Raw genomic sequence first — 115,343 nt, 5'->3', positions numbered from 1 at the left:
TTTCCTCTCTTTTGTTCGATACACAAAAAATATCTAGCTCCATTCAATTTAACACTCGGAATAAATTTGACCTCAATCCTTTTAATATCATTGAGAGGTATAATACGCTTTCTAAAAACATAAGCATTATGGATATAGAATCTTCCCTTAGCAATATGAAACGGGGCAAAAAAGTTTCCACCACTTTGACTCACAATGACATAACGACGCCATAGAATCAGTAAAAGAAGGAAGGAAATAAAGTAAATAGCAAAAGTCAAAACCGAGCTTTTCATCATCGATTTTAGCCCAATCAAAAAATAATCTATCATAATTAAATAACCTTATAAAACCAGCTTCTTTAATTATTATACCACTATTATAAACGTATTTGTCAAGGCAGTTCATCGTTTCAAAAATACCGAACTGATAAACACCGTAGCTGATAGCATTCATAAAAAATGAATATGCTAACTACCGTAAAAATTTGTTTTAATCATTAAACAATTCTCTTGCTTAACCTAAGAATTTACGATATAATATATTTCGTAAAATTTTGAAAGGAAAAGATTATGTTAAAGGATCTTAAAGAATTTTTGCTCCGCGGTAACGTCGTTGACCTTGCTGTCGGTGTGATCATCGCCACTGCTTTTGGTGCTATCGTAACTTCATTCGTTAACGATATCATCACTCCACTTTTATTGAACCCAGCTTTGAAGGCTGCGCACGTTGAACGTATCGCTGAACTTTCATGGAATGGTGTAGCTTACGGAAGCTTCTTGAGCGCTATCATCAACTTTGTAGTTGTTGGTACTGTTCTATTCTTTGTTGTTAAAGGAATCGAAAAAGCTCAAAACCTTCGTAAGAAAGAAGAAGCCGAAGAAGCTCCAGCTGGTCCAACTGAATTGGAAGTTCTTCAAGAAATCAAAGCACTTCTTGAAAAAAACTAAGATTGTAAAAGGGTTTAGAAAATATCTAAATCCTTTTTTTACTTTTATTTAGTCCTATATTAGTCTTGAGCAAAACTCCTATTTTTGGTATAATGATGAGAGTTTCCACCCTTAGTGTAATGGATATCACGTAAGATTCCGGTTCTTGAGATGGGGGTTCGATTCCCTCAGGGTGGATAATTTTAAACAAAAAAACAGCGACTTCGCTGTTTTTTTCTGTGTTACCCTTATCTTTTAATATAGAGCATGGATATCAATGAAAGTAGAACTACTCCAAGTCCGATGATTAAAAAGGAAGCTAATTGAACGCTTGGAAGAAACGTCATTAAGCCTTTTGCAACCGGCATAAATACGATAGCTAATGTATATATCGTACTGAGAACCCTACCTAGAAATTCTCCGTCAACCTTGGTCTGTACCTGCGTGAAGAAGTGAATATTAAAAATTGTCATGAAAAGTTCACAAACTAGGTTTCCTGAAAAAGTTAGAAAATTAGGCAGTGGCAAGCCCATCACGAAAACTCCTACTCCTGTTAAAATCAGTAAGAATAAAAGTGTATTCATACTCGATTTAAATTTATTGGCTATGAGTGCTCCGATGATTGAGCCAATTGCACCCATGGTTAAGATAGTCGCATAAGCTCCTTCTACTCCATAGAGTTTATTTGAAAAAGGAAGCAAAAATTCAAAAGCTGCAAAGAAGAAATTCACACTAGAAGCTACTAACAGAAGAAAGAAAATTTCTTTTTGATGCCAGATATAGTGTAGACCATCTTTGATATCCACAAATATATCTTTCCCAGTGAAACTCTTCTGCTCTTGAACCTTTAGTTCTTCTTTTGGAAGTAAAGCCACTAGAGCAAAAGCAATGAAAAAAGTCAAAGCGTCTAGTAAGAGCGTCATATGAAGACTTGCAAATTGTAAAACCAGAAAAGAAAGCACAGGAGAACTCACACTGACAACCTGCAAGACCAACTCCAAACGAGAATTGTAGAGGACTAGTTCGTCCTTTTCTACCACTTCTGTGATAATGGCCTTATTTGCAGGTCTAGAAAAGGCAAAAGCAATAGCCTGCACAATGTTAGCAAAAATTAAAGCTCCAATCATCCAGCTATCATTTCTGATAAAAGAAATGCCCATACAGAGAATCCCACAAACTAAATCAGTCGCCATTAAAATCTTACGACGAGAAAAACGGTCCGAAATTACCCCACCAAAGGGATTGACTAGAATGGATGTGACGAGCTCAGAAATCTGATAAATCCCAAGAACTGTCTGTCCAATAGTCCCCATTGAGGCCAACCAGACGCTATTCCCATAATCATAGAGCATATTTCCTATCTTGTTAATGGCTCCACGACTAATCAATTGTGTTGCATATCGATTCATACAAAAACTCCTCTCAAATTTTGAAATTATTGTATCAAAACTGAAAGAAGTTTCTTTATTTTTCCCTTATTTGGGAAATTAATCTTTTACAAACTTATCATAGTGTTCTTGATAGTAAGCTACTTGCTCCGGAAGACCTAGTAAGTCAAAAATATGCATGGCTTCCTGCATCTGGCTACAGCCTTCTTTACACTGTCCTTTTTGGTACAAATCAAAACCTTTGAGGTAATGTAAAATATTTCGCTCATACAGATTAATATTTTTACCAATAATTTTCTCTGTACAAGACTCAAAATAGCTAGCATTTTCAAAAGAACGGTGTTCTAAACAATGCTGGTAACAATTCAGCGCCAGAATCAAGACCAGCTTTCGGTGGCGACCAATCTCCTTGTAGAAATCTTCACGCTCCATCACTTCTCTACCTAGCCGAGTGACATAATCGACATCATAAAAGCTATAGAGATTTCCAAAGAGAATTAACTCATACATAGTCCACTCTTCTGTTTGAAAAAGATAATCCGCTACCTTATTAAGATCGCTTTGTTTCATAGTGTAACTAGCATCTCTTTGACAAATCAGACCTTGTAACAAGATCCAGTTTAGCTCAAAATAGAGGGGATTGGTCGAACACTTCGCTTTTTCAAGCTGTTCTTCTTGAATCTTTTGAAAACCTGCAATATCGTTTGAGTAGTAAAGAGGAATAATCTTCCCCATCATAGCAATATGTTCATGATTGTGAAAATTTCTAGCCTTATCTATAAAATTCTCAACCGTCACGTGAATATTATCTAATATTTCAAAGAAACGAGATGTAGCCAGATCCGACTCCCCCAATTCAAAGCGAGACAATTGGGAAGTAGAGCAAGCATCTCCTGCCGCTTCTTTTAGAGAATAATTTTTACTGATTCGAAATTCACGAAAGACTTTTCCAAGATTTTCCATTCTACACCTGCTCCGATAATTCTTCCCACTCAAGCATAGCTTCTTCCTGACGGTGACTGATTTTGTCCAGTTCTACCTGTAATTCCATCAGTTTTTCGGCATCGTTTGTCTCCAACATTTGTTCAGAGATGGCTTGGCTTTGAGTTTCTAATTCTTCAATTTCGGTTTCCAAGTTTTCGATTTGACGCATCAATTTCCGAAGTTCTTTTTGACTCTCTTTTTGGGCTTGGTAATCATTAACTGGAGAAGTTTCCTTCTCTTGATTCGTAAGCAAAACTTCCTGCATCTGAGTCGCTTCTAGTTCCGTCTTCTTTTCAACATAATAGTCATAACCACCCAGATAAAGGGTTGAGCCATTTTCGGATAATTCTAATACCTGAGTTGCTACACGATTGATAAAATAACGGTCGTGGCTGACAAAGAGGAGAGTTCCGTCAAAGTCAATCAGAGCATTTTCCAAAACTTCCTTGCTATCAATATCCAAATGGTTTGTCGGCTCATCAAGAATCAGGAAGTTGTTGTTTTCCATAGACAATTTAGCCAAAAGCAGACGAGCTTTTTCGCCACCTGAAAGCATCCCAACTGATTTCTTAACATCATCGCCTGAGAAAAGAAATGCACCTAGGCGATTACGGATTTCTACTTCTGGAGTCAATCTAAAGTCATTCCAAAGTTCATCCAAAACAGTATTGCTTGGTGTTAACTTACTTTGAGTTTGATCATAGTAACCAACTTCAACATTGGCACCGAAACGCTTCTCACCCTTAATGAAGGGAATCTGGTCCACAATAGACTTGATAAAGGTAGTCTTACCAATACCATTAGGACCGACAATCGCTACTGCATTCATCTTACGAAGGTCAAGATTGATAGGCTCTGACAATATTTCTCCATCATAGCCAATCGCAGCATTTTCAACCGTTAGCACAATATTGCCAGATGTTTTATCAGAGTGAAAAGTCATATTGGCAGATTTACTTCCAGCTTCAGGTTTGTCTAAACGTTCCATCTTTTCTAGTTGTTTGCGCCGTGATTGGGCCCGCTTTGTTGTCGAAGCTCGAACAAGATTGCGATTGACAAAATCTTCAAGAGCAGCTATTTCCTTCTGCTGCTTTTCATAGTTTTTGGCTTCAGTCACTAGCTTCTGCTCTTTTTGCTCAACAAAACTGGAGTAGTTCCCTACATATCTTTCCAAAGAGTGTTTGGTTAAGTCGAGCGTTATGGTTGCTACTTTATCGAGAAAATAACGGTCGTGACTGACGATAATGAGGGCACCGCTATAGTTCACAAGATAATTCTCAAGCCAGGCAATGGTTTCAATATCCAAGTGGTTGGTCGGTTCGTCTAAAATCAAGAGATTAGGCTTTTCAAGGAGCATTTTGGCCAGTGCCAAACGTGTATTTTGCCCACCAGAAAGTTCAGCGATTTTCATCTGCCACATAGATTCATCAAACTTAAATCCATTTAAAATGGCACGAATATCCGCCTCAAAGGTAAAACCACCAGCCTGACGGAATTCTTCTGATAGACGATCGTAGTCTGACATGAGCTTATCGAGTTCTGCACCAGTTTTCTCACCCATCTCTAACTCCATCTTGCGAAGCTGTTTCTCTGTAGAACGTAAGTCGTCAAAAACATGCAACATCTCGTCATAAATAGTATTTTCTGACTCAAAGCGACTATCCTGTGCTAGATAAGATAGAGAAATATCTTTTTTCTTATTGATTTCACCAGAAGTTGGTTCTTCTTCTCCTACCAATATTTTCAATAAGGTTGACTTCCCAGCACCATTTCTACCAACGAGGGCGATTCGATCTCTCTCATCAACTTGTAGATTGATATTTTCGAATAGAACGTCTCCAGCAAAAGAGCGCTCAATTTTGTTAGCTTGTAAAATAATCATATTCCTATTTTACTATCTTTTTCTATTTTTAACAATTTTAATAAAAAAAGCTCTATATTTAAAACTCGAACTCTTTATTTAAGTTATCCAAATTAATTGTTTCGTGTCTAACTCATAAATTTGAATTAGTTCAACTTTTTCTTTATAAAGTGCAATACCTTGGCTAATAAAGCTAAACTGTGTATCACTTGCTTTTTTACTATTTCCACAAGCTACCAATACTAAAGCAGCAAAACTAAAATAAGGAAATCGTTTTGAATCTATCATCTATAACAGAAAACACAAAATAATTATAGCAATTCATATATTTTTAAAAGCTGATTTCACTTGTTAAATCCATGCTAACATTTTACTAAAATATTAAAAAATGCTATAATGAAAACGGTTAAAATTTATATTAAAAAAGGAGAATTCTTATGGCTTACCAAGAAAACTACCAAAAATGGTTGGATTTTGCTCAACTTCCAGATTACCTTCGTAAAGATTTGGAAAACATGGATGAAAAAACCAAAGAAGATGCTTTCTACACAAATCTTGAATTCGGTACAGCTGGTATGCGCGGATTGATTGGCGCAGGTACCAATCGTATTAACATCTATGTTGTTCGTCAAGCGACGGAAGGTTTGGCTCGTTTAATCGAGTCAAAAGGTGGAAATGAAAAAGAACGTGGTGTAGCCATTGCCTACGATAGCCGTCACTTCTCTCCTGAATTTGCCTTTGAATCAGCAGCTGTGCTTGCAAAACACGGTATTAAGTCTTACGTTTTTGAAAGTCTTCGTCCTACTCCAGAACTTTCATTCGCTGTTCGTCATCTCAACTGCTTCGCAGGTATCATGGTCACAGCCAGTCATAACCCTGCACCATTTAACGGCTATAAAGTTTATGGCGAAGATGGTGGACAAATGCCTCCACACGATGCAGATGCCTTGACTACTTATATTCGTGCAATTGAAAATCCTTTTGCGATTGAAATTGCAGATATTGAAACAGAAAAAGCATCTGGTCTCATCCAAGTGATTGGCGAAGAAGTTGATGTTGAATACCTCAGAGAAGTTAAAGACGTTAACATCAACCCTGCTCTCATTGAAGAATATGGTAAAGATATGAAAATCGTCTACACTCCTCTTCATGGTACTGGAGAAATGTTGGCACGCCGCGCTCTTGCTCAAGCTGGATTTGATTCTGTTCAAGTCGTAGAAGCTCAAGCTGTTCCTGATCCAGACTTCTCAACTGTAAAATCACCAAACCCTGAAAACCAATCAGCCTTTGCACTTGCTGAAGAACTTGGACGTAAAGTAGGTGCAGATGTTCTTGTCGCAACTGACCCTGACGCTGACCGTGTTGGTGTTGAAGTGCTTCAAAAGGATGGTAGCTACCTAAACCTTTCAGGAAACCAAATCGGTGCTATCATGGCTAAGTATATCTTAGAAGCTCACAAAAATGCAGGAACTCTTCCTGCAGATGCAGCAATCTGTAAGTCTATCGTATCTACAAACCTAGTTACAAAAATCGCTGAAAGCTATGGCGTAACGATGTTTAACGTCTTGACTGGATTCAAGTTTATCGCTGAAAAAATCCAAGAATTTGAAGAAAAACACAATCATACTTACATGATGGGATTTGAAGAAAGCTTTGGTTACTTGATTAAACCATTCGTACGTGATAAAGATGCAATCCAAGCAGTACTTGTCGTTGCTGAACTTGCCGCCTACTATCGCTCTCGTGGATTGACACTTGCTGATGGTATCGATGAAATTTACAAAGAATACGGCTACTTTGCAGAAAAGACAATCTCAGTGACTCTTTCAGGTGTTGACGGTGCTGAACAAATCAAAGCAATTATGTCTAAATTCCGTGATAATGGACCAAAAGAATTTAACGCTACTCCTATCTCTGTCTTAGAAGACTTCAAAGCACAAACTTCTACTGCTGCCGATGGTACTGTTACTAAATTGACAACACCTCCAAGCGATGTATTGAAATACACATTAACAGACGGTTCATGGATTGCTGTTCGTCCTTCTGGTACAGAACCAAAAATCAAATTCTACATCGCTGTAGTTGGAAATTCAAAAGAGGACTCACAAGCTAAAATTGCAAATATCGAAGCTGAAATCAATGCCTTCGTAAAATAAATAATTTAAAGATGAGATAAAATAATCTCATCTTTTTTTCGTATCAAATCCAAGCAATTTTAAGCACTTTATGGCATACTAGACTTATCAAAAAAAGCGAGGTAATCTCATGGAACAGTTTTTAGAAAATATTAAAGATCTTGAAGTGACTACAGTTGCGCGTGCTCAAGAAGCACTTGATAAAAAAGAAACAGCAACTTTCTTTATCGGACGCAAAACTTGCCCTTACTGCCGTAAATTCGCTGGTACATTGGCTGGTGTAGTGGCTGAAACGAAAGCACACGTTTACTTCATCAACAGCGAAGAACCAAGTCAACTTGACGCTTTGCAAGACTTCCGCTCACGCTATGGAATCCCTACTGTACCAGGATTCGTACATGTTGCTAATGGGGAAATCAAAGTCCGTTGTGACTCTTCTATGTCAGCTCAAGAAATCAAAGAATTCGCCGGATTGTAAAATAGTCTAAAAAAAGAAGGCATATGCCTTCTTTTTTATATTTCTGTTAATGGTGTTGCTGTGTCTGGTGAAGTATCATGAACTTGAAAATCAACTCCAACCCCCAAATCAGCTTGAGCTAGTTGATTAACCATAGTCATGTGAGCCAACTCCTTGATATTATTCTCCTTGGATAGATGACCTAGATAGATTTTTTTGGTTCGATTGCCAAGTGTTCGCACCATCGCTTCCGCACCGTCTTCATTGGATAGATGCCCTCGATCGGACAAAATTCTCTGTTTGAGTCGCCAAGCATACGATCCTGCTCGCAAAATTTCCACATCATGATTGGCCTCAATCAGATAACCGTCAGCATTCTCAACAATACCAGCCATACGATCACTAACATATCCCGTATCTGTCAATAATACAAAGCTCTTATCGTCCTTCATAAAGCGGTAAAATTGGGGAGCAACAGCGTCATGACTCACTCCAAAGCTTTCGATATCAATATCTCCAAAAGTCTTGGTCTTACCCATTTCAAAGATATGCTTTTGAGACGGGTCAACCTTACCAAGATACTTGCTATTTTCCATTGCCTGCCAAGTCTTCTCATTTGCATAGAGATCCATACCGTACTTGCGTGCTAAAACACCAACTCCGTGAATATGGTCCGTATGTTCATGTGTAATCAAAATGGCATCCAAATCTTCTGGCTTGCGGTTAATTTCACTTAGCAGACTAGTGATTTTCTTTCCAGATAAGCCAGCATCTACTAAAATCTTCTTTTTAGGAGTTTCCAAATAGAAGGAATTTCCACTAGAACCTGATGCTAAAATGCTGTATTTAAATCCATTATCACTCATTTTAGTCTTCTACGTCATCCTCCCATATTTCTTCTTTCACAGCTTCTTTATCATAAGGGAGCACAATAGTAAAGGTAGACCCCTTACCATATTCGCTCTTAGCCCAGATAAAGCCATTATGCTGTTTGACGATTTCTTTTGCAATAGCAAGTCCTAAACCGGTACCACCTTGAGCACGACTTCTAGCCTTATCAACACGATAGAAACGGTCAAAAATCTTAGGTAAATCTTCTTTAGGAATCCCAAGTCCTTGGTCTGAAATAGATAAAATCATCTGGTCATCAGTTGTTTTCATGCTGACAGTAATTTTACCACCATCAGGTGAATACTTGATTGCATTATTGAGAATGTTATCAATGACCTGAGTCATCTTATCCGTGTCTATTTCAACCCATACAGAATTTATCGGATAGTCCCTAACGATTTCGTATTTCTTCTCCTCATCTTGGGCTCGTATTTTATCAAAACGATTCAGGATAAAAGTAATGAAAGCTGTAAAGTTAATCAATTCAACATCTAAATTACTGGTTGCATTATCGATACGAGATAGATGCAGGAGATCCGTCACCATTCGCATCATTCGATTTGTTTCATCAAGCGAAACCTTAATAAAGTCTGGTGCTACAGGTTCTGAAAGAGCTCCTTCATCCAGAGCTTCTAGGTAGGATTTTACACTAGTCAAAGGAGTTCGCAACTCATGACTAACATTTGAAACAAAGAGCCGTCTCTCGCGTTCTTCTTTTTCTTGCTCAGTCGTATCGTGAAGTACAGCCACTAGACCAGAAATGAAACCTGATTCCCGTCGAACTAGTGCGAACCGTACACGCAGACTGATGTACTCACCATTAAGATTTTGGGAATAAATCATCAGATCTGGACTCTGAGTAATCAGATCTTTAAGCTCGTACTCGTCCTCAATCTTGAGCAACTCAAGAATATTCTTATTCAACACTTCATCGCTTTCAATACCAAGTTGATTCTTAGCCATATCGTTAATCATAGTGATTTGACCACGACGATTGGTTGCTAGAACTCCATCTGTCATATAAGAAAGAATACTGTGAAGTCTTTTACTTTCTTGTTCTAGGTTTTCTTGTGTTAGGCGAATTACTTCAGAAAGATCATTTAAGTTATTCGTTATATTCGTGATTTCAGTATTCCCCTGCATATCCAATACCTGAGAATAATCACTAGCAATTAAATCTTTTATCTTTTGATTTAACTGTTTTAGTCGGATGTTATCTCTACGACCTTCAAGTAAAAGAAAGGTCACCAGCATGATAAAACCGATTAAGATTAGAACAAAGATAAAATCTCTTGTCAGAATCGTTTGTTTAATTATTTCAATCATTATTTCTCATGTAATAACCCACACCACGACGAGTCAAGATATATTCAGGTCTACTTGGTGTGTCTTCAATTTTCTCACGTAGACGTCTAATGGTAACATCGACTGTTCGAACATCACCAAAATAATCATAACCCCAAACAGTTTCAAGGAGATGTTCACGGGTAATAACTTGACCAATATGAGAAGCTAGGTGATGCAATAACTCAAATTCTCTGTGAGTTAAGTCCAATTCTTCGCCATATTTTTTTGCTACATAAGCATCAGGAAGAATTTCCAAATCCCCAATTTGAAGACTTTGTAATTTTGAATCTTCTTCTTGGTTGTCCACTGCGATTAACTCCGTACGACGAAGAAGCGCCTTAACACGCGCTTGAAGTTCACGGTTTGAAAATGGTTTTGTCACATAATCATCCGCTCCAAGTTCAAGACCAATAACCTTATCAAACTCGCTATCTTTGGCTGAAAGCATGATAATTGGTACACTACTTGTCTTACGAATCGTTTTAGCAACTTCAAGACCATCAATCTCTGGAAGCATCAAGTCCAAAATTATAATATCTGGTTTTTCAGCTTCAAACAGTTCAATAGCTTCACGTCCATTAAATGCTGTGACAACCTCATAACCTTCTTTGGTCATGTTAAACTTTATAATATCTGAGATTGGTTTTTCATCGTCAACAATCAATATTTTTTTCATTTAGTCACCTTTTTCCTTATATCAATTATACCAAAAAAATGGAGAGAAGACACGAAAGACTGTACTATCAGTATCTTTTTGAATACTCTTGCCAAATTTTCTGTTGAGGTTTTGCTAGTGGGTAGAGGTCAAACTCTTCTGGAGTTAACCAAACGACTTCTTTATCACTATATTCTTTGGCATCAACTACCTGCCCGGCTAAAATTCGGACATGCCACTTTCGATGGCTAAAGACATGTTTCACTTCTTCGAAATGGCTATCCTGCCAGTCAACCTCTAAATCATAATCTTGCTCAAAACTTTCTTGAGGTGAGGGTCCAAGTTGTAGGGATGTTTCAGCAACCTGATTAAAAAGATTTAGTTCTTCTTCATCTTTTGAAAATTCATCAACCTCAATCAAGGGGAAATGCCAAAATCCAGCAAGTAACTTTTCACTTTCATTCTTTTCTAGTAAAAACTGTCCTTGGTCGTTTTGCACAACTAAAGCATTTAGATAAATGGGAACTGGCTTTTTCTTTGGTGCTTTAATGGGATAAATATCCATAGTCCCGTGTTGATAGGCAGCACTAAATTCCTTAACTGGACTATCTTCTGGCCTTGGATTGACTGGTGCTTCAATATCTGATCCCAAATCCATGAGAGCCTGGTTAAAATCTCCAGGTCTTTCTGGATCTATCAAGATTTCCATCATAGCTTGAAATATTTTACGATTGCTAGGATTTCCAATATCATAATTGACTTCAAATAGACGTGCCAAAACACGCATAACATTTCCATCGACTGCTGGTTGTAGTAGATTAAAGGCAATACTTGAAATAGCTCCAGCCGTATAAGGGCCAATTCCTTTCAAACTAGAAATACCTTCGTAAGTTGTTGGGAATTCTCCATTAAACTCATGCATAACCTGCTGAGCTGCAGTTTGCATATTGCGAACACGGGAATAATATCCAAGACCTTCCCAAGCTTTTAATAAACGTTCTTCAGGTGCATTTGCTAAACTCTCTACAGTTGGAAACCATTCTAAAAAACGTTCATAATAAGGAATGACGGTATCGACTCTAGTCTGTTGCAACATGATTTCAGACACCCAGATATGGTAAGGATTTCTGCTCCTTCTCCATGGTAAATCCCGCTTATTCTCATCATACCAAGTCAGCAACTTCTGGCGAAACAAAAGGATTTTCTCCTCTTCCCACATAGACACGCCATATTTCTCCAAATCTAACATATAACTAGTATAGCATATCCTTTTAGGATACTCAAAAAATCAAAATAGTAAGGAAAATAGAGCATTTAAAGCACACTTTCTAATGTCTTGTTCTAGAATAGAGATTCTGTTAATTTGATGTTTTTTTTGATATAATAACCTCAGTGATATTTTATAAAGGAGAATATTATGCGTTTCAATCAATTTAGTTATTACCCTGTATCAACTCAAGAATCATTAGATGAACTCGCACAACTAGGATTTAAGCTTAATCCAGCAGATTCACCCAAACAACAGTTTGAGTCCTTCATTAGAACTTGCTTTTTTAACTATCAAAACACTGACTATCCACTCTCTACATTAGCTGTGGACAAAAAGACTGATCTTCTCAACATCTTTAATTCTGATCAAGAGTTGACTGCGGATATTTTTTATACCGTTGCCTTCCAACTCTTAGGATTTAGCTACCTTGTAGATTTTGACGATGTTCAAGCCTTTCGCAAAGAGACTGGATTTCCTATTGAATTTGGAGAATTTGTAACCAATCTTTACCAACTTCTCAATACTCGCACAAAAAAAGGAAATACCCTTATCGATCAGTTGGTCAGTGATGGTTTAATCCCTGAAGATAATCACTATCACTATTTTAACGGAAAAAGTCTTGCAACCTTCTCTAGTAACGATGTTATTCGGGAAGTGGTCTACGTAGAAAGCCGTGTAGATACAGATAAAGACGGACTTCCTGACCTTGTGAAAGTAAGCATCATTCGTCCAAAATATCAAGGAAAAATTCCATCAGTAATGACTGCTAGTCCCTACCATCAAGGAACCAACGTCAAAGCTAGTGATGCCTCTCTCTACAAAATGGAAGCTGAGCTTGAGGTGAAACCTCCTCACAAGATTCAATTAAATCAACCAACGCTGGATTTAGTTGAATCTGTAGGAGATTCTAAAATAGTCTCTGAAGCTGAAGAGAAACTGACTCATATCAATAGCAGCTATACACTAAACGATTATTTCCTTCCAAGAGGATTTGCTAATCTCTATGTATCAGGACTTGGTACCAAGGATTCTCAGGGTCTTATGCCGAATGGTAGCTACCAACAAATCGAAGGTTATAAGAATGTCATTGATTGGCTCAATGGACGCTGCCGTGCTTTTACAGACCATACCCGAACTCATCAAGTCAAGGCTGACTGGTCAAACGGGAAAGTTGCAACAACAGGTATCTCATACCTAGGAACTATGTCAAATGGGCTTGCTACAACAGGTGTCGATGGCTTAGAAGTTATCATCGCCGAGGCCGGTATTTCTTCATGGTACAACTACTATCGTGAAAATGGTCTTGTAACTAGCCCTGGAGGATACCCGGGTGAAGATTTTGACTCTCTGGCTGAATTGACTTATTCTCGTAATCTCTTGGCTGGTGATTACATTCGTGGAAATGAAGCTCACAAAGCTGACTTAGAGAAAGTTAAGAAAAATCTAGACCGTAAAACCGGAGATTATAACCAATTTTGGCATGATCGCAATTATCTGCTCAATGCCCACAAGGTAAAAGCTGAAGTTGTCTTTACACATGGTTCGCAAGACTGGAATGTAAAACCACTTCATGTCTATCAAATGTTCAATGCTCTTCCAAGCAATATTAAGAAACATCTCTTTTACCATAACGGCGCCCATGTTTATATGAACAACTGGCAATCTATTGATTTCCGTGAATCCATGAATGCTCTTTTGACTCAGAAATTATTGGGGCAAGAAACAGCCTACAAACTTCCAAGGGTTGTGTGGCAAGACAATACTGCTCCTCAAACATGGTATAGTCTTGAAGATTTTGGAAATCAAGAGGAACACAAAACCTTCTCTCTTGGATCTGAAGAAAAAGTGATTGAGAATCACTATGAAGACTCAGACTTTGAACGCTATGGTAAAACCTACCAAACCTTTAATAATGAACTATATCAAGACAAGGTCAATCAGATTACCATTGATCTTCCTATTTCAGAAGAAATACAACTTAACGGACGCGTCAAACTCAACTTACGTGTCAAATCAAGTACAAATAAAGGCTTACTTTCTGCCCAACTTTTGGAATTAGGACAAAAGAAATACTTGCAACCTTATCCTGGAGTCATATCTGCTCGTACCTTAGATAACGGTCGCTACCATATGCTTGACCATCTCTGTGAACTTCCTTTCCGGGAAAATGCACAAAGAGTTATCACTAAAGGTTATATGAATCTACAAAACTGTCATGACTTACTTACAGTCGAAGAAATTAAACCTGAAGAATGGATTGAATTCCAATTTGAACTTCAACCAACTATTTATAAATTAAAAGAAGGCGACACTGTCCGTCTCGTTCTTTATACTACTGACTTTGAAATTACTGTACGCGACAATACAGACTATCACTTGACTATAGACCTTGCACAATCTAGTCTTGAAATTCCATTCCAAAAATAGTCAGTAAACCAGAAAACCCGTGATGAATACATCACGGGTTCTTTTATTCTGATTTTTTTCCTTCTGCTTGTTTCTTTGCTTTAGCTAGTCTCAAAGCTCTATTTGGATTGAGGCGGTTAAAGAGTTCTTCTAACTTCTTTTCATTCCACACATCAGCTGCTGAAACAAAATTTCCATTCGCATCTCGGAAAGATATTGGTTTATCACCCATAGCTGTCTCCTAGTCTACAAATTCAAACTCAAATTTACCAATACGGACAAGATCACCGTCTTTAGCACCACGAGCACGAAGAGCTTCATCAACTCCCATACCACGCAACTGACGAGCAAACTTCATAACAGACTCATCACGGTCAAAGTTGGTCATGTTAAAGAGTTTCATGAGTTTTTCACCTGAAAGGACCCAAGTAGCATCATCATCACGACTTATTTCAAATGGTTTTTCTTCTTCATCAAAGCCATAGTAAGCTTCTTCTTCCATTTCTGACTCATCATAGAGAAGAAATTCTGGTGTCTTATCTAGAAGTTCAGCCGTAGCATCTAATAAAGGTGCAAGACCTTGCTTAGTCAAACCTGAAATTGGGAAAATTGTTGGTAATTCTTCAAACTCATCATAATTTGCAGCCAATTTTTTCTTGAAATCTTCAAGGTTTTCTTGACTGTCTGGCATATCCATCTTGTTGGCAACAATGATTTGTGGACGCTCCATTAGACGAAGATTGTAGGATTCAAGTTCCTTATTGATAGCTAGGTAATCCTCATAAGGACCACGTCCTTCACTTGCTGACATGTCAATAACGTGTAGGATTACTCTAGTTCTCTCAATATGACGGAGGAACTGGGTCCCCAGGCCAACACCTTGGCTAGCACCTTCAATCAATCCAGGAAGGTCTGCCACTGCAAATGAATCGCCCGACTGAGTACGCACCATCCCAAGATTTGGTACAATTGTCGTAAAGTGATAAGCACCAATTTTTGGTTTTGCAGATGTGATGACACTTAGTAAGGTTGATTTCCCAACAGAAGGGAAGCCAACTAATCCAACATCCGCAAGAATTTTAAGTTCAAGCTGTAATTCACGTTCCTGACCAGGTTCTCCATTTTCAGAGATTTCTGGTGCAGGATTTTTAGGTGTCGCAAAGCGAATATTCCCACGACCGCCACGACCACCGTGAGCTACGATAAATTCCTGACCATGATGTACCAAGTCAGTCAAAATTTTTCCCGTTTCAGCATCACGAACAGTAGTTCCCTGAGGTACATGAACAATCAAGTCTTCTGCACCACGGCCGTGCATTCCTTTTGTCATTCCTTTTTCACCAGACTGGGCTTTAAAATGACGATTATAACGGAAATCCATCAGGGTACGCAATCCTTCGTCTACTACGAAAACAACGTTCCCTCCACGACCTCCATCACCTCCCCATGGTCCACCATTAGGGACGTATTTTTCACGACGAAAGGCTACCATCCCATCGCCACCATTACCAGCCTTTACTTTGATCTTGGCTGTATCTAAAAACATACTCATAATCTCTTCTCACTTAAAAAAGGGCTGGGAAAACCCAGTCACCAACTAATATAAATTGAATATACAACTAGCATTTAAAATCTGCTCAATACACCAATTGCAGTCGCAAAAATACCTGCTAGGGTAACAAACAACATGACTAGTACGACAAACATTGTTAGTTTTTCAAAGAAAGTTTTTTTGCGTTTACCATTATCACCGAATGCCATATTTTCTCCTTTACTATTAATACTCACATTTTAAAATTCATTTGATACAGATGTATCACCAACAAAAACACATCAGATTTCCCATTTTAAATCTGTCACATTCGCATTTCCTCTCTATTTGTAATTTCCGAATCCCTTATCAATAAGAGCCTCGAAAAAATCCGCTTTACATTATTTTCTGAAGTTTTTCAAGCAGACCGCATATCCAATGCCACTGACAATCGATAGGATGTCGACGAACACTACCACTATAAAAAATAGAGAGAAGTCATCCTGTCCAGAAAAAACCGCACTAAACAACCAATTTAACAAGTCATTTAAGAAGGGAATATGGCGTAGAATCCAAAAAAAGATTGAGAAAAAGATTGGGGCACATCCAATCGTCCCTGCTATTAAAAACGTATTGGTCACTAACTTAGAGACTCTGTCATCGCCTTTATAGTAAAGCTTACTCTTCAAAGCTACACAGAAAATCGCCACATACGTACACAGCATTAGAATAAATATAGAACCAAACATCTGGGCATTTGCTCCGATTCCTGCTGCGATTAATCCCAAGGGAGATACCATTAAAAATGCTCCTCCGGCAATGCCCACAAATGCACTACAGATTGCCCATTTTTTACTTTGCATGTTCTCGTCTCCTTATGTGTTAGTTCTCAAATTTCCTTAGACAAATCGCATAATAAATGCCCCAGGCAACGGATAAAATAGCGGATAGAAACATGAAACCGAGCGCACGTTCAAAGCCATCACTTCCGTCGAATAGCACGAGCATAATCCAATCACCGAATCCACTGATCGTCGGAATATTTGCTAAAGCTATCAGCAAAGCGACAACGAACCCTACTGCGCTTGAGGCTGCAAACAACTTGGCCATCACTGAATTCACACGTTCATCCTTTTTATAATAGCACGCGCTTTTCAACGCTACCAAAAAAATAATTCCAAATGTCGGCACTAATAAACTGAGAGATTCCTCTACCCCCGAACGACTGGCGCCAATCCCAGCTGCCAAAAACGCACATATGAAAAAGAGCGCTAAAGGCCCACCTAGAATCCCTACAAACGCACTGATTTTGGCCCATCTTTTCTTTTTCATTATCTCAACTCCTTTAACGGTCAAATCTATTTAATGGAATTTAATATTCCGCACCAGAAATCAACCCCAAATGAATCCCATTTCACCGATTTGAGGTTTCAAATCATTGAATATTATTAGTCTCGCTTTTACTCTAATCTTTTTCTTAAAATTCATTTGATACAGGAGCGATTGCCCACAAAATTAAGTAAGCAACAATGCCTGCTCCATAACAGAAGGCTAAAACGCCCCAAATAACTCGAACAATTGTAGGATCAATGTTAAAATAATTTGCTACTCCAGCACAGACTCCACCAATCTTTTGATCTCGACCACTTCTCATCAATCTCTTATTCATATTTTATTTCCTCTCTTCGGAATCACTTAATCATTCAAGTATTTTCTCAAGTTTCTCAATTGTTTTCTAGATGCCTTTAGCATACGTTTCGAACCCTTAACTGGCATTGTAACCGCCTGTTGCGGAATATAGAAGACTGTTTTTAAAATACGTTTTGTAACAGGCTCTTCAGACGTCATTTCTTTTACAAAATTATTGGAAATAATGACATCCAGGTAGAATTCATGAACTCTTTTACCAAAATTCTCAGCAGAAATTTCATATAATTTTTCAGCCAAGTGTTTTTCATCCATCGGTGGAGTTGCAAGCAATGCCTCCAGTATTGCTCCAGCCAAGTCATTTTCCTCGTAATAAAGAGTTCCAAACATTTTATCGTTGATAAGATTATCCAGATAAGGATTGCCGTGGGTAATGACTGGTGTCTTACTAGCTAAACTTTCTAAATAGGTCAAGCCCTGAGTCTCACTTGTAGAAGCAGAGATAAAGAAATTAGCCGCCTTATAATAAAGTGCTGTTTCGCTCGGAGGTATCATACCTGTAAAGATAACAGAATCTTGAATTCGCAAATCCTCTGCTTGCTCCTTAAGATTGTCTAAATAAGGTCCATCTCCAGCTACAACCAGTTTAACATTTGGTTCTTCTTTTAGGACATCTGGTAAAGCTTTAAGAACTGCTTGAATATTCTTCTCGTAAGAAACACGCGAAAGGCTAAGAAGCATCTTTTCGTCTTTCTTAATACCTAATTTATCTCGTAAGTCACTGATATTTTCTGGAACGATTTCAGGTCGTTCAAACTTAGCTAGTTCTATACCTGTAGGAATGACACGCTTTTCAACTTTTACCTTATAATCAGATAAGAGATCACGTACTATCTCGCTCGGACAAATAACTCCATCGACATCATGGAGAAAACCTCGGACAAGGTATTTAACCATACTTGGACGAATCAACATCCCTTTAGCAATATAGTGAACATAATCTTCATACTGAGTATGGTAGGTATGAATCACTGGAATTTTCAACTCACGTGCAATCCAAATACCCAATAAACCAAGAGAAAATTCTGTCTGGGTATGAATAATGTCGAGTTGATATTGCTTTGCAATCTCAAGAGCTTTCGTAAATCCACGATAGGCAAAACGACGATCTTTAAAGGCAAAGAAAGGAACGCTCGGAATACGGATAATCTGCCAGTCTTCATAGCGGTTTACGTCCTTATCAGTTGTCGTAAAGATAAAGACTGCATGCCCCTGCTTTTCAAGCTCTGTTTTTAAGGTGCGAATACTGGTTGCAACACCCGACACCTGTGGAAAATAAGTATCTGTAAATAATCCAATCCGCATATACTACCTCATTTTTTTCCTAAAGCCGCCTGCTCCCGATAGAATTTTAGCCAGATTTCAAGAAGATGCTCTTCGGAATATTCTCTTGAAATAGCCTTAGCCTTTTCTTTCAATTCCTTAAGAGCTTCTGGATGTTCGCGATATTCCAAGATAGCTTCTTTCATATCTTCCACATCTGTGGTTGGTTTATAATTTCCTTCTAGAATCACCTTATAAAGGTCTAAATCCCGAAGCATAATTGGTGCTTCACAACTCGCAGCTTCTAAAATAGTCATTGGAAAGAGTTCATTATAACTTGGAAGCAAGAAAAGATCTGCTAAAGCATAAAGTTCTCTCATCCGTTCTGGCTCAACAATCCCTGGAAAAATCAGATTTTCTGGAGGATGATCCATGATTTTTTTATAGCGTTCATAACCATCTGTAATGCCACCAAAAGAGAAGCCTCCGGCCCAAATAAAGGTGATATCCGGTAGTTCCTCAGCAAGAGTGATGAAATCATCGATTCCCTTACGTTTTTGAACCTGACCTGCACCGACAACTACAAATTGATGTTCACTCAATCCCATATCTTTACGAAGTTGGCTTACCTGTTCTTCAGGAAGTGGATGCCATTTTTCTTTGTTAACAAAGTTAGGAATATAGGTCACCTTTTCTCGAGGAATACCCGCTGCAACTAAATCTTCGATAAAAGAAGGATTGACCACAACCAAATGTTCCATACGATCATAAAAAGAAAACACATACTTCTTAACAATCCCTTTTAAGAAAAATGGAATTTTTAAACTCCCTTCTAAGGTATCCGGTAAAAAATGGACATAACCAATTCTACGACCTGAACGCTTCTTTTGAAATGTAGATAAATAATAAGGAAGGTCGATAGTATGAAAATGAGTAACATCAGCTTCTACAGGAAGATTCTCCGTTACAATTAGTTGGTCTTTCGCATCACGTTTCAAAAGTTGCACAAGTTCACGGTAAGCACCAGAAACACCTTGTCCGGCTACTTTTTCACTTGAACTTAGCATATTGATGCGTAATTTCTCTTTTTCCATACTATCCATTATATCATTTTCTTGAAAGAAAATCAGCAAATTTAAAGAGAGATAGCATAAAAGGTAGGGAATTTCCGAACACTAATACTATTTCTCTTTTTATACGATTCTACTTAATTCCTAAAGCAATCCGTGCATAACGACTCATTTTTTCAACCGTCCAAGCCGGATACCAAACTAATTTGACTTCAACGTTAGTAACCTCCGGCACATCTGTCATAGCATCATAGATTTGATCAGTCAAGAGGTCTGCCAAAGGACAACCCATGGTTGTCAAGGTCATGTCGATCTCAGTATCACCTGTATCACCATCAAATCGAATCTCATAAATCAGACCTAGGTTAACGATATCTATACCTAATTCGGGGTCAATCACTTCTTCTAGTGCGGTCAAAATACGTGTTTTGATGTTTTCAATTTGCTCTTCTGTATAAGCCATATTCAGTCTCCTATAACCTAATCTTCGATAAAGTCACGAAGCGGTTTGCTTCGACTTGGTTGGCGAAGTTTTCTCAATGCTTTTGCCTCAATCTGACGGATACGTTCACGAGTCACATTGAAGACTTTACCAACATCTTCCAAAGTACGCATTTTCCCATCATCAAGTCCAAAACGAAGACGAAGAACATTTTCTTCACGATCTGTAAGAGTATCCAAAACTTCATCCAACTGTTCACGCAAAACGATACGAGTTGTGTAGTCAACTGGATTTTCAATCACTTCATCTTCGATAAAGTCACCAAGATGGCTATCATCTTCTTCACCAATAGGCGTTTCTAGAGAAACTGGTTCTTGAGCAATCTTAAGGATTTCACGAACCTTATCAGGTGTCATATCCATACGTTCTGCAATTTGCTCAGGAGTTGGATCTTGTCCCAACTCTTGAAGAAGATTACGTTGTTCACGAACAAGCTTGTTGATTGTTTCCACCATGTGAACTGGGATACGGATAGTACGAGCTTGGTCAGCAATGGCACGCGTAATAGCCTGACGAATCCACCAAGTTGCATAAGTTGAAAATTTGAATCCTTTTGAATAGTCAAACTTATCAACGGCTTTCATAAGTCCCATGTTACCTTCTTGGATTAAGTCAAGGAACTGCATACCACGTCCAACATAGCGTTTCGCGATAGAGACTACCAAGCGAAGGTTGGCTTCTGCTAGACGTTGTTTAGCTTCAACATCCCCTGCCTCGACAGCAAGGGCTAACTCTTTTTCTTCTTCGTTAGTAAGAAGAGGCACAACCCCAATTTCTTTTAGATACATACGAACAGGATCATTGACCTTGGCAGATGTTGAACCAATTAAGTCCTCGTCACTAAGTTCTGGTTCTTCTTCCGTACTTAGAACACGTTCACTTGGGTTTCCTTCGTTATCAGTGATTGCAATACCTGCATCTTGAATCCGTTGCAAAAGATTCTCAATGCCTTCGACATCAAGCGCAAAAGGGATTACAAGGACATTGTTGATTTCGTCATCTGTCGCAGTACCAGTCTTCTTATGGTTACGAATAAACTCAGCGACTTGGACATCAAAAGTCGTTACTTCATTTTGTTTTTTTGCCATTCTTACTCCATTCTTCTTTTTTGGGCAATTAAGCATTCAAGCTCTTCTATAGCAGTATCTGTATCACCTACATGACTTGCTTCCTGAACTTTCTTTTTAATTTGCAAGTTTTGTTGATTCAAAAGAGCACGATTACGAGACTCCTCCACTTCCTTTAGTTCTTCTGGAGACATTTCAGAAGGTAGATCCAAGGCTAACACCTGGTACCAAGCATTTTCCACTTCTCGAGTCTGATTTGCCAAGTCTTCAGAAGAAATCGAACCATTATCAATCAAGAGTCCATACAAGGTCTGAAACTCTGGAGTTTCAAATACAAAATCATTTCTCAAACGATAATCATTGAGCACCAAAGGATTTTCTATCATACGGTAAAGAATGTGTGCTTCAGCCCGCATGACTGCTGTCAGTTGCTTTGAAACTGACATGGTGATTGGCGTTGGATTAGCGACCTGTTTAACCTTTTCTTGTCTCTGTCTAACTCGACTTTCGTTGATAATGTGCTCAACTTGTTGATAATCAAAAGATGGTAAATGATCCGTCAACAAATGAATATAGGTATTCTGGGCTGTGATAGAGGGTTCTCTGACGATAAGAGGTGCAATTTTCTCAATGAACTCAATCTGCGCTTGAAGATTTTCACTATTACTAGGTTTGTAATGATGAATGTAAAACTCAATCGGACTGATTCGAGTATTGGATAAAAGGTAAGCCAATTCCTCTGGAGAATTTTTCTGTAAATACTCATCCGGATCCATTGCATCGGGAATTTGAACAATCTGAACAGGTACCTCAGTCAATTCTTCTAAGGCCTTGACAGTTGCTGCTTGCCCTGCTTTATCACCATCATAAGTGATAATCACTTTTTTTGTAAAGCGTTTTAGATGTTCAACATGTTCAGCAGTTAAAGCAGTCCCCATAGAAGCTACTGCATTTTCAACACCAGCACGGTAGGCTGCAATAACATCCATAAAGCCTTCCATTAGGTAAATTTCAGGAGCTTTGCCCGAACCTTTTTTTACCCTCTCCATATGATACAATTCGTAACTTTTGTTAAAAATTGCTGTCGCACGGCTATTTTTATACTTAGCAGTTTGAGAATCCGTCTCTTGCCAAATCCGTCCAGAAAAAGCAATCACCTTTCCTTGGTCGTTACAAAGTGGAAACATAATACGGTTATGGAAAGTATCAAAGAACTGGTTGGTCTCAGAAAGATAAAATAGACCTGAATCTAGCAAGTCCTTTTCACTATAGTCCTCCGCTAAACGTTGGTAGAGGTAAGAACGTTCAACAGGAGCCAGGCCAATCATAAAATGTTTAATGACATCATCAGTCAAACCACGTTTATAAAGATAGTTTCTTGCCTCTTCACCCATCTTTGTCGTCATGAGAATAGCATGATAAAAACGTGCGGCCTTGTCATGCATCTCATAGAGATTTTGGTGAGGGGACGTATGTTGAGCAGTATTGTGTACAGGAGTTTCAAGGTGCATCCCTAGACGTTCGCCTAGAATCCTCACAGCATCGGCAAAAGTTACTTGTTGATATTCCTCAATGAATTTAAAGACATCTCCAGAACGACCACAACCAAAACAGTGGTAAAACTGCTTATCTTCAACTACGTTAAAAGAAGGGGTCTTTTCACCATGAAAAGGACAGAGCCCTAAATAGTTCCGTCCAGATTTTTGTAAGGAAATCACTTCTCCTATGATTTCGACAATATTGGTATTGTTTTTGATTTCTTCGATGACTCGCTTGTCAACCATAGACAATACCTCCATTTTATCACAGTTTACTTTATATAGTATAGCTTATTTCTGAAAAAAAGTAAACCATTTCATACCTTTTACATGCTACTATTTCATAGATTAGTATCTTTTGAATTGTAAAAATTTCAACAAAAATTACCCTAAAAAAATGAAAATTCATAGTTAAAAATCTATCTATTCATTTCAAAAACTTAAAAAACTTAGAGGTAACATTCTACCTCTAAGCTCTTCGTAATCAATAAATACTTAAATCTTTTACTCAAATAGTTGATAGTAATCTGAAATATTCATCTTGGCTTTTTCATCCTTATTCAAATCTTGGATGATTCGTCCTTCTTTCATGACAATGAGGCGATTTCCATACTTGAGAGCATCTTCCATATGGTGGGTAATCATCAATGCTGTTAGATGGTCCTTGCTGACAAAGTCATCAGTCAATTCCATCAAGGCTACACTTGTTTTAGGGTCAAGAGCAGCTGTATGTTCATCCAATAAAAGGAGCTCTGGACGTTTCAAGGTTGCCATCAAGAGACTCAAGGCCTGCCTTTGTCCACCTGACAAAAATTCAATCGGTGTATCTAAATGTTTTTCTAGACCGTTCCCAATTTTATTGATAGTGTTTTGAAATTCTTCTCGATAACTAGATAATCTTCTAGGTACCAATCCTCTTCTTTCACCACGAAATTTAGCGATTAAGAGATTTTCAGCAACAGTCATACGTGGTGACGTACCCATCTTTGGATCTTGAAACACACGCGAAAGATATTTAGCGCGTTTTTCAGGAGAAAAATTCGTTACATCTTCTCCCATGATACGAATACTCCCACTTGTTAGGGGTAGAGTTCCTGCAATGCTATTAAAGAGGGTTGACTTACCAGCTCCATTTCCACCCAGGATTGTAATGAAGTCATGTTCATAGATATCAAGTGACACATCGTTTAGGATAATCTTTTCTTCATCAAAGCCGTTTGTCACAATTTTTGTCGCATTTTTAAGTTCTACAATAGCTGTCATTTGCTTAACTTGACTCCTTTCATGTAATTATTCTTAAAGGTTGGAATCATGAGGCAGGTCGCCAAAATAACCGCACTGTACAAACGGAGATAACTAGTATTAAATCCAAGAGCAATGACTCCCCATACCAAGAATTGATAGCTGATGGAACCAACTACAATGGTAACTAAACGCTCTGCAAGCGTGAGACTCTTAAAGAGAACTTCACCAATAATCAAGCTAGCAAGACCAACAACGATAACACCAATACCACGAGAGACATCTGCATAACCTTCTTGTTGAGCAATGAGAGCACCTGCTAGAGCGATAACACCATTTGACAAAACCAAGCCCATAAGCTCCATACGGCCTGTATTGATACCAAAACTACGCGCCATATCTGGATTATCCCCTGTAGCGATATAGGCCTGTCCAAGTTTAGTATCTAGGAAAAAAAGCATGAGAAGGATAACCAAAGTCACAAAGATTAAACCTGTCAGTAATTGATTAACCTCTGATGAAAATGGAAGAACATCTTGGATTTGCTTTGTTCCCAAAAGGCCAAGGTTAGCCCGTCCCATAATCATGAGCATGATAGAATGACAAGAAGTCATGACTAAAATTCCTGATAGAAGAGTTGGAATTTTCCCTTTGGTATACAATAGTCCAGCTGCTAAACCAGCAAGACAACCAGCTCCTATGGCTGCTAAAGTAGCAAGAAAAGGATTGACTCCTTGTGTAATCAGAGTCACTGCTACTGCTCCTCCAAGCGGGAAGGAACCTTCAGTTGTCATATCTGGAAAGTTCAGGATTCGAAAGGTCATAAAGATTCCCAAACCCAGGATAGCCCAGACCAATCCCTGTGAAATAATAGATATTAGCATGTTTGTTTCGTTTCCTTTATTTTAAAAATTGGAGGAGATGTCTCCAACTCCTCCTACATTCTTATTCGATGACTTTTCCAGCTTCTTTGAGAACCGATTCAGGAATAGTGATTCCAAGTTCTTGAGCTAGTTTTTTGTTGATAACTGATTTACCAGTTGAGAAGACATTTACTGGAGTATCTGCAGGCTTTTCACCCTTCAAGACTTTGGCAATCATCTTACCAGTAGCAACACCAAGATCGTGTTGGTCAACAACTACTGATGCCAAACCTCCAGCTTCTACCATGGCAGTCGCACTTGGGTAGATTGGTTTTTTAGCCGTTTGGTTACTTGATACTACAGTTGAGAATGCTGAGGCAATGGTGTTATCGATTGGAACCCAGATTGCATCTACTTTTCCAGTCATAACGTTAACTGTTGAAGCAATTTCGTTAGTTGATGGAACTGCGAATGTTTCTACTTTCAAACCAGCTTTTTCTGCGTATTTCTTGAACTCTTCAACTTGTGACTTAGAGTTATCTTCGCTACTTGAGTAAAGGGCACCAATTGTTTTGACATCAGGTGTCAAAGTTTTAATCAATTCCACTTGTTGTTCAGCAGGGTTATGGTCAGAAACACCTGTGATGTTACCACCTGGTTTTTCTAAATCTTTCACCAAGTTAGCGCCAACTGGGTCTGTAACAGCTGCCATGATAACCGGAAGATCTTTTGTTGCACTTGCTAGACCTTGGGCTGCTGGTGTCGCAATCCCAACAACTAAATCATTTCCATTTGCCACCAATTGCTTACTCATTGTGGCAACCTTACTTTGGTCACCTTCTGAGTTCATAAAGTCGATTTTAACTTGGTCACCTTTATAGCCTTCTTCAGCAAGTCCATCTTGGATACCTTGGTAAATCAAGTCAAGCGATGGGTGACTGACGAACTGTAGAACACCTACCTTAGCAGTTTTGTTAGCTGTCTCGGTTTTAGTTTCTTGTTTCGTTAAGTTAGAGTATACTAAGCTTCCTCCAACTACAACTGCTAGCGCTACGATAATACCGAGTAAACGTTTGTTTTTCATAATTTTCTCCTTATTCTGTTTAACTTATTCTTAATATTTTTAAATCACTTAATCAAGCGACGCCATCGTTTGACTTCCATAAAATTGCCTCCCCATAGAAAAAGTCCTCACACAAAATACTTGTGTGAGGACGTCGATGCGCGGTGCCACCTCAATTATAGGGAATATCCCTATCGCTCTTTCTCGCAAAAACGAGTTGCACTGTAAGGTGTGCTCACCGAATTCTTATGATTTCAAATTCTTAATAACATTCAGCCCAATTTTCATCACTTCCATCTATCTGTTTTCACCAACCACAGACTCTCTATAAAACTTCAATGATTACTTTCTGAATGATTAAATTATAACATTTTTCAAAAGCTTGTCAACACTTTTCAAGAATTATTTTTATAAAAATGTAAATTTCTTTCGGATTCTCAAAAAATTTAGATAAATATCAGCCAGAATTACGCAATCCTGTAGCAATTCCGTTAATAGTTGTATGGATTAATCTTTCTTCGTCTGAAGATAGCTCACCACGACGTTGGCGCTTAATCAACTCCAACTGAATATAGTTAAGGATATTGAAATAAGGCATACGGTAGTTTAGACTAGCTTTCAAATAAGTATTTTCTGCCAAAAGTTCTTCATGTCCTTCAATAGCTAAGATAACATCCTTAGTCAATTGCCATTCATCAAGAATAGTATAGTAGATTGCTTGAACTTCTTCACTTTCACAAAGGTTAGCATACTCAAAAGCAATGTTCATATTTGATTTTGATAGTACCATATCGACATTTGATAGAAGTGACTGGAAGAATGGCCAATTTTGATACATTTCTCTAAGGATTTCGATATTTTCAGGATCTTGGTCGATAAATTCCTTAAAGCTAGAACCTACTCCATACCAGCCTGGGAACATGACACGACTTTGTGACCATGAGAATACCCAAGGAATAGCACGTAGACCACCGATTTCGGTAATTGTTTTACGAGCTGCTGGACGAGAACCAATATTGAAACTTGAAATCGCCTTGATTGGACTAGATTCAAAGAAATAATCATAGAAATGCTCATTACCAAATACGAGCTCACGGTAGATATCGTAACTGCGTTCTACCACTTGATCCATGATGGCTTCATAACGGTTCGATGTATTGGTATCACTCTTTTTCTTAGTAATCATACGGTTGATTGCTGCCGAAACTAACATTTCAAGGTTGTAATAAGCTGCATCCTTATTCCCGTATTTATTGCCGATCACTTCACCTTGTTCAGTCAAGCGAATACGATCTTTGATAGACTTAAGTGGTTGAGATGCGATGGCATCATAGGTAGGACCACCACCACGACCTACTGTACCACCACGACCGTGGAAGAAGGTTACTTTTACACCAAATTCATCACCGATAGCTGTCAATTGCTGTTGAGCTTTGTAAAGGGTCCAACAAGATGAGAGGTAGCCTCCATCCTTGTTACTATCGGAGTACCCAAGCATAATTTCTTGGTAGTTATTTTTAGAAGCAATCCACTTCTTAGCAAGTGGTAAAGAGAAATACTTTCTCATTGTTTCTTCAGAATGATCCAAGTCCTCAATCGTCTCAAAAAGAGGTACGATTTGAACACGAGATTTTTCAGAATCCACGAGTCCTACTTCTTTCAGCATAATAGCCAATTCTAACATATCAGACACACTGGTTGCGTGAGAGATAATCGTTTGACGAATAACATCATCGCCTAGTCGGTCTTTTAATTGACGAGCTGTTTGGAAAATAGCCAATTCTTTTTCAAGAAGTTCAGACTTCTCAGCATGAGTTGCTGACAAGATTCGAGGATCTTCTAACAATTCATGTAAAAGCAACTCGCACTTTTCATCTTCTGACAAATCGCTATAATGGTCATTAATACCAGCAGATACCAATAACTCTGCTACACAGGCTTCGTGAACACTTGAGTCTTGACGCATGTCAATTGATGCCAAGAAGAAACCGAAAACCTCGACTGCTTCTAGCAGTTCTGCAAACTCACCTGTCAATAGAGCTTCTGCTTTATTTTCAAGCAATGAATCCTTAATAACATATAAATCATGCTTGAACTCTTCAATTGTTTCATAGTAAGGTGGACGTTCGTCTGCCAATTCTTGAATGGCACCTGAGAGTCGATTGCTGATATAATCAGTTACCACTCCCTGTTGATGCCCTTGAGCACCGAGAAGACGCTCAACATGATGTCGTTCATCTGCTGAAGAACCAACCACTGCCCATTCTTTTAGATTCAACAGTGTTTGAATCAGTTTTGATTGAATCAAGTGGAAAGCACGACGATAGGGTTCTTTCTCACGAAAGACAGATGTATCACGAGATTGAGCCGCCATTTCTTCAACAGCCTTGCTTGTTTTTGATAAATTAGTTGAAAGCGAGAAGGTACGATAGAGACTAGAGATCTTACTAATATAATAGTTCAAAACTACTTCACTTTGAATGGTAGCTGAACGCATGAGTGTCTCAGCCGTTACAAATGGATTTCCATCACGGTCTCCACCAATCCACATTCCCATAGTGATGGGTTTTGCTTGTTTTAGATCAATTCCTTGTTCTTTTGCCAAGCGCTTATACTCTAACATCAGATTTGGAACAGCCTGAAGAAAGGAACTATTGTAGTATTCCATCACATTAGTGATTTCATTGGTTACCTTTAGTTTCTTATCACGAATCATATCCGTCTGCAAGATAATTTCAATATAGCGACGGAGATCATTGTGCCATTTTTCTTTGTTAATCAGACCCATCTTCACATCACGATATTTCCGCAAGAGGGTGTGAATATGATTGGTCAGGTCCAGCATACTTTTACGTTGAACTTGTGTTGGGTGAGCTGTCAATACTGGTACGACATTTAAATGTTCAAGAATTTCAGCTGCATTCTCTTTTTCAGCTACCATTTCGATAGTTGTTGATAACTTACCAAGATAATCCTGATCAACATTGTTAAGATGGTTAATCTCAAATGCCAAGTCAACGTCTTCTGAGATATTAATCAAAAGTGGCAAAATAGAGAAATATCTAGAAATGTATACCATCTCATCATTTGATAGACTCGTTACCACTTTATCAAGTCCTTGATAATCTAGTTTTGATGAAAGTTCCTTCAACTGTATAATCTTGTCAAAGGTTTCAGCAGGAAGCATATTTTTTGTGATATCTTCAAGTAAATCTGTCAAGATTTGAACTTCTTCTTGCACGACAGTTTTGTTACTAAAATTTTCTAACTTTTGAAGAGACATTTTTTCTCCTTGTTACTTTTTCTTAAAGTTGCGCTTCATATTCACTATAGAGTTGTGCACGTTTTTCACTAGCATCAATATTTAAAACAAAGGCGATGGCTACAGACAGAACCAAGAGACTATTTCCTCCCTGAGAAAGAAAAGGAAAAGTTACACCTGTAGAAGGAATTAAGCCTGAGATTCCACCAATATTGACAAATACTTGAATCAAAATCATTCCACCGATACCGATTGCTACCATCGAGTTGAATGGATCTTTTGCTCGAACACCAACCAAGATAATACGAAGTATTAAGAAGAATAAGAGTGCCAAGATTAGACTGGCACCGACAAAACCAAACTCTTCAATGACAATTGAGAAGACAAAATCCGTGTGTGCCTCAGGCAGATAGCCTCTCTTTTCAATAGAGTTTCCTAAGCCTAATCCAAACCATCCGCCATTAACCATAGCGTAGTAAGAATTCGCTAATTGGTGTCCTGCACCAGCAAGGTCATCAAATGGATTGAAGAAGGCACTAAAGCGTTTAGCTACATATCCAAAGACAGGAATCTTCGAAACCTTATCAACACCAATCATTTTAATGGCTGTCAATGACACAAAGGATACGCTAGTCAATATTCCGAGTATAGTTGCAAACCAACGATGAGCAATTCCACTGATTGAATACATTAACAATGCTACTAAAATGAGAATAGAAGCATTCCCGAGGTCAGGGAAAATAGCCAAACTACCAATCATCACTAACAAAACAAAGCGCCAATCATTAAACGCTCTTGGAAGCCATTGGTTTTGAGTCAAAACTTGAAAGTCATAAACAGCTATTTCATCTTGCTGCTTGGCAAATCTTTGTGCTAAATACCAGATAATAATAATCTTCAAGTACTCTGCAGGTTGAATGGTAATAGGGCCTACTTTGATCCAACCATAAGCTCCATTGATAGGAATACCAACTAAACGAGCTAGAGCTAGCAATACTAACTCAACGAACATCACAATAAATAACAAGCGTTCATTTCTCAAAAATCCTAATTTTAACTTATAAATGATCGAAATAAGTAATAAACTTACGACCCAAAATATACCTTGGTTTCGGACCAATTGAAATGCGCTCTGACCTTCTTGGATTAAGGATGCACTTGTTGTCGAATATACCACAATTAAGCCCAAGACAGACAAGAGAAGATAGGGCACTAAAATGGAATAGTTCAACAGGTGCCTTTTACTAATTTTCATACGTCACCATCTATCAGAATTATAAATTTAAATTAATTCTAGTTTTCTTGTTATTATACCATTTTTTAAATTAGAAAAAAACTCTTACCCATTAATGAACTAAATTTCTGATTATTGAGCTTCTCTAATATTTTTTCAATTTAAAATTGATACTTTAAATGTTCACGAAAAAAACTCTATCTTTCTTATTAGAAAGATAGAGTTTCTATCATTAGTTAGAAGATGTGGTTGTAGTTGCGTTAGCTGAATCGCTTTGGATATATTGAGTAAAGATATTTTGAAAGGCTTGATCTTTAACCTTGATATTCGCTGCTTGCAATTCTTTACTAATGACACCTTGAACAAAGGTAGCATCATTTTGTTTTTGAGTCAGGATAACTGTCTTCAATTTTTCTTTATAGTCTTCAATATTAGAAGATTTTTCAGTTTTCTTAGTTAATTTTACAATATAGAAGCTACTAGAATATGCTTGTGTCCCTGGGGCAGTAATGACATCTGAAACACCATTAACATCCAGAGCGAAGGCTGCTTTTTTAACTACGTCTGGCAATTCTGTTGATGCAGAGTCAAAAGTGATTTCACCACCATTTGCTTTTGTCTTTTCGTCAGTTGAATTATCTTTAGCCAATTGTGCAAAGTCAGCTCCAGATTCTTTTGCCTTTGCAAGTACTTCTTTAGCTTTATCTTCACTGTCAAGTTTGATAATTTGAGCTGTTACTTCAGGTGTGTATTCGTCGTAAGCTTTTTTATAGTTTTCATCAGTCAATTCTGATTCTGCGGCTTTTTTAACAGCATATTCAACTAATTTACTTGTACGAATTTGAGCTTTACGACTTTCAGCTGTCATACCTGCACGAGAAAGAACGATTTGGTAACTATCACCATATTTCTTTTGTTCTTCTGCTACAGCATCTTCTACTTCTTTATCACTAACTTCAGATCCATATTGTTTTTCAAAAACTTTTTGAATGGTCATATTCAGCAAGACTTGTTGAGCAGTCGCATTGTTTTTAACTTCTTCAAAGAATTGGTGCTCAGTGATGACATCACCTTTCATACTGATTAAGTCAGCTCCTTGAGAGCTATTTGAACAAGCAGCCAAAGTAGCTACTGATAACAAAGTTATGGCACCTGCCAATAATTTTTTCTTCATGTTTACTCCTTTTTATTCACTAGATAATTGTTTACCTTATCTATTTTACTAAATTGTCTTAAAAATATCTAAAATTAGTCAATATCAGGCAGTTCTACTTCTGCTTGATTCTTTCGCAACATCAATATCCCATCTCCAAGAGGAATTAGACTGGCTGTTAATCCTGGATTATCAAGAGTCGCCTCAAAGAGCCTTTGCAAACCACGATAAATAGTTCGTTGCCCACGTCGAACTTCCATGATATCCTTAGCGATGTCTCCACCTTGAAAAACATCATCCAATACGACCACTCCTCCAACTTCAAGGTGTTTAAGGATTTCTGGCAAAAATACAATGTATTTAGACTTTGCAGAATCCATAAAAACAAAATCATAGGTCCCTGTCAATGTTGACAAAATATCTACCGCATCCCCTTCTAAGAGAGTGATTTGTTTGCGACTATCAAATTTTGCAAAATTTTCTTTGGCAAAACTAATCATTTCGGGATTTCGGTCAATGGTTTTAATTTTTGCATTTGGGGCATGCTGGGCCATCAAAAGTGCAGAAAACCCAATCGCCGTACCAATCTCTAAAATGTTTTTTGGTTGTATTGTTTCCATTAGGAAACGAAAATAAGCGACAGTCTCATGAGGAATGATTGGAATATTCTCCTTGCGAGCAAAGTTTTCTAGTTCTTTTAAAGAACCAGTCACCTGCTTTTGACGTTGGCGTAAAAATTCGACGATTTCTTCTTTTACGACAGGACGTCGCATGTTATGGTTGGCATTTTTACTGTATGACTCAACCATCTTATGCCAATCCTAATTTTTCAACAAGGGCTTCAAACTCATCCAAACGGCGTTCAAAGACTGCAAAGGCATCGTTGAGATAGTCTTCTTTTTCCATATCAACACCAGCTTTTCGCATGATATTAAGTGGATAGTCTGACTTCCCTGCCTTGAGGTAATCAATATAACGATTACGATCTTCTTGACTACCGTGGACAATCTTTTCAGCTAAGGCTGAAGCTGCTGCAAATCCTGTTGAATACTGATATACATAGTAGTTATAGTAGAAATGAGGAATTCGAGCCCACTCGTATTGAATCTGAGGATTGTCTTCCTTGCTTAGTCCGTAGTAATCTTGGTTCAAGTCAGCATATAACTTGCTCAAGAACTCACTTGTCAAGACTTCACCATTTTGATCAGCTTGATGGATAGCATGTTCAAATTCAGCAAATTGAGTTTGACGGAATACTGTCCCTCTGAAACCATCTAGGAAGTTATTGAGAATTGCAAAACGTGTTGCATCATCTTGGACTTCTTGTAATAATTTCTCTGTCAAAATATTTTCATTGGTTGTTGAAGCAATTTCCGCCAAGAAAATTGAGTAATCCCCATACACATAAGGTTGGGTTTCGCGTGTATAGCTTGAGTGCATGCTGTGCCCAGTTTCATGAACAAGAGTAAAGAGATTATCTAGATTATCTTGCCAGTTAAGGAGCATGAAGGCGTTGGTATCATAAGAACCACCTGAATAAGCTCCTGAACGCTTGCCTTGATTTTCATACACATCAATCCAGCGTTCGCTAAAGGCGCGTTTAACACGACTCAAGTAATCATCGCCAAGAACAGCTAAAGCCTCCTCTGCTTTCTTTAGTGCTTCTTCGTAAGTGAAGCTGTATTCCACTGAAGACAATGGTGTATAGACATCATACATTTTGAGGTCTGGAATACCCAAGATTTTTGAGCGAAGAGCAAGATAACGATGTAATAACGGCAAATGCTTATGAACAGCAGATACTAGATTGTCATAAACACTTTCTGGCACAAAGTTTGCTGCAAGAGCTGCTTCACGCGCACTCTTATAGTTACGAACCTTAGCACGATAGTTTTGCACTTTGACATTGGTCTGCAGTGTTTTAGCGTAAGTATGTTGGTATTGTTTGTAAGTAGCGTAAAGGGCTTCATAGGCACCTCTACGAACTTCACGATTCTTAGATTCTACCAAACGCATATAAACACCGTGTGATAATTGAACTTCATTACCATCTTCATCTTTGACATATGGAAAGACGATATCTGCATTATCTAAGATAGCGAAAGTTTCACTAGCAGCTCCAAAGATTTCGCCAGCTCCTGCTAATAACTCTTCTTCACGTTGTGAAAGTACGTGATTTTTATTTTGCAAGAGTTTATCAAAGAAGTGTTTATAAGGCTGGAGTTTTGGTTCTTCTGCTAAGAAGTTTTGATACTGGTCTTCTGTGATTGCCATAAATTCTGGCTCATAAAAAGAGAAGACCTGGTCAAGTTGACTATACAAAGTCATTGCTTTTGCATAATATTCTTGATACTTAGCTTCACGAGTATCTTGGTCATTTTTCATATGTGCATAAACATAGAGTTTTTCGACTTGACGTTCCATATCAAGAGAAAATTCAGTAATTTCAAGCAAACTCTTTGCACTATCCAAAAGATGCCCTTCATACTGAGAAGCTGTTTGTACTTTCTCAGTCAGTTGTTTCAAAGCTTCTTCCCATGCTTGATCTGTCACATAGATTGTCGATAGATCCCATGTATCTTTTTCATTTATTTCATTTCGTTGTAATACCATAAGTTTCCTCCATCCTTTCTATTTTACCATATTTTTTAAGAAATATTGCTGATAAAAGGCAGGTGGATAAAGCTTTTGTGTGTCAATTTTGGGATTTAGTTGATAATAAGCCTGAAAATTATAGTAATAGTCCTGTAAATCTACAGTTATCTGACAAAATAAACCATGTTCTATCGGCCTTACTTGGGGGAACCAATGTGCTACACCATAATTTAGTAAATTTTCTCCTTTTCTATAGGCTTCTTCTTGTCTTGTCATCCAAAATGGATTTTGATAATAAAGCTGTTGTCGGATGTATTGACAAATATTTTTGTCTATTTTAACAGAAAAACTGCTCAAGTGCTGACGTTGATAAGGGTAACGCAAGATTTCTAACAAATTTCCATCCCCAAATGAGAACTCTTTGATTAAGCAATGAACATGGCCCCGTAAGTCCTGGTGAATTAAGTATTTCAGTCGTAAACAATTCCTTTTCTGGTCTAATTCCCAGACGTAAAAGCCCATATTTTGGCTAAAATAGAGAAAATCTTTTTGAAGTCTTGTCAAACGCTTCTTAATCCATAGTCTTTCTCCCAAAAGCCAAATAACTTGGTATCCTTGACTTCGATAACCACTACTCCTATCTCTCAATACTTTTTGGGGCAAGGAACTGCATTGAATCTCTAAAGCTATTTTCCCGTTTACGAATACATCCGCAATCTGTTTAATCTCTGGAATCGGGTATTCTAATTGGGCTTCTGAATCTTTCTTTAACCAATGATAGAGGGATTCCTTATTCGTTAAATGTTCTGGGCCTTCATTTTCAAATGAAAAATCACAATCTTTTAAAGATTTATGGGCAAAATGAGGCCGTACACTTGGTCCTTGACGTAAACGAAGCGTTCCCCCACAAGCTGGGCAGGTATAATCTTGCTTTTCAACCTTATCTTCTAGCACATTCACTAACTGTCCCCTAGTATCTCTCGCAACAAACATGATTTTCTCCTTTACTCTATTATTCGCAAAAAAGAAAAGGTTAGGAAAATTCCTAACCTTTGTTCATATTTATTTTACTTTTTTAGCTAACATGGTTGCAAAGCGTAGTTGGATACGATTGCCATTTTCATCACGGCGGTGGAGATGGCCAGGATTTTCATTGTACTTCACTAATTCCCAGTCCTTGTAGTAATTTGCCAACTCACCCTCTTTGAAGGTAAATGGGAAATGAACAGAACATGGATAATCTTCTGTATCCATAGCACACACGATCAAATTGTAACCTCCAATTGAGGTTTGTTCCTGCATGTTTTGAATAATAGCTGGAATGCGATCTGCTTGTAAAAACATCAGAACAACCGTTGATACGATAAAATCATAAGTTTGTTCAATGCTAGCTGAATTGATATCGTAGAGACCTACAGGCATTTCTAAGTCTTCTTGCTCCACAATGCTTTGCAAGATTTCAAGAGATAGCTCATTTTGATCTACAGCTGTGACATCAAATCCATGTTGAGCTAAAAAGAGTGCATTTCTACCCTGACCACATCCTAGGTCTAGTGCCTTACATGGTTTTACTGTATCCATAGCTTCTAAAACTTCCGAATGAACTGGATTGCTATTGTATTTCTTAGGGAAATAATCCTCTGCTTTACAATAAAATTCCAAGTACCATTCCACATCATCTGTGGCTGCTTCTACTCTGTGCCATGCTTGAGGCTGAGCCATAGGATTATCAGCACCTGCTTCAAAGAGATGTTCGGCTAGTACCTCTCCCTCTTCAGTTAATTCAATAAACTTAAGAGCTCCTTTTAATACGGTAATCTTGCCCCAGGTTCCGACCTTAGTATTGTGTTTTCTTTGAACAGCCTCTGGCATGGTGTCTTTATTCCAGACAGGCATGCGTTTGTAGGCAACTAGTTTTTCCATATTCTTCACTCTTTCTATCGGTGGTTAACAGCTTTCATGACACGAGCAATATCACGATCTTGCTCACGTCGTTTGATAGACTCACGTTTATCGTAATCATGTTTCCCTTTTGCAAGTCCTAAAAGAAGCTTAGCATAGCCATCTTTGATGTAGACTTTAAGAGGAACCAGCGTCATCCCTGTTCCTTTTGTTTCTTGCTCTAACTTCTGGATTTGCTTTTTATGAAGGAGGAGTTTTCGACGACGTTCTGGCTCTTGATTCCAGATATTCCCTTCTTCATAAGGAGCGATATGAACATTGCTCAACCAGACTTCACCATTTTTTACTTGGGCAAACCCATCTTTCAGATTGATGCGGGCTGCTCGAACACTCTTAATCTCAGTTCCTGTCAGGACCATTCCTGCTTCTAGCGTATCTACGATTGTATAGTCGTGGTGCGCTTTTTTATTTTGCGCGACGACCTTTCCCTCGCCCTTTGCCATGCTTGGCTCCTTTCTTCGCTACTTCTTTGTAAAAAGGTTTCTTGCTCTTTTTCTTCTTGTCTTTTGGAGAATGCTTGCGCTTATCACCTAAGCGACCAGATTTTCTCTTGTCTTCTTTCTTATCCGAACGACGCCCTCTATCCTTACGGACAGACTGTTTCAAACCTTTCTCGATGACATCAAATTCACTTGGAATAAAGGAGAAATCAATCTCGCCAGTCATTTTATCCGCTCTTTCGACACGAATACGGATCTGCTGCCCCACTCGGAAAGTAATTCCCGATTTCTCCCCACGGAGGGTTAAATCGCGTTCGTTAAAATGATAGAATTCAGGTAAATTAGTAATGTGAATCAATCCTTCGACTGTATTTGGTAATTCAACAAAAAGACCAAATTTGACAATACTAGATACAACTGCATCATATTCTTCACCCACAAACTCTTCCATGTATTCAGCTTTTTTCATAGCTTCGACTTCACGCTCTGCCTCGATTGCACGACGTTCACGGTTGGAAGACTGGGTGGCAATCTCTGGAATAACCTGTTCAAAATGCTCTGCTACTTCCTTAGAACGTCCATAGTCTCGAATCATACGGTGAACAAGAAGGTCAGGATAACGACGAATTGGGCTGGTAAAGTGAGTGTAGTAGTCTGCGGCAAGTCCGTAATGACCATGATTATGCTCAGAATAACGAGCCTGCTGCATCGAACGCAGTAGCATCATGGACAATACATCCGCATAGGGTTCTCCCTCAACAGCACTCATGATATCTTGGAGAGCTTCCTGGCTTATCTCACTGGCAGTCCCATAGATTCGTAATCCAAAACTTGAAGCGTAATCAATAAATTTCTGAACTTTCTCAGCTTTAGGCTCCTCATGGATACGATAGATAAAAGGTAGGTCCAGCTTGCTAAAGTGCTCGGCAACTGTTTCGTTAGCAATCAACATAAAGGACTCAATCATACGTTCAGCAACGCCACGATGACGAAGAACAATATCAACTGGCTTGCCTTTTTTATCGACTAAAATCTTAGCTTCATTGGTATCAAAATTGAGGGCTCCACGCTTAATTCGCATACTTTCCAAAGTTTCATGTAGCTTAGCCATTAACTCGATACTAGGAACGATTTTCTTATACTCTCGTCTCTTCTCCTCATCACCTGCTAGGATGTCATTGACATCGCTATAGGTCATACGAAAACTTGTCTTGATAACAGTCTGTGTAATCGTATAATTACGAACACGACCATTTTTATCAATTTCCATAATAGCAGACTGGGTCAAGCGGTCCACTTGAGGGTTAAGAGAACAGATACCGTTTGAGAGGCGCTCTGGCAACATTGGAACTACACGGTCTGTTACATAAATAGAGGTCGCACGATTAAGAGCTTCCTTATCAAGAGCAGAACCCTCTGTCACATAGTAGGAGACATCGGCAATGTGAACTCCTAGTTCAATATTTCCATTTTTCAAGGGTTTGATATGAACAGCGTCATCCAAATCTTTTGCATCTGCTCCATCTATGGTAAAGGTAATTTCATCTCTTAAGTCCAGACGACCTTCCATATCCTTCTCTGATGGTGCATCCGGAACACTCTCTGCTTCTTTGAGAACAGCCTCTGGAAACTCTGATACAATATCCATAGATTCCAAGACCTCAAGGACATCAATCCCTGCATCTGTAGAATGTCCAACCACATCTAAGACACTGGCAACAAAGAAATCGTGTTTCTTACTTGGGTACTTATCGATAAAGACTTTGAGAACTTCTGTACCGTCTAATTGAATAGCTGGCTTCTTAACGTAGATTGGTTGACTAATCTTTTGATTTTTTGAACGGATATAGCCCGCATACTTGGGTTTTTCCTCATCAAGAACGATTTGCCCGACAACCGTCGTCAAACTGTGTTCTAAAATATCGATAATCTTTGCTTCAGCTGCAGTTCCTTTTTGACGATCCGCAACCTTCTTGATTACAATTTCAACAGTATCGCCATCAATGGCATAGTTAACATCATTTTTTCCTACAAAAAGGTCGTCTTCTTCACCTTCTAAACTGACAAAACCAAAACCGTTTTTATGAGCATGAAAAGTTCCTTTAAGGGTAATTTCATGCTTTTTCTTTTTGCTTAGACTGAGACTACCATCTTCTTCAAAGCGAATCTGGTGCTTTCTTTCCATCATAGACAAAGTCTTCACGAGCTCTCGAAAGTCCTTAGAACTCTCCTTTCCGAGACCATGGGCCAAATCATTAACAGTAACTTGTCCCTTCTCTTCTAAATATTCTTTTATTCTATCTTTCATGTTTTCTTTCTAGATTGTTAAATTTTTTTGGTGTAAAACCTTCTCAAACATCATTTAATACTCAATAAAAATCAAAGAGCAAACTAGAAAGCTAGGCGTAGGCAGTACCTGAGTACGACAAGCCGACGCTGACGTGGTTTGAAGAGATTTTTGAAGAGTATAAAAATAAAAATAGGCAAAGACCCAGTCTCGCCCATTATTTTCTTATCTACTTGATAATACCGTCAATGCTAAGGCAATGGCTAGCCAGAAAAAGACTAAGATTCCTGTCAAACGCTGCATTACAGCCTCAAAACCACGCGCCTTGCTACGTTCAAACAAGTCACCAGAACTAGCATCAAATACATTGCTGGATTGATTCTTAGTTGGTTGCATAAAAATCGCAATCACAATCACAACAGATAATATCAATAAAATGGTTAATAATAGGTTATACATATCAAACTCCTTAAAATCTTTACTATTTTACCATAAAATTTACTTAGATTCAAGATGTAGAGTCACTTTTCTTTCCTTGGGACAGTACTTTAAGACCTCAATCTTATCTGGATGTGTTTTAGAGTTTTTACTGGTTAGATAATTGATGCTACCACAAGAGGAGCACTTTAAATGAATTTTTACGCGCACTAGATTTCCTTCACTTTTAATAATGATCTAAATTGGATAAGGTTAAATGTACAACTAAGGGCTACACAAGCTGCTGTTGCATAGAAAACTGAGTGATAGCCAAATGGACTTGCTACCGCTGAACCTGCCATAGGTCCAATCACTCCACCTAGATAAAAAAATACTTGATTAAAGGCAAATACCCTTGATATGGCAGCTTTAGGTGTCATTTTATTAATCAAGGCGTTAATTCCCGGAACTAGGGCACCTGTTCCCAAACCAAATAGGAAGCGATAGAAACCTAACTGGAATGGCGTTGATGCATTGGCGCACAAGAGATAAATAACGACTGAATAAACTTGAGCTCCGATGAGCAAGCGATGATTCCCCACCTTATCTCCTAAACGTCCCATAACACCAGCACTCATCATACTGGATAATCCCATGCTAGACACGATAAGCCCCGATACAAATAAGAGATTTTCCTTTTGTCCGAGATCTCGAACGTAGAGGGCAAGGATTGGAGCAATCGATTGGGCTGCGAACTGGATCACAAAGCTAGTCGCAAATAAATTGATAAAAAGATAAGGATACTTAAGAGAATGAATCAACTCTTTTGTTGGGATAGCTTTTTCTTTTGCTACTGGTTGAAAATCTTCTTTGATAAATAAAATGGTGAGTAGAGCAGCTAAAAAGAGCAAAGCACCAACTAATAAGAAAACATTTCGAATTCCAAAAATCTCAGCTATTAAACCACCGATAAAAGGGCCAATCAAATTACCGGCAATAACTCCTGTAGACAAGGTTCCCAGTGCATAGCCTGACTTATCTTTAGGTACCTGACTAGCAATTAAGGCCGTTGCATTTGGCACAAAACCAGCAAAGACGCCATTTAAAAATCGTAAAAATAAAAGCCAGTAAACATTGGGAACAAATGCTAAGCCTCCCATAGTCAGAGTCATTGCAAATCCTGCACGAATCATCATTGGTTTTCGGCCAAACTTATCTGCTAGAATGCCCCAAATAGGTGATAAAAATGCCGCAGATATGGCGGATATTGAAATCCCTAAACCGGCATAAAAAGCTACCTTGTCTGTAGGAACACCTAATTGCTCGACAAATAAAGGCATAAAAGGAATGACTAAAGAAAAACTAACTCCCGTTAAAAAATTTCCAAACCAGGCAATACGAAGATTATCCTTCCAAGAAATCGGTTGAATAAGACACCCCTCCTTCTAATAAACTGGCAACCTGCTCTACTAACTCTTTTTGAGTTCCAGAGTTATCAATAATGTGACTAGCCAATTTTTTCTTCTTCGACAAAGACCACTGAGATTCTAATCGAGCTTGAGCTTCTTCGACATTCATATGATCTCGGTTCATTAAACGTTCTATCTGTGTCTTTTTATCCACATAAACCAACCAAATCTCATCAAACCAAGAATCATATCCCTGTTCAAAGAGTAAAGGAATATCCATAAAAAAGACACCTTCTGTCTGAGCTAACTGATCTCGTAAAGTAGCTAATTCTTCACGAATCACTTCCCCTTGTGTTTCCTTGGACCACTCTAGTTCAGAAGGATTTGAGAACAATCGTTTGGCTAAAAGAGGTCGGTTTAAACTACCATTTTCTAAAATAATTTCCTGTCCAAAGTGTTCTACTAGGATACGGTAAAGACGCTCTCCCGGATTTTGTAATTTATGTACTAGAGTATCTGCATCAACTACTTTGTAGCCTTCCCGTCTTAAAAAATTAGTGACAGTTGACTTTCCAGATGCTATGCCACCAGTAATGCCAATTATTTTCCCCATCACTTCCTCCTTTGACATGTTGGACAAAAGTGAGTTCCACGACCACCGAGTTGAATTTTCTCAATCATAGCTCCACAACGTGAACATTCTTGACCAGCTTTGTCATAGACCTGATGGAACTCTTGCATAGTCCCATCTTCACCAAAAGCATTGGTATAGGTGCGAATCGTTGAACCACCCTTTTCTACAGCCTGCCCTAAAACCTTAATCGTTTCATCATGGACTTTTCTGGCCTCTTGTGCAGTTAAACTGTTAGAAAGTCTAGAGGGATGAATCTTGGCTCTCCAAAGTACTTCATCTACATAGATATTTCCTAACCCTGCAACTAAAGTTTGATCTAAAAGATGAGATTTGATAGGTTTTTTAGATTTCTGTAAAGCTTTTTGAAAGGTTGGCAAATCAAAATCCTGTTCAGTCGGTTCTGGTCCAAGCTTTTTAGACAGGAAGTAAGTTTCTAAGAGCTCTGGAGCCAGCAATTCCATGGTACCAAATTTACGCACATCCTCATATACAAGAGTACCACCATCCGTAAATTGGATAAACAGATGCGCGTGCTTACGTTCAGGTACTTGGTCTGGATAATAAAAATACTTACCTTCCATTCGAAGATGAGAAATCAAAACTTTATCAGATAAATAGAAAATTAGGTACTTGCCACGGCGTCCCATTGATTGAATCACTTGACCAGGCAATTCTCTTTTAAATTCATACAAGTCGATCTTAATCATCTTGGGATAACGAATATCAATGTTTGAAATCTTCTTCCCTAGAATCAGTTTTTCTAGGCCACGACGGACTGTTTCAACTTCAGGTAATTCAGGCATAGCCCCTCCTTCTCTAAAAACAAGAAGCAGGCCAATGCCTACCTCTTCTTAATATTCTTTTTCATTATAGCCAAAGTCAGCTAAATCTAGCTTTTTATCACGCCAGTTTTTCTTTACCTTGACCCAGGTTTCTAGAAATACCTTGTCTCCCAGCATGAGTTCGATATCACGACGGGCCATGGTTCCAATTTTCTTGAGCATGGCACCTTGCTTACCAATGACAATCCCTTTTTGACTATCACGCTCAACCATGATGGTTGCTCGAATATGAACTTTATCTGTCTCTTCATCTCGCTTCATGGAGTCAACCACTACCGCAACGGAGTGTGGCACTTCTTCACGCGTCAAGAGGAGTACCTTCTCGCGAATCATTTCTGAAACTAAGAAGCGCTCTGGATGGTCAGTTATTTGATCTGCCGGAAAATACTGGAACCCTTCCTCTAAATTATCACTCAGGATATCCACAAGATGGGATACGTTGTTTCCTTGAAGGGCTGAAATAGGAACAATCTCCTTGAAATCCATCTGATTTCTGAAATCATCAATCTGAGCCAAGAGTTGATCTGGATGAACCTTGTCAATCTTATTCACCACCAAAATCACTGGAACCTTAGCAGCTTTAAGGCGTTCCATAATCATGTCGTCGCCCTTACCACGCGCTTCATCAGCCGGCACCATGAAAAGAACCGTATCCACTTCACGAAGCGTGCTATAAGCGGATTCCACCATGAAATCACCCAAGGCAGTTTTAGGTTTGTGAATCCCCGGTGTATCGATAAAGACGATTTGTTCCTTATCGGTCGTGTAGATTCCCATGATTTTATTGCGCGTTGTCTGCGCCTTGTCACTCATGATCGCAATTTTTTGCCCCATAACGTGATTTAAAAATGTTGACTTCCCAACATTGGGGCGTCCTAAAATGGCTACGAAGCCAGATTTAAAAGTCATAATTTCCTCTTTAATGCTTAAATAACAATTCCCAAATTCGAGGGATAAAAATCAGTGCTCCTGTCACCGCAGCAAAAACGGACACAAGGAGAACTGCGCCTGCCGCCATATCCTTGGCTTTCTTTGCTAGCATGGAGAAGTGATAATTACAGGCTAAATCTACCACATTCTCAATAGCAGAATTTAACAATTCAAATGCTATCACTAAAAAGATGCTTAAAAGTAAGAAGAGCCATTCTATTCTTGATACTTGAAATAGAAGGCCTGCAAGAATGACAGCAATAGCTGTAACTACATGCTTTCTCATATTCCGCTCTTCTAAGATAGCAGTGAAAATACCAGTCATAGCGAATTCTAAACTCGCTATAAGATCACGATTTTTCCATTTTCGTTTATTGTCTTGTGAGTCCATAAGCCGTTAAAATTTCTTCTTGTAAACTGAACATCTCCGCTTCTTCTTCCGGAGTGTAGTGATCATAACCGTTAATGTGTAAAAAACCATGAACCGATAGAAATCCCATCTCACGTTCAAAACTATGACCGTACTCCTCAGCTTGCTCATGTGCTTTATCGATGGAGATGAACAACTCACCTATGTAAGCATCGAATTCTGACATCATCTCAGCCAATTCAGGATTTTCAGCTAACTCTTCATCCTCAAAAGTAATATCAAGTTCTGGCTTATATTCCAGGCTGATAACATCGGTTGGACGATCTGTATCGCGATACTCAAGATTCAGTTCGTGGCTGCGTTCATTGGTCACAAAAGTGACAGCCATCTCCTTGTCTTCTTTTCCTATTTTTTTAGCAGCAAACTCCAACAAATCCTGAGTTTGTTGCAATATCTCCTGTGAAACCGTTCCTGTTTCATCAACCATTTCAATATACATGTGTTTCTCGATTCTCTTTACTTGGCTTTATTATACCATATTTCTATGATTTTATTCTACCTTTTTGATATAATACTATGGAATACATTTACAAGGAGAGAACCATGTCATTTGATGGATTTTTTTTACACCACATGGTTAAGGAATTGCAAGCCAATCTGCTTAATGGCCGCATCCAAAAAATCAACCAACCCTTTGACCAAGAATTGGTCTTACAAATCCGTAGCAATCGCCAAAGTCATCGTCTACTCCTTTCTGCCCATCCTGTCTTTGGCCGCATCCAGTTGACAGAAACGTCCTTTGAAAACCCTGCGCAACCTTCTACCTTTATCATGGTTTTAAGAAAATATCTACAGGGCGCTGTTATTGAGTCTATTGAACAGATTGAAAACGACCGAATCGTTGAAATCACTGTTTCTAACAAGAATGAGATTGGAGACGATATTCGGGCTACTCTGATTATAGAGATTATGGGGAAACATAGTAATATTCTTCTTGTAGATAAAAGCAGTCACAAGATTCTCGAAGTAATTAAACACATTGGCTTTTCGCAAAATAGCTACCGTACTCTCCTACCTGGTGCTACTTACATTGCTCCACCAAGTACAGAAGCTCTGAATCCTTTTACAATCAAGGATGAAAAACTCTTTGAAATCCTACAAACACAGGAACTGACAGCAAAAAATCTTCAAAATCTTTTTCAAGGTCTAGGTCGTGATACGGCGAGTGAGTTGGAAAAATTATTAGTTAGTGAGAAACTAGCTAATTTCCGTTGTTTTTTTAGCCAAGAAACAAAACCTTCTTTAACTGAAAAGTCATTTGCTTGTGTACCCTTTTCAAATAAAACTGAAGAACATTTTTCAAGCCTATCTCAACTTCTTGATATTTTTTACAAAGATAAGGCAGAACGCGACCGCGTCAAACAACAGGCTAGTGAACTCATTCGTCGTGTTGAAAACGAACTACAAAAGAATCGTCAAAAGCTTAAGAAGCAAGAAAAAGAACTGCTTGCTACTGAAAACGCTGAGGAATTCCGACAAAAAGGCGAGTTACTAACGACTTTTCTTCATCAAGTTCCAAATGACCAAGACCAAGTCGTATTAGATAACTACTACACCAATCAGCCAATTACAATCGCACTTGATAAGGCTTTAACACCAAATCAAAATGCTCAAAAATACTTCAAACGTTATCAGAAGTTAAAAGAGGCTGTTAAATATCTAACTGAATTAATCGAAGAAACAAAATCTACTATTCTCTATCTGGAAAGTGTCGAAACAGTCCTCAACCAGGCTGGGCTAGATGAAATTGCTGAAATTCGTGAAGAATTGATTCAAACTGGATTCATCAGAAGACGTCAACGCGAGAAAATTCAGAAACGCAAAAAACCTGAGAAATATTTAGCAAGCGATGGAAAAACCATCATCCTTGTTGGGCGAAACAATCTTCAAAACGAAGAACTAACCTTTAAAATTGCACGCAAAGACGAACTTTGGTTTCACGCTAAAGATATCCCTGGAAGCCATGTCGTCATCACGGGAAATCTTAACCCTTCAGATGAAGTCAAAACAGATGCTGCAGAGCTTGCTGCCTACTTTTCAAAAGGTCGCCTCTCAAACCTCGTTCAAGTAGATATGATTCAGATTAAAAAGCTCAACAAACCAACGGGCGGAAAACCTGGATTTGTGACTTATACAGGTCAAAAAACTCTTCGTGTCACACCTGATTCTAAGAAAATCCAATCTATGAAACTGTAATATAACTACTGCTTTCAAACAATTACTACTTTACTTTTAAAAAAATTAAAGGGGGAACTCAATGCTACGGCATATTCAATCCACTTTAACTATTATATTCGGAGCTGCTATCTTCGCCTTTGGACTCACGTATTTTGTTGTTCCACATCACTTGTTTGAGGGTGGAGCAACCGGGATAACTTTGATTACCTACTATCTCTTCAATATCCCTATTTCAGTGATGAATATCTTGATTAATATCCCACTCTTCCTACTCGCTTGGAAAATATTCGGGCTAAAATCACTCTATTCTAGTCTCCTTGGAACTATTTCATTATCTATTTGGCTAGCCATCTTTGAAAAGATTCCTCTCCAGTTCAACCTACAAGGCGATTTGGTTGTCGTAGCTTTAGTCGCTGGCGTCCTTTTGGGAATTGGTCTCGGTATCATTTTCAATGCTGGTGGAACAACAGGTGGAACGGATATTGTCGCTCGTATCCTTAACAAATACACCCATATCTCTATTGGAAAATTGCTTTTTGGACTCGACTTCTTCATTTTGATGTTGATTCTAATCATTTTCCAAGACTTAAGACTCGTAACCTACACTCTCTTATTTGACTTTATCATATCAAGAGTCATTGACTTAATTGGTGAAGGTGGTTATGCGGGTAAAGGATTTATGATTATAACCCAAAAGCCCTTAGAATTAGCTGATAAAATCAATGAAGAACTTGGGCGAGGTGTTACTTTTATTTCTGGTCAAGGATACTACAGTAAAAATGACCTAAAGATTGTCTACTGTATTGTAGCCCGAAACGAAATGGTCAAAATGAAGGATATGATTCACAAAATCGATCCAATGGCCTTTATCACTATTACAGAAGCCCATGAAATACTTGGAGAAGGTTTTACATTCCCAGTAAGAGATGAGACTTCTTAAACCTTTAAAAATATAAAAAAAGTAACTTCATCTTCGAAGTTACTTTTTGTTTTGACTAATTGTCAAATTATTTTTCAGCTGTAAGAGCTGCCATTGTGATGTAGTTATATGGTTTGTTGAAGTGTGGCAAGAAGAATAGGTCAGTTAATGCCAACTTGTCGATTGTTACATGTTCTTGGATAGCAAGTGAGAACATGTGAATAGCCATGGCAATTGAAGAATCACGAGATACCATTTGTGCACCAAGGATTTCACGACTGTCTTTATCAAAAACAATTTTAATAGCAACTTCATAGTTATCATGTTTGATAAATTCTGGTTTTTGAAGGTCGTTGAAGCCAGTTTCAGTTGCATTGTAACCAGCTGCTTTTGCTTTTTCAAGAGTCAAACCAGTTGAAACCATGTGTAGACCATAGATAGAGATACCGTTTGATCCTTGAACACCGATTCCTTCAAGTTCGTGTCCACAAGCGTTGTATGCACCTACGATACCAGTACGTACAGCATTTGATGCAAGAGCGATGTAGCTAGTGTCTTTACGAGCATTGTCATAAACAGTCGCACAGTCACCAACAGCGTATACTCCTGGGATTGATGTTTCTTGTTTCTTGTCTACAAGGAAGGCACCATTTCGGAAGAGTTCAATCTTACCATCAGCAAGAGCTGTATTTGGACGGAAACCAACAGCAAGAATAACCATATCCACATCAAATGTTTCCTTATCAGTTACCAAGCGTTCCACTTTACCATCACCTTGGATAGCTTTAACTGTTTGACCAAGTGCCAAGCGGATGTTGTGGTCTTCCAAGTTTTTAGCCATCATTTGAGTGAAGTCTTTATCGTAATATCCATTCAAGACAGTATCCACAATATCAACAAGGACAACTTCTTTTCCAAGACGTTCGAAAGCTTCAGCAAGTTCAACTCCGATGTATCCACCACCGACAACAGCGATACGATCAAGGTGTTTGCTCTTGTCTTCAAGTTTGTTAATAACTTCTTCGGCATTTTGGTACAATTTAACGAATTGTACATTTTCTAGAGTTGCTTTGAATTCGCGGTTACCTTTGACAATTTCAACACCTTCAATCGGTGGCAAAATTGGAGTAGAACCAGTAGCGAAAATCAATTTATCATAAGATTCTTTGTGTTCTTTACCTTCTACTTCTGCAGTCACAACTTTGTTGTCGTAGTCGATTGAAAGAACTGGTGAGTTCATGTAAACTTTAGCACCTTTAGCTTCCAATTTTTCTTTGTCAGAGTAGAACAAACCTTCAGGACCGTCAATTTGTTCACCAATCCAAAGCGCCATTCCGCAACCAAGGAATGAAATGTTTGAGTTTTGGTCAAATACAACGATTTCGTTTTCGTTTCCAAAGTTATCCAACATTGTGTTGATACATGCAGTTCCAGCGTGGTTAGCACCCACGACTACAATTTTACTCATAAGATACTTCCTACCTTTAATTTTTTATTTACCTTTCTAGTATATCATTATCTGGGAACGTTTACAAGATTTTTAACTGGTTTGATGTTTTTTCGTAAATTTTCTTATTTTATATTAATTCATCTTCAACGATTCTCAATCTTTTAAAATGTTGCATAAACCCTATAAGCATATTTCTTGACTTTTTTTAAAAAATAATTTGTGAAAACGCTGACTTTATGATATTCTATTTATATGGAAATGAAATATAAATCTACAGATTGCTATCAATTCAAGGTTTAAGCTCATTCCTATCGATTTGAAGGGAGTTGATCCTTTGCCTCTCAGTTCATTATCTGAGCGATTAATGGGAACTACGATTACTATTTCCTTGGTACATGAACAAGCGGATAATCTTCTCCGTCAAGCTTTTGATTTGCTGAAGGAGCTTGAATTTCGTTTTAATGCCAATAGCACCGAATCGGAATTAATGGAAATTAACGATCTGGCTGGAATTGCTCCAGTTAAGGTTCATCCTGATTTGTTTAAACTGATTTCCTTAGGTTTAGAACACAGTTTAGCACCTGGAAGTCATCTCAATATCAGTATCGGCCCTTTGGTACAAACATGGCGTATTGGTTTTTCCGATGCAAGGGTTGCTAGTCCTGAAGAAATTGCTTCAGTTTTACCATTGATAGACCCTCATTTTATTAAACTTGATCCAATAGATTCTACGGTTTTCCTAGAAAAAAAAGGAATGAAAATTGACTTGGGGTGTTTAGCAAAAGGTTACAGCGCTGATAAGGTTGCCACTTTCCTAAAAGATAAAGGTGTTACTTCTGCTCTTATCAATCTTGGAGGAAACATCCTCACCATTGGTAATAATCAGGCAAAAGATGATCGACCATGGCAAATTGGTATTCAAGATCCAAATCATCCACGTGGTAATCACCTGATGACCTTATCGATTACAGGAAAATCTGTCGTTACTTCTGGAATTTATGAACGTCATCTTGAAATCGATGGCAAGGATTATCATCACATTTTCGATAGTGAAACAGGTTATCCAGTTGAAACGGATTTAGCCAGTTTAACCATCGTATCTGACCGATCAGTCGACGGTGAGATATGGACCACAAGATTATTTGGCGAACGGAGTGCTTCTATCATGTGGCAAATCGAAAATATCGACGGTATCGAAGCCATCCTCATTGACAAAGATGGACATGTCGTTTGTTCATCTGGTATCCAACGATAAATAAAAAATAATGCAAATAGAGAAAGGAAAGCTCATGCTCAAACTTATTGCTATTGTAGGAACTAACTCAAAACGTTCCACAAACCGACAACTGCTTCAATATATGCAAAAACACTTTGCAGATAAAGCTGAAATTGAATTGGTAGAAATTAAAGACCTACCAGTCTTCAATAAACCTGCTGACAAATTGATTCCTGCAGAAGCTAGTGAAATTGTTGCTAAAATTGAAGCTGCAGATGGTGTGATTATCGGTACTCCTGAGTACGACCACTCAATTCCTGCTGTTCTTATGAGCGCTCTCGCTTGGATTTCATATGGTGTATTCCCGCTTTTGAACAAACCTATCATGATTACAGGAGCTTCATATGGTACACTTGGTTCATCTCGTGCTCAATTGCAACTTCGTCAGATTCTAAATGCTCCTGAAATCAAAGCAAATGTCCTCCCAGATGAATTCTTGCTTTCTCATTCTCTTCAAGCATTTGATCAAAATGGTGACTTGGTAGATCTTGATGTCATCAAGAAATTGGATGCCATCTTCGATGACTTCCGTATCTTTGTTAAAGTTACAGAAAAGTTGCGTAACGCACAAGAACTTCTTCGCAAAGATGCTGAAGACTTTGACTGGGAAAAATTGTAAGATAGGAGATCGAAAGAATGAAATTTGTTGGACTTGTTGGATCAAACTACGATCAATCATATAACCGCAAACTCTTGGAATTCATCCGACGTCAGTTCAAATTTAAATTTGAACTAGAAGTTTTAGAAATAGATGAAGTCCCAATGTTTAACCAAGACGAAAAATGGGACGATAGCTTCCAGTTACGCCTTCTTTACAATAAAATCACTCGTGCAGATGGTGTCATTATCGCAACTCCTGAACACAACCACACCATTTCTGCTTCACTTAAATCTGTTCTTGAATGGCTTTCATTTGAAGTTCATCCATTTGAAAACAAACCAGTCATGATTGTGGGTGCTTCATATTATGACCAAGGTACTTCACGTGCTCAAGTTCACCTTCGTAAGATTCTTGACGCTCCAGGTGTAAATGCCTATACTCTTCCAGGGAATGAATTTCTTCTTGGAAAAGCTAAAGAAGCTTTTGACGCAAATGGAAACATTATTAACGAAGGAACCGTTAAATTCCTTGAAACTTGCTTAGATAACTTTGTCAAATACGTAGGAGTCGTTTCTAAATTGAAAAAACCAAAACCAATTGAACCCGAAGACTTGGATTGTGGCAAACCAATCGCTACAACGATTACAGAAGTTGACCCAGATGATCCAAATTGGGTAGAAAAAGTTGCAGAAATCACAGGTGCTGTTTCAGGTGATACATATGTTAAACTTGACCATGGTATCTTGACTGTTAACCAAATTGATATGTTCTTGAAAGCTATGCCTTTTGAATTGACATACGCTGATGATAACAACCAATTCCTATACTACAACAACGCTCACCAAGATCCAGAAACCATGTTTGCGAAACGTGTACCACCTCAATCTGGTAACCGTATGTCTACAGTTCACGGATCACTTCCGCCAGCACGTATGAAGAACGTTGAGTGGGTTATTGGAACACTTCGCAACGGTAACCAAGAATATGTACGTACAATCGTCCCAGGTTCACCTGCTGGTGTTATCAACACTCACAACTACCAAGCTATGTACTATCCTGATGGATCATATGCTGGTATCAATGAAATTGTCTTTAACTTCCAACCATGGCTTGACTGGTACCTGAAAGAAACTGGTCAACGTTTAGTAGGCGGTAGCGGACCATTTGCTCCTGCTGGCGGTCACGGTAACGCAGATGCTACTTCAGGCGCATCTGATGCCGGTGGGCATGGTGATGGTGGCCACGGAGCTGCTGATGCTACTTCTGGTGCAAGTAACTAATACTATAAAGGAACCATTTGGTTCCTTTTTCAATACAAAAACCTCGGTTAGTATGTGCTAACCGAGGTTTTATTTAGCTTATGAATTTGGATCATCAAGACTTCGACCATGCAAGCCTTTTTCACGTTGCACTTGACGAAGTTTTTCAGGAGTCACATCATTTCCATCTTCATCTACGATTTTGATGCCTTCAATGTGGTGACGAACTGAACGACGATATCCTTCTATATATTCTTCACGAAGTTTAGCTTGTTCAACCAATTCTTCCGGTGTTAAGCCAACTTCTTTTTTCTTTTTAGCAAGCTCATTAATACGAGCGATTTTTTCTGGTGTCATATTTATATCTCCAATTAACTCTTTAATTTCTATTTTGTATTAAGAAGATTAAAAGTAGCAACTGTTTTGGCTTTATTAACTAGTTCAACCAGAATAGCTAGACGATTATTCTTAACATCAACATCCTCTGCCATAACCATTGTATTGTCAAAGAATGCATCAATAACTGGACTAAGAGCAAATAATTGCGCTACTTTATCACTAGCTGAACCTTTTAATTCTAGACTTTCTACCTCTTGAGCTAGTTCTTTTTCTTGTTCATTTTCAAAGAGACTGGCATCAACTTTGACCGATCCTTCTGCCTTTTCTGCTAGGTTAAAGGCACGAGATAGAGATTCAACTGATGATTTGTAATCTTCAGTTTTTGCAGCTTCAGTTAAGGCTTCTGCTGCTTCAATCATATCTGAAACGACAAAGTTTGAACTTGCTAGAACAGCTTCTTTAATATCTTTTGCAGTAGAACCCATCATCTTATCAACTCGAGCTTTGATGAAGTTAAGCACTTCTTCTTGATTATCATAGGTCAAACTATCAAATGATAAAGCATAAAGGCTCGCAATCAATTCGTCCATTGGAATCTTCCATCCAAAGTCTTCTAAGATACGAACAATCCCCTGAGTCGCACGACGAAGGGCATATGGGTCGTTTGAACCAGATGGAATCAAGCCAACAGAGAAGAAAGATAAGAGAGTATCTAATTTATCAGCTAGTGCAAGAATAGCGCCGACTTTTGACTCAGGAAGAGCACCGTCGGCTGAATCTGGAAGATAGTGTTCACGAATAGCTTGCGCCACTCTCGCATTCTCACCAGCAAGAAGAGCATACTTCTCGCCCATGACCCCTTGAAGCTCATCAAACTCACCAACCATACCAGTCAAGAGGTCAAACTTATAAATAGCTGCAGCACGAGCAAGGTCGACAGTTTCATCAACTGATAAACCAGCTTTTTCTGCTAATAGAATAGCAATTTGCCCAGAACGAATCATGTGTTCACGTAATGAACCAATCTTTTCATGGAAGGTTACGTGTGATAATTTGGCTACCAAATCTTCAATTTTTAATTTTTGGTCTTCACGCCAGAAGAATTCTCCATCTTCGAGACGTGCCACCAAGACTTTCTCATTCCCTCGGATAACATTTTCCAAGTGTTCAGCGTTTCCATTACGGACAGAAATAAAGTTTGGTTTTAGATTTCCTTCAAGATCACGGACTACAAAATAGCGTTGATGAGTTTCCATTGAAGTAACCAAAACTTCTTCTGGAACTTCTAGGTACTTAGGATCAAAATTGCCAATAAAGGCGGTTGGATATTCAACCAGATTCAGAACTTCATTTAAAAGTCCCTCATCAACCTGAACTTGAACACCTTGTTCTACTTCAATAGCCTTGATTTGTTCACGAATCATGTTTTCGCGTTCAATACTGTCAGCAATTACATAGACTTTACGCAGGTCTTCTTCATAACTATCAGCATGACGAATCTCAACTTCATGTCCAAGGAAACGATGTCCACGGCTGACTCTGCCTGAATGAATATCTAAGAAATCTAGGTCAAGAGCTTCATCATCCAAAAGGACTATTAAAGTGTGGACTGGACGAATGTATTCAAAGGTATTGTTTGCCCAGTGCATGCTAACCGGGAAGCTTAGGCTTGCCAACACTTCTGGAATTCCTGTCAATACTTCCTTAGCAGGTTTCCCAGCTTCATGTTTTGTCACGTAGACATATTCTTCACCTTTAATTTCACGGAATTCAATATCATCAACTGTCAAGCCTTTTCCTCGGACAAATCCTTGGGCAGCTTTAGAGAAGTTCCCATCTGCATCCAAGGCGATTTTCTTAGAAGGTCCTTTAAAATCTTCAGTCAAATCTGTTTGCTGCTCTGCCAAACCAAGTACACGAATAGCCAAACGTCGTGGAGTTGAGAAAGTTTGAATTCCTTCGTATGAAAGGCGGTTTTCGTCCAAAAAGGCTGCCATTTTTTCACCCAGTTGTTTTTCACTTGGTGTGACAACGTAGGCTGGTAACTCTTCAAGTCCTAATTCTACTAATAAGTTTTTTGTCATGTTTTTTCCTTTACACAATCAATTAATTTTCTTCAACAAGACCTTTAGTAGTGGGGGACGCAAGCAAACCTTCGGTTTCATTGCTAACTGCCAAGCCTTAAGTCTCGTCAGTTCCCCAATCGGATAAGAAACTTCTTATCCGACTTTCACTACAGCGGTCTTGTTTTATTTAGCGACCTACGGTCGACTTTCAGTCATTTATTCCCGTAATTCTGTCTATTCTTCCTCTTCTGCTAGGAGTTTAGCGCGTGTAGCTTCGTCGAGAAGTGGGTAACCAAGTTTCTTGCGTTCTGCAACGAAAGTTTTAGCTACTACACGGGCCAAGTTACGGATGCGGGCAATGTAACCGGCACGTTCTGTAACGGATACCGCTCCACGAGCATCAAGCAAGTTGAAGGTGTGTGAACATTTCAAAACGTAGTCATAGGCTGGGTGCACAAGGCCTAATTCCAAGGCACGTCCAGCTTCTTTTTCAAATTTTTCGAAGTTTTCAAGAAGCATATCTTGATCAGAAACTTCAAAGCTGTATTTTGAATGCTCATATTCTGGCTGAAGGAAGATTTCTCCGTATTTAACTCCTGGAGCCCACTCGATATCATAAACTGAATCTACTTCTTGGATGTAAGAAGCCAAACGTTCCAAACCGTAAGTGACCTCAGAAGTTACCGGACCAGTTGCCAAACCACCGACTTGTTGGAAATAGGTGAACTGAGTGATTTCCATACCGTCCAACCAAACTTCCCAACCAAGGCCAGCTGAACCAGTTGATGGGTTTTCCCAGTTGTCTTCAACAAAACGAATATCGTGTTCCAAAGGATTGATACCCAATTTTTCCAATGACTCAAGGTAGAGTTCTTGAATGTTTGATGGTGATGGTTTCATAACCACTTGGAATTGGTGGTGTTGGTAGAGGCGGTTTGGGTTTTCTCCGTAACGACCGTCCGCTGGACGACGTGATGGCTCTACATAGGCTGCGTTCCATGGTTCAGGACCAATGGCACGAAGGAAAGTATAAGGACTCATGGTTCCTGCACCCTTTTCATTATCATAAGCCTGCATCAGCATACAACCCTGGTCATTCCAGTATTGTTGCAAAGTAAGGATGATTTCCTGGAAAGTCAATTTTTTAGACATTGTTTACTCCTTTAGTTTTTATATTTCTTTTTCAATTAATTTCTGCTGAACAAACCAATTTAACAAGGGAAGAGTTTTATCTGTATTTGCCCATAAATGATAAGAATCGAAGACCGCTTGTACACTACCTAGATTTTCTACCAACTTATCTATTGTCAAAAAACTACGCCAGTATTCGTAAAAAATACTTGCATAGCTCTTATCATAAGTCGAAGAACCAAAATCATTCAATGAATGCCAACCATATTTCTTCTGAAAAAGTTCTACAAGAGACTGATTACAAATTTTTTCCGCTTGAAATTCCTCTTCTGTCAAGAAATACTTGCGACTAATATATTCAACCATTCCCTCTTCGAACCAGATATAAGAGTCATAACCATCAAAATCATCTAAAAAATACTCCGACCAATGAGCTAACTCATGTCCTACAATCTGCAAGAGGAAATTTTCAGATAAAGAATGATAGTGACTTTCTATTGCTTGAGTTTGCTGAGAACACTCGTAGTCCAGCAACTGATACAAATACAACTCTTTCCAAACAGCTAAATCAGGCGTCATAACCATTCGTCTATTATTTGTATAGGCTGGAACAGCACTTTCCCTAATAATCTGTGTAGCAGCATTAAAACTTGACCAAATAACAGCTTGCGGTAAATCACAGACTGCAAGTTCATTCTTTAAAAAAGATTGATAATCTTTCAACTTTTCAGTATTTCTTACTACAAAATCACGAAATGCAGCTAGTTGACTATCGTCTTTTACAAGATAAAGGTTTTCCACGTCTCTCCTTTCTTTCACATAATAGACTGAATAAGCGAAAGAACCGCATCCGACAATCCTAGGTTGATTTAACCTAGGGGCGTCAGAAACGCGGTTCCACCCTAATTTATTACTTCATTGTTTTTGAAAATACTACAGAAAGCGCCACACTTATCTCTCAATCACCTGACTCTCACTATCTCAGGCTCGCTTAGGATTTACTGATAAGATATTCTTTCTTGATTTCTATTATAACAAAATGAGATTAAAAAGTAAATTTTTTCATAAGGAATCATAAATAAATGATTCAAAGTTTGAAAAGCATCACTATTTTTGCCCCTTTTTTGCCCCTTCTCAAACAAAAAGAAAAACCGCTAGTTCTAAGAATAGCGGTTTAATCATGTTTTTAAGCTACAAATGTAGTCGCTCTATTATTTAAGAGTAACTGAAGCTCCAGCTTCTTCCAATTTAGCTTTAAGTTCTTCAGCTTCAGCAGCTGGAACACCTTCTTTGATGACACCTGGTGCACCATCAACAAGTTCTTTAGCTTCTTTAAGTCCAAGACCTGTGATTTCACGTACAACTTTGATAACGCCAACTTTTTTGTCACCAGCAGCTGTCAATTCGATGTCGAATGAGTCTTTAGCAGCACCAGCGTCAGCAGCACCAGCTGCAGCAACAGCTACAGGAGCAGCTGCAGTTACACCAAATTCTTCTTCGATAGCTTTTACAAGGTCGTTCAATTCAAGGATTGAAGCTTCTTTAATTTCAGCAATAATGTTTTCAATGTTCAATGCCATTGTTATTTCCTCCAAATAAGTTTAAATTTTAATTTTTATATTTTTTGTAGCTAGGCTACGTTGCGTAGCTTAAGATTAAGCTGCGTCTTCTTTGTTGTCTGCAACCGCTTTGACTGCAAGAGCAACGTTGCGCACTGGCGCTTGAAGTACAGAAAGGAGCATAGAAAGAAGTCCTTCGCGACTTGGAAGACTTGCAAGAGCAACAATTTCTTCTTTTGATGCGACAGCGCCTTCGATTGCACCACCTTTGATTTCAAGTGCGTCAGCGTCTTTAGCAAAGTCGTTTAAGATTTTCGCTGGTGCGATAACATCTTCGTTAGAAAATGCTACTGCAGATGGTCCAACAAAAACAGATGCAAGATCTTCAAGACCAGCCTTTTCAGCTGCACGACGTAAGATTGAGTTTTTAATCACTTTAAACTCAACTTCGCTTCCACGAAGCTCGCGACGAAGAACTGTATCTTGTTCAACTGTCAAACCACGAGAGTCTACAACGACGATTGATGCAGCAGCTTTCATTTTTTCAGCTACTACGTCTACTAATTCCGCTTTCTTAGCAATAATTGCTTCACTACTCATTAGTGTGTTCACCTCCGTAATTATTTTGCTTGGGGAATTTTTCCAAAAGAAAAACGCGCCCAAACCTAGACACGAAAGTACAATACGCTTCATATAATGGATACGTTTTGTCCTCGGTAGGATTCTTATGAGTCGAGCTCCCCTACTGTCTTAGGCAGTTTTTTCAAACCATTTATAAGTATACCACATCTATCATTTCAAAACAAGTATTTTTTGAAAAAATTTGTTTTTTTAAAAGAAATAAACAATTCAGTTCTTTTTACACTCTCAATTTTCACCTATTCTTTGCTATTTTGAAGAACATCTTTGGATTTTATCATTGAATGGAAAGAATTGGAACTAAGTCTGTGTAGATTAAGAGCGCATGAAAGGCTAACATGAGTACATGAGATAAAAATGGAGTCTTTTGTATGATTTGAAAATCTTGATTAGATTTTTGACTGTCTAAGAATAGTGTTAATGACAAGAAAAGCAAGATCATTCCATAAATAATACTAATGTGAAAGAGAATCACTCCTATCGCTCTAAAATATAGAAAACCGAAAATGGGTATACTAAAAACAATTAGTGCTAGTGAGCCAAAAGCAATTCGAACTAAAGAAATCATCAAGAAACTATAGGCAGTAAATGTAGTAAATTTTGATACTCGTAATCCTGTTTTCTTCAGCTTTGATGTATAATAAATGACAAAAATCGGGTAAAGAATATCTACCATCTCAACTCTCCACTTTTATAAGTTTATTTACTATATTTTAACGATTTTTCTCCAGAAATGCAATTTGCTCCTTGACTAGTTTAAAATTTTAGTGTACTATACAACTGTATATACAGATAAAAAGGAGTTATTATGAATACACAAAAGAAAACCCAGTTCATGACTGTAACCGCATTATTGACAGCTATCGCTATTTTGATTCCCATGGTAATGCCTTTTAAACTTATTATCCCCCCTGCTTCTTACACTTTAGGAAGTCATGTAGCTATTTTTATTGCTATGTTTCTCTCTCCATGGATGGCTATATTTGTCATCGTCGCCTCTAGTATTGGTTTCCTCCTAGCTGGTTATCCGATTGTCATCGTACTTCGGGCTTTCTCTCACATTTTCTTTGGGACGCTAGGTGCTTTCTATCTTCAAAAATTTCCGCAAACCTTAGATAACGCAAAATCTTCCTTGATTTTTAACTTTGTGCTTGGTTTGATTCACGCTATTGCTGAAGTATTGGCTTGTATCATCTTTTATGCTACTACAGGAACAGACCTAAAAAATATGTTCTATGTCTTGTTTGTATTAGTTGGGTTTGGAACTATTGTTCATAGTATGATAGACTATTACTTGGCATTAGCTGTTTATAAAGCTTTAAAAAAACGCCATTAAGAAAGTAAATCATGACTAAAGACCGCAAAGAATCGCTTATTCAACTCTTAAAAGAAGCTCAAAAGCCACTAAATGGTCAGAGTTTAGCAGAACATTTTCATGTGACTCGGCAAATTATCGTACAAGATATTGCTCTTCTTCGTGCCAATGGAGCTCCTATCCTATCAACCAATCGTGGCTATATTTATAAAGAAAATAAAACCAATCCTTTTGTTCACAAACTCTTTAAAGTCAAACATAAAGAGGAGGATATGGAACAAGAACTTCTTGCTATCGTTGATAACGGCGGACGAGTGCAGAATATTCTTATCGACCATCCAGTATACGGAGAAATCGAAACCCTTCTCAAGTTGAGTTGTAGACGAGATGTGGAACACTTTTTAAACCAAGCGAATTCTTCAAACTTTCGTCCTTTATCCGAACTGACAGATGGGGTCCATTATCATCTAGTTGAGGCAGAAAACAAACAAGACCTCCACTATATCGAGGAGGCCTTAGACAAGCTAGGTTATTTGGTAAAGGATTAGAAGATTTTCTTTTCCCAATCGTCTTCTGTACGGCGAGGGTAGAAAAATTCAGACTTATCCGGAGCTTCCATCATCTCCATCAATGGTAACATATCATAGGCCAGATCCAAGTTTGGAATCTGGTCTTTTTGCACCCAAGAAACTTCTCCTTCATCTGAAGAACGAAGGGTGCCAGAGAACTCAGTCGCCCTATAACAAACGACAATATAGCGCCCACCTGTATCTAGTGGCCAATTTTTAATGCCGACAAGTTGAGGATTTTGAATCGTTAGACCCGTTTCCTCGTAAATTTCACGAATAACAGATTCTGTAAAAGCCTCTCCATCTTCAATATGGCCTCCTGGAAAAGCATAGCCAGACCAGCGATTGCTTTCGGGTGAACGATACTGCATAACTACGCGCTGATTTTCAAGATCTTCAATCAGACAAATGTTAGTTAGAATTGTTAATTGTGCTCGAGACATACATAGACTCACTTTCTATTGTTTAATTTTCTATATACTTAGCTTTAGACTTCATAATCAAAGGGTTAACTAAGTCGTGATATTCATGAATTTCATGGAGTATGTCCCCCCTGATAATTCTAATTTCCTTATCTTTACTATTAACATGATAGTCAATATTAATTGGCATAGATGAATCTGGAACCATGGATAAAACGAAAAACGTCACCAACCAGATTAGGAGTACGAAGAATCCACTGAGAGCCTGAAATATTAGATGATACCATTGAAAGATTCTTGTTTTGTAAAAAATGGTCCATGGATGGATAAATAGGGTTAAGCAGAGACCAAAAAACCAGATATTCCACAAAACTGGGGTAAAAGCTAAACCAAATAAACCTAGGACAAAATGAATTAGGACAAATAGCAGGAACAAAAGGTAAATAATTCTAAATACAGTTAAATGTTTCATCATGATTGACTCCTTTTCTTTTCAATATATTTCATAAACAATATCGTTAAAGCAGGTATGGTAAAAAAGACCAGATAGGTTGTTATTGGAAACCAAATATAGCGGTGATCTAGGGATAAGAGAGATGGAATTCGTAGTCGTGGGGTATGGAATCCAAAAATCAAATGTGTTATAAAAACAAAACTGTTGATATATAGAAAGGGTTCCAGGTAATCTTTAAAATTTTTCTTAGTTGAACAAACCTCTCGCAGATAATAAGCATAGAACCTAGCAAATATCAAAATGATATTACAGTAGAGCGGAGACATATAATTAATTTGATTATAAGGATTCGGAAGAAGGATAACTTGACTAAAAACAATACATACTATTCCTACTAATACTAGGTAAACCGTAAAATCCACAAAAAAGGCCAATAGCTTGTGAGACTCTAACCACAGATTGAACTTCTCTACCCTGGATAATTTCTTTTTCCTTTTTAATTTTCTTTTATGATTTTTCATTTGAGTGAATTTTCCCCATTTTCTTCTTCTCTCTTTTTATTATCAAGAATTAGAACGGACACTAGAAAGAAGATTACATAAGTAAGAATAGGAAACCAAATGTAGCGATCATTTATATTCCAAATTGGAAGAACGAACAATCCTCTCTTAGATGTAATCCCAATCGTTAACTGAAGTACAAAAGCAATACCGTTAAGATACAAAAACATTTTTGCAAAATGCAGAAAATAACAAAACGCTTGTATCAAGAATATAGGCAATTGTTGAATGTTCAACAAACCACAAATTCACTCAATCTAGTAGGTCAGCCTTTTGCTTAGTTTTATGATGTTTTTTTAATGCTTTCTGTCTCTTATTATCTTGTTTCATGATAATTTTTTAACTTCTTCTGCTACTTTTCGGAGATGCTCTTCACGCATACTTGCTGTATTCACATCCCGTCCAACTTCACCTAGTACGCACACGCGCTTGGTTTTAATCCCACAGTGGTTCAAGACGGCATTTTTCAAAACAGAGATGCCATAGCTATCTGGAATGTTGATAGGACCCGAAAAGATTTTGTACCACCAAGTAGGCGCCATGGAGGTTGCGTAAATACTGGCTGTTTTCCCTTTTAATAACTTTTTAAACTGCTTACCTCTAAGGTAATTCCAAATAAAACTTCCTTGGTCATTGGCTGAGTATGCAATCCCCGGTGTAAATACCCGATCAATCCAGCCCTTCATAAGGCTCGGCATATTACTCCACCAGATGGGATAAACAAAGATCAGGTGATCCGCCCACTGGATTAATTCTTGGGAACGAAGGATAAAAGAATCTTCTTCCATACGTTTTCGATAGCCATAACGTAAAACAGGATCAAAGTCCTCTTCATTAAGGTTGATGACTTCAAGTTCATGGCGCCCTGAGTCAAGATTTCCTACAATGGTTTGAAAAATAGCCTGACAGTAACTTTCCTTATCAGGGTGTCCATTTATGACTAAAATCTTCATTCGTCTTCTCCTTCATTTCTTTGGTTCATTCTATCTCTTTTATTTTTTACTAGATTAATTGATAATGGTTCAAAGATTGATTGATAGATACATCCTTTAGGAATTTTTATTTGAAGAACACATCATCCGCAATTCCTTAACAGGTTTTCCAAGTTCAAGTATTTTTTCTTGGCCATCAAAAGTAAAACCCATTTTTTGATAGAAAGCAATGGCTCGCTTATTATCTTTCAATACCCATAAATAAATATCAGAGAAATGATCGAGAACAGCAAATGCAGCATGCATTAACTGTTTACTCACACCTTTTCCATAGTAATCTTTTAAAACATATAAGGCAATGATTTCACCAGCTTGAATAGTCTCATCACGGTAATTTCCATAGCTGATAAATCCAACGACCTTCTTTCCATCCATCGCAATCAAGGTATTTTCTGGATATTTTTGACTAAAGAATCGACATTTTTCTAAAGTCATCGTCTCCTGAAAATCCGCGGGTAAAAGATCGTCATAAGCCTCTCTCCACGTTTGCCAATGAACGAGAGATTTTCCTTCTATCTCTTCAGGAGTTTCCATTGTTTTAATGATAATCTTCATTCTTCTTTCCTATCTAATCCAAAGCCTTGACTTCCAACATCATATCACGAATCTGGGCTGCTAGTTCAAAGTCAAGCACTTCGACGGCTTCTTGCATTTGTTTTTCCAGTTTCTTAACAAGTTCCTTGCGTTCTTGTTTGTTAAGGCTATTGATATCGACTTCTTTATCTTCTTCCTTAGCCAAAGCTTTTGTGACAGAAATAAGGTCACGGATTTCCTTCTTAATAGTTTGTGGCACGATACCGTGTTCTTCATTATAAGCCATCTGGATTTTACGACGTCGAGCCGTTTCATCGATGGCGCGTTGCATAGATTGAGTCATGGTGTCCGCATACATGATGACATGCCCCTCACTATTACGGGCAGCACGACCGATGGTCTGAATGAGTCCACGCTCATTACGAAGGAAACCTTCCTTATCCGCATCAAGAATAGCAACTAGACTAACTTCTGGAACATCAATCCCTTCACGAAGGAGGTTAATTCCGACCAAGACATCAAAGACTCCTAAACGCAGGTCACGGATAATCTCTGTCCGCTCCAAAGTCTTGATATCTGAGTGCATGTATTTGACCTTAATCCCCATTTCTTTGAAGTAGTCAGTCAAGTCTTCAGCCATTTTCTTGGTCAAGGTTGTAATAAAGGTCCGTTCGTTCTTTTCAACACGGGCATTGATTTCACCTAAGAGGTCATCAATCTGTCCCATAGTTGGGCGCACTTCCACTTCTGGATCCAAAAGACCAGTCGGACGAATGATTTGTTCAATAACGGTATCAGTCTGCTCGTGTTCATAATCACCAGGTGTCGCTGAAACATAAACGATCTGGTGAACATGACTTTCAAACTCTTCACGACGAAGGGGACGATTATCCAAGGCAGATGGCAAACGGAAACCATAATTAACCAACATCTCCTTACGAGAACGGTCTCCATTATACATGCCCTTGATTTGCCCCATGGTCATGTGGCTCTCATCAATCATAATCAAAAAATCATCAGGGAAGAAATCAAGAAGGGTGTACGGTGGCTCTCCTTCGCTCCGTCCATCCATGTGACGGGAGTAGTTTTCAACGCCGTTTGTATAGCCCATCTCACGAAGCATCTCGAGATCGTATTCTGTTCGCTGTTTCAAGCGTTGCGCTTCGAGGAGCTTACCTTCCTTCTCAAAGAGTGCTAACTGCTCCTCCAATTCAGCCTCAATCTTAGCAATAGCTACTTCCATATGGTCATCATTGGTCACGAAGTGAGTGGCTGGGAAAATCGCCAAATGATCCACTTCGCCCAGAACTTGACCAGTTAGAGCTTCAACCTCACGAATGCGGTCAATCTCATCCCCGAAGAACTCAACACGAAAGGCATGCTCATCACGAGAGGCTGGGAAAATTTCCACCACATCCCCACGTACACGGAATCTTCCACGCTGAAAATCAATGTCATTGCGCTCAAACTGAATGTCCACCAAATCATTAAGCAGTTTGTCACGAGAAATCTCAAGTCCTGGGCGGAGACTTACTACACTATCAGCGTATTCCTTAGGAGAACCCAAACCATAAATACAAGAAACAGAAGCCACAATAATAACATCATTACGCTCCAACAAAGCTGATGTTGCTGAGTGCCGAAGTTTATCGATCTCATCGTTGACTGAACTATCTTTTTCGATGTAGGTATCGCTCGACGGCACATAGGCCTCTGGCTGGTAATAATCATAGTAAGATACGAAGTACTCAACTGCATTTTCTGGGAAAAATTCCTTAAACTCCCCATATAGTTGCCCTGCGAGAGTTTTATTGTGGGCAATGACTAGGGTTGGCTTATTAACTCGAGCAATGACCTGGCTCATGGTATAGGTCTTCCCCGTACCAGTCGCTCCCATCAGGATTTGCGCCTTCTCACCACCCTCGATATTATCTACTAACTGTTCAATAGCTTGCGGTTGATCCCCAGAAGGTTGGTATTTGGATACCAGTTTAAATTTGTTGTCTGTAATTCGATTAATCATAATAGCCTCATACACATTTTCTATCCTTCTATTTTACCATAAAAAAGACTGACTTACTGCTTCTCAACTTTTCCTTCATTTGCATCTTATGTTATATTTTCTAACACGAATGGAGTTTAAATTTGCCAATATGTTTCTTTTCTGCTATAATTTGGAAATACCCTGAAAGGAGACATCACATGAAGAAAAAAATCCTAGCATGTTTGCTTATTTTATTTCCTATTCTTTCATTAGGACTAGTAAAAGCTGACACAGAAAAAACCAAGTATGTTATCGCCAGTGACTCATCTTTTGCGCCATTTGTTTTCCAGGACTCAAGCAATCAATACACTGGTATCGATATGGATCTAATCAAGGCTATTGCCGAAGACCAAGGTTTTGAAATCGAGATTACCAATCCAGGTTTTGATGCTGCTATTAACGCAGTCCAATCTGGACAAGCAGACGGTATCATTGCAGGTATGTCAGTAACTGATGCTCGTAAGGAAACTTTCGATTTCTCTGATTCTTACTATACAGCAAATACTATTCTTGGTGTTAAAGAATCAAGTACCATTTCTTCTTATGAAGATTTGAACGGTAAGACTGTAGGTGTGAAAAATGGTACTGCTTCACAAACCTTCCTAACAGAAAATCAAAGTAAGTACGGTTACAAGATCAAAACTTTTTCCGATGCTGCATCTATGTATGATAGTTTAAACACTGGTTCAATTGATGCCGTTATGGATGACGAACCTGTTATTAAATATTCTATCAGTCAAGGACAAAAGTTAAAAACACCAATCGCAGGTACACCAATTGGTGAAACTGCCTTTGCTGTTAAAAAAGGAAGCAATCCAGAATTGCTAGAGAAGTTCAACAAGGGACTTGCAAACCTTAAGGCAAATGGAGAATTCCAAAAGATCCTTGATAAGTATCTAGCTAGCGATTCTACTACTACAAGTTCAACCGCTAATGAAACAACTATCTGGGGCTTGTTGAAAAACAACTACAAACAACTTCTGAACGGTCTTGGTATTACGCTAGCCTTAGCACTTCTTTCATTTACAATTGCGATTTTTATCGGAATTATCTTTGGAATGTTTAGCGTCAGTCCTTACAAATCTCTTCGTTTGATTTCAGAGATTTTCGTTGACGTTATCCGTGGTATTCCGTTAATGATTCTTGCAGCCTTTATTTTCTGGGGTATTCCTAACTTTATCGAATCTCTTACAGGTCAGCAAAGTCCAATCAACGACTTTGTTGCTGGTACAATTGCTCTTTCTCTAAACTCAGCAGCCTACATCGCTGAAATTGTTCGTGGTGGTATCAAGGCAGTTCCTGTTGGGCAAATGGAAGCTAGTCGCAGTCTTGGTATTTCATATGGAAAAACCATGCGTAAGATTGTCTTGCCTCAAGCAACTAAACTCATGCTGCCAAACTTCGTCAACCAATTTGTTATCGCATTGAAAGATACAACGATCGTATCTGCGATTGGTCTTGTAGAGCTCTTCCAAACTGGTAAGATTATCATTGCTCGTAACTACCAAAGTTTCAAAATGTATGCAATTCTCGCAGTCTTTTACCTTGTGATTATCACTCTTCTTACTAGACTTGCAAAACGCTTAGAAAAGAGGATTCAATAATGGCAACATTAAAAATCGATGTCGATAATTTACATAAGCAATATGGTAAAAACAAAGTCCTTAAAGGAATTTCAGCGAAATTCTATGAAGGAGATGTTGTTTGTATCATTGGACCTTCTGGTTCAGGTAAGTCAACTTTCTTGCGTAGCTTAAATCTCCTCGAGGAAGGTACAAAAGGTCATATTACAGTTAATGGTTATGATTTGACGGATAAAGCAACCAACGTGGACCACGTTCGTGAAAATGTCGGAATGGTTTTTCAACACTTTAATCTATTTCCACACATGTCTGTCCTTGAAAATATTACTTTTGCACCAATTGAGCATAAATTGATGACTAAAGCTGAAGCTGAAAAATTGGGGATGGAACTTCTTGAAAAAGTTGGTCTTGCTGATAAGGCTAATGCTAATCCTGAAAGCCTATCAGGTGGACAAAAACAACGTGTGGCTATCGCCCGCGGTTTAGCAATGAACCCTGATATCATGCTCTTTGACGAGCCAACTTCTGCCCTTGACCCTGAGATGGTCGGTGACGTTCTAAACGTTATGAAGGAATTGGCAGAACAAGGTATGACCATGATCATCGTAACCCACGAAATGGGATTTGCTCGCAAGGTTGCCAATCGTGTAATCTTTACCGCAGATGGTGAATTCCTAGAAGATGGTACACCAGACCAAATCTTTGATAACCCACAACATCCGCGTCTAAAAGAATTTTTGGATAAGGTCCTCAATGCTTAAAAAGACTGCAAGGAAAACCTTGCAGTTTTTTTCTTACTTGTATTGGATTTTTGGATTTTTTAGAAAATTATGATAAAATAAAGGGTATGAAAATGAGGGTTCCTCATGCATAGAATAACTAGGAAAGTAAATAGAAATTAGGTAGTTGGATGTCATCAAAAGTTATTGTTACAATTTTCGGTGCTAGTGGAGATTTAGCTAAACGCAAGCTCTACCCTTCACTTTTTAGACTTTACAAATCAGGCAATTTGTCTGATCATTTTGCTGTTATCGGAACTGCTCGCAGACCTTGGAGTAAGGAATATTTCGAATCTGTTGTTGTCGAATCCATTCTTGACTTGGCAGATAGCGTGGAAGAGGCTCAAGCTTTTGCTAGTCATTTTTACTATCAAAGTCACGATGTTAATGACACCGAGCACTACATCGAATTACGCAAACTTCAGGCTGAATTAAACGAAAAATACCAAACTGATTATAACAAGCTCTTCTTCCTCTCTATGGCTCCACAATTCTTTGGTACTATCGCTAAACACCTCAAGTCAGAGCAAATCGTAGACGGAAAAGGTTTTGAACGTTTGATCGTCGAGAAACCTTTCGGTACAGACTATGCTACTGCTAAACAACTCAATGACGAACTTCTTGCTACCTTTGACGAGGATCAAATTTACCGTATCGACCACTATCTTGGTAAAGAGATGATTCAAAGTATCTTTGCTGTTCGCTTTGCCAATATGATTTTTGAGAATGTTTGGAATCGTGAGCACATCGATAATGTTCAGATTACATTTGCAGAACGCCTCGGTGTTGAAGAGCGTGGAGGCTACTATGATAAGTCAGGTGCCCTTCGTGATATGGTGCAAAACCATACCCTTCAACTTCTATCACTCTTGGCCATGGATAAGCCTGCAAGCTTTACAAAGGATGACATTCGAGCTGAGAAAATTAAAGTCTTCAAGAACCTTTACCACCCTTCAAATGAAGAATTAAAAGAGCACTTCATCCGTGGTCAATATCGTTCTGGTAAAGTTGATGGCATGAAGTACATTTCCTACCGTAGCGAACCAAATGTTGACCCTGAATCTATGACAGAAACCTTTGCTTCAGGCGCCTTCTTTGTAGATACCGACCGCTTCCGTGATGTACCTTTCTTCTTCCGTACAGGTAAACGCCTCACTGAAAAAGGAACACACGTAAACATTGTCTTCAAACAAATGGATTCCATTTTTGGAGAACCCCTAGCACCGAATGTGCTTACCATCTACATCCAACCAACGGAAGGATTCTCTCTTAGCCTTAACGGTAAGAAGGTTGGGGAAGAGTTTAGCCTTGCGCCAAATTCGCTTGACTATCGAACAGATGCGACTGCAACAGGTGCTTCACCAGATCCTTACGAAAAACTGATCTATGATGTTTTGAACAATAACTCAACAAACTTTAGCCACTGGGATGAAGTGAGTGCATCATGGAAATTGATTGACCGTATTGAGAAGCTTTGGGCTGAAAACGGTGCTCCACTTCATGACTACAAGGCTGGTACAATGGGGCCTCAAGCTAGCTTTGATTTACTTGAAAAATATGGAGCTCAATGGACTTGGCAACCTGATATCGCCTATCGTAAGGATGGCCGTTTAGAATAATCAAAAACAATCCTGCAAGAATTCTTGCAGGATTTTCTTTTTATAGTAGGCCTTCTAAAAGACCCTTCATAAAGTTTTCTGAGTTGAACTCACCGATATCATCGATTTTTTCACCAAAACCAATCAACTTAACAGGGATATTGAGTTCCTCACGGATAGCAAGAACAACCCCACCTCGAGCAGTTCCATCAATCTTGGTTAAGACAATCCCTGTAACAGGAGTGATTTTTGAGAATTCTTTAGCTTGTACAAGAGCGTTTTGCCCAGTTGACGCATCTAGAGCTAGGAAAGTTTCATGAGGTGCTTCTGGTACAACACGTTTGATGATACGGCCAATTTTTTCCAACTCGGCCATCAAGTTTTCCTTGTTTTGCAGACGGCCAGCTGTATCAATCATCAAAATGTCAACACCTTCTGCTACTGCCCGTTCCATCCCATCAAAGACAACACTAGCTGGATCAGCTTTTTCTGGGCCTGTTACAACAGGCACATCGACACGACGTCCCCATTCTGCTAGCTGAGCTACCGCACCAGCACGGAAGGTATCTGCAGCAACTAACATGACTTTCTTGCCAGCCTGTTTGTAGCGGTGTGCCAATTTTCCGATAGAAGTTGTTTTACCGACACCATTGACACCTACAAAGAGCATGACTGTCAAACCATCTTGGAAGTTAATGCTCTCATTGTAATTGCCATCTTTTTCATAAAGATCCACTAATTTTTCGATAATGACTCGGCGAAGAGCCTCGGGTTTCTTGGCATTTTCGAGCTTGGCTTCATAACGCAATTCTTCCGTAAGATTTGAAGCTACTTGAACACCAACATCACTCATAATTAAGAGTTCTTCTAGCTCTTCAAAAAATTCTTCATCTACTGAGCGGAAATTAGCAAAGAAAGCATTCAAACGAGCACCAAATCCCGTACGTGTTTTTTTGAGACTACGGTCATATTTTTCTTGGACAGTCTCTTCGACCTGAGGGGTTTCCTTGATTTCTTCCCCTGTTTCCACTTCTTCAGTAATTTCTACTTCTGTTTCATCTGTTTGAGGTTGGTTTGCAACATCATCAGAACTATCACTTGAAGTCACTTCTTCAATATGAGTCGTTTCCGATTGAGGAGTTTCTTCAAGTAGTGAATCTAGTTCTTCTGTAGCAATCTCTGATAGCTCTTGAGAGCTATCTTCAGATTCTAAAACTTCAGTTGATTCTGACTCTTCCTGACAACAATGGCATTCAGTTACTTCTTCAACTTGATTTCTTTCTTCTTGAGGAGTTTCTACTGGTTCAACTGGTTCTGGAGCTGTGTCTTCTGCGAGTTCTTCTTGTTGTTCAGAATCACTGACTTCTGCAGAATAAGTTTCCTCAACATCTGAGCTTTGGATGCTTTCTTCACTATCTTTCACAGTAGCTTTTTCGGTTACAGGTTCTGCAGCTTCCTCGTCAGGTTCAGTAAGGTCCAAGTTTTCCAAAGCTTCTTTGACAACTTCTTCAATCTTAGGTTCTTCTTTTTTACCAAATAAACGGTCAAATAATCCCATGCTTTAGTTCTCCTTCAGTACATATTTTTCAATTGCCCAGGCGACAGCTTCTTCGTCATTAGTCATTGGTGTTACCACATTTGCCACTGCCTTGACTGCCGGCACAGCATTTTGCATAGCGACACCGAGACCGGCCCACTCAATCATCGAAAGGTCATTAGCCTCATCTCCACAAGCCATAACCTGACTTTGGTCAATCCCTAAGTGTTCAATCAGTTTAGATAACCCTGTCGCCTTATGAACATTCTTTGGTGACCATTCTAGCAAAAGTTCACGAGATTTAAAAATCTCATACTGGTCGAATAACTCTGGTGAAATCTTCTGAATAGCTGCATCCAAGGGCTCTTGAGGAAAGGCAGTAACGCACTTATTATAAGTGACCTGACTAGACAAATCTTCAAAAGCAGTTGGAACAAAAGTTAGAGCTGGGTTAAACTGAGCATATAAACTTTCTTGGTCAGACTGAATCTGGTAAACTATTCCTTCTGAAATTGCATCTAGTGGAATTCCTAGTTTTTCAGTTTCTTCGTAAATACGGCTTACATCATCAATGGAAAAGACTGTCTTATCAAGTATTTCACCTGTATTTTTCTGAACTAATCCACCATTAAAAGTGATGGTATATTCATCATCATGACCATCTGTTCCAAGCTCTTTAAGGAAGAAATCCATGGCCTTTAGGGGGCGTCCAGTTGTTAGGACTACCTTGACACCCTGTTCACGCGCAGCCTTTAAAGTTGCCTTGGTACGATCTGTCAATTTCTTGTCTGTCGTCAGCAAGGTTCCATCTAAGTCTAGGGCAATTAATTTAATATCTGCCATTACAATCCCTCCATATAAGCGATAACTGATTGGTCTTTATGGTGACCAATAACTGTTTCTGCAAGTTCTAGAATTTCTGGACGAGCATTTTCAGGCGCGACTGGGTGCCCTACAACCTGCATCATATGAAGGTCGTTGAGATTGTCACCGAAAGCCATCACTTGGTCCATATCCAGATTTAACTTCTTAGCTAATTCGACTATCGCAACTCCCTTGTCCACATAATCAAGAACAATATCAATGGATTCAAAACCTGTCGTCATTGCCTTAACATCAGGAACATGTTCATTGACCCAAGATTCTCCAGCGTCAACCGTTTCTTCAGTGAAGTTGGTTGTGAATTTGAAAATCTCATCGGTAATATCTTCAAGACTTGCTACCTTTTGGATGTTCTCATTGTAATGATGGCTAAACATGAAATAAGTTTCATCCACAGTATCCAACACATAACAAGCTTTCTTACCAGTCAAGAGCATCTTTTTCTCATCAAAATAAGGTGAAGTTTTTAATGTCTCAAATGTTGACAGGTAAAAATCACGTGGCATGGTTGCTTCATAGAGATCTTGCCCATGAAATTCTACCAAACTGCCATTTTCTGCTATAAAAATAATCTCATCACGAACATCAGCAAAAAGTTTTTCAAGTGACAAAAGACCACGACCTGATGCGACAGCAAAGTAAATTCCTTTTTCTTTATAAGAATGGAGAAGCTTTTTTAAACGTTCCATGTCAAATTGACCAGCTTCATCTAAAAAAGTCCCGTCCATATCCGTTGCGACAAGTTTAATCATAAATACCCATATTCTCCAGTTATAAATCTATCTTCTATTATACCATAGAAAAAGTAAAAAAAGACGTGCAGGATTGTCACGCCTTAGTATACTAAAAATCAATCTGTAGGCCCATTTTTGAAGGCCAGGCTGATTTGCTTGCAATCTTTTATATCCAGCTTCTCAATACTATTCTGCCAAAGTTCTTGATTGAATTCCATTCTTAGAGTTAATCAGATCATGCATAAAATTTATCAATCTTTGACTGACACACATTTGTCACAATCATAAATAGCATATAGTTCTTGACATATAGTCTTGCATATGAAAAAATACTTGTTGGAGGTTAATAATATGACTGAAACAATCAAAAACTGGGTTAATATTTGCGTTTTGAAAAATCAAGAAATTTTATTACTTAATAGACAGCACGATAATTTTCCTGGCTGGATTCCACCCGGGGGGAAAGTTGAATTCCCTGAAAGTTTTTTTGAAGCTGCATTACGGGAACTTAAGGAAGAGACTGGACTTACTGCATTAAATCTTGAATTAAAAGGAATTTCAGGCTTTACTAATTCAATCGGTAATGAGAGATTTGTCTTCTATGACTTTTTATGTACTCAGTTTACTGGTGAACTAAGCACATCCGATGAAGGTGAGCCAAAATGGTGGAATCTAAAAGATATTGATAAAATACCAATGCAAGATGAAATAAGAAAAAGGCTACCCCTTTATTTAAGAAAAGGAAGCTTTGAAAGTATTAACTATTGGGATGATAATAAGAAATGCATTAGTGAAAACAAAACAATTTTATTTGACTAATATTCTCTACAGCATAATCAAATGCAAAATTCTCAATCCATTAATAATTTTTGTATGATTCAGTACTCAACATAATCTGTCTTTAATAACATATAGTTTAACGTTTTACAAGACAAGAGTATCCAAATAAAAATCATCTACTCTGACAACTTTTCCTTGTATCTATTGATAGTTAAAAAGCCTTGGAAACATTCCAAGGCTTTCTCTATATTCGATTGTATCAATAGAGACAGTCGTTATTTAAAATATAAGCCCCTTTCCACACTTTCCTGAATCAAATCTTCCGTCAATTTCCATAATTCTTCTGATTCACTTTTTATGAACTTTTTCTTTTCTAATACCATGTCTGCACTGATATTATCAGGGTTATAATTTAATTCTGACACTTCTAAGTGATTTATCAGTGGTACCAATGCGTCGATAACTCTTGCAAATCTTGCCTCAGCACTCTGCCCTTTTTCAAATTCTAGCCACAAATTTTTCATATTCAAATATTTCTCTTCTGGAAGGATGCTCATTGTTCTTTCTATAGATTGTAGCTCTCTATCATGAGAATGAACCTTTTTTTCATCATCAAAAACCCAAGTATCTCCGGCATAAATCTCACCTAGATCATGAATCAGTAACATAGAAATGACCTTTTCCATTTTCAAATTTTCAGGATAATAATCTTGAAGAACTATCGCAGCTATGGCACCCTGCCAAGAATGCTCGGCACTATTTTCAAATCTTCCATCAAGAGTTCTGTTAAATCTTGTTACTGCCTTTAATTTCTCTATTTCTTTAATAAAATCGACTGAATTCTTTAAATGACTCATTGTAGCTCCTATCTTGCTTTAAATTTTAGATATAATACCAAAAAATAGTAATTTCATCAAACATTTCCCGTATTTGCAAAAAAAAAAAAATAGCGCCTAATCCATATGAGATTAGACGCCTATATATAATGTGGATTTTTTAAAATGGATGAGTTAGAAATCAACTCTCACCTTTTCATCAGTTCAAGGTTCTCTTATCCATATTTGGTAAAGAGAGTCGGAATTTAATAATAAAAAGTCTAATCACAAATCCAACAATCGAAAGAACAATGAATACACTAATTCTTGGGAAATGGAGAACAAAGGCCAGCCAATAATAAACTACACCAATTACAAAAGATAGAAGAGCATAGATATCTTCTTTTAGAACACTTGGAACTTCATTGATCAAAAGGTCTCGGATAATACCTCCGCCAGCACCCGTTAAACAAGCCAAAATTCCAGCAGACATCAAATTTAATTCACTATCAACTAAGGCTGTCGCTCCAATCAAGGAAAAGATGATTAACCCAATCGAATCAAAAATAAGATAGGCTTCTCTCAACCACTTATAAAACTTTTTTTCATGACTAGCATTGGCCTGTTTTGAAGTCACAAAGACATACATGATGACAGCTACAAGGATGGAGACATAAATCGGTCCAGGGTCTGCGAGAGCGGATGGAAAACGACTGATAATAGAATCTCTTAAAATCCCTCCACCTACTGCCGTTACAATTGCTAATAAACTAATTCCAAAAATATCTAAACGTTTATCAAACCCTTTGATGGCTCCTGACGCCGCAAAGGCTATGGTCCCAATATAATTACAAATCATTAGGAATAGGTCGAAATCCATATAAACTCCTCAATTTATTTTTGTAAACTTTCCGACTTCTCGAAGGTCATTCTATATTCTCTAAATCTTTCAATTTAACAGAAACCAGCTTGGATACACCAGATTCCTGCATGGTTACACCATAGATAGAGTCTGCCGCTGCCATAGTACCCTTACGGTGGGTAACAACGATAAACTGGCTATCCTTGTCAAATCGATTGAGATAATCCCCAAAACGTTTAACATTGGCCTCATCGAGTGCCGCTTCTACTTCATCTAAAATAACAAATGGAATGGTCTTAACACGAATAATTGAGAAGAGCAAAGCCAGAGCTGACAAGGCCTTCTCTCCACCACTCATGAGGTTGAGAGATTGGATTTTCTTACCCGGTGGTTGCACAGAGATTTCGACACCTGCAGTCAATAGATCTCCTTCTGTCAAGATAAGGTCTGCTTGACCACCACCAAACATCTGCTTAAAGGTCACTTTGAAGGACTCACGAATAGCTTCAAAGGTTGATTTAAACCGTTCCTTCACTTCATCGTTCATCTCTGTAATGGTTTCAAGAAGAAGATTTTTAGCAGAAAGAATGTCATCTCGCTGACTATTCAAGAATTCCAAGCGTTCGTATACTTCGTCAAACTGTTCAATAGCATCCAAATTGACTGGACCAAGTGAACGAATGGATTTTTCCAAATCCTTAACTTTTTGTTCAGCGACAGCCAAATCTTCTAACGGATTGGCTTGTTCTAAAGCTTCTGTATAACTAATCTGGTATTCTTCAGTCAGTTGACCTTGAAGATAGCGAAGGCGATCTGTAATCTTCTCTTTGGTTGCTTCTGCACGTGTTTGCTTACGAATCCATTCTTCATTTTGCTGACGAGCTTGTTCTAAATGACTGGCAATATCATCCAATTGACCCTCAATATCATCCAGTTCAAACTGCTTACGAATCAATCCTTGTTGAATTTCTTCCTTCTGACTCTTAGCTTCTGTTTCCTGCTTGGTCAAAAGTTCCGTATCAACCTTTTCAAGATTGTCTACCTTTTCTTGGAGAAGACGTTCAATCTCTTCTTGCTCGATATTGAGGTTCTCAAGTTCCTTGTTAATCCGTTCAATATCTGCAACTTCGTAACGCTTTTGTCCTAACATTTCTGTTTTACGGAGACGTTCTTGAGAAAGTTTTTCCTGCAAGTTTTGGTAGCGTTCCTGAATCGCATTTTTATTGGACTTGATTTCTTCGATTTCAGATTCCAGTTTTTGCTTTTCAGTCGCAATGAGTGCAAGACGTTCTTGGCATTTTTCTTTTTCAGCTTGCCAATCTCCGCCCCTTAGATTGTTTAATTCCTTTTCCTGAAGTTCTAACAGTGTTTCGAGTTCTTCGACTTGTTGACAAGTTTGTTGATAGGCCAGATATAAACCTTGCTCTTCTATACGAGCTTGTTCCCCTTTGGACTTAATGGTCTCCAAAGTTTGAGTGAGGTTAGCTAAGTTTTCTTGAGCTGATTTCAGTTTTTCTTCTTCATGACGAAGAAGCTTTTCTTCTTGAGCAATCTCTTTTTGCAACTGTTCCAATTCAGGCTTGATGAAGATGCTGTTATTTTGACGATTGGCACCACCAGCATAAGAACCACCTGTTCGTAGTTCTGTACCATCTAAGGTTACCATCCGAACCTGATAGCGTACCTTACGAGCTGCATCACGCGCATGCTCCACTGTATCAAAGATAGCTGTGGTTGCTAGCAAGTTTTTAAAAATAGCTTCTAGCTTGGCATCAAAGGTAACCAGTTCATCTGCCATGCCAAGAAAACCTGGACTTGAGGCAATCACATCTTGGTTCTGCCCAGAAATGCTACGAGCCTTAATAGTTGTCAAAGGTAGGAAAGTCGCACGACCAGCTCGATTTCGTTTAAGGAAGTCGATAGCCTTAGTCGCAGCCTGTTCATCTTCAACTATGATATGTTGGCTACTTGCCCCGAGGGCAATTTCAAGAGCTGTTTGATAACGAACATCAAAAGTTAAATGTTCACTGACCGCTCCGACAATACCGCCCAGGCGATTTTTTTCTTGTAGAACACTCTTAACACCCGCATAGAAATTACTATGGTTTTTAAGAATGTTTTCCAGACTTTGCGCCTTGGCCTGCTTGTTTTTCAGACTATCCAAACGGTCAAAAAGTTGATTTTGCTGACTTTGATAAGTCTGCTTTTGTTCTTCTTCCTGTTTAGCATGCGTCTGATAGTCAGCAAGCAAGGTCTGTACTTTTTCTTTTGCTGATTTAAGAGCAGTTTCTTGCTCACTAGCCTTAGATTTAGCAGACTCTAATTGTTCCTTCAAGGACTCCAATTGTTCTTCTTGCTTTTGAGTCTGTTGGCGACTATTTTCAAGGTCATTCTCAATCCGTGTCAACTGGTTAGAGACATCCGCTTCTTCCTCTAAGAAGGCAACGAAGCGTTCACGCAGTTGCTCAATCATCTGGTCTGGATCATCAGAAAAAGCTAATAACTCAGCCTCTAAACGATTGAGTTCCTTTGTATTGACCGCTAAATTTTCTTCTAACTGACTGAGATTTGCTTCTTTTTCTTTCTTTTCCTGAGTAAGAGCATTTCTCTTTTCATCCAAACCAGCTAAACGAGCCTGAGCCTCTTGTTGATTGAGGGCGACTTGCTCTGTCTCCAGTTTAGACAAGGCCAATTTCCGTTCTAAATCACTAATTAAACTAGTCAAATCCATCAAGCTTGACTGGTCTTTTGCCATCTCAGCCTGCAAATCCTGACGTTTCTTTTTGAGGGTTTGATTTTCTTCTTCTAACTCTTCTCGCTTTTGATAGTAGCTGGTCAAAAGCTCTTGAACTTGATTTAATTCTTCTTCTGTTAGATCCAATTCATCCTTATTGGCTTGAATTTGAGCAACCAAAACATCTAAGTAGATGCCTTTACGCTGGCCGTCTAATTCAATAAATTTACGAGCTGTTGTTGCTTGTTTTTCTAAGGGCTTGATTTGATTATCTAACTCATGGATGATATCTTCCAAGCGGTCTAAATTGTCTTGAGTTTGTTGTAGCTTACTTTCCGTCTCTTTGCGACGTGTCTTATACTTCAAAACTCCCGCAGCTTCTTCAAAGATAGCGCGACGTTCTTCAGGTTTGGAGTTAAAGATTTCTTCGACCTTCCCTTGGGAAATAATGGAGAAGGAGTCACGACCAAGTCCAGTATCTAGGAATAAATCATGAATATCACGAAGACGGACCTTTTTCCCATCAATCTTGTATTCGCTATCTCCCGTACGATAAATGTGACGTTCAACCTTGATTTCCTGACCTGCATCTTTGATAAAACCGTCTTGATTATCAAGAGTCACGACTACAGAAGCATAGTTTAAAGGTTTTCTACTTTCTGTCCCTGCAAAGATAACATCAGGCATCTTCCCACCACGAAGATTCTTCACGCTAGATTCTCCTAATGCCCAACGCAGACTTTCGGTGATATTGGATTTTCCTGAACCATTTGGTCCCACCACCGCTGTAACTCCCTGGTCAAAAACAACCTTGGTCTTATCAGCAAAAGATTTAAATCCCTGAATCTCAATTTCCTTTAAATACATGAATCCAGCCCTTTCTCGACTGCATTTTTAGCAGCTTCCTGCTCCGCTAATTTTTTAGAACGCCCTTGCCCTTTTCCGATACTTGTTCCTTCAACGAGCACTTCTACTTCAAATATCTTATCATGCGCAGGCCCTGTCTCTGAAGTAACTTGATAACAAATATCTACATCTCCATTGACCTGAAGTAATTCTTGAAGATGAGTCTTGTAGTCCGTAATCATCTCAAAATCACCTGTCTCAACCTTCGGAATCATGACTGTATAAATAAAGTTTTTCACTGTAGCAACATCCTTGTCCAAAAGCAACGCACCTAAAAAAGCTTCAAAGGCATCACCAAGAATCGTATCTCTATGTCGACCTCCAGATTTTTCTTCACCCTTACCAAGTTTGATAAATTCATCAAATTGACAGTCACGCGCAAAACCAGCTAAACTTTCTTCACGGACAATCATGGCACGAAGTTTAGACAAATCTCCTTCTGGTTTTTTAGGATATTTCTTATACAGATATTCTGAAATCAATAACTGCAGAACAGCGTCTCCTAAAAATTCCAAGCGTTCATTATGTGAAATTTTTAAGAGGCGGTGCTCATTGGCATAGCTGGTATGCGTAAAGGCAGTTTCAAGTAAGTTTTGATCTGCAAATTCAATTGCAAAACGATTTTTTAGTACAGTTTGTAGTTCTTTCATACTAAGCCCTTTCTAACTAATTACAGTCCTTTCTATTATACCAAAAAAAGCCCTCAACGTCAGAAAAATAACAGTATAGATGAGTTTACTGAATTCCCTATAAAATCACTCCTCTGCTAGCAAATTACCCTTTCTTTTGGTATAATAAATCTTATGGAAATTGAAAAAACCAATCGTATGAATGCTCTGTTTGAGTTTTATGCAGCCCTTTTGACTGATAAGCAGATGAACTACATCGAACTCTACTATGCAGACGATTATAGTCTCGCTGAAATCGCTGAAGAATTCGGTGTCAGTCGTCAGGCTGTTTATGATAACATCAAGCGTACAGAAAAGATACTGGAAGATTATGAAATGAAGCTTCATATGTACTCTGATTACATTGTCCGCAGTCAGATTTTTGATCAGATTTTGGAGCGTTATCCAGAGGATACCTTTCTCCAAGAGCAAGTTGAGATTTTAACAAGTATTGATAATAGAGAATAAGAGGAATAAATATGGCATTTGAAAATTTAACAGAACGTTTGCAGAACGTCTTTAAAAACCTACGTAAAAAAGGAAAAATTACAGAGAGCGATATCCAAGAAGCAACCAAGGAAATTCGTCTGGCTCTTTTAGAAGCCGATGTAGCTCTGCCTGTTGTCAAGGATTTTATCAAGAAGGTTCGTGAACGTGCCATTGGGCATGAAGTGATCGATACCCTCAATCCAGCCCAACAAATCATCAAGATTGTCAATGAAGAATTGACGGCAGTTCTTGGTTCAGACACTGCTGAAATCATCAAATCTCCAAAAATCCCAACTATTATCATGATGGTTGGTTTGCAAGGGGCTGGTAAAACAACCTTCGCTGGAAAACTTGCCAACAAACTCAAAAAAGAAGAGGATGCTCGTCCTTTGATGATTGCGGCCGACATCTATCGTCCCGCAGCTATTGACCAATTGAAAACACTGGGACAACAAATTGACGTTCCTGTCTTTGCTCTTGGAACTGAAGTACCTGCAGTGGAGATTGTTCGCCAAGGTTTAGAGCAAGCTAAAGCCAACCATAACGACTATGTTTTGATTGATACGGCTGGTCGTCTGCAAATTGACGAGCTCCTCATGAATGAGCTTCGTGATGTTAAAGCTCTTGCTCAACCAAATGAAATCCTTCTCGTTATCGATGCCATGATTGGTCAAGAAGCTGCTAACGTTGCGCGAGAATTTAACGCTCAATTAGAAGTTACCGGTGTCATCCTTACCAAGATTGACGGGGACACTCGTGGTGGTGCGGCCCTTTCTGTTCGTCATATCACAGGAAAACCAATCAAATTCACTGGTACTGGTGAAAAAATTACCGACATTGAAACCTTCCACCCTGACCGCATGGCAAGCCGGATTCTCGGTATGGGTGATATGCTGACTCTGATTGAGAAAGCTTCCCAAGAGTACGATGAGCAAAAAGCCTTTGAAATGGCTGAAAAGATGCGGGAAAACACCTTTGATTTCAACGATTTCATCGATCAGTTGGATCAGGTACAAAATATGGGCCCAATGGAAGATTTGCTCAAGATGATTCCTGGTATGGCCAACAATCCTGCCCTTCAAAATATGAAGGTGGATGAAAAACAGATTGCTCGCAAACGTGCCATCGTGTCTTCTATGACTCCGGAAGAACGTGAAAATCCAGATTTGCTCACTCCAAGCCGTCGTCGTCGTATCGCAGCTGGTTCTGGTAATACCTTTATCGATGTCAACAAGTTCATCAAAGACTTTAACCAAGCCAAACAACTCATGCAAGGTGTCATGTCAGGTGATATGAACAAGATGATGAAGCAAATGGGTATTAACCCTAACAACCTTCCTAAAAATATGCCTGGTGGCATGGATATGTCAGCCCTTGAAGGTATGATGGGGCAAGGTGGTATGCCGGATATGTCTGCTCTTGGAGGAGCCGGAATGCCTGATATGAGCCAGATGCTTGGTGGAGGTCTCAAGGGTAAAATCGGTGAATTTGCTATGAAGCAATCCATGAAACGCATGGCCAACAAAATGAAAAAAGCCAAGAAAAAACGCAAATAAAAAGGACTCAACTGAGTCCTTTTTTTATTGTTCATTTCTAAGTTTCTCCAAGGTTTGCTTGAATATTTCTGGAATATCGGAAGTAAATTCCATGGTTTCACCAGTTCTTGGATGGGTAAATCCAAGTGTCTTAGCATGGAGAAATTGCCCATGACCCTTTAGGGTTTTACGAGGACCGTAAACCTCATCCCCAGCAACAGGATGACCGATATAAGCCATGTGTACACGGATTTGGTGTGTTCGTCCTGTTTCCAGTTGTAATTCCAGTAAGGTATAATCACCAAAGCGTTCTAAGACGCGAAAACGCGTTACTGCTGGTTTCCCTTTAGCTGTCACAGCTTGTTTCTTACGGTCTTTTTCACTTCGACCAATCGGCGCCTCAATAACACCTCGGTCATTTGGAATATTTCCATGAACGATGGCCCAATATTTACGAAGAGACTTCTTGTCCTTCAATTCTTGAGCCAGTGCTAAGTGTGCTTCATCATTTTTAGCAATCATCAAGAGTCCAGATGTATCTTTATCAATACGATGAACAATCCCTGGACGAAGCACACCATTGATACCAGAAAGATCCTTGATATGATACATGAGGGCATTAACCAAGGTACCACTGGTATGACCAGCACTTGGATGAACGACCATGCCTTGAGGCTTATTGACTACTGCTACATCCTCATCTTGATACACAATCTCTAAAGGAATATCTTCAGCTACATACTCCAAAACCTCTGGTTCTGGAACTTGGTAAGTGATAACATCCCCTTCTTGAACTGAGTACTTAGCTTTTTTTAACTGACCATTGACCAAGACTTGACCAGACTTGATTTGTTCATTGGCGAGACTACGGGACAGTTCTGTCAAATCTGACAAAGCCTTATCTAAGCGTACCCCGCCGGTTTCAATTTTAATTTCCATTCATTTCCTCTTTTAGCATTGCAAGCAATAACACAACGACCCCTACTGTCAGATAACTATCAGCCACATTGAAAATCGCAAAATTGATAAAGTCCAAGTGAAACATATCCACGACAAAACCTTGACTAACGCGATCGATAAAGTTCCCAAGGCCACCTGCAATAATCAAAATTAGACCAAAGACCGTCCAAAATGAGTCTTCTATATGTTTATGCAAATACCAAACAGCAACCCCCATGACTACAAAGGTGATTAAGGCAAAAAACCACTGTTGATCTTGGAGCATAGAAAAAGCAGCTCCTCTATTTTGCAGATAGGTTAGACTAACTAGATTTGGGATCCATGACTTGATTTCACCAATAGCAATATTCTGAACGACATAAGCCTTTACTAATTGGTCTATCACAATCAAGGCTGCTATAATCCCTGCTATTATTCCTCTTTTTTTCATGATTTCCTCTTCTGATCAAAATACTCTTGCATAACCTCTACAAATAAGGTTCCCGCTTGGCTCAAGTCCACTTCCTCACGTTTCACATAAACCATACGATTATTGAGATTATCATTTAGTGGAATAACGGTGATCCCGTTAACGCTATCGCTATCTAAGAATCCAGAACCAGTCGCATAAGCATTTGTTCTTTCAAGAATCCCATTTAAGGTAGCGCGGTCAGTTACGTTAAACATCTGAGAGCTGGCACTTGTATCCACAAAGTTTTCTGAGTAATAAAGATACTCATCCTTTTCTTGTGTGAATCGAACTGTTGGCAAATCTGCCAAATCCTCCATGACCAACTCTTTTTTCTTGGCTAGAGGATGTCCTTCACGCAAATAGATATGTGTTTGGAAAGGAATCAACTCAATCACTTCAAGACCTAACTTTTCAACCCGTTGCATAATTCCTTTTTGGTTTTGATTGTTAAGGTAGATAATTCCAATCTCACTATGACCTTGGGCTACTTCATCCAAAATCTGAACAGTTGTAGATTCAAAAATACGGAAATTTTTATATTCAGGATACTTTTGAGAAAAAGCTGTAATGGTTGGTGGTAAGAAATCATAGTGCTGGCTGGCTATTGAAAACTCGTCTTTTTCCTCTTCAGAATTAGCATACTGGTTTTGGAAAACATCAAATCCTTTGACCAATTCTTGTGCCTTTTCATAAAATTCCATCCCACGGCGAGTGAGAAATGTCCCTGAACTGGTTCTACGAAAAATCTTGAAACCTAGCTCTTTTTCCAAGTCTCTTACAGAAATAGATAGACTGGGTTGGCTAACGTACATCTTTTCAGCCGCTTCTCGAAAAGTACCACTATTTGCAATAGCAACAACGTAGCGTAATTGTTGAATATTCATGATTTCTCCTTCGATTTCTATCTTATCATTATACCATAAATCAAGCCTATCCAACAAAGGAAAATCATGAGACAGATACTTCTCATCAAAGCAAACAAAAAACACCTTTTGGTCAAATGAGATAATGACCAAAAGGTATTACTGTTTGCATTATTTAGCTACTGTGTAGAGTTCGTTTACTTTATTCCAGTTAATCACTGAGAAGAAAGCTTTGATGTAGTCAGGACGAACGTTGCGGTATTTCACATAGTATGCATGTTCCCAAACGTCCAAGCCCAAGATTGGTTTCTTACCTTCTGAGATTGGTGTGTCTTGGTTTGCTGTTGAAGTCACTTCAAGCTTACCTTCTTTGTTAACAACCAACCATGCCCATCCAGAACCAAAACGAGTTGTTGCTGCCGCAGTAAATGCTGCTTGGAATTCTTCGAATGAACCGAAAGTTTCATTGATTGCTGCTGCAAGTTCTGCTGAAGGAGCTGTTTTTTCAGGAGTCATCAATTCCCAGAAAAGAGCGTGGTTCAAGTGTCCACCACCATTGTTGATAAGTGCTTGACGGATATCAGCTGGGATAGAATCTACGTCCGCAAGCAATGCTTCGAGGTCTTCACCAATTTCAGGGTGTTTTTCAAGAGCTGCATTTGCGTTGTTTACGTATGTTTGGTGGTGTTTGTCATGGTGCAAGTGCATTGTTTCAGCATCAATGTATGGTTCCAAGGCGTCGTAAGCGTATGGAAGATCTGGTAAGATAATAGCCATCTGTAATACCTCTTTTTCTTTCTATATAAAAATGATAACGCAATCATCCTGTTTTTTCAAGTTTTTTGCTCAATTTGACTGGCTCGCAATCTGCAATAAAGCTTTCTCAAACAAGTACCCTTTTTCGTAAACACCAGTCTTAATTTGGTAATCTGCCTGGATGAGATGACGAATAGAATCCTGTAAGAAATTCAAGGACAATCCTCGCGTGTCACGAAGAGCAAATTTGATTTGATAGGGATTCGGATTGCGACCAAGATAGTGACCTAAACTGCTGACCATCTGAGACTCTGTTTGGCCAGATTCTTGCAAAATTTTCACTTGTGTATAGAGTCTGAACTGCCCCAGCATAATGGCAATAAGTTTAATCTCATCTTCTCCCTGCAAGGTCAAATCTTTGACTAAATCACGCGCCTGATCAATCTTATCTCCTAAAATCAATTGGGTTAAATCAAAGATATTATCCTGCAAAGTCTTTGGAATGGCTTCAACAATATCTTCTTCTGTTATCAGACCACTATCCTTATAAGATTGTAAGAAGAGCAGGTTTTTCTGAATTTCACTGAATTGAAAGCCTGATTTGATAAGCAACTGTTCAAAGGAATTTCCATCAAAAGTAAGTCCTTGTTCCTGAGCCCACTTTTGAAAATAGGCTCTCAACTCTTGCTCTTTTGGCTCGATAGCTTCAAAAACTGCCGCATCTCGCTTAAGCAATTTGACCAGACGTCTCTTGCTGTCTAACTTCCCTTCAGCAAAGATTACTAATTTGCTTGAAGGTAAAGGATTTTCCAGATAGTCTTCAAAAGACTTAAGTTCATCATCAGTTAGATAGCGTTTTTTAGCTGTCGTTATATCGAGAAAATGATCTAAAATAACAATTTTTTCATCCGCAAAGAAAGGAAGACTGACCAGCTCTAGTTCCAAGCTTTTATAGTCTACTTCTTTCATGTAAAAATAAGCAAAATTCAAATCTGCGGGGTCGTACCCTATTTGCTTTAGAACCTGAGTCTTCATGATGTCGTACTGTCCTTGATCAGCCCCTGTAAACAGGGTCAAACTAGGAAGGTTCGCTAAGGATAGCTTTCGACTTTCTTCTATGGCTAGCATTTGTTCTCCTTTCTTTATAGTTTCGCTTTTATTTAATCAATATACTTCAATTTTCCACGGAAATCCTCTAGGCTTTCATATCCCTTTTCCGCCATGATTTCTTTGAGCTCGTTTGTAATACGCTCAAAAGCAGCTACTCCTTCTTTGTGAAGTGTAGTTCCAATCTCAACCATGCTGGCACCACATAGGATATGTTCAAAGGCATCACGTCCTGTAAGCACTCCACCGGTTCCTATGATTTGAATTTCAGGTTTGAGACGTTGGTAAAAAGCATGAACATTAGCAAGGGCTGTTGGTTTGATGTATTCTCCACCAATTCCACCAAAGCCGTTCTTAGGTCGAATCACGACAGACTCATCTTCTATATAAAGGCCGTTTCCAACTGAATTTACACAATTCACAAACTTAAGTGGATACTGGTTAAAAATTGCTGCAGCTTGGTCAAAGTGAACAATATCAAAATACGGTGGCAACTTAATCCCCAAAGGTTTAGTAAAGTAAGCAAAAACTTCAGACAAAATTTTATCAGTCGTTTCAAAATCATAAGCAATCTGAGGTTTTCCTGGAACATTTGGGCATGAGAGATTGAGTTCGGTTAAACCACGGAAATCACTTTCTTGAACCTTTTTCAAAATAGTATGAGTTTCCTCTGGAGACATTCCAACTAAAGATAGAAAGAAAGTACGGTCTGGTTCCTTATCTTGCAATTCCAAAAGATAGTTCAAGTAATAGTCTAAACCATGATTTGGTAACCCCATAGAATTAATAGAACCAAGCGGTACATCGTGATAACGTGGTTCTGGATTACCTTGACGAGCCTCCAATGTTGCTGTCTTAGTCACAAAAGTTCCTGCAGATGACTGCTTGACTTCCTCCAACTCCTCAATAGTCATGCAAGCCACTCCTGCTGCATTCATGAGACAGTTGTCAAATTCAAAACCAGCAATTTCCGTTTTTGTCGATACCATTGTTCTGCTCCTTTAGTTTCTCTTATTTTTATCATTATACCATATTTTTCTCTTTTCTTTTTTTAATAACTGATTTCAAATGCTGCCCAAGCGCTTTATAATCAGTATTTTCTAGAAATTGAATGAATTTTTAGAAAATTCTACTTTTTTCTTTACAAGCGCATATTATTCTGCTATAATGTCTCATGTAATAAAATATGACAACAAAAGGAGAACGATATGACATCTGCTAAAGAATATATCCAAAGCGTGTTTGAAACTGTTAAAGCTCGTAATGGGCATGAGGCTGAATTCCTTCAGGCAGTCGAAGAATTTTTCGGCACATTGGAACCTGTATTTGAAAAACATCCTGAATACATTGAAGAAAACATCTTGGCTCGCATCACTGAGCCTGAACGCGTGATTTCTTTCCGTGTTCCTTGGGTAGACCGTGATGGAAAAGTGCAAGTAAACCGTGGATACCGTGTTCAATTCAACTCAGCTGTTGGACCATATAAAGGTGGACTTCGTTTCCACCCAACTGTAAACCAAGGGATCTTGAAATTCCTCGGATTTGAACAAATCTTTAAAAACGTTTTAACTGGTCTTCCTATCGGTGGTGGTAAAGGTGGATCAGACTTCGATCCTAAAGGCAAAACTGACGCTGAAGTCATGCGTTTCTGCCAAAGTTTCATGACTGAATTGCAAAAACACATCGGTCCTTCTCTTGATGTCCCTGCTGGTGATATCGGTGTTGGTGGACGTGAAATTGGTTACCTCTATGGTCAATACAAACGCCTTCGTCAATTCGACGCTGGTGTCTTGACTGGTAAACCTCTTGGCTTTGGTGGTAGCTTGATTCGTCCTGAAGCAACTGGTTACGGTTTGGTCTACTATACTCAAGAAATGTTGAAAGCTCACAATGATAGCTTCGCTGGTAAGAAAGTCGTTGTATCTGGTTCTGGTAACGTTGCTCAATATGCAGTCCAAAAAGCAACTGAACTTGGTGCAACTGTTATTTCAGTATCTGACTCAAATGGTTACGTGATTGATGAAAACGGAATCGACTTTGATCTTCTTACAGATGTGAAAAATAACCGTCGTGCTCGTTTGACTGAGTACGCTGCAGAAAAACCAACTGCTACTTACCATGAAGGTTCTGTATGGACTTACGCAGGTAACTACGACATCGCCCTTCCATGTGCGACTCAAAACGAAATTGACGGCGATGCTGCAAAACGTTTGGTAGCCCAAGGTGTGAAAGTTGTTTCTGAAGGAGCAAACATGCCAAGTAACTTGGAAGCTATCCATGTTTACAAAGAAAATGGTGTCCTTTACGGACCTGCCAAAGCTGCTAATGCTGGTGGTGTTGCTGTATCTGCTCTTGAAATGAGCCAAAATAGCCAACGCCTTTCATGGACTCGCGAAGAAGTAGATACTCGTCTTCAAGGTATCATGACAAATATCTTCAATACTGCTAAAACAACAGCAGAAACTTACGGTCTTGGTACTGATTACCTTGCAGGTGCCAATATTGCAGCCTTTGAAAATGTAGCGAATGCTATGATTGCTCAAGGTCTTGTTTAATTCCTAGTAACTATATAACTCCTCACATCTCGTGTGAGGAGTTTTTCTTATCCACAGAAAAAGACCTATCCGAGTGGATAGATCTTTATTTTCTTACAATTTATCTGCTACGGCATCCAACAATTCTTGGATTTTCGCTTGGTTGCTTCCTCCTGCCATGGCCATGTCTGGTTTACCACCACCACGTCCATCGACAATTGAAGCCAATTCTTTAACCACATTACCTGCGTGTACATCTTTTGTCTTGCTGGCTACTAGAACATTTACCTTGTCACCAATCGCTGCGACAAGAACAAGAACATCAGAGTAGTCTTTTTGTTTCCAGTTATCTGCGAAGGTACGAAGGGCACCAGCATCTGATACAGAAACTTGGCTTGCGATAAAGCTGTGACCATTCGCTTCTTGAACATGTTTGAAGACATCACCAGCTGCCACTGCTGCTGCTTTTTCCTTCAATTCTGCATTTTCTTTTTGAAGTTGTTTCACTTGTTCTTGGAGAGCTTCCACTTTATGAGGAACTTCCTTAAGTTGAGGAGCTTTCAAAGCAGCTGCAGCCACTTTAAGAGCATCTTCTTGTTGGCGATAAGCTTCAAAGGCTTCTTTACCGGTCACTGCCAAGATACGACGAGTTCCTGAACCGATTCCTTCTTCTTTGACAATTTTGAAGAGGCCAATCTCAGAAGTATTGGCAACGTGAGTACCACCACAAAGCTCAATAGAATAATCACCAATGGTTACTACACGGACATTTTTACCGTATTTCTCACCGAAGAGGGCCATTGCTCCCATTTCTTTAGCTGTATCGATATCGGTTTCAATTGTCTTGATTGCAATAGCTTCCCAGATTTTTTCATTGACTTGTTGTTCAATCGCACGTAATTCTTCAGGAGTTACGGCTTGGAAGTGTGTAAAGTCAAAACGGAGGAATTCTACTTCGTTGAGAGATCCTGCTTGAGTCGCATGATTTCCGAGAATGTTATGAAGAGCTGCATGAAGCAAGTGAGTTGCTGTATGGTTCTTCATAACGCGGTGACGACGATTGGTATCAATAGCCAAGGTATATTCTTGGTTCAAAGCAAGAGGTGCCAAAACTTCAACAGTATGGAGTGGTTGACCATTTGGTGCTTTTTGAACATCTGTAACATTTGCTACGACATTCCCTACAGCATCCAAGATTTGACCATGGTCCGCAACCTGTCCACCCATTTCAGCGTAGAATGGAGTTTCAGCAAAAATGAGGGAAGCAGTTCCTTCGGATACAGCTTCTACTTCTGTATTGTCCGCTACGATAGCTACCAACTTAGAAGACAATTGGCTAGCATTATAGTTAAAGTGACTTTCAACTGTGATATTTTGAAGAGTTTCATTTTGCATGCCCATAGATCCGCCTTTGACAGCTGATGCACGCGCACGTTCTTGTTGTTCCTTCATAGCTGCTTCAAATCCGTCACGATCGATAGTCATACCAGCTTCTTCAGCGATTTCTTCTGTCAATTCAACTGGGAATCCATAAGTATCGTAAAGTTTAAAGACGTCTTGTCCATCGATAACAGATTGACCTTTGGCCTTCAAGTCAGCTACGATACCTTGAGCAAAGTGTTGACCTGAGTGAAGGGTACGAGCAAATGACTCTTCTTCACTCTTAACGATTTTTTCGATAAAGTCACGTTTTTCAAGCACTTCTGGGTAATAGCTTTCCATGATTTTTCCAACAGTTGGAACCAATTTGTAAAGGAAAGGTTCGTTGATCCCCAATTTTTGACCATGCATAGAAGCACGACGGAGGAGACGACGAAGGACATAGCCACGTCCTTCATTTCCTGGAAGAGCCCCATCACCAATCGCAAATGAAAGAGAACGAATGTGGTCTGCAATGACCTTGAAGCTCATATTGTCACCATCTGGATCGTAGGTTTTTCCAGACATCTTTTCCACTTCACGGATGATTGGCATGAAGAGGTCTGTTTCAAAGTTGGTCTTCGCTCCTTGAATAACGGCTACCAAACGCTCTAAACCTGCGCCCGTATCAATGTTCTTGTGTGGCAATTCCTTGTATTCACTACGAGGAACAGCAGGGTCTGCGTTAAATTGTGACAAGACAATATTCCAGATTTCGATGTAACGGTCATTTTCGATATCTTCTGCAAGAAGACGAATACCGATATGATCTGGGTCAAAAGCTTCTCCACGGTCAAAGAAGATTTCAGTATCTGGTCCTGAAGGTCCTGCACCGATTTCCCAGAAGTTGTCTTCGATTGGGATCAAGTGACTTGGATCTACTCCAACTTCCACCCAGCGGTTGTATGAATCCTTGTCATCTGGATAATAAGTCATGTAAAGTTTGTCTTTAGGAAAGTCAAACCATTCTGGACTCGTCAAGAGTTCAAATGCCCAAGTGATGGCTTCATCACGGAAGTAATCACCGATAGAGAAGTTCCCCAACATTTCAAACATGGTATGGTGACGAGCAGTCTTTCCTACATTTTCGATATCGTTGGTACGAATTGCTTTTTGAGCATTGGTAATCCGTGGATTTTCAGGTTTGATGGTTCCGTCGAAGTATTTCTTGAGGGTTGCAACCCCTGAGTTAATCCATAAAAGGGTTGGATCGTTTACTGGAACCAAGCTAACAGATGGTTCTACTGAGTGGCCTTTTGTAGCCCAGAAATCAAGCCACATTTGGCGAATTTGTGCACTAGATAGTTGTTTCATTTGTATCTCCTTTTTACTAATTTGAGTCTCTTTCTAGCATTTCTACATAGTCGATAGCGACACACAGGGAAATGACTAGGTCTGCATAAGATTCGTCGTAGACTGTTACGGAATAGGTAGAAGTTAAATGGAAGAGTTCCTTGGCGATTTCCGCAATCACTTGGTCACGGTCATCCAGAAGTTTAAAGTTTAAATCCCAGACGTTCCCTTCGATACGAAGACCAAAGTTGTCAAATTCATACTTATCTCTGAAAAAAGTCAACTTCTTTCGGATGTAAAAACTATCTCCATTGCTTAGTTGAATCTCAAAGCGTGGCATGAAAGTCACCATTTCTTTACTAATCTCACTGATCTGTTCTCCAGCAGCATCATAGATGGTAAAGGTTTTAGGTAACTTGAAAAAAGAACCCTCAACTTGATAGGCGATATTGCCCAACTCATCCTTGATATCAAAGCGTTCGCCACCTAGGCGAAATTTTTGTTTGACAAGAAATTTTCTCATAGGCACCTCTAAAAATAAAAGACAAATCCATATCACGAAGGGCGAAAAACCGCGGTACCACCTTCATTCAATGAACTTGTCATTCTTTGATTCTTATGCAATTGTTACAATCGAGTAGCATGATTTTCTATCTTAGATGGCTCGCAGCACCGCCAATTCTCTGAACTAAGATGGGGAGAAAATCAATTCTCAACCATACTATTATACTGTTTTTTTAAGTTTGAGTCAACTGGAAAAACCAACAAAAAAACGAACCAGCTTAACTAATTCGTTTCTATATATTCTACTCCTACTTCCGATACATCTTAAACTGTAGGAAGAGATCACTGTAGATCCCAGTCCACTGGCGGTCAAACTTATCATAGACTTCTAAGTGCTTCATCGTTTCTGCATCTGGATAAAAGGACTTGTCCTCTTTTGTCGCCTCTGGGAGCATTTCCTTAGCAGCATTGTTTGGTATTGAATAGCCGACATACTTTGCATTCTTGAGAGCATTTTCAGGCTTCAATGCGTAATCGCAATGGAAAGGCAACATTTTCAAAGACATTCATATGCGGAAACAAGGCATAAGATTGGAAGACTGTATGAACATCGCGCTTATTAGTTGGGATATCATTGATTCGCACGCCATCCAGTAAAATATCTCCAGTCGTTGCGTCTAGCAAACCGGCGATGATATTGAGAATGGTTGATTTTCCTGAACCAGATGCTCCTAGTAGTGTGTAAAACTTTCCTTCTTCCAACTCAAAATTGATATCTTTGAGAACCTTGGTGTTGCTATCTTCAAAAACTTTAGAAACGTTTTTGAATTCGATAATTGGTTTTTTCAATTGGCATTAATTCCTTCTTTTTCATAGATTAACAGATCAGGGCTCTGTCAGGCCGCTACTACCTCTTGTAGGAGATTGAACTGCCTACATTCTTCTGCACTACCGATAGGCTTTCACCCCCTCGACATTCTAGTTAGTAGCAGCTAAGCTATTTCTAGTAATTACTCGTGTTCACCCAAGATACGAACTTCCCGCTCAAGGGTGACACCTGAATGTTCTTTAACTTTTTCAATGACAGACTCAATTAAGTCTTCATAATCTCTTGCTGTACCATCAGCAACATTGATCATAAAACCAGCATGTTTCTCAGAAACTTCTACTCCACCGATTCGGTAACCCTTTAGACCCGCTTCTGAAATCAATTGCCCTGCAAAATGCCCAACTGGGCGTTTAAAGACAGAACCACATGATGGGTATTCCAGAGGTTGTTTAAGTTCACGAAGGTGAGTCAAGCGTTCCATTTCTTGCTTGATGACCTGATGATTCCCTGGAGCTAGGGCAAATTTAGCAGATAATACAATTGCTCCAGAATCTTGAACAAGAGAATGACGGTAACCAAATGCTAAGTCTTTGGCAGATAAGGTTTCGATTGCCCCTTCCTTGGTCAAAACTTTACAAGACTGCAAGATATGAGCAATTTCTCCACCATAGGCACCTGCATTCATAAAAACAGCACCACCGACACTACCTGGAATCCCGCATGCGAACTCAAAACCTGTCAAACTATGACGGAGAGCGATACGAGTGGTTTCAATCAAGTTTGCTCCCGCTTCTGCCTCAATCGTATAACCATCAACTGTGACGTTATTCAACTTGTCACACATAATCACAAAACCACGAACGCCACCCTCACGAACGATAATATTACTGGCATTTCCGAGAACCATCCATGGGATATTTTCTTGATTGGCAAATTTAACGACTCGAGCCATCTCGTAGCGATTACGAGGAAAAACTAAGTAATCTGCCTTTCCTCCGACTTTGGTATAGGTATAAGTTTTCAATGGCTCATCGAATCGAATATCGATTCCTTCTAAGGTCTCTTTTAATTTATCTAATACAGTCATTTTTCTTATCCTTTTATAAAATTCATTCCATTATACCATTTTTAGTCTTTTTTTTCGATGATTTGCTGAGCTTTTTCTCTAGCAAAATTAAAAAGAGGCTAAGCCTCTTTTAGTTTATCGTTTTTTATAGAAGACTGACTTTGTAAAGTATACAAACAGGACAACTTCCACTGCCAGCAAACCTTCCACTAAGAGAGGATTTGAAATCCAGCCAACCTGTGAAAGACTCGGAGCCAAATCAAATAGGGCATGTAGACCATAGGCAGCCACTAGGTAAATCCAATTCTTTTGACGAACTGCTTGATAGACCCAGATAGTGAGACCGATTTGCATAATCAGAGCAAGCACACGTTCAACACCTAGTAAATAGACCTGCCAAGCAGATAGAGATTGAACTGTTTCAAGTGTATTTTTGGGAAGGAGATTTGCCAAATCTGGATTTGAAGACTCTAACATCGAAAAGAGTATCAAAAGACTAATCAAACTGCCTATTCCAAGGTAGAGCAACTCCAAGCCACCATGACCAAGTCCATAGGCGAGGGCATCTGAATCTTCTAAGGTTCTCTTTTTTTCTAACCAATTAAAGAAAACAAGACGAGCCGTTTCTTCAAAGATAGCTGCCATGGCGATTCCATATAGGACGTATAAAAAAGGGTGCTCCTGCATGAGCGAAATGGATCCATCTTTTTGAGGATGAAGAACCAGAAGGTGAACAATCTTCTCTAAAACTTGAGAAGAAACAAAGAATGCTACTGCCCCAAGGCCTAGTACCGAAAGGTTAATCTTGTATTTCTTTTTTGCATACCAAATGGCTGCTATAAGAAATACAAATAAAGCTATCATTGTGATTATTACATGAATTTTCATACCTTGCACCTCTTACTCTGCTTGTTCGATATCTTTTTTCATCTCATCTACATTAAACTTAGCAAAAAGATATTTACGATCTTGAACAGGGAAACGTTGATCCAGCTGATCGACAGCTCCAACCTCTACGATTCCTTCCTTGATGACAAAGTCCATAACGTGACCACCAAAGGTTAGATCATCTGAGATAAAGTGCAGATGGTAACCGGCAACACTAACACCATGGAAAATTTCAGGGGTCCAGAAACCAACAATAGTTCCTGATACATTGTCGCAACTATATTCAGGCTGATGTGTTGCAACCTCAGCAAACTTCGTTTCTGTCGTTGATTTTGGTATCATACGAACATGCATATGTTTAAAATCACCATGAACCTTAATCGAACGGAAAAGATTCTCTCCATCATAGTAGGACTCAATACGTTTTTCTAGTTCCTGGTCAGTCATTTCAAAACGCTGGCGGAAAATAACTTCTGCCTGATGGGGTACAACTGCCGCATAAGGAATCAGTGCATCTGATGACACTTCAACGATTTCAGGTTTTTCACCTGATCCCTTGGCCTGATAAGCTTTTCCATCTAAGACAATCAATTCTCCATCGATAGAATCCAGAGTTCCTAGCCCCAAATCACCATGTTCAAGCAATTCACCAACGGTCATGGTTCCACCATAAAGTCCTGCCATCAAGGCTCCCAAAGTATTGTATTGGAATAATTTAACTGGTTCTTGCACCTTAATCATCATCTCACTATTCTTTGAAAATTTTACTTACTAAGTATATCATAATTCTTCATATAATTGAACACTAGACTACCTTTTAACATTGCCAAACGTCTAAAAAAAGGGTACAATGAAACAAAATCAAGTGAGGTCCGGAATGAAGCAAGAAAGCAAGTATGAACAAGTTGTTCACTATCTGAAAGAAGAGATAGAATCAGGAAAACTTCAAACAGGAAGTCGCCTACCTTCTATCCGAAAACTCAGTCAGGACTTCCACTGCAGTAAGGACACTATTCAGCGTGCACTCTTGGAACTCCGATACGAAAAGTACATCTACCCTAAACCTCAAAGTGGTTATTATGTTTTAGAGCAACAAACTCGGCACGAGGACCTCTTAATCTCAGTCAATGATGAACATCTCGCTGCCTATGATGATTTCCGCCTGTGTGTCAATGAAAGCTTAATTGGGCGAGAAAATTATCTCTACAACTACTATGAGCAGCTAGAAGGCTTAGAAGAATTACGCCAGTCTGTTCAAACATTGCTCTTTGACCAAGCAATTTATAGTAAATCAGACCAGTTAGTCATCACAACCGGAACACAACAGGCACTGTTTATTCTTTCTCAAATTGACTTTCCAGGTAAGGGCCAAGAAATACTGGTCGAGCAACCAACCTATCACCGAATGAACCAACTTCTGCTGGCTCAAAATCTTCCCTATCAAACCATTGAACGTCGGGTCAACGGCATTGATCTAAAAGAACTTGAGGATCATTTTAAAAGTGGAAAGGTCAAATTTTTCTATACCATCCCACGTTTCCACTATCCTCTAGGACATTCTTATTCGGAAGAAGAGAAGCGTGCTATCCTTGACTTAGCTACCAAATATCAGATTTATATCGTTGAGGATGATTATCTAGGGGACTTGGATCCTAAATTGGGGCAAACCTTTCATTATCTGGACCAGCATGATCTAGTCATCTATATCAAGTCTTTTTCTACCAGTATATTCCCTGCCCTTCGGATCACTGCTCTCATACTTCCTAACGCTATTAAGGAAGCTTTTGTGACCTATAAAAACATTCTGGACTATGATAACAACCTCATTATGCAAAAGGCTTTATCACTCTACATTGATAGTCAGCTTTTTGAAAAAAATAGATTAGCAAGATTGGCACTTCAGGAAAAGAGTCAAAGACACATCCAACAACTTTTAAAAAACCATCCCATTCCCCTACCTTGCTATCCACTTCATGATGGACTTCTGATTGATCTTAGAAACTATGCTAAGATAGCTAGTCTTAAACACAGTTCTTTAAATCTTGATTTTTTCGAATCATCCTATATAAGAACTTGTCCTTATCAATATGTAAAAGTTCCCATTGAAAATCTTGAAGCAACATTAAAATACCTAAAAACAGAGCTGGACTAAAATCCAACTCTGTTATTTTTTTATTGTTCTACTTCTGTTAGTTTAGAAGCTTTTTCAAGATAAGTTTGGTAAGTTCCGTCATCTTTTAATTTTTGAATGACCTTATCAACCACTTCCTTCAAATCTGAGCTGCCTTTTTTGATAGCTACAGCATTTGCTTCGCCTTCTTTCATGGTCAAGCTTACAGTAGCAACTGCCAAATCAGAGTTTTTACCAGCATAGCTTAGAGCTACTGGCTCGTCCATATGAACAGCATCAACCTTACCGGATTGAAGTTCATTGACTGCTTCCCCCATGTTAGTCAAAGATGTTAACTGCGCATTTGGAAGTTGTTCTTTGACCATAGATTCAGGAACAGTTCCTTTTTGAGCTGCAATATTAGCACTTGCAATAGAGTTCAAATCCTTGTATTTTTCAAGGTCTGACTTTCTAATCAGGAAACTCATTTTGTTTTCATAGTAAGGAATTGAGAAATCAAAAACTTCTTTTCTTTCGTCAGTTGCACTAATTCCCGCAATTGCCAAATCTGCTTTACCTGTTTGAAGGCTTGTTAAGACATTATCAAAACTCATACTAGAAACTTCAAGTTTCACTCCGAGTTCATCAGCAATTGCTTGAGCCATATCTATATCTGCACCTACAACCTGGTTCTTACCATCCACTAAAGATTGAAATTCAAATGGTGCATAGTCTGGACTAGTTGCGACTACTAATTTTCCTTTTTGTTTGATTGCCTCTACTGCTGACTGTGAACTTGAGTTAGACGATTGGCAAGCCACTAAAAAGAAGCTTGCAATTAAACTACATAAGACAAATATCCATTTTTTAAAATTCATAAATAAACAACTCCTCTGTTAATTTTGTATAATTATAACTCTTTAATCGTTGTTTGTCAAGCATGATTTTAATATTTATTTATTTTTTCTATTTTCTTTTACAAAAAAGGAGCTTTTATACATTATTTCGCTCCTATTTATGTATATTTAATCAATTTTACAATTCTACAATCTTACCTGTTTCAAAGTAAACAACCCATTCACAGATATTCTTAGCATAATCACCGATGCGCTCCAAGTAAGAAATCACTTGTAAGTAATCACGACCTGTGACAATGGCATCTGGATTCTTTCTGATTTCTTCAGTTGCCAAATCACGAATGCTTTCGAAATAATGGTTGATTTTTTCGTCATTGGTTGCAACTTCATAGGCCTTATCAACTGACCCGTTTAGGTAAAGTTCGAGGGTTGTTTCTACGAAGTCTTTAACATCACGTCCCATCTTTTTGATTTCTTCTTCGACTGCTGGGATGCGTTGTTCACCCTTCATACGAATAGTTGCCTCTGCAATAGATACCGCATGGTCTCCCATACGTTCTAGGTCAGACACAGCTTTTAGGACTGTCAAGACTGTACGCAAGTCTTGTGAAACTGGCTGTTGAAGGGCAATAATTTCAAATGATTTTTTTTCTAATTTTACTTCATATTCATTGACTTCCGCATCTTCTTCGATGACTTCTTTTGCCAAATCACGGTCATGGGTTACAAAAGCACGCACGGTCCGGTTAATCTGTGAAAGAACTTCCTGACCCATGGCATAGAATTGGTTATGCAATTTATCTAAATCTTCTTCAAATTGAGATCGTAACATCTTTTCTCTCCTTATCCAAATTTACCTGAAATATAGTCCTCGGTTTCCTTATGTTGAGGATAGAGGAACATTTCCTTAGTATCATTAAATTCAATCAAATCTCCATTTAAGAAAAATCCTGTTTTATCGGAGATTCGAGATGCTTGTTGCATAGAACGAGTTACTAAAAGCATGGTATACTTATTCTTCAAACTATACAGAGTTTCTTCTATTTTCCCGGCTGAGATTGGGTCCAAGGCAGATGTTGGCTCATCCAAGAGGATGATTTTAGGGCTAGTTGCCAATACACGTGCTACACAGACACGTTGTTGCTGCCCACCTGAAAGACCAATTGCAGAATCATGTAAACGATCCTTGACTTCATCCCAAATTGAAGCACGTTGTAAAGCCTTCTCCACTGCTTCATCTAAGACTTGCTTGTCTTTCTCTCCATTAATTCTTAGTCCATAAACAACATTTTCATAGATAGACATGGGGAAAGGATTGGGTTGTTGGAAAACCATTCCAATTTCCTTACGTAATTCAACGGTATCCGTACGAGGGCTATAAATATTGTGACCATTATAAACCACTGATCCAGTTGTTGTTACCTCAGGATTAAGATCTCCCATTCGGTTAATAGCCTTTAGAAGTGTTGATTTCCCCGATCCTGACGGACCGATAAGGGCGGTAATTTCCTTAGGTTGGAATGATAAGGAAACACTATTCAAGGCCTTCTTTTTGTTGTAATAAACAGACAGGTCTGAAACCTGTAAAATCGCATCTGTCATACTGTTACCTTTCTAACCAAAGTGTCCAGTTACATAGTCATTAGTAGACTGTAGCTTAGCATTTTGGAAAATATTAGCAGTCTTATCATACTCAATCAAATCACCCAAGTAGAAAAATCCTGTATAGTCACTAGCACGCGCAGCCTGTTGCATACTGTGGGTCACGATAATGATGGTAAAGTCCTTCTTCAACTCCAACATGGTTTCTTCAAGCTGAGCTGTCGCAATCGGATCCAAGGCTGATGCAGGCTCATCCATCAAGAGGATGTCTGGTTTTACAGAGATAGCACGAGCGATACAGAGACGTTGTTGCTGACCACCTGAAAGCATCAAGGCTGACTTATGAAGGTCATCTTTGACCTGATCCCAGAGGGCAGACTGGCGAAGAGAGGTTTCTACAATTTCATCAAGAACCTTCTTGTCCTTAACTCCTGCACGTTCGTGTGCAAAGGTGATATTACGATAGATTGATTTAGCAAATGGGTTTGGACGTTGGAAAACCATTCCAATATGTTTACGCATTTCATAGACATTGATCTCAGGACGGTTGACGTCAATTCCTTGATAGAGAATTTGGCCTGTAACCTTAGCAATATCAATTGTATCATTCATACGGTTGAGACTGCGTAAGTAGGTTGATTTTCCTGATCCTGATGGACCAATCAAGGCTGTAATTTTATTTTTTTCAAATTGCATATCCACGCCCTTGATGGATTCATTCTTACCGTAGTAAACATGTAAATCCTTCGTAGAGAGGGCCACTTTTTCTTCTGGAAAAGTAATGATATGCCTTTCATCCCAATTATATTTCGACATGGCTTCTCCTTTAGGCAGCGGTTAATTTCTTATGTAGATAACTTCCGAGTTTACGTGCTCCAAAGTTAAAGATCAAGATAAAGATGAGGAGCACTGCAGCAGAACCTGCTGAAACAAGAGTTCCATCAGGAATAGTTCCTTCACTATTGACTTTCCAGATATGAACAGCCAAGGTTTCTGCTTGACGGAAGATTGAGATTGGACTGGTTACACTAAGAACATTCCAGTTAGACCAGTCAAGAGCTGGCGCTGATTGTCCTGCTGTGTAGATAAGTGCAGCAGCCTCACCAAATATACGACCTGATGCAAGCACTACACCCGTAACGATTCCAGGAAGGGCTTCTGGAATAACGACATGAAGGACTGTTTCCCAACGAGAAAGTCCAAGCGCCAAACCAGCCTCACGCTGCGTATGATGAACGTGTTTCAAACTGTCTTCAACATTACGCGTCATCTGTGGTAGGTTAAAGACGGTCAAAGCTAAAGCTCCTGAAATGATAGAAAATCCATATTCAAACTGGACGACAAAGATGAGGTAACCAAAGAGACCAACAACGACTGATGGTAGAGAAGACAAAATCTCAATACAGGTACGAACAAAGTTGGTAACACGACCTTTTTTAGCATATTCAGCTAAGTAAATTCCAGCTCCCATTGATAGAGGCACAGAGATCAATAAGGTAATGACCAAAAGGAAAAAGGAATTATAAAGCTGAATCCCAATGCCTCCACCTGCTTGGTAAGAAGATGATTTCCCAGTCAAGAATGACCAAGAAACATGAGGTAAACCTCGAACCAAGATATAGAGAATCAAGGAAGCTAGAATAGCAACGATGATGCCTGCAATCGTATAGAGGACGGCTGTCGCAATTTTATCTAATTTCTTAGCGTGCATAGTTTTTCGCTCCTCTTTCTTTCGTAATCAATTTAATCACACTGTTAAAGGCCAGACTCATCAAGAGCAATACTAAGGCTAGTGACCAGAGAACGTTATTATCAACCGTTCCCATAACAGTGTTCCCAATTCCCATAGTCAATACAGAGGTTAAGGTTGCAGCTGGCGTTGTCAATGAAGTTGGAACAACTGCTGAGTTACCGACCACCATCTGAATAGCAAGGGCTTCACCAAAGGCACGCGCCATTCCGAAGACTACTGCCGTAAAAATACCTGAACGAGCAGCCTTCAAGGTTACACGCCAGATGGTTTGCCAACGAGTCGCTCCCATGGCTAAACTGGCTTCACGATAGTGACGAGGAACCGCACGTAGACTATCTGTTGTCATAAAGGTTACAGTTGGCAATATCATAACAAAGAGAACGAAAATCCCTGATAAAATACCGAAACCTGTTCCACCAAAGACAGTACGTACAAATGGTACCACGACCTGCAAACCGATAAATCCATAAACTACTGAAGGAATCCCAACTAGAAGTTCAATAGCTGGTTGCAAAATCTTAGCTCCTTTTGGAGACACTTCTGTCATAAAGACAGCTGCACCAATAGCAAAAGGCGTAGCAATAATAGCTGACAGGATAGTAACAATAAAGGAACCTAAAATCATTGGAAGGGCACCAAATTGTTTACCCGAAGGATTCCATATTCCACCAAAAAGGAAATCAAAGATATTCACACCATTGACAAAGAAGGTAGACAATCCTTTTTGAGCTACAAAGATCAGAATCATAGCAACAATGATAACAATCAAAGAGAGGCAGGCGAAAGTCAAGCCTTTCCCAAATTTCTCAAGTCGAGAGTTCTTTGACGGAGAGAGCAATTTTTTAGATAATTCTTCTTGATTCATTATTGACTCCCTTCTAGCACAGTCACAGTTCCTGCAGCATCTTTTTCGACCTTCATTTCCTTAACAGAAATATAGCCCATTCCTTTAACGATTCCATTTTGAACCTCATCTGAAAGGACAAAGTTCAAGAATTGGGCAACCAATTCGTTCGGCTCACCAAGTGTATACATGTGTTCATAAGACCACAAAGGCCAATTATTTGTGGTTACATTCTCTGAAATGGGTTCATAGCCATTAAGCTTGATAGTCCCAACCGAATCATCAACATAAGCAAAAGCAAGATAAGAAATCGCTCCGGGTGTTTGGGAAACGATTGATTTGACCATACCATTTGAATCTTGTTCCTGACTCTGAACCGCTGACTGACCATTCATAATCACACTGTCAAAAGTCGCACGAGAGCCTGAGCTCGCAGCACGGTTGATAATAGAAATAGCCAAATCCTTACCGCCAACTTCCTTCCAATTAGTGATTTCTCCTGTAAAGATTTGTCGGAGCTGGTCTGTCGTCAGATTATCGACGTCTACTTCTTTATTGATAATAACAGCTAAGCCTGCAACAGCAACCTTATGGTCAACTAATGCAGTAGCATCGATCCCATCTTTTTCCTCAGCGAACACATCAGAGTTCCCAACGTCTACTGCTCCTGATTGAACCTGCGATAATCCTGTACCAGAACCACCACCTTGAACGTTGACTGTTTTACCGACGTGTGCGGACGCAAATTCATCTGCTGCCGCCTCAACTAAAGGTTGGAGAGCTGTTGACCCAACAGCATTCATAGACTCCCCACGATCAATCCAACTTGCACATCCTGCTAGTGAACCAGCAAGTAAAAGAGTTGCAAGAGAGATGGTGAGTTTTTTAAATTTTTTCACTATTTGTCTCCTTGAAAATAATGATGACTAACTTGGATTTTCGCTCTTATTTTCAATTGTTTTCAGGAAAAATCCATACATCCACTATAACATAGAATACTGATTTTGACTAGTTTTTCACCTTAAACCTCAAGCCCTTGGGAAAATAATTCTTCAAGGTATTTCCGGTGACTTTTGCAAAACCTAGACCATTTCCACCAACCAAAACTTGGTACCAACCATTTGGAAGAGTTTCAGCTAATTGGACCGTTTCACCAGCCACATATTTGACAAAGTCTTCTTGATGAATTTCGATTCCTTGCTTGACTTGGCTTGGTTTTAAAGCTAAGCCAAGAGCAAAACTTGGTTCAAAACGTTTTTTCTTAAAAGTTCCAAGATGAAGACCATTACGAGCTATCTTGAGTTTTCCTATATCGGGTAAGACTTCTGGCAAGAGATAAAGCTGGTCTCCAAAAACTTGTAGGACACCGGTCAGTTTTTCTTTAAGATGTTTTTTCTCAAAATCCTGCCATAAGGAAATCTGTTCACTAGATAGGTTGGATTTAGAAGGTTTGAACTTTCCAGCCTTGTTTTGACCTTTAAACTTGAGGTGGGCTACAAACTGACCTTCTCCCTTAAAGTGATGTGGGTACATACGAGCCGTCTCAGGCAAGTCAATCCCAGGAACCATTCCATTGATATGCTCAATTGGAATCAATTCAAAATCATAGGTATCTAAAAGCCAGTTAATGATTTCCTCATTTTCTTCTGGTGCCCAGGTACAGGTTGAATAAACCAAACGGCCACCCTCACCTAACATGTTCACAGCATCTTCTAAAATTTCACGCTGCAGACTAGCACACTGACCAGGATAATCCACACTCCAATAGTCCATAGCATCAGGCTGCTTACGAAACATTCCCTCACCTGAACATGGAGCATCTAAAACGATCAGGTCAAAATATCCTTTAAATACTTTAGCCAAACGATCAGTAGATTCATTGGTCACAACAACATTTGTTGCACCAAACCGCTCCATATTCTCTACTAATATCTTTGCCCGTTTACTAGAAATTTCGTTTGAAACAAGAAGACCGTCTCCTGCAAGATAGGAGACTAGTTGAGTGGATTTCCCACCGGGAGCCGCTGCCAAGTCTAAGACCTTCATACCTGGCTTTGGTTGAGCTACTTGCGCGACCATTTGTGCAGCAGGTTCTTGTGAGTATACTAAGCCTGTTACATGCTCTTGTGATTTCCCTGAAACCTTCCCATAGTAGCCCCAGGGTGTATTGGGAATAGCATCTGAAAAAGAAACTTGGCTTTCTCTTAGGGGATTGATACGAAAGGCGGAAACAGCCTCATCATCAAAAGAGGCAAGAAAAGCTCTTGCCTCATCTCCCAATATTGTTTCGTATTTTTTTACAAATCCTTCTGGAAATTGCATTTACCTTTATTTCCTTTCATAGATATAAGACAGAATCTCATCTTGCATCTCGACTGGCACCATCATAACGGCTTGTCGTGTATGAAAATCTACTTCCTTACCAGCAATCGTAAGAACTTTATAACCCAAACTTTCACCTAGGATACTCGCAGCTGCGTAATCCCATGGTTGTAGGTAAGAGATATAAGTTAAAAGTCGTCCTGATAGAACTTTGGCAAAACTGATAGAGGCACTGCCATAAACTCGTGTTCCAAGGGCAGCATTTCCTAAATCTGCTAACCCCCATTCGTTAGTTTCTAACATACCAGAATTCCCAGCCACCAAAAATTCTCTCAAAGGTTTTTTCTTAAACGGCGGTAACGGTTCATCATTGCAACATGGTGGAAAGTCTCCTCCGCCATGATAAAAATCACCTTTCATGACATCATAAATAATCCCAAACTTCCCAACACCATTCTCAAAATAGGCCACCATAACGGCAAAATCTTCACCTTGTGCTACAAAGTTATTTGTACCATCAATAGGGTCAATCACCCAAACAGAACCTTGTCCTACTGCTGCACGCAAACAGCCTTCTTCTGCACAGAATGAGTCATTCGGATAACGAGAATGGATTTTCTCAATGAGTAAGTCTTGAACATCTTTATCTAACTTAGTGACCAAATCTGTAGGTGAAGATTTTCTCTCAACATGGAGATCTTCTTTCATATGCTCGAGAATATAGTCCCCAGCTTCCTTGACAATTGTTTTAGCAAACGCAAATTTATTTTCCAAGTGAAATCTTCCCTTCTCCTTTTTCTTTGGCTAACTGGACCGCATGGTAGAAAGAATACCCACTTACTGATTCAAAATCACGTCCCAAACGTTTCTCTTCACTCTTACTTGGGACAACTGACTTGAATACCTTGTAGGAATCTAATAGTTTCTTAGCATCTACCTGTGTCTCATAGGCAGCTTCAACATCATTAAAAAAAGAAAGCACTGAAGCAAGTTCTTCAGTGCTCCACGACAAATCTAGTGGGTAACTATACTGTTTATTCATCTAATTAATACCAGCTCTCAATGTAGCTTCCTTCAATTCTTGCTTGCGATAACTACGAGGAAGAAATGCACGAATCTCATCTTCATTAAAGCCAATCTGCATCCGTTTATCATCAATGATGATAGGGCGACGCAAAAGACTAGGATATTGCTCAATTAATGTAAGCAACTCAGTCACCGAGATACTTTCCACATCGATATTTAATTTTTGGAAGATTTTTGAACGAGTTGAAATGATGTCATCAGTACCGTTTTCGGTCAAGGAAAGAATTTGTTGCAATTCTTTTCTAGATAAAGGACTGGTCATAATATTGTGCTCTTGGAAAGGCACCTTGTGACTATCAAGCCAGGCCTTTGCCTTACGACATGATGTACAGCTCGGTGATAAAAATAGTGTAATCATGCTATACTCTTCTTTACATACTTTTCTTCCTCTATTATACAAAAAAATAAAGCGCTTGACTAGTTATTTTCATAAAAAAACCTACTTTTCCAAAAAAATAGGTTTCGTTCAATTATTTTCAAACAATTTCTTGTATATATTCTCTATTTGGTAGTTTTTTCCAACTACATACATAAATGAATCCAAAAATCAATTCATACAAGCAGAAAAATAGGAGAAAGGCATGAAGGAAAAAGGCCTCTGGAAGTATGAGAATGACTGGATCTTTTGCAGGATCAAAAAGCCAGCTATCATCACCAACAAAGAGAATCTGATGAAACAATGTAAAGAATTGCTCAAATCCAATGAAGACACCAATTAAACCAAGAACCAAAGGTAGGGAGAGCATTAACAAGAGCCCTCTACGGTAGAGGGATAGAAAGCCTCTACGAACGACTTGCTTCCAGAAAAGGAAAAACATTGGCAGTGTTACCAGTGCTACTCCTTGAGCTAGATGGAACAATCCCTTGACAACCGCAAAATGATGAATTCCTGAGGCAGACGAAGGAAAGTCTGGCATTGCTAATACTTGACTCAATGGATTAGTCAAATAATTCATCAAAATATTAAAATTATGCTGAATGGTTTGAGGTTGAAAATGAACACGGCTTGTTAGGTGTAACCAAGAAATTTCCAAAGGATAAACCAACCAGGCCAAGTAGATGGTTAATAAAATAGCAAGCGAGAGAAGAAAGAGAAGGCTTCCTACAAAAGTAAATTTAGTTTTCATCAAAATTCCACTCCGCTAGGCTAGAAACAACATGGCTAGGTGCGATTGGTAGATCTGCAACCTCTTCTGGCTTGGTAAAACCAGTAGTCACTAAAAGAGTAGGAATATTATTGTCAATTCCTGCGCGAATATCTGTCAGATAATTATCACCTACCATGACAATTTCTTGGCGCTCAAGTCCTAAGCGTTCAACAGCCTTGTCCATAATAATCGCATTGGGTTTTCCGATATAAACAGGTTTAACGCGTGTTGCAACCTCAAGTAGAGTAATGATAGCCCCTGCACCAGGTAAGAGTCCACGTTCCGTTGGAATATTTAAATCTGGGTTGGTACCAATAAAGTGGGCTCCTTTTTCAATAGCCAGTGTCGCAATTGCAAGTTTTTCATAATCCACTTGCCAATCCAAACCAACAACCACGTAAGCTGGATTCTCTTTATCTTCAACATAACCTGCAGCCTTAATTGCATCTCTTAGCCCTGCTTCTCCAATCACATAAACGGTCTTTTCAATACCAAGATCATTCATATAGTCAATAGTGGCCAAAGTGGCTGTATAGATGGTCGAGACCGGTGTTTGGATATTAAAATGTTGAGCCAACATTTCCTGTACAGTTTCTGGAGTACGGGTTGTATTATTAGTCACAAAGAGATAGGGAAGCTGACGTTTTTGTAGTTCATGAACAAAAGCTTCTCCTGCTGGAATTCGATTTTTTCCCTTATAAATTGTTCCGTCTAAATCAATTAAATAGCCTTTATAAGTCATAACATTCTAGTCCTTTTTCATTTCTTGCCATTTTACTATGGCTTGTGCATTTATTTCTCCATCACTTGTGATTTGATGATGACTTTCTAGTCCATCAAGATTATAACTAGAGTTGATCATGCCACCTGGTCTCACTTCTTTTACGTATTTGAGGTTGATTTTTTTAGGAATATGATGCATAAGGAAATCTGCTCCCATGACCTCAAAAATCCAATCTAAATACTTGCTGTTATTGACGTGACCATTCATATCCAAATCATAAAAACGAACGTGATAGTCCTTACTAACTGCTTCTTTCAGATCTGTATATTTTGGTCCGCGGACCAGTTTCTTAGAAAACTCTGATTGATAAGGGGCAACAATTTCTGATTCTACAGGATGAACTTTACGACTCTCTCGGTCCATAAGTACAAAAGTAGCCACCATGTGAATGATTTCTTGTCCCTCTTCATCGTAAATAGTGAAACGGCGATAGCAAAACAATCGATTGTAGCTTAAAGCTTCTGTTTCGATAGTGATTTCCTCAGCAAAACGAGGTAAACGAACTACATCGATATCATAGTCTGTAATGATCCAGACCAGGTTATAGCGCTCGAACATGTCTTTGTCGCTAATTCCCAGCTCAATTGACTGCATACCAGAAACCTGAAGGGACAACAAGATAACATCTGGTAGCTTGATATGACCATTCATATCAGCCATATCAAAAGGAATTTTCATCTTCATTTGATAAGTTAAACCCATAATATTACTCCAATATAAATTGTTCTGCTACTGTATCTCCTAAAAAGAGACCTTTTTTTGTCATTCGTATTTGCTGACCTTCTACTTGTAAAAGACCTTGATGACACAAATTTCTTACAACTTGACCATACAAATCTTCAAAAGAAGTACCAAATTTTTCTTCAAATCGTGTGATGGAAACTCCTGATTTCTTACGAAGACCGAGAAACATCTCTTCTTCCATTTGCTCCCTTTGACTCAGGTGTTCTTCTGTTACGCGAGCATTCCCAGCCTCTACTGCACTGAGATAGTGCCGAATCGGTCCATGATTTTTATAGCGAACACCATTTACGTAGCCAGACGCACCCGCGCCGATTCCATAATACTCAGCATTATCCCAGTACATAAGATTGTGACGACTTTCAAATCCTGGTTTAGAAAAATTAGAAATTTCATAGTGTTCAAAACCAGATCGCTCAAGTTCCTCAATGATGTATTCAAACATCTCCGCTTCTAACTCTTCCTTAGGAAGGGGCAATTTCCCTCGTCTCATACGATTCATAAAGACCGTATGATTTTCCAAAATTAAGCTATAGAGGCTCATATGAGGAATATCAAGGGTGATAGCCTTCTCGACATTATCCTTGACCTGGTCCATAGTCTGGCCAGGAAGTGCGTAAATCAAGTCGATAGAAATATTATCAAAACCAGCTAGTTTGAGGCGGTCGATATTTTCATAAATATCCTTCTCCAAATGACTGCGCCCAATCTTTTTCAGCATTTTGTCATCAAAGGTTTGGACACCCAATGAAACTCGATTAACTGCAGAATTTTTCAACACGGCAATCTTATCAGCATCCAGATCACCAGGATTAGCCTCGATGGTCAATTCTTCTAAGACTGACAAATCTAGGTTTTTAGTTAGTCCATCCAAAAGTGTCTCTAATTGTGGCGCAGATAAGGCTGTCGGCGTCCCACCTCCAATATAAAGAGTCCGTAACTTTTGAATGTCATAAGAATGAAATTCTTGCAGTAGATGTTCTAGATAACTGTCTACTGGTTGATTTTTGATAAAAACTTTTGAAAAGTCACAATAATAACAGATTTGTGTACAAAATGGAATGTGTACATAAGCTGATGTTGGTTTCTTCTGCATAGTATTTATTATACCACAAAGACATCCCTCAAGAAAAAAATCACCATTCCCGACCCTTTAAAAAATTGGGAATAGTGATTCAATACTAATCTTCTTGAATATCGATGACAATTTCTTGACCATCTTCTTTTTCTTCTACAACTACTGTGTCTTCCAGTTGTGATTTTATTTGATTGAAGGTTTCCTTTGAGACTTCAGTCGCTTGTTGAGCATGGTATTTTGCCTTTTCAAGGACAGTATCAAGTGTGATTTCTCCAGATTCAACCTGTTCTTTCGTTTTAAGCACAAATTCTTTGGTTTGATCTTTGACTTCTGTCAATTTTTCAAGAGCTTGCTCCTTAGCATATTCAGGATCTTCTTTAAGGTCTTCAATAAAGTCTTGTGCTTGACTCGTAACTCGTTTCCCCTTTTCACTTGTTAGAAACAAGGCAACCGCAACACCTGAAACAGTTCCCAAAAGGATTGATGATAATTTACCCATAAGTTATCTCCTTTTTATTTTTTAAAAAATTTACTTGCAACACGAATAGCTGACAAACCTGCACTGGTCTTTAAAGTTTTTGAACCTGCAGACGATGCTTTTTTACTCAAAACACGAGCTTGTTCATTTAAGTCAGAAACAGAAACAGAAAGGTCTGCTACTGCCGTAAAGAGTGGATCAATCGTTGCAACTTTAACATTGATATCATCCGCAAGAACATTGACTTTTGCAAGCAATTCGTTTGTGTGATGTAGAGTTACATTTACATCTGAAGTTAAGGTTTTAACAGTATTTTCAGTTTCATCGATTACACGACCAACTTTTTGAAGAGTAATAATCAAATAAACTAAGAATACAACTAAGGCAATAGCCACAATAATATAAGCAGCTTCCAACATTTTAATTCTCCTTTTCTACATTATAAAATGGTGCTTTTTTCTGATTTTGATAAAAGATGATATAAATACCAAGTCCAATCAAGAGGGCAGATAACCACTGTGATACCCGAAGTCCAAAGAACATGAGACTATCTGTACGCATACCTTCAATAACCATACGTCCAAATCCATACCAGATTAGATAAAAAGCAGTGATATGACCACGACGGATACCTTTTAATCGGCGTCTAAAAATAACAATTAAAGTAAAACCAATCAGATTCCAAATAGATTCATATAAGAAGGTTGGTTGACGATACGAGCCATCAATATACATTTGATTCTTAATAAAGCCAGGTAAGTAGTTAAGATTTTCAACTACCGCTCCGTAAGCTTCCTGATTAAAGAAATTCCCCCAACGTCCCAGACTCTGTGCAATCATGACACTTGGCGCTGCAACATCCAAAAAGTCCCATGTATTGATTAGTTTACGATCAGCAAATATATAGAGAACAATGGCTCCAGTGATTAAACCACCGTATATGGCAAGACCGCCATTCCAGACAGCCAAAATTTCTCCCAAATGCTGGCTATAGTAATCAAATCTAAAGATGACATAGTATAGTCGAGCACCAATGATGGCCAAAGGAAAAGCAATTAAGATAAAGTCAAAAATATCATCTGATAAGATTTTCTTCTTTGGCGCTTCTTTACTTGCTAGATATACCGCTAAAATAAGACCTGATACAATACAAATTGCGTACCATCTAATAGCCAAAGGACCAAATTTAAAAGCAATTGGATCAATCATTTTTCACCTCGTTCTTTTCAATCAATTTCGTCAATCTTTCTTCAAAGAGACGTGTTGCATCAAATCCCATTTCCTTAGAACGATAATTCATAGCTGCCGCTTCAATGACGACCGAGATATTACGCCCTGTTTTTACAGGGATTCGAATACGTGGAATTGAAACACCTGATATTTCCAATTCTTCAGCATTATTTCCTAAACGGTCGAATTCTTTAGCAGTATCATAATTTTCTAGATAGACCGCCAGCTGAACTTGAGAAGAATCCTTAACAGCGCTAGCTCCATAAAGACTCATGATATCAATAATACCAACTCCACGAATCTCTAACAAATGTTTCAAGATTTCAGCAGGTTCACCCCAAAGAGTCATCTCATCCTTGGCGTAAATATCAACACGATCATCTGCGACTAGACGATGACCACGTTTGACGAGTTCAAGTCCAGTCTCACTCTTACCAATACCACTATCACCTTGAATCAGAACACCCATACCATAGATATCCATCAAGACACCGTGTACACTAGCACGTTCAGCCAAACGTGAATCTAAATAACTAGATAATTCACCTGACAAGCGACTGGTAGCTGTACGACTTGTTAAAATAGCGACTTTACATTCTCTAGCAGCCTTTAACATTTCCTCAGGAACAACTAGTCCACGTGCAACAATAACTGCAGGTGTTTCTGGTTGGAATAATCTCTCCAAAATCTGATAACGATTATGAGATGACATGCTAATGAGATAGGACCACTCCTTCATTCCCAATAATTGGATACGTTCTGGAGTATAGTAATCAAAATATCCCGTCATTTCAAGACCCGGCCGACAAATATCGCCTGTATTGATTTCCTTTTCAAGTAACTCCGGCTCACCATAGACAATGTCTAGTCTGAGTTTATCAATTACCTCTTTAACTAAAACTGACATATTAATCTCCTTCAATAGAGTTCTCTTACTATTATATCAGATTGTAGGAATAAGTTTATGTTTTTAACAGTCTTTATGCTATTTATTTAAGTAGAACTCTTTAAAAGATTTAATCTACAGAAAAAGGGATTAAACAACAAGCTGTTATTTAATCCCTTTTTTAAAATTTATTAGATAAAGTGACTAGTTAGAGGCTTTATCGCCATTGACTGGAATCGATTTTGCCTCACTAGTTGTAGTTGCTTCAGTTGTTGGCTCAACAGCTTCTTTAAGTGTTAAATCTTTGGAAGTAGTTTCTTCTACACTTGTTGTTGAAGAAGTTGATGAAGCGGATGATGTTGTTGTAGTTACTCCATTAGGAAGCCATCTACCTTCATTGTCAACCTTATATCCATCAGGTGTAACACCATTGCGGAGCATTGTACCACTTGCATTAAAGTAGTACCAGTATCCATTTACTTGAGCCCAACCAACTTGCATTTCGCCAGAGTTATTGAAGTAATAGTTATCTCCAGAGACTTCATGAATACCTGTAACCATTTTCCCTGAATCAGATTCCAAGAAGAACCATTTACCAGAATACAAGAACCAACCAGTCTCCATAGCTCCAGAATTTTTATGATAGTACCAATCTTTACCATCATAGACCCAACCGGTTTCCATGGCTCCAGATTGATTGAAATGATACTTGATTCCATTAATTTCTTGTAATCCGGTCACCATAGTTCCATCATTATGATTCAAATAGTACCACTTACCTGCATCTTTAAGCCAATCTTTCTCCATTTGGCCACTTGAAGCAAAATAATACCATTTACCATCTTTTTGTTTCCAGCCGGTTTCCATAGCTCCACTATCTTTAAAGCCATAGCGTTGACCATCGATTTCTTTAATTCCTGTAGCCATTTCACCAGTTTTTGGATCTAGATAGTACCATGTGCCTGCATCTTTAAACCAGCCTTTTTTCAATTCGCCACTAGATGCATAATAATACCATTTACTATCTTTTAGTGTCCAACCAGTTTCCATAGCTCCACTATCTTTAAAGCTATATTGTTGACCACCGATTTCTTTGATACCAGTGACCATTTCTCCAGTTTCGGGTTCTAAATAGTACCATGCATTGTTATATTTAATCCAGCCTTTTTTCTGTTCACCACTAGGTGCATAATAGAACCATTTGCCATCAGTTTGTTTCCAGCCTGTGGACATGATTCCTCCATCATTAAAGTGATAGAGTTGGCCATCAATCTTGTTTAGTCCTGTAAACATTCCCCCAGTCTTCGGATCAAGATAGTACCAATTACCAGCGTCTTTAAACCAACCGCGTTGCATTTCACCTGACGCATTAAAGTAATACCATTTTTGAAGAGTATACTGCCAGCCTGTTCCCATTTCTCCAGCTTCGTTGAAATGATAGGTCTTTCCATCAATTACTTTGAAACCAATGGTCATATTTTTGTTTTCATCTAGGTAGTACCATTTATTTCCAATTTTATTCCAGGATGATGCTTTCAATTCTTCTGAAAGTGCTCCAGTACTATCAAACAAAAGAGTAGCACCATTCACTGTTCTAGAACCAGTTTGCATAATCCCTTTATCGTCAAAGTAATAGGTTTTCCCATTAATGATAGCTAACTCAGATTCTTTACGATATCCTTTGGAATCAACATAATACCAATTATTGTCAACTTGAAGCCATTTAGAAGTTTGTAACTTCCCATCCTTATCCATAAATAAGGACTTGAGAGTACCCTCATCATCAAAATCATGAATCCATTTATTCTGTTGGAGTTGCCCCTTCCCATTAAAGAAGTATTTCTCTTTGTCAATTGTATGCCAACCAGTGGCCATTTGATCATCAGCAAAATAATATTTCTTGAAACCATCTTCTGTAACCCAACGTGCCTTTGTATTTGGAATATCTGGATAGTTCTGAGAGATATTGTTAAATCCATCTTTTGTGATATCTAAGACAGTCGCATCTTTTTTATCACTCGAAGCATGAATGATTTGAACATTCATCTGTTTCAATTTATCTCTGGTTGCTTGGACATTGATATCTCCTCCTGTTGTCTGTACAACTATTGAAGGAGAGAGGTTATTGAGAAAATTAATGCTGTTCGAAACTTTTCCATCGAGGTGATGGTTCCATTTCATCAAATCTACTTTCCCGATTTTAGGTCCAATGCGATCTTCAGCCCCGTAAACATTATCAAGGTCCCCACCCAGATAAATTTTCTTTCCATTTACTGTAACTACAGCAACAATGGAATTGGGGTTATCATCGTATACTTTCTTCAATTTTCCATCTGGACCGTATTCATTCTTGTAGTTATACAACTGAATATCCATATCGCCCAATTTAAAATGACTATCATTGTCAGAAATATCTTGAACAACATTAACTCCATGTTTTTTTGCAGCATTTAATGCATTGTTGTAGTTAAAAAGATTGTCCCATAAACCCCATTGCGTAGCAATTCGATCGTCTGAATATTTTTTTAGATAAAATTTGTCAACTTTATATTTATTTAATACTTCATCAGCACCACCAATATGGTCACTATGAACGTGTGTACCAAGCATGAAGTCCAATTTTTTGACGCCTACTTGGTCAAGGTGTCTTAAAAGTCGATCTTCTATTGCATAAAAGTTTGAAGTAATTGTTCCTACTCTCAAGGGATAAAGCGGATTACTACCATCTGGAAAATCATAGTCTTCACCCATATCAATCAAGGCATAATGCCCATTACTTTCAAGCAAAATAGCATCTGTACCTGGATTTCCTTTGGTATTAATAAAATGAATTCGATTCACGTTAGACTGTGAAATCGTATCCGCTTCTACTTTGGCACCGACACTAAAAAGCAAAGCTGCTCCTAAAGTCACTGCGACCTTTGTCTTTTTCATGTTAAAATCCTCTAAAATCTTTTTACTGATATAAATGATTATACCAAAAAAATATGAAAAAAGGATTAAATAACAAAATATTATTTAATCCCTTCTATAATTTCTCACACTATTATTTACTAATAGAATATACGCTTTAGTTATCTTTTTTCTTCAATCCCAATACTGTCAGACCAGCTACCAAGAAAGCTACACCCGTGGCAAACAATGATTCTGTAGAACCTGTATTAGGTAGTTCCTCTTTAGGTTCAGTTGTCGTAGAGGTAGTTCCAGGTGCTGTACCATCAGTTGTTTTCTCTGTTGTTGTAGTTGCGGAAGTATTTGCTGGAGCTTCCGTCGTCGTTGTAGTCGTTGCTGGAGCTTCCGTTGTTGGTGCTGGCGTTGGTGTTGGTGTTTCCGTCGTCGTTGTAGTCGTTGTAGTCGTTGTAGTCGTTGCTGGAGCTTCCGTTGTCGTTGTAGTCGTTGTTGAAGCTTCCGTTGTCGTGGTCGTTGTTGATTGTTCTACTTTCTTATACCAGTGAGTTTGATTTCCTTCACGGTCTTTTGTAGTTTTCACAAATTCATAACTATCGATATCTACCTTATCTTTGTAACCTCTTTCTGAAGGTCTTAAAGTTTTTTCAGTATCGATTTCTTTAAATTCTGTAATTAATGTATCCCGTACAAGTTGCGCACTAGCAGAATCACTAATAATACGATAGATATAGATTCCTTTAGCATTTTGACCATCAACACTAGCTGTGGCAACAGTTGAAACATCATACTGCATTTTTTCTACATCAATTTTTGATTTATCGATGATATTAATACGGTTATGACCAACACCGAAGAATACTCCTAATTCTTTTGGAACATCTCCTGAAATCATTTCAAGTGTGATTTTCTTAGCTGAAACTGAAGTTACTTTAAACTTAGGTGCTACACCTGTCGGGAACACATAAGCACCGTATTGGTTAACACTATAACTACTATAGACAGGTAAGATAAAGTAAGCTTGGTGTGTGTCGCCCACTTTAATTGCATCATCTCCACTTGTTTTCCACTCGATACCTGAAGCATCGTTGAATTCTAGTTCAACAGTTGAACCAACCTTCATCCCTTCTCTTCCACGAACTTGGAATTCAGTATAAGTTTCATATGAACCATCAGCTTTGAATTTAATTGTGTTTCCAGAAGGTGTGAAGTTGATTGAGTTTGTATCCGTTGCAAATTTTTCTACTTTTGGTATATCGACCGTATTCGTTACAGAAGAAGATCCCACTTTAATTACTTGATTTAATGAGTAGTCCTTATTTGCGATTACTGCACCGTTATAAGCGTTGTCTGACTTAATTTCAAAATTAGCTTGTTTTAATACATCAGGACGTACAGTTTCAACATCTTTTGTAAATGTGATTTTCAAGGTTGCGCGAGTAGACTCTAATTCTGCTTGTTGCATTTGAGCAGCATCGTTAGACCCTTGACGAGCTTTATTAATGTTATCGAATGAAACGATAGAAATTGTTCCAATTTTCTTTCCATCATAGAAAACATCTTTACCATCTAAAGAATTTAAGACAGTTGCATTTTCTAATTGAATCGTTACATAGTCGCCCTCTTTAGCTTCACCATCCAGTAATGAAACTGTAAGATCCACATCAGTATAATATTCATAATATTTGATATCATGATTTTTAATAGTTCCTGTAACCTTTGCATCTACTTCTTTTGCAGCACGTGTTGGTGCTGTAGCAGTCGTTGCTTCAGTTGTAGCTTCGGTCGTTGCCGTAGTTGATGTTGTTTGTTCAGTTGTAGCTGTTGTTGCAGTAGTCGTTGCTTCTTCAGCAGTAATAATTTCTTGACTTTGAAGTGCAGCCAAAAGCACTCCAGTAGACAATAAAGTGATTAATAATTTCCCAAACCTTTTCTGGTTTTTCATCCCATATACCTCCGTGTACAATAACACTATTTTACCAGTATTGTACTATATTTACCCTTTAAAATCAACTAAAATACATGATTGTTTCTACATTTCAAATAAAATGTGCTACTTCCTCAACTCTTTCTTAAAAGATAGACTAGAATTCTTCTACTCAGCCTTTTCACCATTAACAAAAATCTATACATATAGAGCTTAAATAGTCAATAAACAATTAGATTTTTTCCTATAACAGGTACAAAAAAAAGACTAGATTACTCTAGTCTCTCATTTTTAATTAGAATTTTTTACGTTTACGAGCTGCTTCTGATTTACGTTTACGTTTTACAGAAGGTTTTTCATAGAATTCACGTTTGCGTGTTTCTTGAAGAGTACCAGCTTTAGTAACCGCACGTTTGAAACGACGAAGTGCATCGTCAAGAGATTCATTCTTACGTACTACTGTTTTAGACATTATTTTCACTCCCTTCAAGTTCAAGATCTATTCTATTTTACATGTATTGATAAAAATTGTCAAGAAAAATAGTGCATTTCATTATTTTTCATTGACAAATAAAAAGGACCCTAAAGTCCTTTTTATTAACTATCTTTTTCTAAACTCAATTATTTAGAAAATTTCTTTTTCATAACGAGACTACCTGCCAAGATAGATATACCAGCAATTACTAATGCAATACCTGTAGCCTCACCAGTAGATGGAAGACTTGGTCGTTCTTCTGTTGTTTCTGCTGTTGTTGGAACTTCAGTTGCTGACTCAGTCGTTGTTGTTGCTGCAGTGGTTGAAGCTGTTGTTGACTCAGTCGTTGTTGTTGCTGCTGTTGTTGAAGCCGTTGTTGACTCAGTTGTTGTTGCTGCAGTGGTTGAGGCTGTTGTTGACTCAGTTGTTGTTGTTGCTGCAGTTGTTGAGGCTGTTGTTGACTCAGTCGTTGTTGTTGCTGCTGTTGTTGAAG

113 protein-coding genes, 1 tRNA gene, 2 pseudogenes and 2 other annotated features (1 of these 118 running past the window's edge) are annotated in these 115,343 nt (G+C 38.7%); of the genes and pseudogenes, 20 read left to right on the top strand and 96 right to left on the bottom strand.

Annotated features, from left to right (window positions below):
* Positions 1 to 311, bottom strand: partial view of a hypothetical protein gene (locus HMPREF9180_RS05340; RefSeq protein ID WP_006145468.1) — the 5' portion only. 106 nt of this gene lie to the left of the window's left edge; 311 of the gene's 417 nt are visible here — the first part of the coding sequence; it begins with the start codon at positions 309 to 311; the stop codon falls past the left edge of the window.
* A 240-nt stretch (positions 312 to 551) separates the two neighbouring features.
* On the opposite strand from HMPREF9180_RS05340, the gene mscL reads away from it, so the two are divergent.
* Both mscL and HMPREF9180_RS05330 read left to right on the top strand, forming a co-directional pair.
* Positions 552 to 929, top strand: coding sequence for a large conductance mechanosensitive channel protein MscL (gene mscL, locus HMPREF9180_RS05335; protein ID WP_006145467.1), 378 nt, complete (start codon positions 552 to 554; stop codon positions 927 to 929).
* 105 nt (positions 930 to 1,034) lie between these two features.
* Positions 1,035 to 1,106 (top strand) — tRNA-Arg (locus HMPREF9180_RS05330).
* Positions 1,107 to 1,156: 50 nt separating this feature from the next.
* Here HMPREF9180_RS05330 and HMPREF9180_RS05325 read toward each other — a convergent pair.
* From HMPREF9180_RS05325 to HMPREF9180_RS05310, 4 genes are all read right to left on the bottom strand, one after another.
* A complete protein-coding gene (locus HMPREF9180_RS05325) occupies positions 1,157 to 2,317 on the bottom strand; it encodes an MFS transporter (protein WP_006145466.1) in 1,161 nt (386 codons plus the stop codon).
* Positions 2,318 to 2,395: 78 nt separating this feature from the next.
* Positions 2,396 to 3,259, bottom strand: coding sequence for an XRE/MutR family transcriptional regulator (locus tag HMPREF9180_RS05320; RefSeq protein WP_006145465.1), 864 nt, complete (start codon positions 3,257 to 3,259; stop codon positions 2,396 to 2,398).
* Position 3,260: 1 nt separating this feature from the next.
* Positions 3,261 to 5,162, bottom strand: a complete 1,902-nt coding sequence (locus tag HMPREF9180_RS05315; RefSeq protein WP_006145464.1) for an ABC-F family ATP-binding cassette domain-containing protein — start codon at positions 5,160 to 5,162, stop codon at positions 3,261 to 3,263.
* A 78-nt stretch (positions 5,163 to 5,240) separates the two neighbouring features.
* Positions 5,241 to 5,429, bottom strand: a complete 189-nt coding sequence (locus HMPREF9180_RS05310) for a hypothetical protein (protein ID WP_006145463.1) — start codon at positions 5,427 to 5,429, stop codon at positions 5,241 to 5,243.
* A 149-nt stretch (positions 5,430 to 5,578) separates the two neighbouring features.
* On the opposite strand from HMPREF9180_RS05310, the gene HMPREF9180_RS05305 reads away from it, so the two are divergent.
* Both HMPREF9180_RS05305 and HMPREF9180_RS05300 read left to right on the top strand, forming a co-directional pair.
* Positions 5,579 to 7,297, top strand: coding sequence for a phospho-sugar mutase (locus HMPREF9180_RS05305; protein ID WP_006145462.1), 1,719 nt, complete (start codon positions 5,579 to 5,581; stop codon positions 7,295 to 7,297).
* 109 nt (positions 7,298 to 7,406) lie between these two features.
* Complete coding sequence (locus tag HMPREF9180_RS05300) at positions 7,407 to 7,754, top strand: DUF6568 family protein (protein WP_006145461.1); 348 nt, start codon at positions 7,407 to 7,409, stop codon at positions 7,752 to 7,754.
* Between the two features lie 35 nt (positions 7,755 to 7,789).
* Here the strand turns inward: HMPREF9180_RS05300 and HMPREF9180_RS05295 are convergent, their stop codons facing one another.
* From HMPREF9180_RS05295 to mutY, 4 genes are all read right to left on the bottom strand, one after another.
* Entirely contained in the window at positions 7,790 to 8,599 is an 810-nt protein-coding gene (locus tag HMPREF9180_RS05295; protein WP_006145460.1) for an MBL fold metallo-hydrolase, read from the bottom strand.
* 1 nt (position 8,600) lies between these two features.
* Positions 8,601 to 9,950: a cell wall metabolism sensor histidine kinase VicK gene (gene vicK / locus HMPREF9180_RS05290; protein WP_006145459.1), complete on the bottom strand. Its 1,350-nt coding sequence runs from the start codon at positions 9,948 to 9,950 to the stop codon at positions 8,601 to 8,603.
* Positions 9,943 to 10,647, bottom strand: coding sequence for a response regulator YycF (gene yycF / locus HMPREF9180_RS05285; protein WP_006145458.1), 705 nt, complete (start codon positions 10,645 to 10,647; stop codon positions 9,943 to 9,945). The genes vicK and yycF overlap by 8 nt, the downstream gene beginning before the upstream one ends.
* Positions 10,648 to 10,714: 67 nt before the next feature.
* Positions 10,715 to 11,875: an A/G-specific adenine glycosylase gene (gene mutY, locus HMPREF9180_RS05280; RefSeq protein WP_006145457.1), complete on the bottom strand. Its 1,161-nt coding sequence runs from the start codon at positions 11,873 to 11,875 to the stop codon at positions 10,715 to 10,717.
* A gap of 168 nt (positions 11,876 to 12,043) precedes the next feature.
* Between mutY and HMPREF9180_RS05275 the strand changes: the two genes are divergently transcribed.
* On the top strand, positions 12,044 to 14,323 hold the full coding sequence (locus HMPREF9180_RS05275; protein WP_006145456.1) for a Xaa-Pro dipeptidyl-peptidase: 2,280 nt from the start codon (positions 12,044 to 12,046) through the stop codon (positions 14,321 to 14,323).
* Between the two features lie 43 nt (positions 14,324 to 14,366).
* Here the strand turns inward: HMPREF9180_RS05275 and HMPREF9180_RS10285 are convergent, their stop codons facing one another.
* From HMPREF9180_RS10285 to ybeY, 31 genes are all read right to left on the bottom strand, one after another.
* The gene (locus HMPREF9180_RS10285) at positions 14,367 to 14,534 is read right to left on the bottom strand and encodes a hypothetical protein (protein ID WP_006145455.1); all 168 of its coding nucleotides are present in this window, start codon (positions 14,532 to 14,534) and stop codon (positions 14,367 to 14,369) included.
* Positions 14,535 to 14,543: 9 nt separating this feature from the next.
* Positions 14,544 to 15,854, bottom strand: coding sequence for a GTPase ObgE (gene obgE, locus HMPREF9180_RS05265; RefSeq protein WP_006145454.1), 1,311 nt, complete (start codon positions 15,852 to 15,854; stop codon positions 14,544 to 14,546).
* A gap of 74 nt (positions 15,855 to 15,928) precedes the next feature.
* Positions 15,929 to 16,063 (bottom strand): DUF4044 domain-containing protein, encoded by a 135-nt coding sequence (locus HMPREF9180_RS10140; RefSeq protein ID WP_025168662.1) that lies wholly within the window; start codon positions 16,061 to 16,063, stop codon positions 15,929 to 15,931.
* Positions 16,064 to 16,234: 171 nt separating this feature from the next.
* The gene (locus tag HMPREF9180_RS05255; protein WP_006145452.1) at positions 16,235 to 16,696 is read right to left on the bottom strand and encodes a hypothetical protein; all 462 of its coding nucleotides are present in this window, start codon (positions 16,694 to 16,696) and stop codon (positions 16,235 to 16,237) included.
* A gap of 19 nt (positions 16,697 to 16,715) precedes the next feature.
* On the bottom strand, positions 16,716 to 17,165 hold the full coding sequence (locus tag HMPREF9180_RS05250; protein WP_006145451.1) for a hypothetical protein: 450 nt from the start codon (positions 17,163 to 17,165) through the stop codon (positions 16,716 to 16,718).
* Between the two features lie 145 nt (positions 17,166 to 17,310).
* On the bottom strand, positions 17,311 to 17,502 hold the full coding sequence (locus tag HMPREF9180_RS05245) for a PspC domain-containing protein (RefSeq protein ID WP_006145450.1): 192 nt from the start codon (positions 17,500 to 17,502) through the stop codon (positions 17,311 to 17,313).
* A 26-nt stretch (positions 17,503 to 17,528) separates the two neighbouring features.
* The gene (locus tag HMPREF9180_RS05240) at positions 17,529 to 18,845 is read right to left on the bottom strand and encodes a glycosyltransferase family 4 protein (RefSeq protein ID WP_006145449.1); all 1,317 of its coding nucleotides are present in this window, start codon (positions 18,843 to 18,845) and stop codon (positions 17,529 to 17,531) included.
* An 8-nt stretch (positions 18,846 to 18,853) separates the two neighbouring features.
* Positions 18,854 to 19,897, bottom strand: a complete 1,044-nt coding sequence (locus tag HMPREF9180_RS05235) for a glycosyltransferase (protein ID WP_025168660.1) — start codon at positions 19,895 to 19,897, stop codon at positions 18,854 to 18,856.
* A 109-nt stretch (positions 19,898 to 20,006) separates the two neighbouring features.
* On the bottom strand, positions 20,007 to 20,336 hold the full coding sequence (locus HMPREF9180_RS05230; RefSeq protein WP_006145447.1) for a metal-sulfur cluster assembly factor: 330 nt from the start codon (positions 20,334 to 20,336) through the stop codon (positions 20,007 to 20,009).
* A 17-nt stretch (positions 20,337 to 20,353) separates the two neighbouring features.
* Positions 20,354 to 21,463, bottom strand: coding sequence for an RNA polymerase sigma factor RpoD (gene rpoD / locus HMPREF9180_RS05225; RefSeq protein ID WP_025168659.1), 1,110 nt, complete (start codon positions 21,461 to 21,463; stop codon positions 20,354 to 20,356).
* A gap of 2 nt (positions 21,464 to 21,465) precedes the next feature.
* Positions 21,466 to 23,226, bottom strand: a complete 1,761-nt coding sequence (gene dnaG / locus HMPREF9180_RS05220; RefSeq protein WP_025168658.1) for a DNA primase — start codon at positions 23,224 to 23,226, stop codon at positions 21,466 to 21,468.
* A gap of 258 nt (positions 23,227 to 23,484) precedes the next feature.
* A complete protein-coding gene (locus HMPREF9180_RS05215; RefSeq protein WP_006145444.1) occupies positions 23,485 to 24,243 on the bottom strand; it encodes an ABC transporter ATP-binding protein in 759 nt (252 codons plus the stop codon).
* Positions 24,240 to 25,106: an ABC transporter permease gene (locus HMPREF9180_RS05210; RefSeq protein WP_006145443.1), complete on the bottom strand. Its 867-nt coding sequence runs from the start codon at positions 25,104 to 25,106 to the stop codon at positions 24,240 to 24,242. The genes HMPREF9180_RS05215 and HMPREF9180_RS05210 overlap by 4 nt, the downstream gene beginning before the upstream one ends.
* A gap of 61 nt (positions 25,107 to 25,167) precedes the next feature.
* Positions 25,168 to 26,169, bottom strand: a complete 1,002-nt coding sequence (gene trpX / locus HMPREF9180_RS05205; RefSeq protein ID WP_006145442.1) for a tryptophan ABC transporter substrate-binding protein — start codon at positions 26,167 to 26,169, stop codon at positions 25,168 to 25,170.
* Positions 26,170 to 26,292: 123 nt separating this feature from the next.
* Positions 26,293 to 26,509 (bottom strand) — a binding site (T-box leader).
* A 96-nt stretch (positions 26,510 to 26,605) separates the two neighbouring features.
* Positions 26,606 to 29,431, bottom strand: coding sequence for a phosphoenolpyruvate carboxylase (ppc, locus tag HMPREF9180_RS05200; protein WP_006145441.1), 2,826 nt, complete (start codon positions 29,429 to 29,431; stop codon positions 26,606 to 26,608).
* Between the two features lie 22 nt (positions 29,432 to 29,453).
* A complete protein-coding gene (gene ftsW, locus HMPREF9180_RS05195) occupies positions 29,454 to 30,665 on the bottom strand; it encodes a cell division peptidoglycan polymerase FtsW (RefSeq protein WP_006145440.1) in 1,212 nt (403 codons plus the stop codon).
* A 211-nt stretch (positions 30,666 to 30,876) separates the two neighbouring features.
* Positions 30,877 to 31,818, bottom strand: coding sequence for a peptidylprolyl isomerase PrsA (gene prsA / locus HMPREF9180_RS05190; RefSeq protein ID WP_006145439.1), 942 nt, complete (start codon positions 31,816 to 31,818; stop codon positions 30,877 to 30,879).
* 74 nt (positions 31,819 to 31,892) lie between these two features.
* Positions 31,893 to 32,606: an O-methyltransferase gene (locus HMPREF9180_RS05185; protein ID WP_006145438.1), complete on the bottom strand. Its 714-nt coding sequence runs from the start codon at positions 32,604 to 32,606 to the stop codon at positions 31,893 to 31,895.
* A 1-nt stretch (position 32,607) separates the two neighbouring features.
* Complete coding sequence (pepF, locus tag HMPREF9180_RS05180) at positions 32,608 to 34,410, bottom strand: oligoendopeptidase F (protein ID WP_006145437.1); 1,803 nt, start codon at positions 34,408 to 34,410, stop codon at positions 32,608 to 32,610.
* An 18-nt stretch (positions 34,411 to 34,428) separates the two neighbouring features.
* Positions 34,429 to 35,385 (bottom strand): competence protein CoiA, encoded by a 957-nt coding sequence (locus tag HMPREF9180_RS05175; protein ID WP_006145436.1) that lies wholly within the window; start codon positions 35,383 to 35,385, stop codon positions 34,429 to 34,431.
* A 69-nt stretch (positions 35,386 to 35,454) separates the two neighbouring features.
* On the bottom strand, positions 35,455 to 36,315 hold the full coding sequence (gene tehB / locus HMPREF9180_RS05170; RefSeq protein ID WP_006145435.1) for an SAM-dependent methyltransferase TehB: 861 nt from the start codon (positions 36,313 to 36,315) through the stop codon (positions 35,455 to 35,457).
* A gap of 14 nt (positions 36,316 to 36,329) precedes the next feature.
* Positions 36,330 to 36,797 (bottom strand): SsrA-binding protein SmpB, encoded by a 468-nt coding sequence (smpB, locus tag HMPREF9180_RS05165; RefSeq protein WP_001051741.1) that lies wholly within the window; start codon positions 36,795 to 36,797, stop codon positions 36,330 to 36,332.
* Positions 36,760 to 39,102, bottom strand: coding sequence for a ribonuclease R (gene rnr / locus HMPREF9180_RS05160; protein ID WP_006145434.1), 2,343 nt, complete (start codon positions 39,100 to 39,102; stop codon positions 36,760 to 36,762). The genes smpB and rnr overlap by 38 nt, the downstream gene beginning before the upstream one ends.
* A 204-nt stretch (positions 39,103 to 39,306) precedes the next feature.
* Complete coding sequence (gene secG, locus HMPREF9180_RS05155) at positions 39,307 to 39,540, bottom strand: preprotein translocase subunit SecG (RefSeq protein WP_006145433.1); 234 nt, start codon at positions 39,538 to 39,540, stop codon at positions 39,307 to 39,309.
* 39 nt (positions 39,541 to 39,579) lie between these two features.
* Positions 39,580 to 39,729, bottom strand: a complete 150-nt coding sequence (gene rpmG / locus HMPREF9180_RS10135) for a 50S ribosomal protein L33 (protein ID WP_083801015.1) — start codon at positions 39,727 to 39,729, stop codon at positions 39,580 to 39,582.
* On the bottom strand, positions 39,729 to 40,928 hold the full coding sequence (locus HMPREF9180_RS05150; RefSeq protein ID WP_025168656.1) for a multidrug efflux MFS transporter: 1,200 nt from the start codon (positions 40,926 to 40,928) through the stop codon (positions 39,729 to 39,731). Before HMPREF9180_RS05150 ends, rpmG begins: the two co-directional genes overlap by 1 nt.
* Positions 40,903 to 41,520 carry a dephospho-CoA kinase gene (gene coaE / locus HMPREF9180_RS05145; RefSeq protein WP_025168655.1) on the bottom strand — a complete coding sequence of 206 codons (618 nt, stop codon included), beginning with the start codon at positions 41,518 to 41,520 and terminating at the stop codon, positions 40,903 to 40,905. Before coaE ends, HMPREF9180_RS05150 begins: the two co-directional genes overlap by 26 nt.
* Positions 41,520 to 42,344, bottom strand: coding sequence for a DNA-formamidopyrimidine glycosylase (gene mutM / locus HMPREF9180_RS05140; protein WP_006145430.1), 825 nt, complete (start codon positions 42,342 to 42,344; stop codon positions 41,520 to 41,522). The genes coaE and mutM overlap by 1 nt, the downstream gene beginning before the upstream one ends.
* Before the next feature lie 48 nt (positions 42,345 to 42,392).
* On the bottom strand, positions 42,393 to 43,292 hold the full coding sequence (era, locus tag HMPREF9180_RS05135) for a GTPase Era (protein ID WP_006145429.1): 900 nt from the start codon (positions 43,290 to 43,292) through the stop codon (positions 42,393 to 42,395).
* Positions 43,293 to 43,302: 10 nt separating this feature from the next.
* Entirely contained in the window at positions 43,303 to 43,704 is a 402-nt protein-coding gene (locus tag HMPREF9180_RS05130) for a diacylglycerol kinase family protein (RefSeq protein WP_006145428.1), read from the bottom strand.
* Positions 43,685 to 44,182 (bottom strand): rRNA maturation RNase YbeY, encoded by a 498-nt coding sequence (gene ybeY, locus HMPREF9180_RS05125; protein WP_006145427.1) that lies wholly within the window; start codon positions 44,180 to 44,182, stop codon positions 43,685 to 43,687. Before ybeY ends, HMPREF9180_RS05130 begins: the two co-directional genes overlap by 20 nt.
* Before the next feature lie 104 nt (positions 44,183 to 44,286).
* On the opposite strand from ybeY, the gene HMPREF9180_RS05120 reads away from it, so the two are divergent.
* A complete protein-coding gene (locus HMPREF9180_RS05120) occupies positions 44,287 to 45,939 on the top strand; it encodes an Rqc2 family fibronectin-binding protein (protein WP_025168654.1) in 1,653 nt (550 codons plus the stop codon).
* A 61-nt stretch (positions 45,940 to 46,000) separates the two neighbouring features.
* Positions 46,001 to 46,861, top strand: coding sequence for a YitT family protein (locus HMPREF9180_RS05115; protein ID WP_006145425.1), 861 nt, complete (start codon positions 46,001 to 46,003; stop codon positions 46,859 to 46,861).
* A gap of 67 nt (positions 46,862 to 46,928) precedes the next feature.
* Here the strand turns inward: HMPREF9180_RS05115 and nox are convergent, their stop codons facing one another.
* Positions 46,929 to 48,308, bottom strand: coding sequence for a H2O-forming NADH oxidase (gene nox / locus HMPREF9180_RS05110; RefSeq protein WP_006145424.1), 1,380 nt, complete (start codon positions 48,306 to 48,308; stop codon positions 46,929 to 46,931).
* A 316-nt stretch (positions 48,309 to 48,624) separates the two neighbouring features.
* Here nox and HMPREF9180_RS05105 point away from each other — a divergent pair, with 316 nt between their 5' ends.
* From HMPREF9180_RS05105 to HMPREF9180_RS05095, 3 genes are read left to right on the top strand one after another with little or no spacing between them, the layout of a single operon-like run.
* The gene (locus tag HMPREF9180_RS05105) at positions 48,625 to 49,545 is read left to right on the top strand and encodes an FAD:protein FMN transferase (protein WP_025168653.1); all 921 of its coding nucleotides are present in this window, start codon (positions 48,625 to 48,627) and stop codon (positions 49,543 to 49,545) included.
* A 34-nt stretch (positions 49,546 to 49,579) separates the two neighbouring features.
* The gene (locus HMPREF9180_RS05100; protein ID WP_025168652.1) at positions 49,580 to 50,185 is read left to right on the top strand and encodes an NADPH-dependent FMN reductase; all 606 of its coding nucleotides are present in this window, start codon (positions 49,580 to 49,582) and stop codon (positions 50,183 to 50,185) included.
* 17 nt (positions 50,186 to 50,202) lie between these two features.
* Entirely contained in the window at positions 50,203 to 51,447 is a 1,245-nt protein-coding gene (locus HMPREF9180_RS05095) for an NAD(P)H-dependent oxidoreductase (protein WP_006145421.1), read from the top strand.
* A 78-nt stretch (positions 51,448 to 51,525) separates the two neighbouring features.
* On the opposite strand, the gene HMPREF9180_RS05090 is transcribed toward HMPREF9180_RS05095, so the two are convergent.
* From HMPREF9180_RS05090 to HMPREF9180_RS05060, 7 genes are all read right to left on the bottom strand, one after another.
* Positions 51,526 to 51,783, bottom strand: coding sequence for a DUF896 family protein (locus tag HMPREF9180_RS05090; RefSeq protein ID WP_006145420.1), 258 nt, complete (start codon positions 51,781 to 51,783; stop codon positions 51,526 to 51,528).
* Between the two features lie 29 nt (positions 51,784 to 51,812).
* Positions 51,813 to 53,849 carry a glycine--tRNA ligase subunit beta gene (gene glyS / locus HMPREF9180_RS05085; RefSeq protein WP_006145419.1) on the bottom strand — a complete coding sequence of 679 codons (2,037 nt, stop codon included), beginning with the start codon at positions 53,847 to 53,849 and terminating at the stop codon, positions 51,813 to 51,815.
* Between the two features lie 216 nt (positions 53,850 to 54,065).
* Positions 54,066 to 54,983, bottom strand: coding sequence for a glycine--tRNA ligase subunit alpha (gene glyQ, locus HMPREF9180_RS05080; protein ID WP_002886077.1), 918 nt, complete (start codon positions 54,981 to 54,983; stop codon positions 54,066 to 54,068).
* An 18-nt stretch (positions 54,984 to 55,001) separates the two neighbouring features.
* Positions 55,002 to 55,763: an elongation factor Tu gene (locus HMPREF9180_RS05075; RefSeq protein WP_025168651.1), complete on the bottom strand. Its 762-nt coding sequence runs from the start codon at positions 55,761 to 55,763 to the stop codon at positions 55,002 to 55,004.
* A gap of 410 nt (positions 55,764 to 56,173) precedes the next feature.
* Positions 56,174 to 56,542, bottom strand: a complete 369-nt coding sequence (gene rplL, locus HMPREF9180_RS05070) for a 50S ribosomal protein L7/L12 (protein ID WP_006145415.1) — start codon at positions 56,540 to 56,542, stop codon at positions 56,174 to 56,176.
* A gap of 75 nt (positions 56,543 to 56,617) precedes the next feature.
* Positions 56,618 to 57,121, bottom strand: coding sequence for a 50S ribosomal protein L10 (gene rplJ / locus HMPREF9180_RS05065; protein WP_006145414.1), 504 nt, complete (start codon positions 57,119 to 57,121; stop codon positions 56,618 to 56,620).
* 38 nt (positions 57,122 to 57,159) lie between these two features.
* Positions 57,160 to 57,294, bottom strand: a sequence feature (ribosomal protein L10 leader region).
* A gap of 143 nt (positions 57,295 to 57,437) precedes the next feature.
* Positions 57,438 to 57,836, bottom strand: coding sequence for a hypothetical protein (locus HMPREF9180_RS05060; RefSeq protein WP_006145413.1), 399 nt, complete (start codon positions 57,834 to 57,836; stop codon positions 57,438 to 57,440).
* 132 nt (positions 57,837 to 57,968) lie between these two features.
* Between HMPREF9180_RS05060 and HMPREF9180_RS05055 the strand changes: the two genes are divergently transcribed.
* Complete coding sequence (locus tag HMPREF9180_RS05055) at positions 57,969 to 58,496, top strand: hypothetical protein (RefSeq protein ID WP_006145412.1); 528 nt, start codon at positions 57,969 to 57,971, stop codon at positions 58,494 to 58,496.
* A gap of 11 nt (positions 58,497 to 58,507) precedes the next feature.
* Entirely contained in the window at positions 58,508 to 59,023 is a 516-nt protein-coding gene (locus HMPREF9180_RS05050) for a transcription repressor NadR (RefSeq protein ID WP_006145411.1), read from the top strand.
* On the opposite strand, the gene HMPREF9180_RS05045 is transcribed toward HMPREF9180_RS05050, so the two are convergent.
* From HMPREF9180_RS05045 to uvrB, 5 genes are all read right to left on the bottom strand, one after another.
* Positions 59,020 to 59,487, bottom strand: a complete 468-nt coding sequence (locus HMPREF9180_RS05045; protein WP_006145410.1) for an 8-oxo-dGTP diphosphatase — start codon at positions 59,485 to 59,487, stop codon at positions 59,020 to 59,022. The two genes, HMPREF9180_RS05050 and HMPREF9180_RS05045, sit on opposite strands and share 4 nt — an antisense overlap.
* 22 nt (positions 59,488 to 59,509) lie before the next feature.
* A complete protein-coding gene (locus HMPREF9180_RS10440) occupies positions 59,510 to 59,941 on the bottom strand; it encodes a hypothetical protein (RefSeq protein ID WP_006145409.1) in 432 nt (143 codons plus the stop codon).
* A gap of 865 nt (positions 59,942 to 60,806) precedes the next feature.
* Positions 60,807 to 61,433 carry an NAD(P)H-dependent oxidoreductase gene (locus HMPREF9180_RS05025; RefSeq protein WP_006145406.1) on the bottom strand — a complete coding sequence of 209 codons (627 nt, stop codon included), beginning with the start codon at positions 61,431 to 61,433 and terminating at the stop codon, positions 60,807 to 60,809.
* 96 nt (positions 61,434 to 61,529) lie between these two features.
* The gene (locus HMPREF9180_RS05020) at positions 61,530 to 62,027 is read right to left on the bottom strand and encodes a GNAT family N-acetyltransferase (RefSeq protein WP_006145405.1); all 498 of its coding nucleotides are present in this window, start codon (positions 62,025 to 62,027) and stop codon (positions 61,530 to 61,532) included.
* A 13-nt stretch (positions 62,028 to 62,040) separates the two neighbouring features.
* Entirely contained in the window at positions 62,041 to 64,029 is a 1,989-nt protein-coding gene (gene uvrB / locus HMPREF9180_RS05015; RefSeq protein WP_006145404.1) for an excinuclease ABC subunit UvrB, read from the bottom strand.
* 179 nt (positions 64,030 to 64,208) lie between these two features.
* Between uvrB and HMPREF9180_RS05010 the strand changes: the two genes are divergently transcribed.
* The 3 genes from HMPREF9180_RS05010 to zwf all read left to right on the top strand — a co-directional run bounded on the left by HMPREF9180_RS05010 (position 64,209) and on the right by zwf (position 68,031).
* Positions 64,209 to 65,654: an amino acid ABC transporter substrate-binding protein/permease gene (locus HMPREF9180_RS05010; protein ID WP_006145403.1), complete on the top strand. Its 1,446-nt coding sequence runs from the start codon at positions 64,209 to 64,211 to the stop codon at positions 65,652 to 65,654.
* Positions 65,654 to 66,394 carry an amino acid ABC transporter ATP-binding protein gene (locus tag HMPREF9180_RS05005; RefSeq protein ID WP_006145402.1) on the top strand — a complete coding sequence of 247 codons (741 nt, stop codon included), beginning with the start codon at positions 65,654 to 65,656 and terminating at the stop codon, positions 66,392 to 66,394. Before HMPREF9180_RS05010 ends, HMPREF9180_RS05005 begins: the two co-directional genes overlap by 1 nt.
* A 149-nt stretch (positions 66,395 to 66,543) precedes the next feature.
* Positions 66,544 to 68,031 carry a glucose-6-phosphate dehydrogenase gene (gene zwf, locus HMPREF9180_RS05000; protein ID WP_006145401.1) on the top strand — a complete coding sequence of 496 codons (1,488 nt, stop codon included), beginning with the start codon at positions 66,544 to 66,546 and terminating at the stop codon, positions 68,029 to 68,031.
* A 40-nt stretch (positions 68,032 to 68,071) separates the two neighbouring features.
* Here the strand turns inward: zwf and ftsY are convergent, their stop codons facing one another.
* The 3 genes from ftsY to HMPREF9180_RS04985 are packed head-to-tail and all read right to left on the bottom strand — an operon-like array spanning position 68,072 to position 71,181.
* Positions 68,072 to 69,568 (bottom strand): signal recognition particle-docking protein FtsY, encoded by a 1,497-nt coding sequence (ftsY, locus tag HMPREF9180_RS04995; RefSeq protein ID WP_006145400.1) that lies wholly within the window; start codon positions 69,566 to 69,568, stop codon positions 68,072 to 68,074.
* A 3-nt stretch (positions 69,569 to 69,571) separates the two neighbouring features.
* The gene (locus HMPREF9180_RS04990; protein WP_006145399.1) at positions 69,572 to 70,390 is read right to left on the bottom strand and encodes a Cof-type HAD-IIB family hydrolase; all 819 of its coding nucleotides are present in this window, start codon (positions 70,388 to 70,390) and stop codon (positions 69,572 to 69,574) included.
* Complete coding sequence (locus tag HMPREF9180_RS04985) at positions 70,390 to 71,181, bottom strand: Cof-type HAD-IIB family hydrolase (RefSeq protein ID WP_006145398.1); 792 nt, start codon at positions 71,179 to 71,181, stop codon at positions 70,390 to 70,392. The genes HMPREF9180_RS04990 and HMPREF9180_RS04985 overlap by 1 nt, the downstream gene beginning before the upstream one ends.
* A 333-nt stretch (positions 71,182 to 71,514) precedes the next feature.
* Here HMPREF9180_RS04985 and HMPREF9180_RS04980 point away from each other — a divergent pair, with 333 nt between their 5' ends.
* Entirely contained in the window at positions 71,515 to 71,982 is a 468-nt protein-coding gene (locus HMPREF9180_RS04980; protein WP_025168649.1) for an 8-oxo-dGTP diphosphatase, read from the top strand.
* 236 nt (positions 71,983 to 72,218) lie between these two features.
* On the opposite strand, the gene HMPREF9180_RS04975 is transcribed toward HMPREF9180_RS04980, so the two are convergent.
* The 4 genes from HMPREF9180_RS04975 to rnc form a co-directional block, all read right to left on the bottom strand.
* Positions 72,219 to 72,800 (bottom strand): HD domain-containing protein, encoded by a 582-nt coding sequence (locus HMPREF9180_RS04975; RefSeq protein ID WP_006145396.1) that lies wholly within the window; start codon positions 72,798 to 72,800, stop codon positions 72,219 to 72,221.
* Between the two features lie 178 nt (positions 72,801 to 72,978).
* Complete coding sequence (locus HMPREF9180_RS04970; RefSeq protein WP_006145395.1) at positions 72,979 to 73,638, bottom strand: trimeric intracellular cation channel family protein; 660 nt, start codon at positions 73,636 to 73,638, stop codon at positions 72,979 to 72,981.
* 46 nt (positions 73,639 to 73,684) lie between these two features.
* Positions 73,685 to 77,221, bottom strand: coding sequence for a chromosome segregation protein SMC (gene smc / locus HMPREF9180_RS04965; protein WP_006145394.1), 3,537 nt, complete (start codon positions 77,219 to 77,221; stop codon positions 73,685 to 73,687).
* On the bottom strand, positions 77,212 to 77,910 hold the full coding sequence (gene rnc, locus HMPREF9180_RS04960) for a ribonuclease III (RefSeq protein WP_006145393.1): 699 nt from the start codon (positions 77,908 to 77,910) through the stop codon (positions 77,212 to 77,214). Before rnc ends, smc begins: the two co-directional genes overlap by 10 nt.
* Before the next feature lie 153 nt (positions 77,911 to 78,063).
* Between rnc and HMPREF9180_RS04955 the strand changes: the two genes are divergently transcribed.
* Positions 78,064 to 78,396 carry a putative DNA-binding protein gene (locus tag HMPREF9180_RS04955; RefSeq protein ID WP_006145392.1) on the top strand — a complete coding sequence of 111 codons (333 nt, stop codon included), beginning with the start codon at positions 78,064 to 78,066 and terminating at the stop codon, positions 78,394 to 78,396.
* Between the two features lie 11 nt (positions 78,397 to 78,407).
* Positions 78,408 to 79,973: a signal recognition particle protein gene (gene ffh, locus HMPREF9180_RS04950; RefSeq protein ID WP_006145391.1), complete on the top strand. Its 1,566-nt coding sequence runs from the start codon at positions 78,408 to 78,410 to the stop codon at positions 79,971 to 79,973.
* A 24-nt stretch (positions 79,974 to 79,997) separates the two neighbouring features.
* On the opposite strand, the gene HMPREF9180_RS04945 is transcribed toward ffh, so the two are convergent.
* The 6 genes from HMPREF9180_RS04945 to HMPREF9180_RS04920 all read right to left on the bottom strand — a co-directional run bounded on the left by HMPREF9180_RS04945 (position 79,998) and on the right by HMPREF9180_RS04920 (position 85,078).
* On the bottom strand, positions 79,998 to 80,891 hold the full coding sequence (locus HMPREF9180_RS04945) for an RluA family pseudouridine synthase (protein ID WP_006145390.1): 894 nt from the start codon (positions 80,889 to 80,891) through the stop codon (positions 79,998 to 80,000).
* Entirely contained in the window at positions 80,881 to 81,342 is a 462-nt protein-coding gene (gene lspA, locus HMPREF9180_RS04940; protein WP_006145389.1) for a signal peptidase II, read from the bottom strand. The genes HMPREF9180_RS04945 and lspA overlap by 11 nt, the downstream gene beginning before the upstream one ends.
* Complete coding sequence (locus HMPREF9180_RS04935; RefSeq protein WP_025168648.1) at positions 81,339 to 82,247, bottom strand: LysR family transcriptional regulator; 909 nt, start codon at positions 82,245 to 82,247, stop codon at positions 81,339 to 81,341. Before HMPREF9180_RS04935 ends, lspA begins: the two co-directional genes overlap by 4 nt.
* Positions 82,248 to 82,397: 150 nt before the next feature.
* Positions 82,398 to 83,003: a superoxide dismutase SodA gene (gene sodA, locus HMPREF9180_RS04930; protein WP_006145387.1), complete on the bottom strand. Its 606-nt coding sequence runs from the start codon at positions 83,001 to 83,003 to the stop codon at positions 82,398 to 82,400.
* Positions 83,004 to 83,072: 69 nt separating this feature from the next.
* Positions 83,073 to 84,110 (bottom strand): DNA polymerase III subunit delta, encoded by a 1,038-nt coding sequence (gene holA / locus HMPREF9180_RS04925; RefSeq protein ID WP_006145386.1) that lies wholly within the window; start codon positions 84,108 to 84,110, stop codon positions 83,073 to 83,075.
* A gap of 32 nt (positions 84,111 to 84,142) precedes the next feature.
* Positions 84,143 to 85,078 (bottom strand): dihydroorotate oxidase, encoded by a 936-nt coding sequence (locus HMPREF9180_RS04920; protein ID WP_006145385.1) that lies wholly within the window; start codon positions 85,076 to 85,078, stop codon positions 84,143 to 84,145.
* A 219-nt stretch (positions 85,079 to 85,297) separates the two neighbouring features.
* Between HMPREF9180_RS04920 and gdhA the strand changes: the two genes are divergently transcribed.
* Positions 85,298 to 86,644 carry an NADP-specific glutamate dehydrogenase gene (gene gdhA / locus HMPREF9180_RS04915; protein ID WP_006145384.1) on the top strand — a complete coding sequence of 449 codons (1,347 nt, stop codon included), beginning with the start codon at positions 85,298 to 85,300 and terminating at the stop codon, positions 86,642 to 86,644.
* A 93-nt stretch (positions 86,645 to 86,737) separates the two neighbouring features.
* On the opposite strand, the gene alaS is transcribed toward gdhA, so the two are convergent.
* The 7 genes and pseudogenes from alaS to budA form a co-directional block, all read right to left on the bottom strand.
* Positions 86,738 to 89,356 carry an alanine--tRNA ligase gene (alaS, locus tag HMPREF9180_RS04910; RefSeq protein ID WP_006145383.1) on the bottom strand — a complete coding sequence of 873 codons (2,619 nt, stop codon included), beginning with the start codon at positions 89,354 to 89,356 and terminating at the stop codon, positions 86,738 to 86,740.
* 16 nt (positions 89,357 to 89,372) lie between these two features.
* Positions 89,373 to 89,858, bottom strand: coding sequence for an LURP-one-related/scramblase family protein (locus tag HMPREF9180_RS04905; protein WP_006145382.1), 486 nt, complete (start codon positions 89,856 to 89,858; stop codon positions 89,373 to 89,375).
* A 289-nt stretch (positions 89,859 to 90,147) separates the two neighbouring features.
* Positions 90,148 to 90,375 (bottom strand): annotated as a pseudogene (locus HMPREF9180_RS10130) (spermidine/putrescine ABC transporter substrate-binding protein); the annotation flags it as partial.
* A pseudogene (locus HMPREF9180_RS04900) lies at positions 90,368 to 90,688 on the bottom strand (ATP-binding cassette domain-containing protein); the annotation flags it as partial. The pseudogenes HMPREF9180_RS04900 and HMPREF9180_RS10130, both read right to left, overlap by 8 nt.
* 161 nt (positions 90,689 to 90,849) lie before the next feature.
* Positions 90,850 to 91,755 (bottom strand): UDP-N-acetylmuramate dehydrogenase, encoded by a 906-nt coding sequence (gene murB, locus HMPREF9180_RS04895; RefSeq protein ID WP_006145379.1) that lies wholly within the window; start codon positions 91,753 to 91,755, stop codon positions 90,850 to 90,852.
* Positions 91,756 to 91,869: 114 nt separating this feature from the next.
* Positions 91,870 to 92,622, bottom strand: a complete 753-nt coding sequence (locus HMPREF9180_RS04890; protein ID WP_006145378.1) for a YhfC family intramembrane metalloprotease — start codon at positions 92,620 to 92,622, stop codon at positions 91,870 to 91,872.
* Positions 92,623 to 92,634: 12 nt separating this feature from the next.
* The gene (gene budA / locus HMPREF9180_RS04885) at positions 92,635 to 93,363 is read right to left on the bottom strand and encodes an acetolactate decarboxylase (RefSeq protein ID WP_006145377.1); all 729 of its coding nucleotides are present in this window, start codon (positions 93,361 to 93,363) and stop codon (positions 92,635 to 92,637) included.
* A gap of 136 nt (positions 93,364 to 93,499) precedes the next feature.
* Here budA and HMPREF9180_RS04880 point away from each other — a divergent pair, with 136 nt between their 5' ends.
* On the top strand, positions 93,500 to 94,774 hold the full coding sequence (locus HMPREF9180_RS04880) for an aminotransferase-like domain-containing protein (RefSeq protein ID WP_025168646.1): 1,275 nt from the start codon (positions 93,500 to 93,502) through the stop codon (positions 94,772 to 94,774).
* A gap of 20 nt (positions 94,775 to 94,794) precedes the next feature.
* On the opposite strand, the gene HMPREF9180_RS04875 is transcribed toward HMPREF9180_RS04880, so the two are convergent.
* From HMPREF9180_RS04875 to HMPREF9180_RS10435, 23 genes are all read right to left on the bottom strand, one after another.
* Positions 94,795 to 95,610 (bottom strand): ABC transporter substrate-binding protein, encoded by an 816-nt coding sequence (locus tag HMPREF9180_RS04875; RefSeq protein ID WP_006145375.1) that lies wholly within the window; start codon positions 95,608 to 95,610, stop codon positions 94,795 to 94,797.
* Positions 95,611 to 95,767: 157 nt separating this feature from the next.
* Positions 95,768 to 96,421, bottom strand: coding sequence for a phosphate signaling complex protein PhoU (phoU, locus tag HMPREF9180_RS04870; protein WP_006145374.1), 654 nt, complete (start codon positions 96,419 to 96,421; stop codon positions 95,768 to 95,770).
* A gap of 11 nt (positions 96,422 to 96,432) precedes the next feature.
* The gene (gene pstB, locus HMPREF9180_RS04865) at positions 96,433 to 97,191 is read right to left on the bottom strand and encodes a phosphate ABC transporter ATP-binding protein PstB (RefSeq protein ID WP_006145373.1); all 759 of its coding nucleotides are present in this window, start codon (positions 97,189 to 97,191) and stop codon (positions 96,433 to 96,435) included.
* A 12-nt stretch (positions 97,192 to 97,203) separates the two neighbouring features.
* Entirely contained in the window at positions 97,204 to 98,007 is an 804-nt protein-coding gene (pstB, locus tag HMPREF9180_RS04860; RefSeq protein WP_006145372.1) for a phosphate ABC transporter ATP-binding protein PstB, read from the bottom strand.
* 10 nt (positions 98,008 to 98,017) lie between these two features.
* Positions 98,018 to 98,902: a phosphate ABC transporter permease PstA gene (gene pstA, locus HMPREF9180_RS04855; protein WP_006145371.1), complete on the bottom strand. Its 885-nt coding sequence runs from the start codon at positions 98,900 to 98,902 to the stop codon at positions 98,018 to 98,020.
* Positions 98,892 to 99,809: a phosphate ABC transporter permease subunit PstC gene (gene pstC, locus HMPREF9180_RS04850; protein WP_006145370.1), complete on the bottom strand. Its 918-nt coding sequence runs from the start codon at positions 99,807 to 99,809 to the stop codon at positions 98,892 to 98,894. The genes pstA and pstC overlap by 11 nt, the downstream gene beginning before the upstream one ends.
* Positions 99,809 to 100,687 (bottom strand): phosphate ABC transporter substrate-binding protein PstS, encoded by an 879-nt coding sequence (locus HMPREF9180_RS04845; protein WP_006145369.1) that lies wholly within the window; start codon positions 100,685 to 100,687, stop codon positions 99,809 to 99,811. Before HMPREF9180_RS04845 ends, pstC begins: the two co-directional genes overlap by 1 nt.
* A 109-nt stretch (positions 100,688 to 100,796) precedes the next feature.
* The gene (locus HMPREF9180_RS04840) at positions 100,797 to 102,110 is read right to left on the bottom strand and encodes an RsmF rRNA methyltransferase first C-terminal domain-containing protein (protein ID WP_006145368.1); all 1,314 of its coding nucleotides are present in this window, start codon (positions 102,108 to 102,110) and stop codon (positions 100,797 to 100,799) included.
* A gap of 6 nt (positions 102,111 to 102,116) precedes the next feature.
* Entirely contained in the window at positions 102,117 to 102,884 is a 768-nt protein-coding gene (locus HMPREF9180_RS04835) for an inositol monophosphatase family protein (protein WP_006145367.1), read from the bottom strand.
* Positions 102,874 to 103,152 (bottom strand): UPF0223 family protein, encoded by a 279-nt coding sequence (locus HMPREF9180_RS04830; protein ID WP_006145366.1) that lies wholly within the window; start codon positions 103,150 to 103,152, stop codon positions 102,874 to 102,876. Before HMPREF9180_RS04830 ends, HMPREF9180_RS04835 begins: the two co-directional genes overlap by 11 nt.
* The gene (locus tag HMPREF9180_RS04825) at positions 103,153 to 103,554 is read right to left on the bottom strand and encodes a Spx/MgsR family RNA polymerase-binding regulatory protein (RefSeq protein ID WP_006145365.1); all 402 of its coding nucleotides are present in this window, start codon (positions 103,552 to 103,554) and stop codon (positions 103,153 to 103,155) included.
* Positions 103,555 to 103,672: 118 nt separating this feature from the next.
* A complete protein-coding gene (locus HMPREF9180_RS04820; RefSeq protein WP_006145364.1) occupies positions 103,673 to 104,323 on the bottom strand; it encodes a TIGR01906 family membrane protein in 651 nt (216 codons plus the stop codon).
* Complete coding sequence (locus HMPREF9180_RS04815) at positions 104,313 to 105,086, bottom strand: TIGR01457 family HAD-type hydrolase (RefSeq protein WP_006145363.1); 774 nt, start codon at positions 105,084 to 105,086, stop codon at positions 104,313 to 104,315. Before HMPREF9180_RS04815 ends, HMPREF9180_RS04820 begins: the two co-directional genes overlap by 11 nt.
* Before the next feature lie 6 nt (positions 105,087 to 105,092).
* A complete protein-coding gene (locus HMPREF9180_RS04810) occupies positions 105,093 to 105,830 on the bottom strand; it encodes an acyl-[acyl-carrier-protein] thioesterase (RefSeq protein WP_006145362.1) in 738 nt (245 codons plus the stop codon).
* A gap of 4 nt (positions 105,831 to 105,834) precedes the next feature.
* Positions 105,835 to 106,965: a radical SAM family heme chaperone HemW gene (gene hemW / locus HMPREF9180_RS04805; protein ID WP_006145361.1), complete on the bottom strand. Its 1,131-nt coding sequence runs from the start codon at positions 106,963 to 106,965 to the stop codon at positions 105,835 to 105,837.
* An 85-nt stretch (positions 106,966 to 107,050) separates the two neighbouring features.
* Positions 107,051 to 107,446 carry a YtxH domain-containing protein gene (locus tag HMPREF9180_RS04800; RefSeq protein ID WP_006145360.1) on the bottom strand — a complete coding sequence of 132 codons (396 nt, stop codon included), beginning with the start codon at positions 107,444 to 107,446 and terminating at the stop codon, positions 107,051 to 107,053.
* 14 nt (positions 107,447 to 107,460) lie between these two features.
* Positions 107,461 to 107,844, bottom strand: coding sequence for a DUF948 domain-containing protein (locus HMPREF9180_RS04795; RefSeq protein ID WP_006145359.1), 384 nt, complete (start codon positions 107,842 to 107,844; stop codon positions 107,461 to 107,463).
* Position 107,845: 1 nt separating this feature from the next.
* Positions 107,846 to 108,634 (bottom strand): prolipoprotein diacylglyceryl transferase, encoded by a 789-nt coding sequence (gene lgt, locus HMPREF9180_RS04790; RefSeq protein WP_006145358.1) that lies wholly within the window; start codon positions 108,632 to 108,634, stop codon positions 107,846 to 107,848.
* On the bottom strand, positions 108,627 to 109,562 hold the full coding sequence (gene hprK, locus HMPREF9180_RS04785) for an HPr(Ser) kinase/phosphatase (protein WP_006145357.1): 936 nt from the start codon (positions 109,560 to 109,562) through the stop codon (positions 108,627 to 108,629). The genes lgt and hprK overlap by 8 nt, the downstream gene beginning before the upstream one ends.
* 183 nt (positions 109,563 to 109,745) lie before the next feature.
* Positions 109,746 to 112,475, bottom strand: coding sequence for an MBL fold metallo-hydrolase (locus HMPREF9180_RS04780; protein WP_006145356.1), 2,730 nt, complete (start codon positions 112,473 to 112,475; stop codon positions 109,746 to 109,748).
* A 136-nt stretch (positions 112,476 to 112,611) separates the two neighbouring features.
* Entirely contained in the window at positions 112,612 to 114,393 is a 1,782-nt protein-coding gene (locus HMPREF9180_RS04775; protein ID WP_006145355.1) for an LPXTG cell wall anchor domain-containing protein, read from the bottom strand.
* Positions 114,394 to 114,670: 277 nt separating this feature from the next.
* On the bottom strand, positions 114,671 to 114,847 hold the full coding sequence (rpsU, locus tag HMPREF9180_RS04770) for a 30S ribosomal protein S21 (RefSeq protein ID WP_000048054.1): 177 nt from the start codon (positions 114,845 to 114,847) through the stop codon (positions 114,671 to 114,673).
* Between the two features lie 149 nt (positions 114,848 to 114,996).
* On the bottom strand, positions 114,997 to 115,343 hold a 347-nt coding region (locus tag HMPREF9180_RS10435; protein WP_029745406.1), incomplete at its 5' end, for an LPXTG cell wall anchor domain-containing protein.

Source organism: Streptococcus peroris ATCC 700780 (assembly GCF_000187585.1).
Lineage (GTDB): Bacteria > Bacillota > Bacilli > Lactobacillales > Streptococcaceae > Streptococcus > Streptococcus peroris.
Note: the sequence above shows the minus strand (reverse complement) of the source record. Positions and strands in the feature narration are given on the sequence as shown.

Coding starts and splice junctions, on each gene's coding strand:
- ybeY (WP_006145427.1), bottom strand. CDS start 44,182: ATGTATATTGAAATGGTTGATGAAACAGGAACGGTTTCACAGGAGATA.
- HMPREF9180_RS05095 (WP_006145421.1), top strand. CDS start 50,203: ATGAAATTTGTTGGACTTGTTGGATCAAACTACGATCAATCATATAAC.
- alaS (WP_006145383.1), bottom strand. CDS start 89,356: ATGAAACAACTATCTAGTGCACAAATTCGCCAAATGTGGCTTGATTTC.
- HMPREF9180_RS04825 (WP_006145365.1), bottom strand. CDS start 103,554: ATGATTACACTATTTTTATCACCGAGCTGTACATCATGTCGTAAGGCA.
- HMPREF9180_RS05100 (WP_025168652.1), top strand. CDS start 49,580: ATGCTCAAACTTATTGCTATTGTAGGAACTAACTCAAAACGTTCCACA.
- smpB (WP_001051741.1), bottom strand. CDS start 36,797: ATGGCAAAGGGCGAGGGAAAGGTCGTCGCGCAAAATAAAAAAGCGCAC.
- HMPREF9180_RS05325 (WP_006145466.1), bottom strand. CDS start 2,317: ATGAATCGATATGCAACACAATTGATTAGTCGTGGAGCCATTAACAAG.
- HMPREF9180_RS05115 (WP_006145425.1), top strand. CDS start 46,001: ATGCTACGGCATATTCAATCCACTTTAACTATTATATTCGGAGCTGCT.
- vicK (WP_006145459.1), bottom strand. CDS start 9,950: ATGATTGAAATAATTAAACAAACGATTCTGACAAGAGATTTTATCTTT.
- HMPREF9180_RS05210 (WP_006145443.1), bottom strand. CDS start 25,106: ATGCTAATATCTATTATTTCACAGGGATTGGTCTGGGCTATCCTGGGT.
- rpoD (WP_025168659.1), bottom strand. CDS start 21,463: ATGGCAAAAAAACAAAATGAAGTAACGACTTTTGATGTCCAAGTCGCT.
- pstA (WP_006145371.1), bottom strand. CDS start 98,902: ATGCACGCTAAGAAATTAGATAAAATTGCGACAGCCGTCCTCTATACG.
- pstB (WP_006145372.1), bottom strand. CDS start 98,007: ATGTCGAAATATAATTGGGATGAAAGGCATATCATTACTTTTCCAGAA.
- HMPREF9180_RS04905 (WP_006145382.1), bottom strand. CDS start 89,858: ATGAGAAAATTTCTTGTCAAACAAAAATTTCGCCTAGGTGGCGAACGC.
- budA (WP_006145377.1), bottom strand. CDS start 93,363: ATGATTAAGGTGCAAGAACCAGTTAAATTATTCCAATACAATACTTTG.
- holA (WP_006145386.1), bottom strand. CDS start 84,110: ATGCTAGCCATAGAAGAAAGTCGAAAGCTATCCTTAGCGAACCTTCCT.
- HMPREF9180_RS05295 (WP_006145460.1), bottom strand. CDS start 8,599: ATGAGTGATAATGGATTTAAATACAGCATTTTAGCATCAGGTTCTAGT.
- HMPREF9180_RS04795 (WP_006145359.1), bottom strand. CDS start 107,844: ATGTTGGAAGCTGCTTATATTATTGTGGCTATTGCCTTAGTTGTATTC.
- HMPREF9180_RS05235 (WP_025168660.1), bottom strand. CDS start 19,897: ATGGAAAAAGAGAAATTACGCATCAATATGCTAAGTTCAAGTGAAAAA.
- HMPREF9180_RS05050 (WP_006145411.1), top strand. CDS start 58,508: ATGACTAAAGACCGCAAAGAATCGCTTATTCAACTCTTAAAAGAAGCT.
- HMPREF9180_RS05045 (WP_006145410.1), bottom strand. CDS start 59,487: ATGTCTCGAGCACAATTAACAATTCTAACTAACATTTGTCTGATTGAA.
- ppc (WP_006145441.1), bottom strand. CDS start 29,431: ATGTCTCTTCAAAAGTTAGAAAATTTTAGTAACAAAACTGTCGTGCAA.
- mscL (WP_006145467.1), top strand. CDS start 552: ATGTTAAAGGATCTTAAAGAATTTTTGCTCCGCGGTAACGTCGTTGAC.
- trpX (WP_006145442.1), bottom strand. CDS start 26,169: ATGAAAAACAAACGTTTACTCGGTATTATCGTAGCGCTAGCAGTTGTA.
- HMPREF9180_RS05315 (WP_006145464.1), bottom strand. CDS start 5,162: ATGATTATTTTACAAGCTAACAAAATTGAGCGCTCTTTTGCTGGAGAC.
- HMPREF9180_RS05020 (WP_006145405.1), bottom strand. CDS start 62,027: ATGAAGATTATCATTAAAACAATGGAAACTCCTGAAGAGATAGAAGGA.
- HMPREF9180_RS04815 (WP_006145363.1), bottom strand. CDS start 105,086: ATGACTTATAAAGGCTATTTAATTGATTTAGACGGAACAATTTATAAG.
- HMPREF9180_RS05005 (WP_006145402.1), top strand. CDS start 65,654: ATGGCAACATTAAAAATCGATGTCGATAATTTACATAAGCAATATGGT.
- nox (WP_006145424.1), bottom strand. CDS start 48,308: ATGAGTAAAATTGTAGTCGTGGGTGCTAACCACGCTGGAACTGCATGT.
- rnr (WP_006145434.1), bottom strand. CDS start 39,102: ATGAAAGATAGAATAAAAGAATATTTAGAAGAGAAGGGACAAGTTACT.
- HMPREF9180_RS05090 (WP_006145420.1), bottom strand. CDS start 51,783: ATGACACCAGAAAAAATCGCTCGTATTAATGAGCTTGCTAAAAAGAAA.
- zwf (WP_006145401.1), top strand. CDS start 66,544: ATGTCATCAAAAGTTATTGTTACAATTTTCGGTGCTAGTGGAGATTTA.
- rplJ (WP_006145414.1), bottom strand. CDS start 57,121: ATGAGTAGTGAAGCAATTATTGCTAAGAAAGCGGAATTAGTAGACGTA.
- gdhA (WP_006145384.1), top strand. CDS start 85,298: ATGACATCTGCTAAAGAATATATCCAAAGCGTGTTTGAAACTGTTAAA.
- HMPREF9180_RS04975 (WP_006145396.1), bottom strand. CDS start 72,800: ATGAGTCATTTAAAGAATTCAGTCGATTTTATTAAAGAAATAGAGAAA.
- HMPREF9180_RS04780 (WP_006145356.1), bottom strand. CDS start 112,475: ATGAAAAAGACAAAGGTCGCAGTGACTTTAGGAGCAGCTTTGCTTTTT.
- yycF (WP_006145458.1), bottom strand. CDS start 10,647: ATGAAAAAAATATTGATTGTTGACGATGAAAAACCAATCTCAGATATT.
- glyQ (WP_002886077.1), bottom strand. CDS start 54,983: ATGTCTAAAAAATTGACTTTCCAGGAAATCATCCTTACTTTGCAACAA.
- phoU (WP_006145374.1), bottom strand. CDS start 96,421: ATGTTACGATCTCAATTTGAAGAAGATTTAGATAAATTGCATAACCAA.
- HMPREF9180_RS04820 (WP_006145364.1), bottom strand. CDS start 104,323: ATGAAAACTAAATTTACTTTTGTAGGAAGCCTTCTCTTTCTTCTCTCG.
- HMPREF9180_RS05175 (WP_006145436.1), bottom strand. CDS start 35,385: ATGTTTGTTGCGAGAGATACTAGGGGACAGTTAGTGAATGTGCTAGAA.
- smc (WP_006145394.1), bottom strand. CDS start 77,221: ATGTATTTAAAGGAAATTGAGATTCAGGGATTTAAATCTTTTGCTGAT.
- HMPREF9180_RS04875 (WP_006145375.1), bottom strand. CDS start 95,610: ATGAATTTTAAAAAATGGATATTTGTCTTATGTAGTTTAATTGCAAGC.
- dnaG (WP_025168658.1), bottom strand. CDS start 23,226: ATGGTTGACAAGCGAGTCATCGAAGAAATCAAAAACAATACCAATATT.
- HMPREF9180_RS05130 (WP_006145428.1), bottom strand. CDS start 43,704: ATGGACTCACAAGACAATAAACGAAAATGGAAAAATCGTGATCTTATA.
- HMPREF9180_RS04880 (WP_025168646.1), top strand. CDS start 93,500: ATGAAGCAAGAAAGCAAGTATGAACAAGTTGTTCACTATCTGAAAGAA.
- HMPREF9180_RS05185 (WP_006145438.1), bottom strand. CDS start 32,606: ATGGTTGAGTCATACAGTAAAAATGCCAACCATAACATGCGACGTCCT.
- rpsU (WP_000048054.1), bottom strand. CDS start 114,847: ATGTCTAAAACAGTAGTACGTAAGAATGAATCTCTTGACGATGCACTT.
- murB (WP_006145379.1), bottom strand. CDS start 91,755: ATGACTGTATTAGATAAATTAAAAGAGACCTTAGAAGGAATCGATATT.
- prsA (WP_006145439.1), bottom strand. CDS start 31,818: ATGAAGAAAAAATTATTGGCAGGTGCCATAACTTTGTTATCAGTAGCT.
- HMPREF9180_RS04800 (WP_006145360.1), bottom strand. CDS start 107,446: ATGGGTAAATTATCATCAATCCTTTTGGGAACTGTTTCAGGTGTTGCG.
- HMPREF9180_RS05275 (WP_006145456.1), top strand. CDS start 12,044: ATGCGTTTCAATCAATTTAGTTATTACCCTGTATCAACTCAAGAATCA.
- HMPREF9180_RS05300 (WP_006145461.1), top strand. CDS start 7,407: ATGGAACAGTTTTTAGAAAATATTAAAGATCTTGAAGTGACTACAGTT.
- glyS (WP_006145419.1), bottom strand. CDS start 53,849: ATGACAAAAAACTTATTAGTAGAATTAGGACTTGAAGAGTTACCAGCC.
- HMPREF9180_RS05055 (WP_006145412.1), top strand. CDS start 57,969: ATGAATACACAAAAGAAAACCCAGTTCATGACTGTAACCGCATTATTG.
- pstB (WP_006145373.1), bottom strand. CDS start 97,191: ATGACAGATGCGATTTTACAGGTTTCAGACCTGTCTGTTTATTACAAC.
- HMPREF9180_RS05255 (WP_006145452.1), bottom strand. CDS start 16,696: ATGCAAAGTAAAAAATGGGCAATCTGTAGTGCATTTGTGGGCATTGCC.
- HMPREF9180_RS05060 (WP_006145413.1), bottom strand. CDS start 57,836: ATGGTAGATATTCTTTACCCGATTTTTGTCATTTATTATACATCAAAG.
- HMPREF9180_RS04935 (WP_025168648.1), bottom strand. CDS start 82,247: ATGAATATTCAACAATTACGCTACGTTGTTGCTATTGCAAATAGTGGT.
- HMPREF9180_RS04955 (WP_006145392.1), top strand. CDS start 78,064: ATGGAAATTGAAAAAACCAATCGTATGAATGCTCTGTTTGAGTTTTAT.
- HMPREF9180_RS04840 (WP_006145368.1), bottom strand. CDS start 102,110: ATGCAATTTCCAGAAGGATTTGTAAAAAAATACGAAACAATATTGGGA.
- hemW (WP_006145361.1), bottom strand. CDS start 106,965: ATGCAGAAGAAACCAACATCAGCTTATGTACACATTCCATTTTGTACA.
- coaE (WP_025168655.1), bottom strand. CDS start 41,520: ATGGGGAAAATAATTGGCATTACTGGTGGCATAGCATCTGGAAAGTCA.
- HMPREF9180_RS04890 (WP_006145378.1), bottom strand. CDS start 92,622: ATGAAAATTCATGTAATAATCACAATGATAGCTTTATTTGTATTTCTT.
- HMPREF9180_RS05120 (WP_025168654.1), top strand. CDS start 44,287: ATGTCATTTGATGGATTTTTTTTACACCACATGGTTAAGGAATTGCAA.
- HMPREF9180_RS04970 (WP_006145395.1), bottom strand. CDS start 73,638: ATGGATTTCGACCTATTCCTAATGATTTGTAATTATATTGGGACCATA.
- HMPREF9180_RS10285 (WP_006145455.1), bottom strand. CDS start 14,534: ATGGGTGATAAACCAATATCTTTCCGAGATGCGAATGGAAATTTTGTT.
- HMPREF9180_RS04990 (WP_006145399.1), bottom strand. CDS start 70,390: ATGGCAGATATTAAATTAATTGCCCTAGACTTAGATGGAACCTTGCTG.
- HMPREF9180_RS05250 (WP_006145451.1), bottom strand. CDS start 17,165: ATGAAAAAGAAAAGATGGGCCAAAATCAGTGCGTTTGTAGGGATTCTA.
- HMPREF9180_RS04810 (WP_006145362.1), bottom strand. CDS start 105,830: ATGGGTTTAACTTATCAAATGAAGATGAAAATTCCTTTTGATATGGCT.
- era (WP_006145429.1), bottom strand. CDS start 43,292: ATGACTTTTAAATCTGGCTTCGTAGCCATTTTAGGACGCCCCAATGTT.
- lspA (WP_006145389.1), bottom strand. CDS start 81,342: ATGAAAAAAAGAGGAATAATAGCAGGGATTATAGCAGCCTTGATTGTG.
- lgt (WP_006145358.1), bottom strand. CDS start 108,634: ATGATTGATCCAATTGCTTTTAAATTTGGTCCTTTGGCTATTAGATGG.
- mutY (WP_006145457.1), bottom strand. CDS start 11,875: ATGTTAGATTTGGAGAAATATGGCGTGTCTATGTGGGAAGAGGAGAAA.
- sodA (WP_006145387.1), bottom strand. CDS start 83,003: ATGGCTATTATCTTACCAGATCTTCCATACGCTTACGACGCCTTGGAA.
- pepF (WP_006145437.1), bottom strand. CDS start 34,410: ATGGTATTACAACGAAATGAAATAAATGAAAAAGATACATGGGATCTA.
- tehB (WP_006145435.1), bottom strand. CDS start 36,315: ATGGAAAAACTAGTTGCCTACAAACGCATGCCTGTCTGGAATAAAGAC.
- HMPREF9180_RS04830 (WP_006145366.1), bottom strand. CDS start 103,152: ATGAATAAACAGTATAGTTACCCACTAGATTTGTCGTGGAGCACTGAA.
- rnc (WP_006145393.1), bottom strand. CDS start 77,910: ATGAAAGAACTACAAACTGTACTAAAAAATCGTTTTGCAATTGAATTT.
- HMPREF9180_RS05240 (WP_006145449.1), bottom strand. CDS start 18,845: ATGCGGATTGGATTATTTACAGATACTTATTTTCCACAGGTGTCGGGT.
- HMPREF9180_RS05025 (WP_006145406.1), bottom strand. CDS start 61,433: ATGAAGATTTTAGTCATAAATGGACACCCTGATAAGGAAAGTTACTGT.
- HMPREF9180_RS04945 (WP_006145390.1), bottom strand. CDS start 80,891: ATGGAAATTAAAATTGAAACCGGCGGGGTACGCTTAGATAAGGCTTTG.
- HMPREF9180_RS05010 (WP_006145403.1), top strand. CDS start 64,209: ATGAAGAAAAAAATCCTAGCATGTTTGCTTATTTTATTTCCTATTCTT.
- hprK (WP_006145357.1), bottom strand. CDS start 109,562: ATGTCAGTTTTAGTTAAAGAGGTAATTGATAAACTCAGACTAGACATT.
- secG (WP_006145433.1), bottom strand. CDS start 39,540: ATGTATAACCTATTATTAACCATTTTATTGATATTATCTGTTGTGATT.
- HMPREF9180_RS10140 (WP_025168662.1), bottom strand. CDS start 16,063: ATGGCATTCGGTGATAATGGTAAACGCAAAAAAACTTTCTTTGAAAAA.
- HMPREF9180_RS05310 (WP_006145463.1), bottom strand. CDS start 5,429: ATGATAGATTCAAAACGATTTCCTTATTTTAGTTTTGCTGCTTTAGTA.
- uvrB (WP_006145404.1), bottom strand. CDS start 64,029: ATGATTAATCGAATTACAGACAACAAATTTAAACTGGTATCCAAATAC.
- HMPREF9180_RS05230 (WP_006145447.1), bottom strand. CDS start 20,336: ATGGCTTATACAGAAGAGCAAATTGAAAACATCAAAACACGTATTTTG.
- pstC (WP_006145370.1), bottom strand. CDS start 99,809: ATGAATCAAGAAGAATTATCTAAAAAATTGCTCTCTCCGTCAAAGAAC.
- ftsY (WP_006145400.1), bottom strand. CDS start 69,568: ATGGGATTATTTGACCGTTTATTTGGTAAAAAAGAAGAACCTAAGATT.
- HMPREF9180_RS05215 (WP_006145444.1), bottom strand. CDS start 24,243: ATGACAGCTATTGTAGAACTTAAAAATGCGACAAAAATTGTGACAAAC.
- mutM (WP_006145430.1), bottom strand. CDS start 42,344: ATGCCTGAATTACCTGAAGTTGAAACAGTCCGTCGTGGCCTAGAAAAA.
- HMPREF9180_RS04920 (WP_006145385.1), bottom strand. CDS start 85,078: ATGGTATCGACAAAAACGGAAATTGCTGGTTTTGAATTTGACAACTGT.
- HMPREF9180_RS05245 (WP_006145450.1), bottom strand. CDS start 17,502: ATGAATAAGAGATTGATGAGAAGTGGTCGAGATCAAAAGATTGGTGGA.
- HMPREF9180_RS04985 (WP_006145398.1), bottom strand. CDS start 71,181: ATGATTAAACTTGTCGCAACGGATATGGACGGGACTTTTTTAGATGAA.
- HMPREF9180_RS10440 (WP_006145409.1), bottom strand. CDS start 59,941: ATGATGAAACATTTAACTGTATTTAGAATTATTTACCTTTTGTTCCTG.
- HMPREF9180_RS05320 (WP_006145465.1), bottom strand. CDS start 3,259: ATGGAAAATCTTGGAAAAGTCTTTCGTGAATTTCGAATCAGTAAAAAT.
- HMPREF9180_RS04980 (WP_025168649.1), top strand. CDS start 71,515: ATGACTGAAACAATCAAAAACTGGGTTAATATTTGCGTTTTGAAAAAT.
- ftsW (WP_006145440.1), bottom strand. CDS start 30,665: ATGAAAATTAGTAAAAGGCACCTGTTGAACTATTCCATTTTAGTGCCC.
- HMPREF9180_RS04775 (WP_006145355.1), bottom strand. CDS start 114,393: ATGAAAAACCAGAAAAGGTTTGGGAAATTATTAATCACTTTATTGTCT.
- HMPREF9180_RS05305 (WP_006145462.1), top strand. CDS start 5,579: ATGGCTTACCAAGAAAACTACCAAAAATGGTTGGATTTTGCTCAACTT.
- obgE (WP_006145454.1), bottom strand. CDS start 15,854: ATGAGTATGTTTTTAGATACAGCCAAGATCAAAGTAAAGGCTGGTAAT.
- ffh (WP_006145391.1), top strand. CDS start 78,408: ATGGCATTTGAAAATTTAACAGAACGTTTGCAGAACGTCTTTAAAAAC.
- rplL (WP_006145415.1), bottom strand. CDS start 56,542: ATGGCATTGAACATTGAAAACATTATTGCTGAAATTAAAGAAGCTTCA.